The following is a 114,571-nucleotide window of genomic DNA, read 5'->3' on the forward strand; positions in this document are numbered from 1 at the left end:
GCCGCGATGGTGGCGGTGCCGACCACCGTCAGCGCCGCTGCCAGCAGGAGCAACTGCATCACGATGAGGCGTCTGCGGTCGACCAGGTCGCCCAGCGGCACGATGAAGAAGAGTCCCAGCCCGTAACCAAGTTGTGTGAGGGTGACGACGGCACCGAGTGTCGCCGGGCTGATCGCGAAGTCACGGCCCAGTGTCACCAGGAGGGGCTGCGCGAAGTAGACGTTGGCCACCGCGGTCCCGCCGGCGATGGCGAAGAGCAGGGTGACGCCTCGGGGTAGCGCGAAGCTGGGAGTCCCCTCCTTCGTGCCCGTGGTCCTCGGTGTCGTGCTCTCGTCGTTGCCGGCCACTCGGCGCCCTCCGGAGATTAGTTTCATCTTGCTACCAGATGGACGATAATCGTTCTGGTAGCATGTTGCAACCGATGTAAATGTGGAGGGTGTCATGGTGAGGCGGACGCGTTTCAATGACAGTGACTGTCCCGTCGCGCGATCAGTCGACGCGATCGGTGACTGGTGGTCCTTGTTGATCGTGCGGGACGCGTTTGACGGCAGCCGCCGCTTCGGAGAGTTCCAACGCAGCCTCGGCGTCGCCAAGAACATCCTCAGCACGCGTCTGCGCGTCTTGGTCGCCGGCGGCATCCTCGACGTCGTCCCGGCCTCCGACGGCAGTTCCTACCACGAGTACGTTCTGACGCCGAAGGGAAAAGACCTCTTCCCTGTCATCGTGGCGCTGCGGCAGTGGGGCGAAGGACACTTCTTCGAGCCCGATGAACCGCATTCGGAGATGATCGACCGCCAGCGCAGGCGGCCCTTGCGCGTGCTAGAGGTCCGCTCCGCAGACGGACGACGGCTCGACCCCGATGACACCATTGTCAACAAGGTCAATCAGCCCAGAACGCCGACCGGGACAAGGCCCGAGTAGCCTTCTGACGCAGCTGTGGCGCGACGGTCCCAACCAGCTGGCCCCACTTTTTACCGCGGCGAGAAGACCTCACTCCGCCGACAGGACCAGGCCGCTGGTCGGCACGCCGGTGCCGGCGGTGACCAGGACGTTGCGGACGGCGGGGACCTGGTTCACCGAGGTGCCCCGGATCTGCCTGACGGCCTCGGCGATGCCGTTCATGCCGTGGATGTAGGCCTCGCCGAGCTGGCCGCCGTGCGGGTTGACCGGCAGCCGGCCGTCGATCTCGATGCCGCCGCCGGCCACCAGGTCGCGCGCCTCGCCCCGGCCGCAGAAGCCGAGCTCCTCCAGCTGGGTGAGCACGAACGGGGTGAAGTGGTCGTACAGGATGGCGGTCTGGATGTCGGCGGGCCCCAGGCCGGACTGCTCCCAGAGCCGGCGGCCGACCACCCCCATCTCCGGCAGGCCGGTCAGGTCGTCGCGGTAGTAGCTGGTCATCATCATCTGACCGGCGCCCGCACCCTGGGCCGCGGCGGTGATCAGGGCCGGTGACCTGCGCAGGTCCCTGGCCCGCTCCGCCGAGGTGACCACCAGCGCCACCGCGCCGTCGCTCTCCTGGCAGCAGTCGAGCAGATGCAGCGGCTCCACGATCCATTTGGACGCCTGGTGCTCCTCCAGCGTGATCGGACGGCCGTGGAACCACGCGGCGGGGTTGGAGGCCGCGTGCCGGCGCATGGCCACGGCCACCCTGCCGAAGTCCTCGGACGTCGCGCCGTAGGTGTGCATGTAGCGCCGGGCGAACATGGCGACCCAGCCCGCCGGGGTCATCAGCCCGTACGGCACATGCCAGCTCATCTCCAGGCCCAGGGAGGACGGCTCCCCGCCGACCCGGGCGTCGGGCTGGCCGAACCTGCGCCCCGAACGCTCGTTGAACGCGCGGTAGCAGACCACGGTCTCGGCCGCCCCGGTGGCGACCGCCATCGCGGCGTGCAGCACGGTGCCGCACGCCGCGCCACCGCCGTAGTGCACCCGGGAGAAGAACGTCAGGTCGCCGATGCCCACCTCGCGGGCCACGGCGATCTCCTCGTTGGTGTCCTGGGTGTAGGTCACCAGCCCGTCCACGTCCGAGGGGCTCAGGCCCGCGTCGTCCAGTGCCGCGGACACCGCCTCGGCCGCGAGCCGGAGCTCGGACCGTCCTGACTGCTTGGAGAACTCGGTCGCGCCGATGCCGGCGACGGCCGTGCTCCCCGAAAAGGGGACCACGCTGGTGAGAACCTTTCTACCGGGGGATCACGGGAGACCGTGCTCAGTGGTCGGGCAGGGCGAACCGGACGGTGCCGGAGGCGTGGTCGCCGAGGCTCACCTTGCCGCAGACCTCGACCGTGAACTCACCGTCCTCGCACGCGACGACGGTGCCGGTGAAGGTGAGCGTGTCCCCCGCGTAGGCGGGGACGCCGAGCTTGACGTTGATGCCGCGGATCAGCGCCTCGGGGCCCGCCCAGTCGGTGACATAGCGTTCGACGAGGCCCATCGTGGTCAGGATGTTGAGGAAGATGTCCTTCGATCCCTGCGCGCGGGCGCCCTCGACGTCGTGGTGGACCGGGGTGAAGTCCATCGTGGCCAGCGCCGTCGAGACGATCACGGTGGGGCTGAGCTCGATCACGAGATCGGGGAGAAGAGACCCGACCTCCACCTGATCTTCGGTAAGTGTCCGCATCATGTCTCCCGGGGGGCCCACATCGGCAGGATCAGCTCGTCGTCCATCTGGCGGTAGGTCACACGCAACGGCATACCGATACCCACTTCTTCAGGCGGGCAGTCCACGACATTGCCCACGATCCGCACACCTTCCGGCAGCTCCACCACAGCGACCACAAAAGGCGCTTTCAACCCCGGAACCGGGGGGTTGTGGTGCACGACGTAGCTGTAGAGCTCGCCTTCGCCGCCGGCGACGAGGTGCGTCCGGTTGGCCGAACGGCACGACGGGCAGACCGGGCCCGGGGGGTGCCGGAGTTCGCCGCAGTCCGCGCAGCTCTGGATCCGTAGCTCCCCCTTGGCGACACCTTCCCAGAAGAACGCGGTGTCTCCGTTGACCGCGGGCCGCAGCGGGTACGGCTCGCGGATGCCGGGGCTGGTTTTCTGCTCCCGCGGACGAAATTTCAGTATCCGGAACAGCATGTGGGCCACCGGTTCGTCCCGGGAGTACCAGGTGATGTTCCAGGTGACGAAGTAGCCCTCGCCGAGCGCCGTCCTCTTGGGCCCGGAGAGCCCGGTGAACCGGGTGGCCGGGACCAGCCGCTCGCCGAGCCGCAGGTAGCGCCGGTAGGTCTGCTCGCAGTTGGTCGCGACCACGCCGGTGTAGCCGCCCGCGTCCAACGTCCCGAGCACGTCGCCGATCGGGCTGCTCTCCTGCTCGTCCCTCCCGCCCACGCCGGGCATGTTCCAGACCTGGACCATCGCCGGAGGCGCCACGATCTCGCCGTGCACGCTGTCCGCCGCCGCCTCTGCGTCGGTGTAGAGCGGGTTGGCGTCGCCCATGGCGGCGACCCAGTGCCGGATCATCGGGAGGTTCACCGGGTCCGCCGCCGCGACGCCCCGAACCTCGCCGACCGCCGCCTGACGCTCGGCCAGGGCCAGGAGCAGGTCGTGGAAGCCGGGACCGTCCGCCGCGCTCATCGGGGCGGCCTCGGCAGGCTCAGGCCGAGCATCGCGATGAGCTCGCGCTGGACCTCGTTGACGCCGCCGCCGAAGGTGAGCACGATCGCGCCCTTGACGCCGCGGTCGAGCCGGGCGACGAAGTCGGCCGTCTCCGGGTCGTCCGGGTCGCCGAAGCGGGCCAGGACGTCGCCGACGACCCTGCCGACCTCCTGCATCCGCTCCGAACCGTAGATCTTGGTGGCCGAGGCGTCGGGGGCGCCCAGCCAGCCCAGGTCCATGTTGGCCGCGACCTGCCAGTTCAGCAGCTCGTTGGTCCGGAAGCAGGCGTAGACCCGGCCGAGCGCGCGCCGCACGGCGGGCTCCTCGACGAGACCGGTGTTGCGGGCCCAGCGCAGGAACCTGTCGTAGGTGTGGGCGAGGTTGCCCGCCGGACCCAGCGTGACCCGTTCGTGGTTGAGCTGGTTGACGATCAGGTCCCAGCCCTTGTTCTCCTCGCCCACCACCATGTCCACCGGCACGCGCACGTCGGCGTAGTAGGTGGAGTTGGTGTGGTGACGCCCGTCCATGGTGGTGATCGGGGTCCACGAGAAGCCCGGGTCGGCACAGTCGACGATCATCATCGTGATGCCGCGGTGCTTCTTGGCGTCCGGGTCGGTGCGGGCGGCCAGCCAGATGTACTGGGAGTAGTGCGCCCCCGACGTGAAGATCTTCTGGCCGTTGACGACGTAGTGGTCGCCGTCGCGGACCGCGGTGGTGCGCAGGGACGCCAGGTCGGTGCCCGCCCCGGGCTCGCTGTAGCCGATCGCGAAGTGGCACTCCCCCGCCAGGATGCGCGGCAGGAAGAACTCCTTCTGCGCCGCCGTGCCGTACTGCATGAGGGTCGGGCCGACGGTCTGCACCGTGATGATCGGGTAGGGCACCTCGGCGCGGGCGATCTCGTTGGCGAAGATCTGCTGCTCCAGCGGGCCGTACCCGCCGCCGCCGTACTCCTCCGGCCAGCCCAGCCCGAGCTTGCCGTCGCGGCCGAGGGCGCGGCAGTGTTCCATGTAGGCGTGGCCGAACGGGTCGGCGGAGATCCGCTCGCGGTCCTCGGCGGTCAGGCAGGCCTGGAAGTAGTCGCGCAGTCCGTCGCGGAGCCGCTTCTGCTCGGGGGTCAGGTCGATCAGCATCAGATGAGCGCTCCGATCGTGTCGAGCCGGGCTTCCACGCCGCCCAGCAGATGGGCGTGGTGCCTGCCCCAGGCGAAGTAGCGGTGCAGCGGGTAGGTCACGTCCAGGCCGATCCCACCGTGCAGGTGCTGGCAGGTGTAGAGCGCCGCGAGCGCCGAGTCCGTCACGGTGAGGGCGCCGACGGCCAGGTCGGTCTCGGCCTCCTCCTCCGGCCCCTCGGCCAGCCGCCACGCCCCGGCCCACATGGCCACGTCCAGCGTCCGGCCGGCGATGTAGACGTCGGCGATCTGCACGGTCACGGCCTGGAACTCGGCCAGCGCCCGGTCGAACTGCCTGCGCGTCCTGATGTACTCCGTGGTCAGCGCGAGCGCCCCGGCCAGCACGCCGGAGGCGACGGCGAGGGTCCCCGCCAGCGCCAGCCTGCGCAGCCCGCCGAACGCCTCGCCGTCCTGCCCGCCCACCGGCTCGCCCGGGGAGCCGTCCAGCGTGAGCGTGGCGGTGGGCTCACCGGTCGAGACGCGCAGGGGCCGCAGGGTCGTCGCCCCCGGGGCGACCAGGAACACGCCGACGCCGTCCTCGGTGACGGCGGGGACGAGGACCTTCGCCGCCTCGGCCGCGTACGGCACCGCGCCCGTGCGTCCGTGCAGCGACCACCCGCCCCCGTCCCTGCGGGCGGTCACGGTGGGCGTGCCACCGAGGTCGCGGCCGGGCTCGCGCAGCGCGGAGGTCAGTACGGCCTCGCCCTCGGCCAGGGGTGCCAGCGCCTCGCGCTGCTCGCGGGAGCCGTGGCGGGCGACGGTCAGCGCGGCGACCAGGCTCTGCTGGACGGGGACCGGGGCCACGTGCGCGCCGATCTCCCGCAGCACGACCGCCAGCTCGACCGGCCCGAGACCGGCGCCGCCCGCCTCCTCCGGGATGCAGACTCCCAGCAGCCCGGCCTGGGCGAGGGAGCCCCACAGCTCCGCGTCGTACGGCGCGCCACTCGCCTCGTGGGCTTCGAGCCTGCTGCCCGTCGCCTCCCGGCCGAGGAGCTCTTTCGTGAGTTTGCGCAGGTCACTCTGTGTCTCATCAAGATTGAAGTCCACTAGCGCTCCAGAGGGTGCCGCCGGCCGTGCCGGATGAACTCGTCGATCTCGGTGATGCCGCCGGATGCCGAGGTCCGCCCGCCCGGGCGTCACGCCTCCCGGCGATGGTGCTCAAGTCAGCCGTCCCGAAAAGTAGAACACATTCTATTATTTGTCCATAGGCGGCCGATCGCAATAAGCGACGACACATCGCCGTAGCGCATATGCCATGAAAGGGCGGGCCATCTTTGTGACTAGCGGGTAACCCATCAGAGTATCCGGAAATCAGATAACGTGTTCTCATGCGTACCCCGCATGTGACCATCGAGGCGCCGGTCGCCTCGCGCCTCCCCGGCCCGCCGCCCCCGAGCGCCGCCGGACGGGCCAAGACCAAGGGGGCACCCGGCGTGCAGAGCGAACCGGCGTCCTCGGGCGTCCGCACGAGGAGCCAGCACCAGCGGCGCAAGCGCATCGTCCAGGCGGCCGCCGCCCTGGCCTCGCGCGGCGGCGTCGAGGCCATGCAGATGCGCACCGTCGCCGAGCGCGCGGGAGTCGCCCTCGGCACCCTCTACCGCTACTTCCCCTCCAAGATGGACCTCGTCGTCGCCGTCGTCAGCGAGGAGCTCGACCTCCTGGAGAGCAGCATCGAGCGCCGCCCACCCGGTGCCGCCACCCCTTCGGGCCGGGCCGTCGACGTCCTGATGCGCGCCACGCGCGGCCTGATGCGCGAGCCCGAGCTCGCCGACGCGCTCATCCGCTCACTGATCATGGCCGAGGTGGACACCCCGTTCGGGGACCGCATGACGGGCCTGCTGCTGCGCGTCGCCGGAGACGAGCTCACCGCGGAGACCGCCACCGAGGAGCAGTTCGCCCTCGCCGGCTCGCTGTCCAGCGTCTGGGTGCACGAGCTGCTGGAGATGCTCCGCGGCCGCCGCACGTACGAACAGATCCAGCGCCGCATCGAGATCGCCGCCACCCGCCTGCTCGCCGATCTGCAGCCTCCCGCTCCGGCCTGAGACCTTCCGTCTGAAACTAGAACGCGTTACGGTCACAGTCGGAAGATGACCAGAGCGACGTTCTAGAGGGACCGGCTCGCGGACGCCGGCTCCGAGCCGCCGGGCGAGGGGATCGTATGGGTGCAGTGATCGTCGAGGCCGTGAGAACCCCGATCGGCAGGCGTAACGGCTGGCTGGCGGGGCTGAAGCCGCAGGCCCTGCTCGCCGCCGCGCTGAACGGCCTAATCGGCAGGTCGGGGATCGACCCGTCCGCCGTAGGCCAGGTCTTCGCCGGATGCGTCACCCAGGCGGGCGAGCAGGGCGGGCACGTGGGCCGGCACACCTGGCTCTACGCCGGCCTGCCGTACCAGACGGGCGTGACCACGATCGACGCGCAGTGCGGCTCCTCCCAGCAGGCCGTCCACCTGGTCGCGGCCCTCATCCAGGCGGGCGTCATCGACGTCGGCGTCGCCTGCGGCGTCGAGGTGATGAGCCGCGCGCCGCTGGGCAGCAACGTGCTCCCGGCCAGCCCCCGGCCCGACGACTGGGCCATCGACCTGCCCGACCAGTTCACCGCCGCCGAGCGGATCGCCCAGCGGCGCGGGCTGACCCGCGAGCGGCTCGACCGGTTCGGCGCCCGGTCCCAGCGACTGGCCGCCGAGGCGTGGGCACAGGGCCGGTTCGACCGGGAGATCGTCAAGGTCACCGCCCCCGTCCTCGGCGAGGACGGGCAGCCGACCGGTGAGAGCCGGACCGTGGACACCGACCAGGGACTGCGCGAGACGACCGTCGAGGGGCTGGCCAGGCTCAAGCCGGTGATGGGCGACGGCGGCCTGCACACCGCGGGCACCGCCTCCCAGATCTCCGACGGCGCGGCGGCCGTGCTGCTGATGAGCGAGGAGGCCGCCGCCCGGCACGGCCTGCGCCCCCGGGCCCGCATCCTCGCCCAGGCGCTCGTCGGCGCCGAGCCGTACTACCACCTGGACGGACCGGTGGACGCGACGGCCAGGGTCCTGTCCGCCGCGGGCATGACCGTCTCGGACATCGACCGGTTCGAGGTGAACGAGGCGTTCGCCTCGGTCGTCCTCTCCTGGGCGTCGGTGCACGGACCGGACATGGACCGGGTCAACACGGGCGGCGGTGCCATCGCCCTCGGCCATCCGGTCGGCGCGACCGGCTCCCGGCTGATCACCACCGCCCTGCACGAACTGGAGAGATCCGACTCGTCCACCGCCCTGGTGACGATGTGCGCGGGCGGGGCGCTGGCCACGGCGACCGTCCTCGAACGACTGTAAGAGCTGAGGAGCACCACCTGTGAAGTCCCGCCGCAGGCCGTACAGCGAGCAGCGCCCGACAGACGCCGGCGGCGGGGTGTGGAGCGTGCCCGTCCCGATCCCCGGCAGCCCGCTCGGCTACACCCTGGTCTACGCGATCGAGTCCCCCGCCGGGCCGGTGCTCGTCGACGCGGGCTGGAACCATCCGGAGGCCTGGCTGGCGCTGCGGGACGGGCTGTCCTCCATAGGCATGGACGTCCGTGAGGTCCGGGGGGTGGTGGTCACCCACTACCACCCCGACCACGCCGGTCTGGCCGGGCGGGTCCGGGAGGAGTCCGGGGCGTGGATCGCCATGCACGAGGCCGACATCGCAATGGTCAAGCTGTTGCGCGGCTTCGACGCCGGCGGGCACCGCGAGTTCCGTGCCGACATGCTGCGCCGGGCGGGGGCGGCCAGGGTCGAGGTGGAGGAGGTGTCGGCGCACCAGCCGCGGCCGCCCGCGCTGCCCGACCGGACGCTCCACGACGGCGACCTGATCGACCTGCCCGGCCGCAGGCTCCGCACGGTCTGGACCCCCGGCCACACTCCGGGCCACATCTGCCTGCACCTGGAGGACGCCGGCCGGATCTTCACCGGGGACCACGTGCTGCCGGCGATCACCCCGCACATCGCCGTCTACCCCTACGACCGCGCCGATGTGGACCCGCTCAGCGACTTCCTGGAGTCGCTGGAGAAGGTGGCGGCCCTGGGTGACCTCGAAGCCCTGCCCGCCCATGAATGGGTGTTTCAGGACACGGCTGCCCGGGCGACGGAGATCCACACGCACCACGAGGAGAAGCTCGTACGGCTCGCCGCCCTGCTGGCCGAGGCCGGCGAGCCCCTCACCATCTGGGAGACCGCCGCCCGGATGACCTGGAACCGTTCCTGGGAGGAGCTGTCGGCGATGCTGCGAGGCATGGCCGCCGGAGAGGCCGCGGCCCATCTGCGCACCCTGGAGGTCCGGGGCGTGATCCGCCGCACACCGGAGGTGGACCCGGTCCGCTTCGCCCTACACTCATAGACATCCGATGTATGAGGGACCCAGGGGATGGTGAAGCGTGGCGGTCACCGACGCCGCTATCGACAAGATCAAGCAGATGATCCTCTCGGGTGAGCTCTCCCCCGGCAGCAGGCTGCCGAAGGAGGCCGACCTGGCCGAACGGCTCGGCCTCTCCCGCAACTCCCTGCGGGAGGCCGTCCGCGCGCTGGCTCTGATCAACGTGCTGGACGTACGCCAGGGCGACGGCACGTACGTGACCAGCCTGGAGCCGAGGCTCCTGCTGGACGCGATGTCGTTCGTGGTGGACTTCCACCAGGACGACACCGTGCTGCAGTTCTTCCAGGTCCGGCGGATCCTCGAACCGGCGGCGACCGCGATGGCCGCCTCGCGGATGACCGAGACCGAGGTGGACGGGCTGCGCAAGATCCTCGCCGCGCTGCCCCCCGACCCGAGCGTGGAACAGCTCGTCGCCAACGACCTGGAGTTCCACCAGAGCATCGCGGCGGGCTCGGGCAACGCGGTGCTGTGCTCCCTCATAGAGAGCCTGTCGGGCCCCACCACCAGGGCCCGGATCTGGCGGGGCCTGACCCAGGAGAACGCCCTGGAGAAGACCCGCGAGCAGCATGCCGCGATCTGCGACGCCATCGCCGCCGGGCAGCCCGAGGTCGCCCGCGCCTGGGCGACGGTCCACATCGCCGGCGTGGAGGAGTGGCTGCGCAGCGCACTCGCCTGAGCAAGCGCACATCAGGAAAGATCATAAAGTCGTACGCTTGGGGCGGACCGATTCTGCGATCACGAGGATGAGCCCCCCATGCAGCCACTCGATGGAGTCGATCTGAGGGTGGTCGCCGCCCTGCAGGTGAACGGCCGGGCCACCTGGGACCGGATCGCCCGCGTGCTGAAGGAGCCGACCCGCAACGTGGCGCGGCGGGCCACCCGGCTCCGGGAGTCGGGGGTGCTCTCGGTGATCGGGATGGTCGACGATCTACGGCTGGACTCGGTGGTGCTCCGGCTGCGCTGCCGCCCCGGCTCGGCGGCCGGCGTGGGCGCGGCCCTCAGCGAGCTGCCGCAGGCCCGGTTCGTCACGCTGGTCTCGGGGTCGGCGGACTGCGTGGCGGAGCTGTCCGTGGCCGACGACACCCTGCAGGACCTGCTCTTGCAGGACATCCCGGCGATCGACGGGGTGCTGGAGATCACCGTCTACCCGGCGTTGAAGTATTTCAGCACCCCCCTGGACTGGCATCTCGGCGTGCTCACCCAGCAGGAGACCGAGGAGCTGCACGAGCAGTGGCCCCCGGCGCCGGGGCGCTTCCAGCGCGCGCGGGAGGCCCCCTCCGCCGAGGACGAGCAGATCATCGCGGTGATGGCCGCCGACGGCCGCGCCACCCACGCCGAGGTCGCGGCGGCCACCGGGACCAGCGAGTCGACGGCCCGCCGCCGCCTGGACTCGCTGTTGCGCCGGGGCATCCTGCGTGTCCGTGCCAAGATCGAACCCGCCTATCTCGGACTGCCGACCGAGGCCGTGCTCTGGCTCCGGGTGGTCGAGAGCGAGGTGGAGGCCGTGGGACAGGCGCTGGCCGCCCGGCCGGAGGTCAGGTGCGTCGCGGCTGTGGCGGGGGACCACCAGCTGGTGGCGCAGACCGCCCTGCCCGGCAGGGCGGAGCTGTACGCGTTCCTGCGGATGATCGGCGGGCTGCGGGGCATGCGGGCCATCGAGACGACCGTGATGCTCCGTCCGCTCAAGCGCGGCTTCATGATCAAGAGAGACGGCCGGGTGGAGCGCCGAGCCGGGCCGACCGGCTCTTCGTGACGCCCAGCGCGGCGGCGAGGCAGGCCACAGGGATCGCGGGCAGCACGTAGCGGTGGTCGAGTCCAGTGCGGCGACGGGCGCGACGAGCAGGAACGCGGCCGTCGCCCACGGCAGCAGCGCCGCCCGCCGCCGGCCGATCGAGCGGCGCCCCTCAGGCGACCCAGGCCGGCAGGAGCTTGTCGCCGTCGGGGATGGCGCAGTCCGCCGAGACGCGGGTGTCGCCGACCACGTAGGCGCGCATGCCCGCGGGGGCGACGACGATGGCGACGAACCCGGCCGCCTGGTCCGAGCTCAGGCGGCGCGGCACGTCGGCCGGGATGACGAGGGTGTCGCCCGGCCCGACGGTGAGCTTCTCGCCGTCGAGCTCGACGGTCGCGCCGCCGTCCAGCACGGTCCACACCTGCTCGGCGTCGATGGCGTGCGGCGGGCCCGCCTGGCCGGGGCGCATGTCGACGCGCCAGACGGCCTGCCCCGAGCCGCCCTGGGTCGGGGAGGCGAGCGTGGTCATGACGGCGTTGGGGGTCTCGGTCCGGCGGCTTTCCGCATGGCGGATGACAGGCATCGGGTAATCCTCTACATTAGACAATATGATTGTCTAAATAGTGAACCAGGTTGTCTATCGTGTCAAGTGACCCTCCGGGCTTCGAGCTGCCGCTCCGGCTGTTCCTCGGCTTCCGCGTCCTCATCGACGAGCTCCACGACGAGCTGGCCCGGCAGGGCCATCCCAACATGCGTCCGATGCACGGCTTCGTCTTCCAGGCGATCGGCCCCGACGGCACGACGGCCGCCGAACTCGGCCGCCGCCTGGGAGTGTCCAAACAGGCGGCGGGCAAGACCGTCGACGCACTGGAGCAGCTCGGCTACGTGGAGCGCGGCTCCGACCCGCGTGACGCGCGGCGCAAGGTCGTACGGCTCACCGAGCGCGGCATCGACTCCCTGGTGCGCTCGGCCCGCATCTTCGACGATCTGCGGGCCCGCTGGGCCGAGACGCTCGGCGAGGAACGGCTGCGCGCGCTGGAGGCCGACCTGCGCAAGGTCACCCCGACGGACGTCTTCCGGCTCGACGTCCCCGGCTGGTTCGGCGGGAGTTGAGCGGCAGCACACCCGGCGGGCACTCCCACCCGGTCTTCACCCAGGACTGAGGACCAGGGCACCGGCCCGTATTCCGGTAGCCCGCGGATCGGGAGGCTCCGCCCGGTGAGGGCTGGATCCTCCGGTGCGGGCAGGTCCGGCGTGCTAGCCCGGGATCAGGCCCTCGGCGACGAGGTCGGCCCAGAGATCCTCGGGGACGGGCCGGGCGACCAGGGCGGCGTTGCGGGCGACCTCGTCGGCGGACCGGACACCGACCACCACCGAGGCGACCGCCGGATGGCGCAGCGGGAAGGCCAGCGCCGCCTGGGGCAGGGTGACGCCGTGGCGTTCGCACACGGCCGCGACGCGGCGGGCGCGGGCGAGCAGCGGCTCGGAGGCGGGGGCGTAGTCGTAGGTGCCCGACGGCTCGTGGGTGGCGAGCAGGCCGCTGTTGAACACCCCGGCGGCGAGCACCGAGACGCCCCGCTCCAGGCAGAGCGGCAGCAGCTCCTCGGCTCCCGACCGATCGAGGAGGGTGTGGCGGCCGGCCGGCATGACCATGTCCACGCCGGTCTCCCGGACGAACCGGGTGAGCATCTCCGACTGGTTCATGCCGACCCCGACGGCCTTGACGACTCCCTGGTCACGCAGCTCGGCCAGGGCCGGATAGGCCTCGGACACGGCCTGCTCCCAGTGGTCGTCCGGATCGTGGATGAGCACGATGTCGACCGCGTCGAGGCCGAGCCGGAGCAGGCTCTCCTCCAGCGACCGCCGCACGCCGTCACGCGAGAAGTCCCACACCCGGCGGAGGTCGGCGGGGACGTCGAAACCCTGGTCGTCCCTGCCGGCGGGACCACCGGCGGGCGCCGGCACGAGCAGGCGGCCGACCTTGGTGGACAGGGTGTAGGAGTCGCGCGGCCGCCCGGCCAGGGCGGCGCCGAGCCGCCGCTCCGACAGGCCGAGCCCGTAGTGGGGCGCGGTGTCGAAGTGACGGAACCCGGCGTCGTAGGCGGCGTCCACCGTCGCCCTGGCCTCGTCGTCGCCCACGGCGGTGAACAGGTTGCCGATCGGGGCGGAGCCGAAGCCGTAGGTGCTGAGGGGGAAGGTCATGGCAGTCAATCCTGTACCTTGCCGTAGCCGCTCGGGAAGAGGGTCAGTCCTGCGCCTTGCCGCCGGCGAGGCGGCTGATCATCAGGGCGATCAGGATGATCGAACCGTAGACGAGCTGCTTCCACTCGCCGGGCACGCCCTTCAGCGTCAGGATGTTCTCGACGAGACCGATCACCAGGACACCGGTGAGAGCGCCGAGGATCGTGCCCTTGCCGCCGTCCATGCTGACCCCGCCGATGACCGCGGCGGCGAAGGCCATGAAGATCCAGCCGACGCCCTGGTTGGCGCTGATGCCGCCCAGGCGGCCGGTCTCCAGCACTCCGGCGAGCGCGGCGATCACGCCACCGACGACGAAGACGGTCCACAGGACCCGCTCGACCCGGATGCCCGCCGCGCGGGCGGCGTCGGCGTTGCCGCCGATGGCGTACAGCGCGCGACCGGCCCGGAAGTAGCCGAGCGCGGCGATGGCCCCGGCGAAGAGCACGCCGGTGATCCAGATGGCCGCGGGGACGCCCAGCCAGGTGGCGCTGCCGAGGTAGAGAAACGACTCCGGCAGCGCGAACAGGCTCTTGCCCTGGGTCAGGCCGAGCTGGAGGCCGTGAACGACGATCATCATGGCCAGCGTGACGATGAAGGCCGAGAGCTGGAACCGCATGATCAGGAAGCCGTTGAAGGCGCCGATCAACCCGCCGATCAGCAGGCAGAGCGGGATCGCCAGGACGGCGGGCAGCTCCAGGCCGAACCCGCCGGAGGCCACCGGGATGACCAGCATCACGCCGACGGCGGGGGCCATGCCGACCGTGGACTCCAGAGACAGGTCGAACTTGCCGGCGATGAGGATCAGCGCCTCGGCGAGCACCACCAGCGCCAGGGCCGACTGCTGCTGGAGCACGTTGATCAGGTTGCCCGGGGTGAGGAAGACCGGATCAACGAAGGATCCGGCGATCAGCAGCACGACGATCACCGGGACCAGGGTGAGGTCCCGGAAGCGCCCGAGCTGGATGCGGCGGCCCGCCGGGACGGCCACCGCGGGAGAGGTCTTTGTCGTGGTCATCACTGGTCGATACCTTCCATCGCCGCCACCAGTTCGGTGTCGGTCCAGCCGCGCGGCACGTCCTTCACGACGTGGCCGTGGAACATGACCAGGACCCGGTCGCAGATCCGCAGGTCGTCGAGCTCGTCGGAGACCAGCACCGCTCCGGCCCCCCGGGCGGCCGCGTCCTCCACGGCGCCGAGGAGCGCGTGCTTGGCCTTCACGTCCACCCCGGCGGTCGGGTTGATGACCACGAGAGCGCGGGGGTCGTCCGCCAATGCCCTGGCCAGCACGACCTTCTGGGCGTTGCCACCGGACAGGTCGCCCACCGGCTGGTCGGGGCCGGTCGTCTTGATGTCCAGCTCGGCGATCATCCGGGCGCCGCGCTCACGCCGTCTCGCCGGGGAGATCAGGCCGTACCGGCCGAGCTTGTGCGCGATCGGGACGGTGGCGTTCTCCGCGATCGACAGCAGCGGGACGAAGCCCTCCCGGTGCCGGTCCTGGGGGACGAAGCCGAGCCCGGCGGCCAGAGCCGAGGGCACGTCTCCCGGTCTGACCTCGGTGCCGTTGACGGTCACCGTGCCGGTGTCGGCCCTGCGGAGGCCGACCAGGGTCTCGGCCAGACCGACCTTGCCGCTGCTGCCCGAGCCGGCCAGACCGACGATCTCCCCGGACCGGACGGCCAGGTCCACCCTCTGGTAACGGCCGTCGAGGCTGAGCCCTCGGGCGGCGAGGACGACGGGGGCCGAGGTGTCGGCCGTACGGGACCGGTGTTCGTAGGCGGCGGAGGCCTCGCCGGTCATCGCGTCGACCAGCCGGTCGTGCGGGAGGTCGCCGACCCTCGCGGTGACGATGTGCCGGGCGTCGCGGAAGACCGAGACGCTCTGGCAGATCTCGTACACCTCCTCCAGGTGGTGCGAGATGAACATCATCGTCACACCCTGCTCCCGCAGCGCGCGCATCCGGTCGAAGAGCCGCTGGATGGCAGGGCCGTCGAGCTGGGCGGTGGGTTCGTCAAGGATGATGAACCGGGCGCCGAACGACAGTGCCCTGGCGATCTCCAGGAGCTGACGCTGCTCGACGCCGAGGTCTCCGGCGAGGCTGTCGGCGTCGACGTCCACGCCGTACTGCTCCAGGAGCTGCCTGGCCCGTGAGCGCAGAGCACGCCAGTTGATCGCGCCCCGATCCGTCTGGCGGTTCAGGAAGAGGTTCTCCGCGACGGTGAGCGCGGGAATGATCGTCGACTTCTGGTAGACGCAGGCGACGCGCTGCCGCCAGGCGTCCCGGTCGGCCGGCGGCGGGGCGGGCTCGCCGCCGAAGCGGATCTCGCCCTCGTCGGGGCGCTGGAGACCGGTCAGGATCGACACCAGGGTGGACTTGCCCGCGCCGTTCCTGCCGACCAGCGCGTGCGTCTCCCCCTCCGTGATGGCGATCCCGGCGCGGTCGAGCGCGGTGGTCGGGCCGAAGCGCTTGGTGATGCCGAGCGCTTCGACCGCCTTAACGGAAGATGTCATCACTTGACCTGATTGCCCCAGAGATTCTTGTCGTCGACATTCTTCTTCGTCACCAGCGGGGCGGGAAGCTGGTCCTCAAGACCGTTCGGAAGCTGGATGATCGTGCTGTCGTGGTCGGTCGGGCCGGGCTGGAAAGTCTTGCCGTCGACCGCGGCCTTGGCGTAGAAGAGCGCGTACTTGGCGTAGAGATCGGCCGGCTGGGAGACCGTGGCGTCGATCTCCCCCTTGCGGATGGCCTCGAACTCCTGCGGGATGCCGTCGTTGGAGATCACGAAGACGTGCTTGGGGTCCTCCGGCGGCACGATCAGGCCCTTGGCCTTGAGCACCTGCAGGGTCGGGGCCAGGTGGACGCCGCCGGCGTGCATGTAGACGCCCTTGATGTCCGGGTGCTGCTGGAGGCGGGTCTGCAGCATCGAGGCGGCCTTGGTGCCGTCCCACTCGGTCGGCTCCTCGAAGACCGTGATGCCGGGGAACTTCTCCTTCATGCACGCGCCGAACGCCTCGGCCCGGTCCCGGCCGTTGACGGACGACAGCGCGCCCATGAGCTCGACGACCTTGCCCTTGCCGCCCAGCTTCTCACCGAGGAACTCGCACGCCTTGGTGCCGTAGGCCTTGTTGTCGGCCCGCACGACCATGAAGACCTTGCCCTTGTCGGGACGGGTGTCCACCGAGACGACCGGGATGTTCTTACCCTCCAGGGTCTGCAGTGTGGAGGCGATCGCGCCGGTGTCCTGCGGGGCCATGACGATCGCCTTCGCGCCCTGGCCGAGGAGCGCCTGGGTGTTGGCGACCAGCTTGGCCACGTCGTTCTGGGAGTTGGTCGGCGGCATCAGGTCGACGCCCAACTCCCCGGCGAGCTGGGGGACGTACTTGTTGTAGGAGTTCCAGAAGTCGGAGTCGGCACGAGGGAAGTCGACCCCGATCTTTCCGCCCTTGGCTCCGGTGTCGGCGGGCGCGGCGGAGGTGCCGGTGGTCCCCGACGAGCCACATGCCGAGATGGTGCAGACGAGCGCGAGCAGTGCCACGCCCGTTGCCGCAGTTTCACGTCTCATACCGTTCATACCGTTGCCTCGATTCGAAACCAAGTGGGGGGTGAACTTGCTGGTGAACCGGTATCTCGTATCTCGTCCGCCGCCGGGCCGCGTCACGTGGCGGGTCGGAGCCTGAGCCCCTGCATCCCTCCGTCCACGGCCAGGACCGTGCCGGTGGTGGAGCCCGCGAGCGGGCTCGCGAGGTAGGCGATCGCGGCCGCGACCTCGTCCGCGCTCACCAGGCGGCCCATCGGCTGGCGTCCCGAGAGGGCCGCCCGCTCGGCCACCGGGTCGGGGGCCGCGTCGAGCAGGCGCTGCACCCAGGGCGTGTCCGCGGTGCCGGGGTTGACGCAGTTGACGCGGATGCCCTCGCGGACGTGGTCGGCGGCCATCGCCAGGGTGAGCGACTGGACGGCCCCCTTGGACGCGCTGTAGAGCGCCCGCTGGGGCAGTCCCGCCGTGGCGGCGATCGAGCAGGTGTTGACGATCGCGGCGCTCACCGAGCGCCGGAGGTAGGGCAGGGCCGCCCGGGTCACCCGGACGAGACCGAGGACGTTGACGTCCAGGACTCTGGACCACTCTTCGTAGGGGTTGTCCTCGACCGTCCCGGCCGCGCCGATCCCCGCGTTGTTCACCAGGACGTCGAGGCCGCCCATCTGCTCGGCGGCCTGGGCGACCGCCGTACGGACCGCGTCCTCGTCGGTGACGTCCGCCTTGACCGGGATGAACGGCTCGCCGGGCGGGGCGACGTCCAGGCAGGCCACAGTCGCCCCGCGCGCGGCGAGCAGGGTGGCCGCGGCCAGGCCGATGCCGGACCCGCCGCCGGTGACCAGTGCTCGCAGGCCGTCGAACTCACGCATCGAGGGACCTCCAGACCAGGCCATCGGGATAGGTGTGGTCGCTGATCGACCGGGCGTGCATGGCGGCGCCGAAACCGGGCCGGCTCGGCGCGACGTAGGCGCCGTTCCTGATCACCACCGGGTCGGCGAAGTGCTCGTGCAGGTGGTCGACATATTCGATCACCCGGTTCTCCATCGAGGCGCTGACCGCGACGTAGTCGAACATCGCCAGGTGCTGGACCAGCTCGCACAGGCCCACCCCGCCCGCGTGCGGGCAGACCGGGACGCCGAACTTGGCCGCGAGCAGCAGGATCGCGATGTTCTCGTTCACGCCCGCGACGCGGGCCGCGTCGATCTGCAGGTAGGAGATGGCCTCGGCCTGCAGGAGCTGCTTGAAGACCATGCGGTTCTGCACGTGTTCGCCGGTGGCGACCGGGATCGGCGCGATGCCCCGCGCGATGGCGGCGTGACCGAGCACGTCGTCGGGGCTGGTCGGCTCCTCCACCCAGTGCGGCCGGAACTCCGCCAGGGCGTTCACCCAGGCGATGGCGGAGTCGACGTCCCAGCGCTGGTTGGCGTCGACGGCGATGGGGAAGTCGTCGCCGCAGGCGTCACGCGCGATGCGCATCCGCCGCCGGTCGTCCTGGAGGTCGGCGCCGACCTTCAGCTTGATCTGGGTGAAGCCCTCGGCCATCGCCTCCTTGCACAGGCGGCGCAGCTTGTCGTCGCTGTAGCCGAGCCAGCCGGGCGAGGTGGTGTAGGCGGGGTAGCCGTGCTCCCTCAGGTAGGCGATCCGCTCCCGGCGGCCCGGCTCGGCGGCCCGCAGGATCTCCAGCGCCTCCTGCGGGGTGAGGGCGTCGCTGAGGTAGCGGAAGTCCACCAGCGCGACGAGCTCCTCGGGCGACATCTCGGCGAGCAGCAGCCAGAGCGGCTTCCCCTCCCGTCTGGCCTTGAGGTCCCAGAGCGCGTTGACCACGGCGGAGATCGCCATGTGCATGACGCCCTTCTCCGGGCCGAGCCAGCGGAGCTGGGAGTCGTGGACCATCTCCTTCCAGAGCGTGCCCAGGTCCTCGGCGTCCCTGCCGAGCACGTACGGCTCCAGCGCCCTGATGGCGGCGGTCTGCACCTCGTTGCCACGGCCGATGGTGAAGGCGAAGCCGTGGCCCTCGGACCCGTCGTCGGTGCGGAGCACCAGGTAGGCGGCCGAGTAGTCCGGGTCCGGGTTCATCGCGTCGGAGCCGTCGAGCTCCAGCGAGGTGGGGAAGCGGATGTCGTGGGTCTCCAGCGCGGTGATGCGGTAGCCGCTCATGCCTGCCCCACCACCTGGCGCTGGCGGCCCAGGCCGTCGATCTCCAGCTCCATGACCTGACCCGCGCGCAGGTACGGCGTGTCCGGCAGGCCGAGCGCGACGCCGGCCGGGGTGCCGGTGTTGATGACGTCGCCGGGCTCCAGGACCATGAACCGGCTGAGGTAGCGGACGACCTCGGCGACGTGGAAGATCATGTTCTTGGTGTCACCGTTCTGGTACGGCTCGCCGTCCACCCAGAGCCGCAGCCCGAGGGCCTGCGGGTCGGCGATCTCGTCGGCGGTGACCAGCCAGGGGCCGAGCGGGTTGAACGTCTCGCAGGACTTGCCCTTGTCCCACTGGCCGCCGCGCTCCAGCTGGAACTCACGCTCGGAGACGTCGTTGGAGATCGCGTAACCCGCGATCGTGGAGAGCGCCTCCTCGTGCGTCTCCACGTAGCGGGCCGTCTCGCCGATGACGACGGCCAGCTCGACCTCCCAGTCGGTCTTCACGCTGCCCCGGGGGATCAGGACCTCGTCATGGGGTCCGACGACCGTGTTGGGGGCCTTCATGAAGATGATCGGCTCGACCGGGATCGCCGCGCCCGTCTCCTCGGCGTGGTCGCGGTAGTTGAGCCCGATGCACACGATCTTTCCGGGCCGGGCGATCGGCGCACCGATCCTCAGCCCCTCCGCTTCCAGCAACGGCAGCTCGTCTCGTTCCAGCGCCTCGCGGACGCGCGCCACTCCCCCGGAGGCGAAGAAAGCCCCGTCGATCTCGGGCTCCGAGATTGCGCGGAGATTACCGGCCCCGTCCATGACGGCCGGTCGCTCCTGGCCGACGGGCCCAACTCGCAGCAGCTTCACACCGCACCCTTCGTTCATACATCGGATGTATCGTGTCGCGATGCTGAGCGACGACACACCTCCATGTCAACCCCTTCCTGCGGGATACATCCGATCCGTTATCGAGGCGAAATCGCAGATAGCAGCCCTGAGACGCATTATTCCTCGCTCCTCCCTCTCCAGTCATCGGATTTTGTCTGCCAATTGACCAGAGGATCAGCCTGTCCAAACTCCTGGATCGTGGGACCGCTCAGCCGGTTTTTCGATCACATACATCGGAGGTTGAGCCTTGTTACGGCGGGGTTTCAGTGCTATCTCCTTGAGGAAGGTCAGCCTTGTGATCGGAGGAATCCGTTGTCTCACCCCCAAGGCGACGACTCGGCATCACCATCCCGCTCCTCGCGGCGCTCGCCGTCAGCATGGGATTCCATGGTCAGAACGCCGCACACGCAGAGCCGGGAAAGAACGTGACCGTCACTCAGACACCCGATGACCTGAGCCTCTGGTACGACAGACCCGCCACCGACTGGGAGACCCAGGCACTGCCGATCGGCAACGGCGCGCTGGGCGCCAAGGTGTTCGGCGGGGTCGCGAGCGAGCAGATCCAGTTCAACGAGAAGTCGCTGTGGACCGGGGGCCCCGGCTCCCGTGGATACGACTCCGGCAACTGGACCAGCCCCCGGCCGGACGCCATCGCCGAGGTCCAGGCGCAGATCGACCGGGACGGCAAGATGTCCCCCTCGGCGGTGGCGGCCAAGCTCGGCCAGCCCAAGAGCGGGTTCGGGGCCTACCAGACCTTCGGCGACCTCTGGCTGGACGTACCGGACGCTCCGGCGAACCCCACCGGCTACCGGCGGGAGCTGAGCCTGCGCGAGGCGGTCGCCCGGGTCGGCTACAGCGCCGGCGGCGTGACCTACTCCCGCGAGTACTTCGCCAGCCACCCCGGCGGCGTCATCGTCGGACGGATCTCCGCCGGCCAGGCGGGCAAGGTCTCCTTCACGCTCCGGACCTCCTCCCCCCGATCCGACAAGCAGGTCTCGGTCGCGGACGGGCGCCTGACCGTCCGGGGCACGCTCGCGGACAACGGCATGAGATTCGAGTCGCAGATCCAGGTGGTCACACAGGGCGGCAGCCGTACCGACGGCACCGACCGGGTCACCGTCACCGGCGCCGACAGCGCGATGTTCCTCCTTTCGGCGGGCACCGACTACGCCGGCGCCTACCCCGCCTATCGGGGCCCCGACCCGCACGCCGCGGTGACCGCCGCCGTCGACGCCGCCTCGGCCCAGAGCTTCGAGGCGCTCAGGGCCGCGCACCAGGCGGACTACCGCAAGCTGTTCGACCGGGTGAAGCTGGACATCGGGCAGCGGACCCCGCAGATCCCGGCCGACCGGCTCCGCGCGGCCTACACCGGCGGCGCCTCGGCCGACGACCGGGCGCTGGAGGCGATGTACTTCGCCTACGGCCGCTACCTGCTGATCGCCTCCTCGCGCGAGGAGTCGCTCCCGGCCAACCTGCAGGGGGTGTGGAACAACTCGACCGGCCCGCCCTGGTCAGCCGACTACCACGTCAACATCAACCTGCAGATGAACTACTGGCTCGCCGAGCAGACCAACCTCGCCGAGACGACCGTCGCCTACGACCGCTACATCAAGGCCATGGTCCCGGCGGGCGAGAAGACCGCGCGGGAGATGTTCGGCTCGCGCGGCTGGGTGGTGCACAACGAGACCAACCCGTTCGGGTTCACCGGCGTGCACAACTGGGCCACCGCGTTCTGGTTCCCCGAGGCCGCGGCGTGGACGACCCAGCAGATGTACGACCACTACCGCTTCAGCGGCGACACCGCCTACCTGCGCGACACCGCCTACCCGGTGATGAAGGGCGCGGCCGAGTTCTGGCTGGACAACCTGCACGTCGACCCGCGTGACGGCAAGCTGGTGGTCTCCCCGAGTTACTCGCCCGAGCAGGGCGACTTCTCCGCCGGCGCCTCGATGTCCCAGCAGATCGTCTTCGACGTGCTGACCAACAGTCTGGAGGCGGCGAGGAAGCTGGACGTCGACGCCGCCTTCCAGTCCGAGGTGACGGCGGCGCTGGCCAAGCTCGACCGGGGCATCCGGGTGGGCTCCTGGGGGCAGCTCCAGGAGTGGAAGAGCGACTGGGACGACCCCGGCAACACCCACCGGCACGCCTCGCAGCTGTTCGCCCTGCACCCCGGACGGCAGATCACATCGGGCACGCCGGAGGCCGAGGCCGCCAAGGTCTCCCTCACCGCGCGCGGCGACGGCGGCACCGGCTGGAGCAAGGCCTGGAAGATCAATTTCTGGGCCCGGCTGCTGGACGGCGACCACGCCCACAAGATGCTCAGCGAGCAGCTCAAGTCCTCCACGCTGGACAACCTCTGGGACACCCACCCGCCGTTCCAGATCGACGGCAACTTCGGCGCCACCTCCGGCATGGCCGAGATGCTGCTGCAGAGCCGGCACGACACGATCGACGTGCTGCCCGCCCTGCCGGCGGCCTGGCCGACCGGCTCGGTCAGCGGTCTGCGCGCCCGAGGCGACGTGACCGTGGACGTGTCGTGGAAGGACGGCTCCGGCGAGAAGATCACCCTGCGTCCGGGCAAGACCGGACCGATCAAGGTCCGCTCGGCCATGATCGGCGGACGCTACCGCGTCCACGACGAGCAGGGGAACGAGGTGAGCGCCTCGCGTTCGGGCGAGACACTGAGCTGGAACGCCCGTGCCGGGAAGACCTACACGATCGCGAACGAGGTGTCGGTCAAGGTCACCGCCCCCGCCGACGCGGAGCCCGGAGCCGGCCTGCCTCCCGGGCCTCCCCCCTTGACTCTCCGGCCCCCACGTAATAGAACACGTTTCAGAAAGTCCTCTGACCAAGCGCTTGATCAAAACCTGGTGCCTCCGGACGGCCCCGGCGGCCCGCCGTCCGCCACCGATGTGCCCGCGAGGAGCATGCCGTACCGGCGGACGGGGTAAGTCCGTCGACCGCGCCCCGTAGGCTGCACCGGAATGAGCCGCGTCATGAGGACGCCGGCACGGTTCGCGCAGGAGGACCAATGAACATCGATCTGGTCGACCAGGACCTCTACCGGAGGGACGGTGCTCCTCACGATCAGCTGGCCTGGCTGCGGGCCAATTCCCCCGTCCACTGGCACCAGGGCGACGCCGAGCGGGAATGGCCCGGCTTCTGGGCGGTCACCAAGCACGCCGACGTGGTGCAGGTCTCCCGCCGCTCCGACCTGTTCTCCTCCAGCAGGAAGCTGGCGCTGTTCAACGAGGTCCCCGAGGACCAGCGCGCCCTCCAGCGGCTGATGATGCTCAACCAGGACCCGCCGGAGCACACCCGGCGGCGCTCCCTGGTCAACCGGGGCTTCACCCCTCGCATGATGGGCGCCCTGGAGGGGCACATCCGCGACATCTGCCACGAGCTGGTGGACGAGGCCAAGGGACGCGGGTCGGTCGACTTCGTCAGGGACATCGCCGCCCCGCTCCCGCTGTACGTGATCTGCGAGCTGCTCGGCGCCCCCGTCGAGGACCGGGACAAGATCTTCAACTGGTCCAACCAGATGATCGGGGCCGAGGACCCCGACTACGCGGCCGACCCCTCCGAGGGCCCGAACGCGGCCATGGAGGTCTACGCCTACGCCAACGCCCTGGCCGCCGAGCGGCGCCAGCACCCCCGCGAGGACATCGTCACCAAGCTGATCATGCCCGACGCCGCGGGTGAGACCCTCACCGAGGAGGAGTTCGACCTGTTCGTGCTCCTGCTGGTGGTCGCGGGCAACGAGACCACCCGCAACGCGGCCTCCGGCGGCATGCTCGCCTTCTTCGAGCATCCCGAGCAGTGGCGGCGCCTGGTCGGCGACCCCGCCCTCGCCCGCACCGCGGCCGACGAGATCGTCCGCTGGGTCTCCCCGGTGAACCTGTTCCGCCGTACGGCCACCGCCGACACGACGATCGGCGGGCAGGAGGTCAAGGAGGACGACAAGATCGTGGTCTTCTACAGCTCCGCCAACCGCGACGAGGACGTCTTCGCCGACCCCGGCACCTTCGACATCGGCCGCGACCCCAACCCGCACATCGGCTTCGGTGGCGGCGGAGCCCACTTCTGCCTCGGCAACCACCTCGCCAAGCTGGAACTCCGGGTGCTCTTCGAGGTCCTGGCCGAGAGGCTGCCGAACCTGGCCCAGGCCGGCCCCGCCCGCCGGCTCCGCTCCAACTTCATCAACGGCATCAAGGACCTGCCCGTCACCCTGGCCTGACGACCGGGCGGGACACGGGGTAAGACCGGCGATCACGATCTCGCCCGTGTCCCGGAGGCCGATCCGGCGCGTCCTCGGACGCGTGCGAAAACACCGGCCGCCGCATGGAGTGCCCTTTCGCGGGACGTGGACTATGGTCGAGATGATGAGGGAACCGCGGTGGGGCACACCCAGGCCCACTGCGGCGGCAGCCGCGGTGAGCCTTGTTCTCGTGGTCATTTTGGCCGCGATCGCCCCCTCCCCGTGGTCCGGCGGATGGCAGCCCACCGACACCGGCACCAGCCTCTGGGTCCCCCAGACCGACGGCTCGCACCATACGACGGCACCGAGACTCCTGGCCGGCGGGGCCGAGCATCTGCCGACACCGGGACAGCTCCGCTCCCTCCTGGCCGTGGGCGCCACAGTGACGCACCCCCTCCTGCTGTCGCCCGCCTGGCTCTCCACGGGTCCGGCCGCCATTCCGCGGCGTGACGTCCAGCGGGTCGTCACCTCCCGCAGTCCGCCGCGCTCCTAGACTCCTTCCCTTTTTCCCGGCCTCCGTCGAGCGATGAGTTCGAGCGAGGTCTCCCAGCCACGCGGTGCCACGCATCGCCATGCGCCTGGGTTCCGGCTTTCACGGCGGCGGCCCACGCTGGGCCCGAGCCGCCGCGAGTCATTCAAGGAGTCGATGTCGTCATGGGTGACATCAGATCGACAAGCAGGTTGCTTGAGGATTACCAACGCCATATCGCGCAGCTTGAGGAGCTGCACGCGCTCCTGCACAAGCGGCTCGTCGCCGCGCGGGCGGAGTGGGCCTCCCTCACCGAGGGTGAGCGCGTACCGGGTCCTCCGACCGCGGACACGACGGTCCCGCCGGCCCGGGGGCGCGCCGAACGCGCCAGGACGGCCGTCATGGAGATCGAGACGGCGATCGGACGGCTGGAGTCCGGGGTGTACGGCACCTGCCAACGGTGCGGGGCGTTCATCGCGCTGCACCGCCTGCGGCAGGTCCCGCACACCCGGTACTGCACCGCCTGCCACGACCTGCCACGACGCGAAGAGGCGACGACGTGATCGATCGCGGCGGAGACGCCGCCCTCGACCCGGGTACGGCACGGACCCGGCTGCCGGCCCTGATGGCCGTTCCCCCGTCTTTCCCGAACTTCCGAAAGGACTCGGACATCATGATCTCCGACACCCACCTCAGCAGCGTCCAGCTCGACATCATCCGCGAGGAGCTGGAGGAACAGCTGTTCTGGCGGACCAGACAGCTGGCGGATCTGGAGGCCGCGGTGAACGACGACGCCGTGGAGACCTCGGCGAAGTCGGGTCTGCTCGCCGACATCGTCTCCGTCGAGCGGAGCACCGCCGTCGTGCGCAAGGCGCTGAAGAGCGTCGCCGAGCTGACGTACGGCCGCTGCGACGGCTGCGGCTCGGCCATCCCCTACGAGCGGCTGAAGGCCCGCCCGCTGGCGTGCTTCTGCATGGACTGCCAGCGTCGCCACGAGAACGGCTGACCTCTCCCCGCCCGTGCCGTGCCGGTGCCCCACCGGCCCCGGCACGGGCGGGGAGACACGTGGCCGACGGCGCCAGTGATCGTTTGTCGCGCTCCTTCATGTAGTCGCCGAAGCCCCGGCCGCTGGCGACCTCGACCAGCCGAGCGGCCCCTCGCGGGAGGGGCCGGCCGCGGGTCAGAGCGTCGGGGGCAGCCCGAAGGCGGGGAAGAGGGTGGCGCCGAAGGTGGTGACCTCCGCGACCAGGCCGTCCTCGACGCGCATCACGTCGAGCTTGAAGGCCCGGAACTCGGAGTCGCCCGGCGCCCGGAGATAGCTGGCGGCGGCCGGCTGGCGGTTGGCCCGGGTGGGCACGAGCCGCCAGTCGCCGGGATCGGTCAGACCCGCCTGCAGAAGAGCCGCGATCGCCTCCACCCCGTCGAAGCACATCGGCTGAGGCGGCATGGTGATCCGCGCGTCGTGACGCAGCATCGCGATCGCGGCATCGGCGTCGGCGCGCTCGTGGGCGTCGATGAAACGCTGCACCAACGCCCGCTCCTCCTCGCTCGGTTTCGAGGCCGACCACTCGTCCCGGCGGGGCGGCAGCCGCTCCTGCATCGTGGCGCGGGCGCGCTGCAGCGCGCTGTTGGCCGCCGCCACCGTGGTTTCGAGGAGTGACGCGGTCTCACCGGCCGACCAGCCCAGCACATCGCGCAGGATCAGGACCGCCCGCTGCCGGGGCGGGAGGAGCTGGACGGCCGCCAGGAACGCCAGCTCGATCGTCTCCCTGGCGACGACCACCGCGTCCGGTTCGGCGTCGCTCGGCGCGACCTCGTCGAGCAGCCGGTCCGGGTACGGCTGCAGCCACGGGACCTCCGCGAAAGAGCTCAGCGACTGCACCCGCCGGGAACTGTGCCGGATCGCGTCGAGGCAGGCGTTGGTCGCGATGCGATACAGCCACGCCCGGAAGAGGGTGCCGACCTCGAAGCTCTCCCGCTTGCGCCATGCGCGCAGGAACGTCTCCTGCACGAGGTCCTCGGCCTCCTCGAACGAGCCGAGCATCCGGTAGCAGTGCACGTGCAGCTCGCGGCGGTACCGCTCCACGAGCACGGCGAACGCCGACTCATCGCCTGCCTGCGCGGCGGCGATCACCGTGTCCTGCTCGGCGGCGCCGGGTATGGTCTCGACATCGGTCATGGAGCGGCTCTCTCGTACGGAACCAGGGTGATGATCCATAGACCGTACAACGCATGGCGGACGAGAACTCATCGGTCGCGGCGGAAATACCTGCCGCAACCCGGATAACCGCCCGAACGGCCGGGCCGGCTCCTCGGCCGTCGCCCCACCGCCCGTTCCCCCACCCCGTCCGGGCGGGCCCGCACCCGGCACCTAGCCGACGACCATCCCGCAGGTCACGTTGACGGCCTTCTCCCGGGACATCGTCTCGACGACCCCCGCCGTGTGCAGGCTGACGACACGGACACCGGCCGGCCCGACCTCGGCCGCCAGGTAGCGCATGAACATCTCTGCCGCCCCGTCTGCGGGCCCGGTGCTGCCCATCATCGGGGCGGCGCCCGGGTGGACCCGCTGATCACCGTCATGATGACGCCGGAGCCCCGGGGGACCATGTGCCGGGCGGCCGCCCGCGCCGTAGATGATCACGTTCTTGCCCTGAAGCAGCTGTGTCATGTGAGGTGTAACGGCACCTGTCACCGGGACTCATCGGTGGTGCCGGAAGTTTTTTCGGCACCACCGATGACCGCGGCGGTACGGCCCCGCCTACGGCGCCCGGAACCTGCCGGTCACCTCATCTGACGACCATCGACTCCGCCCAGTCGATGTAGGCGGTGGGCAGGCCGTACAGGACACGGGCGATCTCCGGGTCGGCGATGACCGGGAGCGCGGACAGGGCGTCCGATGCCAGGCCCCGGCAGTATTCCAGGGTGTCGTCGACCAGGTGGCTCCGTCGCAGGCGGGCGAGCAGGGCCGTGATCTCGTCCTCGCTCAGCCTCCGGCCGAGGAAGGATCGCACGTCGGCGCAGTCGTGACGCAGCGCCCGGAGCAGCGGGAGGGTGTAGACGCCCTGCCTGAGGTCGTTGCCGACCGGCTTGCCGAGCCGTTCGGCGGTGGAGGCCAGGTCGAGCAGGTCGTCCAGGATCTGGAAGAGGACGCCGAACCGCTCGCCGTACTCGGCCATGCTCCGCCCGGCGGGATGCGCCACCAGGCAGCTCGCCCGGAACAGGGCCGCGGTCTTGCCGGTGATCGACCGCAGCGCGTCCTCGGGGGTGCGGCCGGGGTCGAACAGCTCGGCGGCCTCCTGGAACTGCCCCTCGGCAAGCTCGACGATCACGGAGGCGAGCGCCTCGGCGACCGGTTTGGAGGTCGCGGAGAGCGCGGCGAGCCCGGCCCTGGCGAACATGAAGTCCCCGACCACCAGCGCCCCGGCGTCACCCAGCTCCGCGTTGAGGGTCCGCACTCCCCTGCGCTCGGCGGCCTTGTCCATCAGGTCGTCGTGGACCAGCGACCCGGCGTGGATGAGCTCCACGCACGCCGCGGCGGTGACGACCCTGTTGCTCACTGACCCGCCCAGCGCGAGCGCGGTCGCCAGCGTCAGGGCCGGCCGCAGCCGCTTCCCCCCGGCACCGGTGATGCGCCCGGCCGCCCGGTTGATGAGCGGCAGCCGCGAGGAGGTGCTCAACCTGCGGATGCGCCTCTCCACACGCACCAGCCCCGCCGATACCGCCGGGCTGTCGAGGATCTCCTCCGGACGCGCGACATGGGTGATCACGACACTTCCTCCTCAGGACCAGCACGCCTGACTGATCACCTCCCACGCTGCCCGATCACCGCTGAGGCGACGCTGAGCATCCCTGAGACCTCTCTCAGATCGAGGCGCTGAAGTTTCCACCGAGGAACGGAACAGAGGCGCCGACTCCGACCACAACCTGGCGGCGATGACCACGTACCGTATGTGATCATCCTAGCGTTCGTGCCCAGACCGACCGGCGTCGGCCGCCGAGAGGCCAAGCGGGCGCGACCTCAGACTGACAGGTGGATTTTTTGAGCACTGTGAACTCCCCCCGTGTCCGAAGGAAGGCGATCGGGCCCATCATTGTGGCCGTGGTCATCATTTTGGTCACGGTCACGATCTCCTCCGGCAAGAACGACGGCATTCCCGCAAACGCCGCCACACCATCGAATCTGATCACCCTGCGGCCCGACGGCAGCGTCGTCATGGCTCAACGCGGCGTGAACAGCCCCGTCCTGGAAGTGTACGAGGACTACCAGTGCCCGTACTGTCAAGAATTCGAACAAACCAACGGCGAGACCATCAAGCAGTGGGCGACACAGGGCATGATCAAGGTGATCTATTATCCGATGACCATTTTCCAAAAGGAAAAATGGCCCGTCACCCACGACAACTCACACCGCGCGCTGAAGGCATCGTTGTGCGTAACCGACCCCCGCAAATGGCTGGCCTACCACGACGAACTGTACGACCACCAGCCCGAGGAAACGGCGGAGGGCGGGTTCGCCCTCAAGGATCTGGTGACCTACGCGAAAAAGGTCGGCATCGACGAGGCCGATTTCGCCACATGCCTGAACTCCCGGGAGAGCTCCGATCGAGCCGACGCGGTGTCCGCGCTGGCCCGCACCCGGGGGGTCGAGGGGACACCGACCGTGCGCCTGAACGGGGAGGACATCGACTGGAGCACGCCCTGGGCCGGCGCCCAGCAGCGAATCTGATCACATAGGTGAATTCGCAGAACGCCGCGACCCGGCGGGGGATCTCCGCCTCGCGCATGAACCGCTCGCGGGGATGGCGCACCGCACGGTCCGGCCGTGGCCGTGCTCGCGCGCTCTCCAGCGTCTTTCGGAGAGCTCGTCGACGATGAACAGCCCGCGACCGTTGACCGTGTCCGTGCCCGGTTGGACGCCCGTCTCCTCCGATAGATGGGGAGCGGTGAAAGCCGAACCGGGATCGGAGACCTGCACGTGGAGGAGATTCTCCGTGGCGGTCAGGGCGAGCCCGATCAGGCTGCCCATGCTGCCGTGATTACTTGAGGCTAGCCTTGATCAGTCACGTGTGAGGCGTGAGCGCGTCTTGTCGGTGTGAAGCCGATCTTCGGCCGTCTTGTCGATCATGTTTTCAAGCTGCTGGGCAGCGGTCCGACCCGGCTGTCGCGTCGGGTCGGCGTCGGTTCCACGGGCCGACGTGGGGGGTTTCCTCCGAAGTCTGCGGTCAAGGGACATGAGTGGTGGCGTCAGCCGGGCGGGGCCAGGGCGAGCGCGAAGGTGAAGCAGGCGACCGAGCCCGGTGGATTTTCCACTCCGGATGCGGTCCTCGACCCGGGCGTGGACGCGGTGGCGGGCTTCCAGGAAGTACAGCTGCCCTGTGCGCGTGTTGGTGACGAACAGGCCGTAGCGCCATCCGTCGGCCTCCTCCAGCAGCGACATCTGCATGTAAATGGGCTAGTCGATCAAGTCTGCCGTGATTACTTGAGGTTAGGGCCGCCGGTGTGGACCTGGCTGTGGTGAAGGTGGTGGAGCACTCCACTAAGCGGCCCCGGGTCCCCTGACGTGACGGGGTGCGACCTTCGGGAGACGTCTCCCGGCCCGGTGAGTAAAGGCGACGCGGTGGAGGGTGGACAGTAGGGGCTTTTTTCGTGGAACTGTTGTTCCGGATTTCATCCCTCGTCACAAGTGCTCTCTCGCGTCACACTCACGGTCTGATGTCCGGCCGGACACAATCGTGGTCGAGTTCCCTATATGCACCGTGTGTCACTACGATTTCCGCCTGTGAGTGATAGGCAGAACCCCACCGGCACCGCTGTGTTTGTCGATCAGACCGGCAAACGCAGGCAACTCCTGAAGATCACCGGAGTTGTCGTCGGCACGCTGGTGCTCGCGTCGGTGGTGACCGTGGTCGGTGGACTGTTCACCGGAACACCGTTGTCGGTGGTCGGCTGGCCTGGAGACACCCCCGCGCGGCCGGTGCCCGTCGCCACTACGCCCAGACCTACCATGTCGGCCAGTCCCACGCCGAGCACGACGGCCACGGTGGCTCCCGTCCAGCAGGGTTCGACGCCGACGTCCCGCCCCGCGCCTCAGCCCACGGTGTCCTCCCAGTCTCGGGTGACTCCCCTACCGGCGCGTTCGGAGAAGCCGGGCCTGCTGCCCGGCGACACTTCCTCGACCACCTCCGCACCACCGGGGAAGGAGCCGACGGCGCCCGATCCGGCACCTGAGCAGCCGCCTGAGCCGGCTTCCGAACGGACCATGCCACCGGGTCAGACTAAGATCCCGCCCGGCCATGACCCGGACAAGAGCACAGGTCCGAAGAAGTGAGGCCGCAGGACGTCCTCGGGACGCAGGTATGGCCGCCGCCGAACCCGGCGGAGACGGTGAGACCCGCCGCCTCCGCCACCACGACTCTCACCGATCTGACGGTGCCCCTCCCCGAGCCCCCCTCGGGCGGGGAGAAGCAACCTGCCCCCCGGCGGCGCCGCCGCCGGGGCCAGGCCGACCCGCGAGGGCACTGGTTCCTGGTCGCGGTCGGCGTCGTGCTGATGGCCGGAGCGCTACTGCTCAACGGATATGCCGTCAACGCGGTGGGAGAGACGCACGCCGTACCGTCCCCGGCCGACCGGCCCTCCGCGGAGCTCGACCAGATACGGCGCAGCGGGCCGGTGCTCAACCTCACCGGTGACAAGCCGGACAGCGCTCGGCTCCCGGCCCGTACGGTGGCACTCACCTTTGACGACGGCCCCGACCCGCGCTGGACCCCGCAGTTGCTCGACGTGCTCGCCAAGCACGGCGCCAAGGCGACGTTCTTCGCCGTCGGCGCCCGGATCGCCAAGAACCCCGAGCTGACCCGGCGGATCATCGCCGAGGGGCACGAGATCGGCAACCACACCTACGCCCACGCCGATCTCGCCGCCGTGCCGGAGTGGCGGTTGCGGCTGGAGCTGTCGCTGACCCAGAAGGCACTGGCCGGCGTGGCGGGCATGCACACCCGTCTGGCGCGCCCGCCGTACTCCTCCTCACCGGCGGCCGTCACCGGTACCCAGTTGCGGGCGCTGCACGCCATGGGAAGGGAGGGGTATCTCGTCGCGCTCACCGACCTGGATACCAAGGACTGGGCCAGGCCCGGCACCGAGCAGATTGTCCGCGCCGCTCTTCCCCGCGGAGGCAGAGGTGCGGTGATCATGATGCATGACTCCGGCGGCGACCGCGGCCAGACGGTCGCCGCGGTGGACCGGCTGCTCACCCAGCTCGCCAGGCAGAAGTATCGGGCGACGACGCTCACCTCCGCGCTCGGCATGCCCTCGGCCCATACCCCGGCCGGAGATCTGGACCGCTTCGTCGGCACCGGGTTGAGTCTCGCCCAGCGCGGAGCGACCGGTTTCACCACGGCGATGTCGTGGATCCTGGCCGTCGCCGGGGCGCTCACCCTGCTGCGGCTGCTGTTCTTCCTGATCCTGGCCTGGGTGCACGCCCGGCGTGCACGGGGCGGCAAGAGGCGTGTCGGCCGTGCTCCGGCATGGCCCGCGCCGCCCGCCGTCACCGTGATCGTCCCGGCCTACAACGAGGAGGCCGGGATCGAGGCCACCGTACGCTCGCTGGTGAACACCGACTACCCCGGCGCGCTGGAGGTGATCGTCGTGGACGACGGCTCCTCCGACGGCACCGCCGCCATCGCCGACTCCCTCGGCCTGCCCGGGGTACGGGTGATCTGTCAGGAGAACGGCGGCAAGCCCGCCGCACTCAACACCGGCCTCGCGCACGCCTCGCACGACATCCTCATCATGGTGGACGGCGACACCGTCTTCGAGCCCGCCACCATCGGGCACCTGGTCCGGCCGCTCGCCGACCCGGCCGTGGGCGCGGTCAGCGGCAACACCAAGGTCGGCAACCGGCGCGGCATGATCGGCCGCTGGCAGCACATCGAGTACGTGATCGGCTTCAACCTCGACCGCCGCGCTTTTGACCTGCTGGGCTGCATGCCCACCGTGCCGGGAGCGATCGGTGCCTTCCGGCGCTCGGCGCTGCAGGAGCTCGGCGGGGTCAGCGTCGATACCCTGGCCGAGGACACCGACCTGACCATGGCGATGTGCCGGGGTGGCTGGCGGGTGGTCTACGAGGAGAACGCGCTGGCCTGGACCGAGGCGCCAACCTCGCTCGGGCAGCTGTGGCGTCAGCGTTATCGGTGGTGCTACGGCACGCTGCAGGCGATGTGGAAGCATCGCCGCGCGGTCGTGGAGCCGGGCCCGTTCGGCCGCCGCTGCCTGGGCTATCTGATGCTGTTCCAGGTGGTGCTGCCGCTGCTCGCCCCGGTCGTGGACATCATGGCCATCTACAGCGTGGCGGTGGGAGACCCGCTGCCTGTGGTGGCTGTCTGGGCGGGATTCGTGCTGGTTCAGGCGTTGAGCGGCTGGTATGCGCTGCGGCTGGATCGTGAGCGGGCCTCGGCGCTGTGGGTGCTGCCGTTGCAGCAGTTCGTCTACCGGCAGCTGATGTACCTGGTGGTGATCCAGTCGGTGGCGACCGCGGTGCTCGGGGTGCGTCTGCGCTGGCAGACGATCCGCCGGGAGGGCACTTTCGCGGCTTGAGGCGATCTTCGAGAGTCACCCGGTCCCCGGCTCACCGGCGGCCCTCTCGGATCCGGGTTACTTGAGATCAGTCGCACATGGCTATGCGGCGGCTGATGCTCTGTCCGGGTTCTTCTCCGCCGGTGTAGAGGACTGGTGAGGACCATCCACGGGCTGTGCGCATCCATGCATTCTCAGCCCCTTCGGCAGGTCATGTCTTGACGGTGTCCGGGCGCCATGTGATATTCAAATCATGTTAGGTGAACCGATTCGAGATAGAAGAGCCGAACGTCATGAGAGGACGAAGGCCGAGATTCTCGACGCGGCGTGGGAGGTCGCCCGTGCCGAGGGTCTGGCCGGGCTGACGCTGCGGGACGTGGCTCGCAAGGTGGGGATGCGCCCCCCGTCGGTGTACTCCTACTTCGACGCCAAGCACGCCATCTATGACGCCATGTACGCACAGGGTTGCCGGGAGTTCCTCGATCGCGGGACCCGCCTCGCGCTGACCGGCGACCCACTGCGCGACCTGACGACCGGCAGCCGGATGTTCGTCGAGTTCTGCGTCGAGGATCCGGCTCGCTACCAGTTGATGTTCCAGCGGACGATTCCCGGGTTCGAGCCGTCCGCCGAGTCCTACGCCCTGGCGGTCCAGGCGCTGGAGGCTATGGGCGCGCGACTGGCACAGATCGGCATCGCCGACCCCGGGGCAATGGACATGCTCACCGCGCTCACCACCGGCCTGGCCGACCAGCAGATCTCCAACGACCCGGGCGGTGATCGCTGGCTCAAGCTGGTCGACGAGGCCATGGAGATGTTCTTCGCCCACATCAAGAACCGCACGCATGGGAGGACGCACTGATGCCCGGCACCTCGACGGCGGTCGAATCGCTGCCCCTGCTCGATCGCCGGCAGGCCGCGGTGCTGGCCGCGGCCGAGAACGGACGCTTCGTCGACGTGGTCCGCTCGCTGAGCACGGAAGACTGGACCAAGCAGACCGACTGCCCGGCCTGGGACGTGCGGGCACTGGTCGCGCACGTCCTGGGCATGATGGAGTTCACGATCTCCATCCGCCAGCTGGTCCACCAGCAACGAGCCGGAAACAGGGCCGCGGGTGACCGCCCCCTGGTCGACGGCATGACCGAGGTCCAGGTCGCCGAGCGCGCCCATCTGAGCACGTCCGAACTTGTCGAGCGACTCGCCGCCGCGGCGCCTCGCGCCACCCGTGCCCGGCGCAGGCTGCCGGTGCCGCTGCGCCGAATACCGATCAAGGTAGAGGTCGAGGGCGTCATGGAGACTTGGCGGCTCGGCTACCTGTACGACGTCATCCACACCCGGGACACCTGGATGCACCGCATCGACATCACCCGGGCGACGGGCCGCCCCCTGGTGCTCACCCCCGACCATGACGGCCGGATCGTGTCGGATGCGGTCGCCGAGTGGGCGCGGCGCCATGGCCGGCCGTTCCGGCTCCACCTGCAGGGACCCGCGGGAGGCACCTTCAGCGGCGGCGGTGATGACGGCCAGGAGACCACTCTCGACGCCGTCGAGTTCTGTCGCATCCTCTCGGGCCGCGGGAGCGGGACCGGACTGCTCGCCCAACAGGTGCCCTTCTGACGGACGGGCGATGACCACCCCCATCCAGCTGTCTCTGTCGCCCACCGATCATCAAGCCGACGCCACCGGCACCGGATCTCCACGGTTGTGGTGACAACACTGTCGTTCACCTGGTGTCGGCGAGCATCACGCAGGCCGAGTGGCGTGCGTGGGATCAGACGTACAACATCAAACCGAAGTCCTTCGCCCAGCTCGGGATAGAGGGGCACTGGCTGCTCGACGGCATCGACCGCGAGGGCTACCAGGTCGTGATCCGGCAGGTCCCGGCGGTGCCACGGTTCATCCTGCTGCATGGCTTCGCGCGCAGCTATCGACGCCAGGCCGCGGCGCGGTGGCAGCCAAAGGTCCCGGCGCGGCGAGCCGGGGCCAGCTGATGACGACGAGGGATCACCACGAGGCGAGCAGCAGTCCGCGGAGGTCAGGGGCCGACGCGGTACGGGCGCATCATCTCGTTGTCCTCGTGTTCCAGGATGTGGCAGTGCCAGACGAACAGGCCCGGCCGGTCGAATGCGGGCGGACGGCCGCGCTCGGTTCCCGTGCCGGGTCTAGCCGGTGCGGTCGAGCGAGAGGGATTCTTCGCGTGCGTCGAGCAGCTCGTCCCAGTGCTGCTCGGCCCAGGCGCACATCGCGGCTATCGGTCCGAGCATGCTGCGGCCGAGCGGGGTCAGGTCGTACTCGACCCGCCGCACGGGCTCGGCGTGGGCCGTACGGACGACCAGGCCGTCGCGTTCGAGCGCGCGGAGCGACTTGGTGAGCACCTTCGCGGTGATGCCGCGCAGCGGAATCCGCAGCTCGGAAAACCGGCGCGGCCCGTGTTCGAGGCAGCGGATGATCATCCCTGCCCACTTGTCGCCGATGCGGAACGGGGAGAGGGTCGACGGGCAGATGGGATCGAACATGTCCGGATCAAGCGGCTGCGTCACGCCTCCACCGTAGCCGGTATCCCGGCGGTAACCAGGTGCTCGGATAGCGTCCGGGCAACGGCCGGCGACCAGGTCCGGCCTTCGGACGTGAGGTGGAGCGGATGAGCGAGATCATCGTTTTCGGTGCGGGCGGCAGGGCCGGCCGGGCGACCGTCGAGGAGGCCCGCCGGCGCGGGCATCAGGTCACCGCGGTCGTGCGTGATCCGGCCAAGCACGGTGACCTGGCGGCGGACGGCGTGCGGATCGCCGCCGGCGACGTCACCGACGCGGCCGACGTCGCCCGGCTCGCCGGGGGCCACGACGCCGCGGTCAGCGCCGTCTACGACGCCGCCGCGCAGGCCGACGTCTTCTTCGCCGGCTCCGCCCGCGCGCTGCTCGACGGGCTGGCGCGGGCCGGCGTGGGCCGGCTGGTGTCGGTCGGCCTGGCGTCGGTGCTGGAGGCGGCGTCCGGGGCGCTTCTCATGGACACGCCCGGCTACCCGCAGGAGTACCGCACCTTCTATCTGGGCCACGCCGCCGGAAACGACGTGCTGAGGGCAGCCGGCGGGTCGCTGGACTGGCTGGTCCTCAGCCCGTCCGGCGACTTCCGTCACGACGGGGTCCGCACCGGCCGGTACCGGACGGCTCCGGGCGAGGTGGCCAGCCGCATCTCCTACCCCGACTTCGCGATCGCGGTGCTCGACGAGATCGACACTCCCAAGCACCACCGCACGCACCTGGGCGTCGAGGAATACTGACACTCGAGGAGCACCTTGACAGCCCCGGCGGGGGATGCCGGCCGCGCCCCCTCACCTCCGGCCTCTCCGAGGTTCAGGGCCAGGAGGAGTCCTGCTCCGGGTCGCCGCCCTCGGACAGGAGCTTGACGTCGGACTCGACCATCATCGCGACGAGTTCCTCGAAGGAGACCGTGGGCTCCCAGCCAAGCTGGGTGCGGGCCTTCTTCGGGTCGGCGCAGAGCAGGTCCACCTCGGCGGGGCGGTGCAGGGACCGGTCGCCGACCACGTACCGCTCCCAGTCGAGGCCGGCGGCGGTGAAGGCGGCCTCCACCAGCTCGCGGACGCTCTGGGTGCGGCCGGTGCCGATCACGTAGTCCTCCGGCGTCTCCGCCTGGAGCATCAGGTGCATCGCGCGGACGTAGTCGCCCGCGTAGCCCCAGTCGCGGCGGGCCTCCAGGTTGCCCAGGCGCAGCTCGGAGGCCAGGCCGAGCTTGATCCTGGCCACGCCGAGGGTCACCTTGCGGGTGACGAACTCGGCGCCCCTGCGCGGGGACTCGTGGTTGAACAGGATCCCCGACACCGCGTACATCCCGTACGACTCGCGGTAGTTCTGGGTCAGGAAGTGGCCGTAGGCCTTGGCCACGCCGTACGGCGAGCGGGGGTGGAAGGGGGTGGTCTCGGTCTGCGGGGTCTCGCGGACCTGGCCGAACATTTCCGACGACGAAGCCTGATAAAAGCGGATCTGGCCTGACCCGGCGGCCGTCCGCGAGGACGAGATGCCCGAGCAGACCCGGATGGCCTCCAGCATGCGCAGCACGCCCATGCCCGTCACCTCGGCGGTGAGTTCGGCCTGCTCCCACGACATCGGGACGAACGAGATCGCACCCAGGTTGTAGACCTCGTCCGGCTGGACCTTCTCCACGGCGGAGATCAACGAGCCCTGATCGAGAAGGTCGCCGCGGACGAGCCGGACGTCCCGCAGGAGCCTGCGCACCCGGGAGACTCGGGGATTGGCCTGACCTCGGACCAGTCCCCACACCTCGTACCCCCGCTCCAGCAGGCACTCGGCCAGATAGGAACCGTCCTGCCCGGTGATACCGGTGATCAGTGCGCGCCTGGCCAACGCGTCCTCCTTGTTCGTCGAGCGGACCTCGTGCCACTGATTGGCGAATGTACCGTCACGTCCCAGGATGGGCACCATGCCGGATCGACTACGGCTAGAACGAGTTTCACCGAATCGCGCTCGGTTCGCCTAACTCCGCAGTTCGGGGCTAGTGAGAACCATTCTGGGGGCAATTACACCTCGGGTCCAAGAGAGCTCCCAAATGGTAGGGTCCGATGGACTAAGGTCATCTTTCACGGTACCTGTCCCCTACCGGACAGGTTGAGGAAGGGGTTGCCGTGCCGGCTGCGGACTCACTGCGGGTTGCTCTGCTGTCCTACCGCAGCAAACCAACCTGCGGCGGCCAGGGCGTCTACCTGCGCCATCTCAGCCGCGAGCTGGTCGCCCTCGGACACCACGTCGAGGTCTTCTCCGGCCAGCCGTACCCCGAGCTCGACGAGGGCGTCATCCTCAACAAGGTCCCCAGTCTGGATCTCTACCGCGACGAGGACCCCTTCCGCACTCCCAAGCCGCACGAGTACCGCGACTGGATCGACTGCCTCGAGGTCGCGACCATGTGGACCGCGGGATTCCCCGAGCCGCTGACCTTCACCCTGCGTGCCCACCGCGAGCTGAAGAAGCGCGTCGGCGACTTCGACGTGGTGCAGGACAACCAGACCCTCGGTTACGGCCTGCTCGGCATCCAGAAGCTGTTCCCCGTGGTCGGCACCATCCACCACCCGATCAGCGTGGACCGGCGGATCGAGCTGAAGGCCGCGCCGCCACGCAAGCAGCTCTCGCTCAGAAGGTGGTACGGCTTCGTCCGGATGCAGGCCAAGGTCGCGCCCCGGCTGAACCCCATCCTGACCGTCAGCGAGTCCTCCCTCGCCGACATCCACCGCGACTTCAACGTGCCCCAGGCCAGCATGCGGCTCATCCCGCTCGGCGTGGACACCCGATACTTCCATCCACGTCCGGAGATGCCCAAGCGGCCGGGCTCGATCGTCGCGGTGGCCAGCGCCGACTCCCCGATGAAGGGCGTCGCGACGCTGCTGCGGGCGGTGGCGAAGCTCGCCACCGAGCGCGACGTGAACCTGACCGTGGTCAGCAAGCCCACCCCCGGCGGGCCGACCGAGAAGCTGGTCGCCGAGCTCTCCCTGCACGACCGGGTCACGTTCGTGCACGGCATCTCCGACACCGAACTGGGCGAGCTGATCGCCACCTCGGAGATCTCGGTAGTCCCCTCGCTCTACGAGGGCTTCTCGCTCCCGGCCGTCGAGCACATGGCCTGCGGCACCCCGCTGGTCGCCAGCCGTACCGGCGCGCTGCCCGAGGTGGTCGGCGACGCGGCCGTCCAGGTGGCCCCCGGCGACCCCGAGGAGCTGGCCGCCGTCCTGCGCCGTCTGCACGACTCGCCCGAGGAACGGGCCGCGGTGGGCAGAAAGGGCTACGAGCGGGTCATGGCGCGCTACACATGGAACGTCGTCGCCCAGCGGACCGTGGAGGCCTACCACGAGGCCATCCGGGCCCGGCGCGCGAAGTAACCCCGACCGTACGAGGCAATCGGCCTCGAACCGATCATCTCAAGAGGAGCGGCGAGTGCTGACTGTCGACTTCGGCCGGTTGCCCGTGGGGCCCGGAACCCGAGTTCTGGACCTGGGCTGCGGCGGCGGACGGCATGCGTTCGAGGTGCTGCGCCGGGGCGCCGACGTCGTGGCCTTCGACATGAACGCCAAGGAGCTGGAGGACGTGGCGAGCATGTTCGTCGCCATGGACAAGGCCGGCGAGGTGCCCGCGGGCGCGACGGCCGAGACCGTGACCGGCGACGCGCTCGCGATGCCGTTCGAGGACGCGACGTTCGACCGGGTGATCGCCGCCGAGGTGCTGGAGCACATCCCCGACGACATGGCCGCGATGCGGGAGATCTTCCGGGTGCTCAAGCCAGGCGGCCAGGCGGCCGTCACGGTGCCGAGCTTCCTGCCCGAGCGGATCTGCTGGGCGCTGGACGAGGCCTACCACACCGCCCCCGGCGGGCACGTCCGCATCTACACGCTGGCCGAGCTGAGCGCCAAGCTGAAGTCGGTCGGCATGGAGATCGGCCCGCACCACCACGCCCACGGCCTGCACGCGCCGTACTGGTGGATCAAGTGCGCGGTGGGCGTCAACAACGACGACCACCCGCTCGCCAAGGCGTACCACGAGGTCCTGGTCTGGGACATCATGAAGCGCCCGGCCGCCACCCGGATCGCCGAGGCGGTGCTGAACCCGCTCATCGGCAAGAGCGTGGTGCTCTACGTCCGGAAGCCCGCTTGACCTCCGAGGAGCCCGTGGACCGGGCGCGAACCCGACGCAGTGAGCGGAGTGGTCTGCTGAGGGACGAAGCAGCCCGCGGAGCGAATGAGGAGCGGTGAGCGACCTGATGGGCAGAGACCAGGTCGTCCAGACCGCGCGGAGCATCGCGGCGGTGCAGCAGTCCGACGGCGGCATCCCGTGGCCCGAGGGGCATGTGGACGCCTGGAACCACGTCGAATGCCTGATGGCGATGAGCGTGGCCGGACTGACCGGACCGGTACGCAGGGGGTACGACTGGCTGGTCCGCACGCAACGCGCCGACGGCTCCTGGCCGATGAAGCTGGTCGGGGGCGAGGCCGTCGAACACGGCGGCGAGTCCAACCACGCCGCCTACGTGGCGGTCGGCGTCTGGCACGAGCTGCTGGTCACCGGGGACGAGGACTTCGCCCGCGGGATGTGGCCGGTCGTCCGCTCGGCACTGGACTTCGTGGTCGGGCTGCAGACCGTCCGGGGTGAGATCGCCTGGGAGCGGGCGGCCGACGGCAAGCCCGCCGCGTACGCCCTGCTGACCGGCTGCGCCTCGATCTACCAGGGGCTGCGCAGCGGCGTGCTGCTGGGCGAGCGTCTGGGCGATCCGCAGCCCGACTGGGAGCTCGCGGCCGACGATCTCGGCCACGTGCTCGCCGCCCACCCCGAGGCGTTCGCCGACAAGAGCCGCTTCTCGATGGACTGGTACTACCCGATCCTCGGCGGCGCGGTGCGCGGCCCCGCCGCCCAGGCGCGGCTGGCCGAGGAGTGGGAGACGTTCGTGGAGCCGGGACTCGGCATCCGCTGCGTCTCCGACCAGCCGTGGGTGACCGGCGCCGAATCGTGCGAACTCGTGCTCGCGCTGGACGCCATGGGCGAGCGGGACCGAGCGCTGAAGCTCTTCGCCGACATGCAGCACCTGCGGCACGAGGACGGCTCCTACTGGACCGGCTGGCAGTTCGTCAACGAGAAGTGGTTCCCGCACGAGCGCTCCGCCTACACCGCGGCCGCCGTCGTGCTGGCCGCCGACGCGCTGACCGGGCACACCGCCGCCGCGGGCGTCTTCCGCGACGCGGGCGCCTATGTCACGGACCGCCCCACGGCGGCCTGCGGCTGCAGTCACGCCCGTTCGCGCACCTGACCGGCCGGCGCGGCGACGGCCCGTGCCGACCGGGTGCCCGAGGCCCCGCCGCGCCCGCTCAGGGGTCCGACCTGCGATCCTGCCCTTCCGTCCGCAGGACCACGGGGCCGAACAGGCCCGTCACCCGCTGGCCGGGGAAGACGAAGTGGGTGGGGCTGACCGCGTCGAGGTAGGGGGCGAGGGTGCCCAGCACGAGGATCTCGACCGTGTTCTCCCCCTCGTCCAGGCACAGGTCGAAGGTGTACGGCCAGCAGACGCGGACCCCGGCCGACCGCCCGTTCACGGTCACCTCCGCGGTGCCGCGCACCCGTCCCAGATCGAGCTCCGCCCGCCGGGGTTCTCCCGCGAGCCCGGAGGTGCCCGGTTCCGTGCGCGCCGATGAGCCGGGGAGCCGGACGACGGTGCGGTAGCGGACACCGCCGCTGTATCCGGCCAGGCCCCGCGACTCCCAGTCGCCCAGCGTGATCCGTCCGGGTCCGCAGGCGAACCTGACCGGTCCGGCCAGGGCGGCGCCGCCCTGGAAGCCGGGGCGGGTGGTGACCACGAGTTCGGCCCGGCGGGCCGAGCCGTCGAGCACGGCGGGCAGGCCGGACTCCACGCCGTCGACGAGCACCCGGACCGGCCCGTGGGCCTCGACCTCCATCCGGGTGGCGCCGGGCGGGACGTCCACCGTGAACCGCTCGACCCGCTCCGCCGCTCCGGGCACCGCGAAGGCCGCGGGCAGCGCGGTGGCGCGGGAGTCGATCCAGCCCGCCTCGGGGAGGGGATGCGGGCGGGGGCGGAGGTGGAGCGCGGCCGGGTCGCCGTGCTGGCGCCGCCGTACGGCGGGGCCGCTCGTCCAGCCGGGGCCGGAGACCGCCAAACCGTCGGCCAGCACCGCCCCGTCCGACTCCACGCGGACGGTGTTGGGACCGGGACGGAGCAGGTGCGACACGTCGTAGCGGCGCACGCGCGGGATGTCGGCCTCCGCGTACGGGTCGAACCCGCCCTGCCGCCCGGCCTCGGCGCCGTTCACCAGCACCAGGCAGGGGGCGGCGGAGGCGATCTGGAGGATCCCCTCACCGGCCTCCCCGCCCTCCACGACCGTCTCCAGCACGGGACCGGCGATCCACTCGGGCCTGCGCGCGGTCCCGGGGTCCGCCGTGAGGGATACGTGCGCCCGCAGGGTGAGGTCCTCGTCGGGGACGAGCCGGAGCTCCAGCAGGTGCTCGCCGGGCGCGAGCGGGACGAGGCCGACGGCGAGGTAACCGGAGTCGTCGAGCGGCAGCTCCGTGCCGTCCACCCGGACCTCCTTCGCCGCGGCGGCCCCCACGACCAGCCAGGCCTCCGGCGTGCCGGGCACGGTGACGCTCGTGCGGAACCAGGCGGGCCGCCCCGCGGGAACGGGGCCGAAGTCGAGGAACTCCTCGGGGACATGCCCCTTGGGACCGAGCGTGTCGCGGTGGATCGGATCCTTGTGCAGGCCGCGCGAGGTCGACCAGATCGCGGGGTGCCAGCCGCCGTCGCCGGTCCGCGCCAGACCGTGCGGGCCGAACGTCACGTGGACGGGGTCGCCCTCCGGAGTCTCCAGCGTCCACCGCTCGACCGTCGCGGACGTGCCGAAGTCGCCCCAGGTGTCGTCCAGCGTCGGCACGAGCTCCATGTCCCATCCGTCGCCGAGGTCGATCTCGTGCGGGTACGGCGCGCGTGACCCGGCCTCCGTCTCCGGCGCCTCGGGGACCGTCCCCGGGGCGGGGAACAGGAGCAGGACGGCGGGGCCGTCGTCGAAGGGGACGGTCACCTCGACGACGCCGTCGCCGGCCGTGTACGGGAGGGGGCGGGGCTCGCCACCGAAGGGGCTCGCCAGCAGGGGGGCTCCCGTGACGCCGCGGACCCGGACCCGCATCTCCCGCCGGTAGCGGCCGGGGTCGAAGTCGCAGGTCGCGTCCAGCCAGCCCAGCTCGACACCGCGCTCCTCCGGCCTGCCGACGCCGATCTCGCTCGCCCTCGGGAAGGCCGCGGTCAGGAAGACCACGGTCGTGCCGTCCACCTCGCGCACCAGCGGCGGGACGGGGGCCTCGACCCGGGGGACGTACCCCGCCAGAGCCTCGCCGAGGTCCGCGGCCGAAGCGGCGGACCGGGCCGCGCCCCTTCCGGAGTCGCCGACCGGCCCCCTCTCCGGCTCCGCCGCGGAATCCTCCCCGACGGGACTCCCCTCTTCGGGAGTCGTCTCGAAGTGGCGGCGGAGCCGCGGGGAGTCAGGGAGCGCCTCGACGGCGACCAGCAGACCGCCGGCCGCCACGAACCCGTCCAGACGCTCGGCGGTCGCCTCGTCGAGGACGGTGGCCGCCGGGAGGATGACGACCCCGTACGACTCGGTGGACACCTCCAGCCGGCCGCCGGTGACCACCCCGCGCTGGACGGACTCCTCGTCGATCACGTCGGCGTCGAGGCAGAGCCGGTCGAGTGCTCCCGGCACGGTCTGGAACCAGGCCATGTCGCCCACGAGCTCCCGGTAGACCCGCTGCGCCCGCGCCGCCGCGCCCTCCTCACCCTGGCCGGCCGCCCCCGGCGGGGACGGGGTGCCCGTCTGGGCGGTGGCCGTGGGGAACAGGACCGCGATGTCGCAGAGGTGGCGGCCCTGGGAGAGGACCGCGCACAGGCGGGTGACCGCGTCGGCGAAGACGCGGTGGTGCCGCCAGTACGGCTGGCGCCAGTCGGTCGACGGCGGCGCCCACTCCCACCAGCCGGCCCTCGTCGTGTAGTAGACCGCGTGCGGGTTGTAGAGGTTGGCCCCGGCCCGCAGCCAGGGCAGCAGCCAGTCGAACGTCTCCTCCAGCGTGCCGCCCCAGCCGCTGGAGTGGAACGCCTCGATCCACGTGCGGGGCCGGCCGTACAGGTGGGCGAGGGAGGAGTGCACCCGGGCGTCCCCGTGGTGGTCGGAGCCGGGCGCGCTGAACCAGCGGTGGGTGCGCGTGTAGTCGGCGTACAGCTCGACGCCCTCCACCGGGTGTCCCGCGCGGGCCGGGTCCTGCTGGTCGCAGCCGTTGAGCAGGCCGTGCTCGGCGTGCCAGGCGGCCAGCGGCCGGAAGAACGCCTCCTCGGCGAGCTCGGCCCTGGTCCGCTGGTGGTCACGCCGGACGGAGGGGCCGCCGTCCGCGGAGAACGGGTAGCCGCGTCTGGCGAGGAACTCCTCGGCGAACGTCGCCGACCAGGTGGGCATCGTCGGCAGCTCGTCCTGGAACGAGCCGGCGATCACGCTGCCGAACCGGTGGCCGAGCCGCCGCGCGAACTCGCCGTGCACCCGGTCGAGCAGCACCTCGCACGCCGTACGGGACAGGTAGTCGAACCCGCGCAGCGACACGGAGCCGTCGGCGGCCAGCCACTGCCCGGCGAAGTCCGGGTTCTCCTGCACGAGACGGGCCTGCAGGTCCGCTCCGGAGAAACCGAGCTGGTCGTAGAACCACAGGTGGGCCCCTGTCTGCAGGGCGTCCTCGCAGACCCCGTCCAGCAGCTCCCACCACGCCTCCGACAGGAACGGGGGATCGTCGGCGTCTGCGCCGAACAGCGGGCCCGACGGAGCCAGGTTCAGGATGACCAGATTGTGCACGCCGCCGGCGACGAGACGTTCCATCTGCCAGCGCAGCCGGTCCCTGCGCAGCGGTTCGCCGCTCCACCACCAGATCGCGGCGGGAGAGTGGCTGCGGGGCGGGTTCCGCAGCGCGTCGAACACATTCATCGAATACCTCCGGTGGGACACCCCGGCCTCCCACCGGAGGCGGGCGTCAGCCCTTGAGACCGCTGGAGAAGCCCTTGATCACATACTTCTGCAGCACCAGGAAGACCGCCACGATCGGCAGCGCGCCCAGCACCAGCCCGGCGAAGACCAGACCGTAGTCGGAGACGTACTGGCCGACGAAGGCGAAGACGCTCACCGGGACCGTCTCGAAGCCGGAGCCTCCGAGGTAGAGGAGTGGCGTGAAGAAGTCGTTCCAGATGAAGACCGCGTTGAGGATCAGCACGGTGCCGGTGATCGGCCGCAGCAGCGGGAAGACGACCCGGGTGAAGGCGACCAGGTGCGAGGCGCCGTCGATCTGGGCGGCGCTCGCGTACTCGCGGGGCAGCGCCCGGATGAAGCCGGTGTAGAGGAAGACCGTGAACGGCAGCTGGATGCCCGTGTAGAACACGATCATCCCGGCGTGCGTGCCGATCAGGCCCAGCTTGTTGACCAGCTCGTACAGCGGGATCATGCCGAGCTGGAACGGCAGCACGATGCCGAGCAGGAACAGGATGTAGAGCCCGTAGCCGAGCCGGGTCGCGGCCCGGGCCAGGAAGTAGGCGGCGAACGAGCCGAACCCGATCAGCGCGACCAGGCTGACCACCGTGATCACCGTGCTGTTCACCAGGGACGGGCCGAGCGCCGCCGCCGACCACGCCTCGGTGAAGTTGGCCGTGGTGGGCGGGGCCGGCAGCGCGAGCGGGCTCTGCGAGATCTGCCCGGGATCCTTCAGCGACAGGGTGACCAGCGCGTAGACCGGGAAGAGGAACGCGACCGCCACCGCGATCATGACGATCTCCAGCAGGAAGGTCCTGGACTTCATTGGGCCACCTCCCGGGAGCGCAGGTAGTACATCTGGACGAGCGACACCGCCGCCACGAACAGGGCGAGCACGAGCGCGATCGCCGTGCTGTAGCCGAACTTGCCGAAGACGAACGCCTGCTTGTACAGGACGGTCGACAGCGTCTCGGTGGCGTAGCCGGGACCGCCGTTGGTGGCCGCGAACACCTGGTCGAACAGCTTCAGCCCGCCGATCGTGGAGAGCATCAGGTTGATCGTCAGGGCCGGGGCGAGCAGCGGCCAGGTGACGTAGCGGAACCGCTGGAGCGTGCTCGCGCCGTCGATCATCGCGGCCTCGTGCAGCTCCACCGGGATGCCCTCCAGCCCGGCGAGGAAGATGACCATCGAGTAGCCGGCGTACTGCCACACGACCATGCCCGCGATCGACCACAGGGCGACCGACGGGTCACCCAGCCAGTCGACGTCCAGGCCGAGCAGGCCGTTCAGCCCCGCCGAGGGGTCGGGGGTGTAGACGTACTTCCACAGGAAGGCGACCATGACCGGGCTGACCACGACGGGCGCGAAGAAGACCACCCGGAGCAGCGCGCGGCTCTTCAGCTTGGCGTGCACGCCGAGTGCCAGCAGCAGCCCCACGCCGTTCTGCACGACCAGGATCGCCACGGTCAGCAGGAGCGTGTTCCCGAGGGAGCCCATGGCCTGCTCGTCGCCGAGGATCGCCCGGAAGTTCGCCAGGCCGACGAAGGACATGTCCTCGCCGACGCCGCTCCAGTCGGTGAAGGCGTAGAGCACGCCCACGACGCTCGGGTAGAGCACGACCGCGGCGTAGATCAGCAGGGCGGGGGCGGCGAACAGCCAGGAGGGGGAGAGCGCGTCCGCGCGCCTGGTCCGCCGCGCGGGCGCGGCGGCCGGCGTCTCGACCGGCCGGGTCGTCAGGGTCACGGGGCCTCCCTCCGGTCCGGGGCGGCGTGCCGTCTCACCCGGCCCGGGCCTGTCATGGAGCGCGGGCCGTTCACTTGGCGTACGCCTCGTCCATCTTCTTCAGGGCCGCGTCGATCGTGCTCTTCCCGGCCAGCAGGTCCTGGACGACCGCGAAGTGGGTCGGCTGCACCTCGGCGTTGGGCCAGCGCTGGTCCATGAACGGCACCGCCCTGTCCTTGGTGAAGGACAGGAACGACTCCACGGCAGGGTCGATCGTGGAGCTCGCGTCCTGGGTCAGCGGGATCGCGGCGATCGCCTTGGCCCAGCGGTTGATGTTCTCCTGCTTGCCCAGGAAGTCGATGAACGCCTTGGCCTCCTCGGCGTTCTTGCCTTTGGCGTTCGCGCCGAGCCCCACGACGACGCCCGCGGGGATCCACACCGAGGCGGCGTCGTCGGCACCGGGCACCGGGAACATCGACAGGTCGTCGGGGGTCGTGGCCGCGTCGCGGAAGGCCGGCAGCACCGCCGACACCTGGATGGCCATCGCGGCCTTGCCGGTCGCGACCATCGAGGTCTGCTGCTCGAAGGTGGTGCCGTTGGGCTTGTCGTTGAAGTAGCCGCGCTTCTGCAGCTCCAGATACATCTCCATGGCGTCGCGCCAGCCGGACTGGGCGAAGCTCGTCTGCCCGGCGGCCTGCTTGTCGTCGAAGGCGGGGTCCTTGGCGTAGACCGTCGAGGGCACGAGCGCGTAGGTGATGAGCTGGGTGACCCACGGGGTCTGCGCGCCCAGCGCGATCGGGACCTTGCCCGCCTTCTTCAGCTTCTCGCACACCCCGAGGAACTCGGTCCACGTGGTGGGCGGGGCCTCGATGCCCGCCTCCTTGAAGACCTTCTTGTTGTAGATCGCGCCGATGACCGACGAGCCCGCCGAGTACATGAGGGTCTTGCCGTCGACCTGGAAGGCCGGCTTGAAGCCGGTGGGGATGGCCGCCGTCCACGCCTGGGCCGACAGGTCCGCGAGCAGCCCGGCCTCGGCGATCTGGGTCATCGACATCGCGCTGCCGCTGCCCGGGTAGACGACGTGCAGGTCGGGGGCGTTGCCCGCGCCGAGCTGGGTGCGCAGCGAGGTCTGCACCTGGTCGGTCGGAGCGTACGAGGGCGTGATCGTCACGCCTGCCTTGGCCTGCTTGTAGGCGGCGAGCAGCTCGTCCATCGGCGCCTTCTGGTCGGCGACGCCCACGAACTTCAGGTCGACCGCCGCGGCGCCGCTCGCGCCGGTGGCGGTGCCGCCCGTCTTCGGCTGGGTGGAGCACCCCACCGCCGTGGCCGCCGCGGCCAGGCCGCCCATCATGCGGAAGAACTGCGCGCGGCTCATCTTCGCGTCGCGAAGGTCGGTCATGCTTTCTCTCCTCGGACTAGCTCAAAAGTGTGTTCCCCCGAGGACACCCGGCGGGTGTCGCCGCCGGGCAGGTGCACCGCCGCCGTGGCCCCGGGTGGGACGCGCACCTGGAGGTGGAAGCCTCCGTCGTCGCTCCGCCAGCTCACCGAGATGAGGCCGCGCGCCGACTCGTAGGAGGCGCGGGCCCAGCTCAGGTCGCCGGGGAGGGGGCGGATCACCAGCTCCTCGAAGGCGACGGAGCCGGGCGTCTGGTCGATCCCGGCGACGCCGCTGTAGAGCCACTCGCCGATCGATCCGAACGCGTAGTGGTTGAAGGAGTTCATCGAGGGGGCCCCGACCCCGTCCCAGCGTTCCCAGACGGTGGTCGCGCCGTGCCGCACCTGGTAGAGCCACGACGGCGGGTCGGTACGGCGGAGCAGGGCGTGCGCGAGGTCGTCGCGGCCGTGCGCCGACAGCACCGGGCAGAGCAGGTTGACGCCGAGGAACCCGGTCAGCGGACCGGACTCCTCGACCAGCGCGGCCAGCCGGGCGGCGGCGCCGCGGCCCTGCTCGGGGGTGAGCAGGCCGAACGCGAGCGCCAGCAGGTAGCCGGTCTGGGTGTCGCCCTCGACCAGGCCGCCGTCGCCGACGAACGCCGCGGCGAACGCGGCCCTGATGCGGGCGGCCAGCGCCCCGAGGCGCTCCGCCTCGCCGTGCCGGCCGCGCACCCGGGCGGCTTCGGCGGCGAGTGCCGCGCTGCGGTGGAAGAACGCGGTGGCCAGCACCTCTCGCGGGGTGGCGGGTCCGGGGGCCAGCCAGTCGGCGAAGTGCGGGCCGGTCCGGTGCCGCCAGATCAGGTCGGGGTTGTGTCCGGCGACGAAGTCCACCCACCGGGCCATGGCGTCCACGTCGAGGAACCTGTCGTCGCCGTACACCCGGTAGAGGTGCCAGGGCACCAGAACTCCCGCGTCGGCCCAGCCCGGTGCGCCCTCGTCGGCCACTCCGCTGAGCAGCGGGGCGACGTTGGGGAAACCACCCTCCGGTGACTGGGCGTCCAGCACATCCCGCATCCATTTACTGAAAAATCCGGAGACGTCGGCGTTGAAGCAGGCGGTGGGCAGGAACACCTGCGCGTCCGCGAGCCAGCCCAGCCGTTCGTCGCGCTGCGGGCAGTCGGTGGGGACGCTGACGAAGTTGCCGCGCTGGCCCCAGCCGATGTTCTCGTACAGCCGGTTGATCTCGGGGTCAGAGCACTCGAACGTGCCGGCCGGCGGGGTGTCGCTGTGCAGGACGACCGCCCGGATGTCGTCGAGCCGGTCGAGTCCGCTCACCTCCGCGTAGCGGAACCCGTGGTAGGTGAAACACGGCTCGAACACCTCCTCCGCCCCGCCCGCGGTGATCAGCACGTCGGTCGCGTCGGCGGTGCGCAGGTTGGCGGTGTGCAGGCGGTCCTCGCCCTCCAGCGTCTCGCCGTGCCGCACGGTCACCCGCCGTCCCGGCTCCTGGTCCCGTACGGCGAGCCGTACCCGGCCCGCGATGTTCTGTCCGAAGTCCACCAGGTGCACACCCGGCCGGACGAGGGTGGAGGAGACCGGGAGCAGCTCGCCGAGGGCGCGCACCGGCTCGTCGCGGGAGGCGACGAGGAGGGAGTGGTCGTCCCCGGTGACCACGGCGGGACGCCAGGAGGAGTCGTCGAAACCGGGCAGGTCCCAGCCGGGGGTCTCGGCACGGGCGTCGTGGCACTCTCCCTTGAGCAGGTCGCCGTAGCGGATCCTGCCGTGGCCCGTGCGCCAGCCCTCGCCGGTGGCGACGGTCCGGGTGGAGCCGTCCTCGAAGGTCAGGTGGAGCTCGGCGATGAGCTCGGGGAAGCGGCCGTAGTGGTAGGCGGGGCGGCGGGGATCGAAGCCGGTGAAGCCGCTCCACCAACCGTCGGCGAGCGTCACGGCCAGCACGTTCTCGCCGTCGAGCAGGAACGGGGTCACATCGTGGACCTGGTACTGGATCCGCCTGCGGTAGTCGGTCCAGCCCGGGGCCAGCTCGGCGTCGCCGGCGCGGTGGCCGTTGACCCTGGCCTCGTACAGGCCCTTGGCGCTGATGAAGAGCCTGGCCCGGGTCACCCGGGCGGCGTTCGCGAAACTCGTGCGGAGCTGGGGGCAGGGCAGCAGGCCGTGGTGGCTGAGCGCCTGGTCTCCCTCCGTCGGCGGGTCGACGTGCTCGACGGCGGGGTCGTGCGCGATCCAGGACGCCAGCCAGCCGTCCTGGCCGGTCTCGAACCACGACTCCGCGCTGCTCTCGGCGCCGTCCTGCGCCCAGACCGTGACGCGCCAGCCGTACCTCGTGCGGGGAAGGAGCGGTGGCCCGCCGTAGACCGCGCCGATCGCGGCGGGGCCGGCGACCTTGCCGCTCGACCAGCCGCCCACCTCCAGCTCGTAGGCCACCGGATCGTCGCCCGCCCGCGCCGACGCGAGCCGCCACGACAGCAGCGGCCGGGGTTCGCCGACACCGAGCGGTGTCTCCCGGTGCTCGCAGCGCAGACCGTACGGCGTCAGCCTGGCCGGGACCGCCGTCCGGGCCGGGGCGGAGCCGGAGGCCGGAGGACCTGCGGAGATAGGGTGAGCCGGGTTACCGGTCATGCGCATCCCCCTGTCACCCCTTTGTTAAATCTAACGATTTATGATGTGATTTTGTGATTGATGGGTGGAGACTATGAGTCACCAGATCCGAGTGTCAAGGGTGGCCGGTGCGGGACTCGGCGGAGCCGGGACGTGAGCGAGAGCCCGCCGCGGAACGTCGCGTACGGGAGCGGCCCTCCGGCGCTTCAACTCCCCGATCCGGTAGCGCTACGATGCGCGATCAACAACGTCTTGGAGCTCGCAAGGTGAATTCGCGTCAGCACACGGTCGGCGGCGCCTCTCGCCGCCAGGCGATGGCCGAGCACGTCATACGTCAGGGATCGGCCTCGGTCACCGATCTCGCCGAGGCCTTCGGCGTCAGTGTCATGACGGTCCATCGCGACCTGGACGAGCTCGAACGTCAGGGCATGGTCCGCAAGTTCAGGGGCGGGGCGACCGCGCAGGCGTCCAACGTCTTCGAGAGCAACATCGTCTACCGGCGCACGGCCCACCAGGAGGAGAAGGAGGCGATCGCGCGGCACATCGCCCGGCTCATCGAGCCCGGCAGCTCGATCATGCTCGACGACTCCACGACCGCGCTCGCGGTGGCCAGATGCCTTGGCGAGATCACCCCGCTGACCGTGGTCACCAACTTCCTGGAGGCCGTCAAGCTTCTCGCGGCGACTCCCGGCATCCGGCTGATGGCGCTCGGCGGGGAGTATCACCCCACGCACGACTCCTTCCTCGGCGTCGCCTGCGTGGACGCCATCGAGGCGATGAGCACCGACATGGTGATCGTCTCCACCTCCGCGGTCTCCGACCGTTACGCCTTCCACCAGGAGCAGGAGATCGTGCTGGTGAAGCGGGCGATGCTCCGCTCCGCCTCCCGCCGCGTCCTGGCGGTCGACCACTCCAAGCTCGCCCGGGTGGCGCTGCACAGGGTGGCGCCGCTCGAAGACTTCGACCTCATCGTGGTCGACTCGCGCACCTCCGCCGGCATCGTCCAGCGGCTGCGCGAGAAGCACCGTAACGTCGAGATCGCCGAGCTGTAGGGGCCCGGCATCCGGGCGGCGGGATCCGATAAGCTTAACATTCTGCATGTTAAATCCAACGGGTCCGGGGCCGCGTCCACCGGTCCGAGATCGCCGTGGACGCCGCCGTCCGGACGGCGGACACCCGCCGGCGCGGGTCTCACTGCGGCCCGGAGGGGCAGTGCCGCCGTCTCCCGGTACCATCCCGTTCCTGAGAAGTTCACTGTGAATATAAATTTTGACCTTGTTAATAACACATTTCGCTTGCTAAAAGTGTGAGCTGCAGCAGATCTCCTCCCGCCGACCCCCTGGGAGAACCATGGACGACGATCGGCAGCTCGCCCGCGTGCTCGGCGACCCCTCTCGCCGCGCCTTCTTCGGCCTCACCGGCGCCGCGATGGCGCTGGCCTTCACCACCAACCTCGCCGACCCCTGGACCTCGCGGTCCCCTGGCGGGACCGGCTATCCCTTCCAGCTCGGTGTCGCCTCCGGTGACCCGCTGCCCGACAGTGTGATCCTCTGGACCCGGCTCGCCGCGCGGCCGCTCGAACCCCTGGGCGGCATGCCGTACGGGCGGATCAAGGTCGACTGGGAGATCTCCGAGGACCGGGCGTTCACCCGGCGGGCCAAGCACGGCAGCGTCTGGGCCACCCCGGAGTACGGCCACTCGGTCCACGTGGACGTGCGCGGTCTCAGACCGGGCCGGGAGTACTTCTACCGCTTCCGCACCGGCGGCGAGATCAGCCCCGTCGGCAGAACCAAGACCGCTCCGGCGGCCGGAAGCAGCCCCGAACGTCTCCTGATGGCGTTCGCCTCGTGCGCGTCCTGGCAGGACGGGTTCTACACCGCCTACCGCCACCTCGCGGACGAGAACGCCGACGTGGTCTTCCACCTGGGCGACTACATCTACGAGTACGGGATCGTCCCGACCGGTGGGACGCGGAACACCCCGGTGCCCGACCAGTTCCGGGTGCAGTGCGACACCCTCGACCGTTACCGGATCCAGTACGGCCTCTACAAGAGCGACCCCGACCTGCAGGCCGCCCACCACTCCGCCCCGTGGATCGTCACCTGGGACGACCACGAGGTGCTCGACAACTGGGCCGGGCCCAACGGCCCCGGCGGGGAGGTCACCCCGGAGGACTTCCTCGTCATCCGGGCGAACGCCTTCCGTGCCTACTGGGAGAACCTGCCGATGCGGCTGCCACAGCCCGCGTCCGGCCCGGACATGCGGATCCACCGTCGCTTCACGTTCGGCGACCTCGCCGAGTTCAACGTCCTGGACGCCCGGCAGTACCGCGACGACCAGGTGTGCGGCGACGGCCAGCAGTACGACTGCGAGGAAAGGCTCGACCCCGCCCGCACGATGCTGGGCGCCGAGCAGGAGAAGTGGCTGCTCGACGGCCTGGGCGCCTCCCGGGCCCGGTGGAACGTCCTCGCCCAGCAGATGGCCATGTGCCAGCTCGACTACGACCCCGCGCCCGCGCAGCGGCTCAGCATGGACCTGTGGGACGGCTACAAGGCCGCCAGGGACCGGGTGATCAACGGCATGGTCGAGCGGAAGGTGAGCAATCCGGTCGTGCTCACCGGCGACATCCACTACAACCTCGCCGGAGAGCTCAAGACGGACTTCAACGATCCCGCCTCGCCGACCGTCGGCGTCGAGTTCGTCGGCACCTCGATCAGCAGCGGCGGCAACGGCAGCGCCACGACCGGCCTGCCGGCGGGCGGCTCCGACCCGGTGAACCCGCACATCAGGTTCTCCAGCTACCAGCGCGGCTACGTCGCCTGTGACATCACCAAGGCTCGCTGGCAGTCCGACTTCAAGGTCGTCCCCTACATCGACAAGGCCGGCGCCCCGGTGTCGACCCGCGGCAGCCTCGTGGCGCTGGACGGCGTCCCCGGCCTGCAGGCCCTCTGAAGGAGGCAACGGACATGCGTCATCCACGTCTCACCGCCGCGCTCGCCATCGCCGCCGTGGCCGCCCTCGCCGGACCCGCCGTCGCCGGGACTCCGGGACCCGGGACGCCCGGACCTGAGCCGGCCGTGCGGTCACCGGAGCCCGAGATCGGCGCTCCCGCACGGGACCCCGGCCTCCGGGTCAGACCCGGCACCTCGAAGGGGACGGGCAAGCTGACCCCGATCTCCAGCGCCGACCGGCTGGTCGCGCCGCTCGGCGTCGACCCCGCCTGCCCTGCCAAGCTGGAGATCGGCATGCGCAGCGACGCGAAGAAACCCCTCTACGCGGACATGTCCATCGAGATCGACCAGCCGCTCACCGCCTCACGCCTCATGCTGTCGAGCTACCTGCCGCCCGGCTACGAGCTCGGCGCCAAACTGCTGGTCGCCGTCCCGCCCGCCACCCCCAAGGGCGAGTACGGCGTGCGTCTGAAGGCGGGGAAGGAGGAACTGGCCGTGCCGATCTCCGTCGTCGACGTCGGCGAGCTGGACAACGGCGGCAACCTGGCGCTCCGCCGGCCGGTCACGGCGTCGTCGCAGCACACCAACGCCAACTACCCCCCATGCAGCGTCGTCGACGGCGACCGCAGCTCCAACGGCTGGGCGGGCGGCAACGGCTGGAACGACGCGACCAGCCGCAAATGGCCCGACACCCTCGACGTCGCGCTCGGCGAGCCCCGGCAGATCTCCCGGGTCGACCTGTACACCCTCGACACCGAGCGCTACCCGGCGTCCTCGGTGGGACTGCGCGACTGGGACGTCCAGGCAAGGGTGGACGGTGAGTGGCGTACGGTCGCCCAGGTCCGCGGCAACACCGCCGGGACGGCCAGGTCGGACTTCGCCCCGGTCACCACCGACGCCGTCCGCGTCTCCGCGCTGGCCTCGAACGGCGCCAACGACTACAGCCGGATCATCGAGATCGAGGTCCGTCCCTGAACCCGCCTCCCGGGCCGGACCGCGATCCGGCCCGGGCCTCCGCGGGCCGGGGTCCGCGGAGCGGGCGGCTCCGCGGCGCCCGTTGACGGGCCGGCGGCACCCGGACCGGCCCCGGCGGGGAACGAACCAACACAGTGCGGCACTAGCGGTTTCTTTGCCAGGAACCCCTAACGCGGTGCTTGAAGCCCCGAATGCGGCTTACTACGTTCGGGCTTGTGAGCAATGCGGAGGGCACCCGGACAGTAGCTCAGAGCGACGGAGTCGGCCAGGCCGCCGCGGAGAAGGCCCTTGCCATGGACCGGGTCCGCGACAACGGCGGGACCGGCGTGGGGGAGACCCCCGAGGCCGAACGGGTCTCCGACATGGAGATCACCGCCGAGATGGAGCGGGTCCCCTACCCGGAGGAGACCGGGACCACGGACGTCCTCGTGGCGGGGAAGGTCTCCGGCACCCGAGAGTCCCCTGGCGGGGAGAACGTCCCCGCCAAGGCGGAGCCGCCCCGTTGCGCGGAGAAGGCCGGGGCCCCGGAGACCCCCTCCCCGGAGCGGTTCTCCGACGCCACCGCGGATCCGGCCGCTCCGGCCCCGCCGCCCGCCATCGCCCCGGCCGTCCCGGTCCCGGCAGTCCCGACGGTCCCGGTGGATCCGGCCGAACTGGAGCTGACCAGGCCCCGCGGCCTTCCCGGCCTGTTCTGGCAGGACCTCGCCCAGATCGACTCCGGACCGCGCAGGTTCCGGCTGGGCCCGGCCCGCGAGCGGCTGGAGACCGCGAACCAGTCGTTCCTCACGGGCTTCAACGCGATGGTCGCCGACGAGGTCGAGCGGATCGAGGACATCCACGAGGAGCTGCGCGGATCCGCCTACGAGGGCGCGGGCATGGCCTGCGCCATGCTCGACGTGCTCACGGTCACCGGCGGCCGGCGGCTCAGGGGCCTGCTCAGCGGACCGGGCATGCGCCACCCGCACATGGTCCACCTGGGCACCGGCTGGGCGTACGCCAGGCTGCGCATGCGGCCGATGTGGGGCATCCGCTCGGTCCACCCGCTGCTGCGCTGGCTGGCGTACGACGGTTTCGGCTTCCACCAGGGCTTCTTCTCCACCGACCGGACGGTCGGGCGGCAGCGTACGGCCGGGTTGATGGACCGGACCCGCCGGGCGATCTTCGACCAGGGGCTGGGCCGGATGCTCTGGTTCCACGAGTGCGCGGGGGCGGACGACGTCATCCTGCGCATCGCCGAGTTCCCGCCGGGCCGCCGGGCCGACCTGTGGAGCGGTGTGGGCATGGCCGCCACCTACACGGGCGGGGCGAGCACCGCCGAGCTGGAACGGCTGAGCGCGGCCGCGGCCGAGGACGGGTTCCGTGCCCACCTCGCCCAGGGCGGCGCCTTCGCCTGCGCCTGCCGGCTGATCTCCGGGATCGTGCCCGAGCACACGGTCGCCGCCACGCCCACGCTGTGCGGGGTGGAGGTCGACGAGGCCGCCTCCTGGACCGACACCGCGCTCGTCGCCCTGGGGCACAACGCGCACAGCGGTGACCACTACCAGGCCTGGCGGGCGGGGATCAGGAAGGCATGGGCGCGGCGTAACCGCGACTGATGACCGTGAAAGTGAGCACGATGCCGGGGGTCCGCAGGTGCGCGGCAGGGGCTCTGGCCCTGACGGCCTGCGCCGCCGGCTGGAGACTGACCGGGCTGCCCGACACCTCGGCGGCGGAGGGCGTCGCGGACTTCTCCTTCGCCGCCCGGCCTCTCGGCCCAGCCGACCGGCCGGATGACCGGAGCCTCCGGCCGGTCGCGCCGGGCTACCGGAACGTCCGCGCGTGGGTGTCGTCGACGGGCGCGGGAGTGGCGCTGTTCGACGTCGACAACGAGGTCGTCTCCGACGACGTGTGCCTGGTCGACCCGCGCCACGACACGGTGACCGTGCGCACCGCGCCGGGCACGCCTCACGGCTACCGGCCGTTCACGCTGACCGCGCCGGCGCGCGGGCCGTACGAGGCTCCGACGGGATGCCTGCCGGCCGACCTCGACCAGGACGGCTGGCAGGACCTGGTCGTCTCCTACTGGGGCCGCTCCCCCTCGCTGTTCCTGCGCGTTCCCGGAGCTCCGCCGTCCAGCGCGGCCTTCCGGCAGCGCGATCTGACGGCCCGGCCGGAGATCTGGAACACCGGTGCCGCCACGGCCGGCGACTTCGACGGTGACGGCCGCCTCGACCTGGTCTTCGGCAACTACTTCCCGGACGGTGCCCGGGTGCTGGACGACTCCGGGGACCACGGCGACATCGTGATGCCCGACTCACCGTCCGACGCCCGCAACGGCGGCGCCAACCGGCTCTACCTGGCGACGGGACCGGCCCAATTCGCCGAGGCCAGGGGGGTGTTCGACGGGCTCGGCGGCGGGGGCTGGACGCTCGGGCTGGGCACCCAGGACCTGGACGGCGACGGGCGGCCCGACCTGTACGTGGCCGACGACTTCGGCCCGGACGAGCTGCTGGTCAACGAGTCGACGGCCGGGAGGATCAGGTTCAGGCAGGTGCTGGGCACCCGGCACCTGACCACGCCGAGGTCCAGCGTCGTGGGCCGGGACGCGTTCAGGGGCATGGGAGTCGGCTTCACCGATCTCAACTCCGACGGCACACCGGACATCCTCGTCAGCAACGTCACCGAGGACTACGGGGTCCATGAGAACAACTTCGCCTTCGTCTCCCGGCCGGGCGGCTTCCACGACGGCCACGCGCCCTACGACGACCGCGGCGAGGAGCTGGGGCTGGACCGGAGCGGCTGGTCCTGGGACATCAAGGCCGCCGACTTCGACAACGACGGCACCGACGAGATCATGCACGCGTCCGGGTCCGTCAGGGGCGGTGCCGGCCGCTGGGCGCGGTCACGGCAGACGGCGGTCTCCAACGACCTGGTCCTCTCCCAGCCGGTGCTCTGGCCGGACGCCGGGGCCGGGCTGCCGGGCCGCGACAGCAACAGCTTCTTCACCCGGGGCGCCGACGGCCGCTACGTGGACGTGGCCAGGCGCGCCGGGGTCGGCGGCGACGCGGTCGGCCGGTCGTTCGCCGTCGGCGACGTGGACGACGACGGGAGGCTGGACTTCGCGGTCGCCAACCAGTGGTCCGCTTCGGTGCTCTACCGCAACGACGGCGCCACCGCACCGTTCGTGGGCCTGCGGCTCCGCCTTCCGGCCGGATCCTGCGGTACGGCGGGCACCGCCTCGGCGCTCCCCCCGGCCGACGCGTCCCCGTACCGTCCTTCCGCGGCGCGCCGCCCGCCGCTCGGTCCCCTCGTGTCCCGTCCCGCCTCGGCGCTCTCCGCGCTGATCGGCCCCCTGCCGTCCCGCCCCCCACCGGCGCGGTCCGGGATGACGTTCCCCGGGCTGATCGGCCCCCACCCGGTTCTCTCCTCCTCGCGTCGCTCCACCGTGCCCGTCCCCGCCCTGACGCGTCCCGCCATCGGTGCCGTCGCCACGATGCGCCTGCCCGGCGGGGGCGCGCTCAGCCGCCAGCTCTACCCGGCCAACGGACACAACGGCGTCTCCGCGCCGGAGCTGCTGTTCGGCCTCGGGACGGGCGCGCCGAACGGGCCGTTCCCGGTCGAGCTGGCCTGGCGTGACGCCTGCGGTGTCCCGCGCGCCGCGTCGGTGTCGGTGAAGCCCGGCTGGCACCGGATCCTGCTGGCCGGCGGCCGCGCCTCGGAGATGGGCTGATCATGGACGCCACCCGGAGACGCGACAGGGATCTCCGCCGCCTCGCCGGGTCGATCACCCTCGTCACGGTGCTCGGGCACATCGTGCTCGACTTCGAACAGCCCTACCTCGCACCCGTGGTGGGCGCGGTCACCGGTGTGGGTGCCGCGTTCGTGCTGGAGACGGTGGAGGCGTGGGCGTGGCGGCGCCCGGCCCGGTACCGGGGGACGCGGTGCCGCCAGGTGGCCGGTTTCTTCCTGCCGTCCTATATCACCGGGCTGACCTGCGCGATGCTGCTGTACGCCGGTGCGCGCCCGATGCCGGTCGTGCTGGCCGTCCTGATCGGAGTCGGCAGCACGTACGTCCTGCGGGTCAGGGTCCCCGGCGTGGGGTGGCGTCCGGAGGGGGAGGCGCCTCGCGACACGGGGCCACGGCGCGGAACCGCGCCCCGCGCGGCGGGGCACCAGGCCGGGGCCGCGCCCGGCGGGCATTACCTGAACCCGGCGTGCCTCGGTGTCGCCGCCGTGCTGCTGCTGTTCCCGTGGGTCGGCGTCGCACCGCCCTATCCGTCCGGCGAGTCCGTCCCGTCGGCCCTCCTGGTGCTGGGCTCGGTGGCGAACGCCCGGCTCACCGGGAGGCTGCCGCTGGTCCTGGGCTGGGCGGTTGGGTTCGCCCTGCAGGGGCTCGTCCGGGGCGGACCGGCCGGCGTCCCCGCGCCCGGCGTCCTGCTGCCGATGACCGGTGTGGCCTTCGTCCTCTACACCACCTACCTGATCACCGATCTGGACAGCACGCCTGCCCGGCCCCGCGCCCAGATGGCGTTCGGCCTCGCCACCGCCGTGGTCTACGGCCTGCTGGCCCACCTCGCCGTCGATTTCGGACTGTTCTTCGCCCTGTTGACCGTCTGCGCCGGCAGGGGTGCGGGCCTGGCGCTGCTCGCCCGCGTCCGGCCGTCCGCCGTTCCCGTCCCCGCCGCCGCCGCGCGTGACCTCTCCGAGGTTCCGGCGGGCGTCAAGCCATGATCCGTGTGAACACCTGAAGGGACGTGCCGAATGTCCGTCGCCATCGTGGGACTGGCCTGTACCTACCCGGACGCCCCCGACCCGGGGACGCTGTGGGAGACGGTGATGTGGCGGCGGCGGGCGTTCCGGCGCCTACCGTCCGAACGGCTGGACCTGGCCGACCACCACTCCCCCGACCGGTCGGCTCCCGACCGCACCTACAGCGACCGCGCGGCCCTGATCGAGGGCTGGGAGTTCGACCGGGCCGCCTACGGCGTCCCCGAGCCGGTTTACCGCGTCACCGATCCGGCCCACTGGCTGGCCCTGGACACCGCGTCCCGTGCCCTGGCCGACGCCGGCCTGCCCGGCGGGGAGGGCCTCGACCGGGACAGGGTCACCGTGGTCGTCGGCGCCACCGCGGCCGGTGAGAACGCCCGGGGCGCCACGCTCCGGCTGCGCTGGCCGTACGTGCGGCACGTGCTGGCCTCGGCCCTGGCGGGGACTCCCGCGGAGACGGCCGCCCGGGTGCTGGCCTCGGCGGAGGCCGAGTATCTACGGCCGTTCCCGGAGACGTCGGGCGAGAGCCTGGCCGGAGGCCTGCCCGCCACGATCGCCTCGCGCGTCTGCGCCCACTTCGACCTGCGCGGCGGCGGATACACGGTGGACGGCGGGTGCGCCTCGTCCCTGCTGGCGGTGATCACCGCCTGCCGCTCGCTGCTGGACGGCAGCGCGGACTTCGCCCTGGCCGGCGGCGTGGATCTCGGCCTCGGCCCGTTCGAGCTGGTCGGCCTCGCCAAGGCGGGCGCGCTGGCGGGCGAGCGCATGCGGATCTACGACACCCGGTCGGACGGCCTCTGGCCGGGCGAGGGGTGCGGGATCGTCGCCCTGACACGCACGGCCGACGCCCGCGCCGCCGGGCTGAGGATCTACGCGGAGATCGCCGGCTGGGGCGTGTCCTGCGACGGCGGGGGCGGCGACGTCGACCGCTCCGACGCCGACGGCTGGCTCATGGCCCTGCGCCGCGCCTACGCGCAGGCCGGCGTCTCCCCCGCCGAGGTCGCCCTGTTCGAGGGCGCCGGCACCGCCGTATGCGACACGGCCGAACTCACCGCCCTCACCCGTCTCCTCTTCGAAGCCGTACGGCAGGCCGAGCCCGGCGCCCCGCAGCCGGCGGCGACCGGTCCCGGCGCCGTACGACGGGCGGCGATCGGGTCCGTCACCGCCAACGTCGGGCACACCAGGGCGGCGGCCGGGGTCGCGGGCCTGATCAAAACAGCCCTGAGCATCGCCTCCGGTGTGCTCCCCCCGACCACCGGCTGCGGGGATCCCCACCGCCTGCTGACCGTCCCCGGAACGCCCCTGCGCGTGCTGGCCGCCGCCGAGCCGTGGCCCGCCGGCCACCGCCACGCGGGGGTGAGCGCCATGGAGCCCGGCGGCGTCAACGCCCACCTCGTCCTCACCGCCTCCGGCCCGGTGGGCTCGGGCGCCCGCCTCGCCGCGCCGGAGACCGCGCCGGCACGCCGGGCGGCCGACCGGCCCTCGCGGGAGGAGCCGCTGGTGTTCGCGTTCTCCGGGCAGGACGCGCGGGCCGTACGGGCGGCGCTGGAGCGGGTCGCGGACCAGGCGGCGCGGTGGTCGGAGGCGGAGCTGTGCGATCTGGCGTACGCGCTGGGGAACGCTCCCGCCGGGCCGGCGCGGGTCGCGATCGTGGCCGGGTCTGCGGAACAGCTGGCCGAGCGGGCGGGCATCGCCCTGGAACGGCAGACCATCACGGAACCCGGTGGAGGGACCGCCTCGCCGGGGATCCACGTCGGGCCGGCCGACCCGGACCAGGGGGCGCCGCCCCTCACCGGCCGGGGTGCGGGCACCGATCACCTCCATGACGGCGGCACGGTCCCCGCCGGCCTGTCCCCTGCCGAGACCGCCGCCCTCTGGGCGGCCATGGCGATCGAAGACCTCACTCCCCTCTACGGCGGTCAGCCGGCCCGCCCCATGGACATCTGGCGCGACCGCCTCTTCATCGCCGGCCCCTGCCCGCCCGTCCCGCACGGCGCCGCCGCCGGCGGGCACGCGGGCGGGCCGGACCGGGAGGAGGCGGACGCCGGCCCGGTGGCCGGGGTGGCGCGCTGGGTGCGCTGTTTCGCCGCGGACCCGGTGACCGGCGCGGGCGGCCCGCTCACCCTTGACGCGACGGGCCCGCTCCCGGTGGGCCCCGGGGACGTGGTGCTGGTCAGCGGGGGCGGCGAGGGGATCGGGTTCGCCTGCGCCATGGCGCTGGCCGAGGCCAGCGGATGCGCGCTGGCCCTGCTCGGGCGGCAGGAGCCGGACCACGACGTGGTCCTGGCGGGCAACCTGAAGGAGCTGTCCGGCAAGGAGATCCGGTACGGCTACGCGGCGGCGAGGGTGAGTGAGGCCGAGCAGGCGGCGCACGCCGTACGGGAGCTGGAGAGCACGCTGGGGCCGGTCACCATAGTGATCCACGCGGCGGGCGCCGGAGGGCCGGACCGGTCCGCCGGCCCTGGCGCCGAAGGCCTGGAGAGGTACGGCTCCTCCAGCCTGACCGGCCTGGACAACCTGCTCGCCGCCACCACGCCCCGGCGCGTCGTGACGTTCGGCCGGTACGGCCCGGCAGGCGATCCGGTGCGGGAGCGGGTCGCCGGGATCGGCGGGCTGAACGTCGACTGGCCGGTGTGGGCCGGAACGGATCCGCAGGAGCCGTCGGACGCGGCCGGGCTCCCGGCAGGCGCCGGTGGGACGGCCATCACCCCGCAGGAGGGGGTGGAGCTGTTCCTCGCGCTGCTGCGGACCGGCGACCTGCCGTCCGGTGTGGCCGTCCACGGCAGGCTCGACGGTCCCGTGGCGCCCTGCCCGGAGGGCGGCCGGTTCCTCGGCGAGGTACGTGTGCACGTCCCGGGGGTGGAGCTGGTCGCCGACAGCCGCCTGTCACTCAGGAGCGACACCTATCTGAACGACCACCGGATCGACGGACGGGCGGTGCTGCCCGCGGTGGTGGCGCTGGAGGCGATGGCCCAGGCCGCGGGGGCGCTGGCGGGACGGCCGCTGGACGAGGCGGGGCAGATGACGTTCGACCGGCCGGTGGTCGTGCCCGACCGGGGCGGCACCACGATCCGGGTGTGCGCGCTCCGGCATGGGCAGACGGTCGAGGTGGTGGTCCGCAGCGAGGAGACCGGCTTCCGGGTCGACCACTTCAGGGCGGTGTTCCCGGTGGAACCGGCCGACGAGACGCTGGCCGTGCCACAGCTGAACAGGGACGGCTCCGAGCCGCTGGGCGCCGGGGACCTGTACGGCGCGCTGTGTTTCCACACCGGGCGGTTCCAGCGGGTCAGGGAGCTGACCCTCGTCGAGGCGCGGGGCTGCCGGGGCGAGCTGCACGGCGACGACCCCGACGGCTGGTTCGCGGGCAGGCCGGTGCTGGGCAGTCCGGGGCTGAGCGACGCCACGATCCACGCGCTGCAGGCGTGCGTGCCGCACCGGCGGCTGCTGCCGGTCGGCGGCGAGCGGCTGGTGGTCCGGCCGTCTCAGGGGGATGTGCGGCTGCACGCCGCCGAACGCCACCACGACGGGGGTGAGTACGTCTGGGACGTCACCGCCACCGACGTCCGCGGGCGGCTGGTCGCGGCGTGGACCGGGCTGCGGCTGAGGGACGTCGGCCCGCTCCCCCGGCGCGACCCGTGGCCGCCGAACCTGCTGGCCGTCTATCTCCAGCGGGCCGCGGTCGCGCTCGGTCTCGATCCGGCACTGCACGTGACCATGGACGGCGGGACGTCCCGCAGCCGGCTGGGCGATCTCGTGCTCGGCGTGGACGGCCCGGCGTACTGCTCGTGGACGCGGGTGGGCGAGGTGCGAGAACCGCTGGGAGCGGCGTCCGCCCCGCTGGCCGACGAGCTGCTGACGTGCTGCGGCGAGTCCGCGGAGGCCGTGGGCGCCCGCGTCTGGACGGCCGCCCGGTGCCTGTCCAAGGCGGGCCTGCCGCCGGCGACGCCGCTCGCGGTCGTGGGCGGTCCGGAGGGCGGCTGGCTGCTGCTGCGGGCGGGGGCCGATCTGATCGCCTCGACGGTGGTCCAGGTCAGGGGCGTGGCGGAGCCCGTGGCGGTCTCGATCATGACCGGGGAACGGCGTTGAGCCCGCGTCGCCCGCCCCGGCGGGCCCATGGGGCGCGCGCCGGGTTCCGCCGCCCCGGCGGGCGCGGTGGGCGCGCGCGAGGTCTCGCCACCCGGGCGGGCGCGGGGATCCGCCGTCCCGGCCCGGACGTGGCCGGTCGATCAGCCGATGCCGGGGCCGACCCGCTCCAGCACCCGCAGCGAACCCTCCCGCCTGACCTCCTTGAACGCCCCGGAGGCGAGAACCCGCCGGTAGACCCGGTAGGGGGCCTGTCCTCCGGTGGCGGGGTCGGGGTAGATGTCGTGGAAGACCAGCGCGCCGCCCGGCATGACGTGCGGCGCCCATCCCTCGTAGTCCTCGGTCACCGGCTCGTCCGAGTGGCCGCCGTCGATGAAGAGCATGGCCAGCGGGGTGTTCCACAGCCGGGCGACCTGCTCCGACCTGCCGACGATCGCGATGACCTCGTCCTCGAGGCCCGCGGAGGCGATCGTGGTGCGGAAGGTGGGCAGCGAGTCCATCTTGCCGAAGCGGGGGTCCATCAGCGTGGGGTCGTGGTGCGCCCAGCCCGGCTGGATCTCCTCCGAGCCGCGGTGGTGGTCCACGGTCAGCACCACGGAACCGGCCTGCCGGGCACCTGCCCCGAGGTAGACGGCGGACTTTCCGCAGTAGGTGCCGATCTCGCAGATCGGCCCGCGCGGGCCGTACGCGACAGCCGTCTCGAACAGGGCGAGGCCTTCGTCGTGGGGCATGAAACCCTTGGCGTGCTGGGCCGCGTGCAGCAGGTCGGCGGGCATGGTCGGGGTGCTCATGCGGGCAGCCTATCCAGACCGAACAATATTCCGAACGACCCTTGCCCACCCCTATGCAACGTGTTCTACTTTGCACCGTGAACCAGCGCGCCCGCATCGTGATGACCGAGGACGAGATCACCGCCTTCGTCGGCGGGTCACGCAAACTTCAGCTCGGCACGGTCAACCCCGATGGGACGCCGCACATGGTGACCATGTTCTACGGGCTGACCGAGGGCGCGATCTCGTTCTGGACGTACGGCAAGGCGCAGAAGGCCCGCAACATCCAGCGGGACGCCCGGGTGAGCTGCCTGATCGAGGCCGGGGAGGAATACGCCGAGCTGCGCGGTGTCCTGATGTACGGCACGGCCCGGCGGATCGACGACTCCGAGGGAGTCCTCAAGGTCGGCATGGACGTCGCCCGCCGGATGGCGGGTATGCCTGAGGCCGAGGAGCTCCTCACGGAGTATGTCGCCTACACCGGCCGCAAACGGGTCGCCTTCGTGGTGGAGCCCACTCGAGTGATCTCGTGGGATCACCGTAAGCTCACCACCTCGGCATAAGGAGGCCCATATGAAGATCAAAGTCGACTATCTGGTCTGTGAGGCCAACGCGGTCTGCGCGGGGCTCGCCCCGGAGGTCTTCGAGCTCGACGACGACGACCAGCTGCACGTGCTGCTGCCGGAGCCGTCGCCGGAAATGATGGACCGTGTCCGGCACGCCGTGCGGTCCTGTCCCAAAGCCGCCCTCTCCCTCGAGGAGAACTAGGAGGACCCCCATGCGTGGTGCGCTTCTGCATGCCGTCGGCGACGACAAGCTCGACATCCGCGATGACTTCACCCTCGCGCCGACGGGTCCGACGGACGTCCGCGTCAAGATCAGGGCGACCGGCGTCTGCCACTCCGACCTGTCGGTGATCAGCGGCGTGCTGCCCATGCCGCTCCCCGTCATCCCCGGGCACGAGGGCGCGGGGGAGGTCGTCGAGGTGGGCGACCACGTCACCACGGTCCAGCCCGGTGACCACGTCATCGTCAACTGGACCCCGGCCTGCGGGCACTGCGCGAACTGCCTGGTGAACCAGCCGTTCCTGTGCATGACCTACATGATGGACAGCTTCGTCAACGCCCGGTTCCGCTACGGCGGCGACACCCCTGCGTTCGGCATGGCCGGGTGCGGCACCTGGGCCGAGGAGATCGTCGTGCCCTGGCAGGGAGCGATCAAGGTCGACCCCGAGGTGCCCTACGAGGCGGCGGCGCTGATCGGCTGCGGCATCACCACCGGTGTCGGCGCGGCGCTCAACACCGCCCGGGTGAAGGCCGGCTCGACCGTCGCGGTGGTCGGCGCCGGCGGCATCGGACTCTCCATCATCCAGGGTGCCCGCATCTCCGGCGCGACCACGATCCTGGCGATCGACCCGCTCGCCTCCAAGCACGAGCTGGCCAAGAAGGTCGGCGCCACCCACGCCGTCACCCCCGACCAGCTCATGGACGCGGTCGGGTCGCTGACCGGCGGCAAGGGGTTCGACTACGGTTTCGAGGCCGTCGGCAAGTCCGCCGCCATCATGACCGCCTGGCAGGCCACCCGCCGTGGCGGCGACATGATCGTGGTGGGCGCGGGCGCGATGGACGACACCGTCCCGCTGAGCGCCTTCAACCTGCTGTTCGAGGGCAAGAACATCCTCAGCTCGCTGTACGGCGGGTCGGACGTCCGCCGCGACTTCCCGTTCTTCGCCGAGCTCTACAAGGCGGGCAAGCTCGACCTGGAGAGCATGATCAGCGCCCGCATCAGGCTCTCCGACCTCAACGACGCCGTGGCCGCGCTGAAGGGCGGCGAGGTCCTGCGCCAGATCGTCGTCATGGACTAGTGCTCCGTTCCTCAAAGGCTGTAGACGAACTGGCGGCGTAGGTGTCTGGGGGCCGGTGGTGGCCGTCCCCAGACCCAGGGTTTGGCCCGCTGGTTGAGCTGGGCGGTGGCGATGCGGGTGGCGTGGTCGATGTCCTTGCTATCAGCGAAGGACACTCCGGCCAGGGCATGGTGGCGGAAGATCCGCCACCACGCCTCCTGCAGATTGAGCCGGCAGGCGCCGACGGGGATGAACGCGTGCTGGATGCGGGGATGGTCGGCCGGCCATGTGCGGGTGGCGAGGCTGTTGTGACCGGACAGGTTGTCGGCGATCACCCAGATGTCACCGTGGCCGGGGTTGGCGTCCTCGAGTCGTTGCAGGAACCGCTGGTAGCAGTCGCTGTTGCGGGAGGCGGCGGTCATGGTGACCGCGGCGCCGTCGGCGACGCGCAGCGCACCGTACACCCAGGTCTTGTCGGGGCCGCGGAAGTATTCCAGCGGCGCTTTGATCCGGTGTCCGTCGGCGGACCAGGCGGGCGCGGGGCCGAAGGTACGCGGGGTCACCGGCCCCAGCTCGTCGGCGCAGACGACGACCGCGCCGTCCGGCGGGTCGGTGTACAGGCCGACGACCTGCGTTCTTTTGCGGCGAAGTCCGGGTCCTTGCTGGTGGTCCAGGACCGGGTGCGGCGCCATCTCACCCCCTCTTTCAGAAGGATCCGGCGCACCTGGGAACGGTGAATGTCGATGCCCTGCTCACGGGCGGCGGCGGTGAGGGCATCCAGGGTCCACACCGCCGGCCCATCCTCGTCGTCGGCCTCCAGCTCACCCCAGGGCTCCCAGCGCAGCCGCCCGGGCGGTATCGTCTTGACCAGCGCGATGAGCCGCGATCGTTCGGCTTGGGTGATCCGCGGTCTGCGACCGGGCCCGGGCCGGTCACCAAGCCCGTCGATGCCTTCGGCGTTGAAGCGGCGCAACCGGCGGCGCACGGTCTCCGGATGACAGCCCAGCATCGCGGCGATGGCCGGGCCGCGCATCTCCTCCCAGCTCAACACGACGATCTGGGCGCGCTGGATCCAGTCGGCCGGGGCGTGCCGGGCACCGGCGAGTTTACGGATCTGGCGTTCCTCCTCGCCGTCTCGCGGCGCTCGAGCGTGCAGCAGTTTCGGCATGATGACACCACCTCCCTGTCATCCACGATGCCCCTGATCAGGATGGCTGGCCACCGCTCAGCTCAACACCCTTTGAGGAACGTAGCACTAGTAGGACTTGGTTACCTCGGGTAGGAGACGGTATGTCACCCGCTTTGGGGTGAGGGAAGATGACCCCTCGAGAACTCGAGGCCGTGCGGGCGCGACTGGAGACGTTTGCCACTGAGGTGTTCTCCTGTTTCGCCCGTACTGACCAGCGGCGACCGGAGAGACTACGGGATGAACGCCGCGCAGATCAGGGAGAGTCCGACGAGCCCCAGCAGAACGGCCCGGTGGCGCAGGAGCACCGTCAGGTCGGCGGAGTCGGGACCGTCGACCGACACTCCGTACGCCGTCGTGATCCGGGACGGCGCGAACGCGACGAAGCCGGGGAGGAGGTTCACCGCCCCGACGAGGAGAAGCAGAGCGGTCGCGACGCGGTCAAGCCACATGTCAGTCCTTCTATGGGGTGGGAAGGGGCGATCGGAGTGCTGGCTAGCATGTCTGCATGCAACCGGCGCCGCTTTCAGAAACATGCCGTGATCAGGCCGCGCTGTGGTTGCGGGGTGACATCGTCCGCGCCGTTCCCATGTCCGTCTGGTCCCTCCCGTGGTCCCGGCCGTCGGCCCCTCGCAACAGCCCGCTCAACGTTGCCCGTGTAGTGGCTCATAGCGACCGGCAGTGCTCAGCCCGTGTCGATCTTGTTTCCCTTCGGGTTGAGCACGTACCACTTGGCGCCGAAGGAGTCGAGGCCCTGCCCGCTGGTGTCGCCGGGTTTGGTGTCGCCGACGTAGTAGTACAGCGGGTGGCCGTTGTAGGTGACCTCTGTGGTGTGGTCGGTCCTGGCGGTGGTGCCGAGCAGGGCGGAGGATGCGCCGCTGCCGGCCTGCGGCCTGCCCGTGGTGACCAGCGGCGGCCAGGCGCTCGCACACGCGCCGTAGCATGTCGACTTGGTGCCCTTGTCCGTCTCGAACAGGTACAGCGTGCGCCCTTGGCCGTCGGTGAGGATCTTGCCGAGCTTGGAGTCCCGGACCGCGACGGTGACGGTGACGCCTGCGGCAGGGCCGCCGCCGGCCGGGGTCTTCGCGGTCGGGGAATCCGGTGTGGCTGGGGTGAGCTTCAGTTGGCTGAGCGCGTAGTGGCCGATGGTGGTGCCGAGTTTGTTGCCGGCCTGGTGGTCCATCCGGGTGTGCACGCCCGCCCAGATGCGGCTGAGCCCGGCTTCGGTCGCGGCGGCGCTGAAGTTGGTGTAGGTCTCGGTCACGCCGGACGCGGTGGGTGAGGTGAGCGTGAAGACATTGCGGTCGCCGTAGAAGCCGGCGAGTACTGTGGCGGCGGCCGTGCTGATCGCGCTGTGCATGCCCGGGTAGGACGGGTCGGGAGGGGTGGTGACAAGCGGGGTCCATGCGGGGTCGGGTTTGATCTGCGGGTTGCCGGCGGCGAGGCGGATGGCGGTGATCGGCCGCCAGAGCCGGTAGTGGTACTTGGCGTTGTAGACGCCGATGGTGGCATCGGCGACGGTGAGGTTGAGCAGGGCGAACAGGTCCGCCGACTGGTCGAGGTCACTGTGGCGCGCGAGGGCGACCTGTTGGCCGATGGTGTACCAGTAGTTCTGGATGGGGGCACCCCAGAGCTTGGCGATCGTGGTCTGTTCCGCCGTGCGTGTCGTGCTGTGGGCGGCGCCGATGGTCTTGACCTCATTGATGGCGGCCGCGTAGACGGGGCTGGCCAGCGCCGGGGGCGCGGCGGGGCGGAACTGATGGCCGGCATGGAGCACGAATGGGGTGACCTTGCCCCAGTGGGTGAACACCGGTGGGTCGAAGGCGGGCGGGGTCGGCCGGTAGTCGCCGGGTTTGCCGGTGCCGGTGTAGGGCGGCGGGGTGGCGTCGGCGCCGTCATGCGCGCGCATGGCGAGGATGGCGTGGGCCGCTTGGGCCCCGACCCGGATGCCCTCCTGCTTGGCGCGGCCGTCGGGAATGCCGGTGAGATCGGTGGCCAGTTGCTGGTCCAGGCCGGGCTTCCGCGCTGGGTACAGGGCGGTGAGGGTGTCGTGCGCGGCCGTCGCGGCCGCGGCGGGACGGGAGGCATCCTGCGGGGCGGTGAAGCCGGTTCCGTAGAGGGGGTGAGCGCGGCTGATCGCGTTGACCGCGTCATAGACGGCCGCACTCATGATGGCGAAGCTGCGGGTGGGGTGGATGGTGGCCGGCTGTGCGTGCGGAGTCCGCACGACGTTGAGCAGGGTCCGGTTCCACTCGATCACCACGTTGCCCTGCGGCGGCCCCTCGACGGCGTTCGCGGTCGCGAGCGGGGCGGCATGGGCGGCGGGTGCTGTGGCGCCCTGGGCGCCGAGCGTCAAGACGGCCACCGCGAGCGCGAGCACAGGCCGCCGCTGGGTTCTCCGCGGTTCCGGAAGCGCGAACATCCTCACGATCCTCCTCCTGTCAGGCAGCGGAGTGAGAAAAGATGACAGGCCGCTTCAGCGTCTCTACGCCAACCAGCGCCGGCCGTGCCGGGGGCCGACGTCCTTAACCCGGTCGCGATTTGGCCGTGCCGGCCGTCACCCTGCCGGCCCGTGGGGCTTGCGTCGTAGGACTTGCTCGGCGCATCGCTGGTCTGGCTTGCGGGAGCCACTCCAACTCATGGCGGAAAGCACCGCAAAAACAGACGTGACTAAAAGCCATAATCTCGCTGTTCTTTTCATGGAGAACGGTGCCCCATCGGTGCCGGATGTAATCAAGCATTCCATACCGTCACCTTCTCTACCGTAGCCGACAACAAGTGGGCATAAACACTGCCGAGGCAAAGCCTGATGCAAATTTAGAGTGCCGGAGCACCTACTCCGCAACTGCAGCGCAATCACGCCGAGATAGTGATCGATTTTTGGCTGCGATGGAGTGGAAACGTACGTCAAGGCGGCGCGCCCAACCGTACTCACCCCGTCATTAAGCAGCGTCGCCGCCTTTTAATGTACGTTTCCGGTCCGTCTTTTTACATCTGGCGCCATATCGTCTTGACCGGAGGCCACGCCGCCCGGCCCGTCCCGCCGCGGCGGGACGGGCCGGCTCCCGTCCGTCTCAGTCCGAGGAGAAGGCGGCGTCGAAGGAGGCGGTCGGCGGGGTGATGGCGTTGAGCCTGCGGATCACGCCCAGCGCCTCGGGGGCGCCGTCCAGCCGGTCCATGCCGGCGTCCTCCCACTCGATCGAGATCGGCCCGGCGTACCCGATCGCGTTCAACGCCCGGAAGCAGTCCTCCCACGGCACGTCGCCGCGGCCGGTGGACACGAAGTCCCAACCGCGCCGCAGGTCGGCCCAGGGCAGGTGCGAGGCCAGCCGGCCGCGCCGGCCGTCGCCGGTACGGACCTTGGCGTCCTTGCAGTCGACGTGGTAGATCCGGTCGGCGAAGTCCAGGATGAACCCGACCGGGTCCACCTCCTGCCAGACCATGTGCGAGGGATCCCAGTTCAGCCCGAACGCCGGCCGGTGCCCGATCGCCTCCAGGGTGCGCACGGTGGTGTGGTAGTCGTAGGCGATCTCGCTGGGATGCACCTCGTGGGCGAAGCGGACCCCGACCTCGTCGAAGACGTCCAGGATCGGGTTCCACCGGTCGGCGAAGTCGGCGTAGCCGTCCTCGATCATCGACGGCGGCACCGGCGGGAACATCGCCACGGTGTGCCAGATGGAGGATCCGGTGAAGCCGATCACGGTGTCCACGCCGAGCAGGGCGGCGGCGCGGGCGGTGTTCTTGATCTCTTCGGCGGCTGCCTGCCGTACCCGTTCGGGCTCGCCGTCGCCCCAGATGCGGGCGGGCAGGATGGCCTGGTGACGGGCGTCGATGGGGTGGTCGCAGACCGCCTGGCCGACCAGGTGGTTGGAGACGGCCCACACCTTGAGGTTGTGCTTGGCCAGCACCTCGCGTTTGCGGTCGACGTAGGAGTCGTCGGCCAGGGCCTTGTCGACCTCGAAGTGGTCGCCCCAGCAGGCGATCTCCAGGCCGTCGTAGCCCCACTCGGCGGCCAGCCGGCAGACCTCCTCGAACGGCAGGTCGGCCCACTGGCCGGTGAACAGCGTGATGGGTCGGGTCACGATTCCTCCACGGTGGTGAAACGGCTGCTGTCGGCGGCGCTGGCCTCGACCGCGGCCAGCACGCGCTGCACCCGCAGGCCGTCGGCGAACGACGGCGAGGGAGCGGCGCCGGCGGCGATCGCCTCGACGAAGTCCTTCACCTCGTGGGTGAAGGTGTGCTCGTAGCCGAGGCCGTGACCGGGCGGCCACCAGGCGGCGGCGTAGGGATGGTCGGGCTCGGTCACGATGACCCGGCGGAACCCGGCCTCGGCGGCGGGCAGCGTGTGGTCGTGAAACCACAGCTCGTTCATCGCCTCGAAGTCGAAGGCCAGGCTGCCCGCCGAGCCGTTGACCTCGATGCGCAGCGCGTTCTTGCGGCCGGTGGCGAACCGGGTCGCCTCGAACACCCCCACCGCGCCGCCGCTGAAGCGGGCGGTGAACAGCGCGGCGTCGTCGACGTCGACCGTGCCCGTCTCCGCGGTACGGCTGCCGCCGGACAGGCCCGCGGAGGCCTCGGCCAGCGGCCGCCGGGTGACGAAGGTCTCGGTCAGCGCCGAGACGCCGGTCAGGTGCTGGCCGGTGATGAACTGGGCGGTGTCGATGATGTGCGCGCCGATGTCGCCCAGCGCGCCGGAGCCGGCCTTGTCCCTCTGCAGCCGCCACACCAGCGGGAAATCCGGGTCGGCGATCCAGTCCTGGAGATACTGGGCGCGGACGTGGTGCAGCCTGCCCAGGCGTCCCTCGGCGATCCACTGGCGGGCCAGCGCGATGGCGGGCACCCGCCGGTAGTTGAAGGCGACCATGGCGTACACGCCCCGGGACGCGGCGCGTTCGGCGGCCTCGGTCATCGCCTCGGCCTCGGCCACGGTGTTGGCCAGCGGCTTCTCGCAGATGACGTGCTTGCCCGCCTCCAGCGCGGCGATCGCGATCTCGGCGTGCGAGTCGCCCGGCGTGCAGATGTCGACCACCTGCACGTCGTCCCGGGCGATCAACTCCCGCCAGTCGGTCTCGGCCGCCGCCCAGCCCAGGTCACGCGCCGCGGCGGCGGTGGCCTCCTCCGAGCGCCCGCCTACGGCCGCCATCACCGGCCTGTACGGCAGGTCGAAGAAGGCCGAGACGCTGCGCCACGCCTGCGAGTGCACCCGTCCCATGAACGCGTATCCGACCATGCCGATCCCCAGTGTCGGCCTGTCGTCTGCCGCCATCAGGACTCGAACCCGAGCGGGAGGTATTCCGCGACGTTGTCCTTGGTGATGGTCTCCGACGCCAGCGTGATCGACTGCGGCACCCGCTTCTCCAGCAGATCACTCATCCCCTTGCCCTGCGCGATCAACCGCGCCAGCTTGACCGCCGAGGAGGCCATCGTGGGACTGTAGGTCACCGTGGCCTCCAGCACCCCGCTCCCGGACTGGATGTCACGCATCGCGTTCGCCGACCCCGCCCCGCCGACCATGAAGAACTCGCTGCGGCCGGCCTCCTTGACCGCGGCCAGCACCCCGATCCCCTGGTCGTCGTCGTGGTTCCAGATCGCGTCGATCTTCTTGTGCGCCTGCAGCAGGTTGCTGGTCACCTTGGTGCCCGACTCCACGGTGAACTGCGCGTCCTGCTGCGCCGTCACCGTGAACCCGAACGTCTTGAGCGCGTCGGCGAACCCCTTGCTGCGGTCCTGGGTCAACGGCAGCGTCGCGATGCCCTGGATCTCCAGGATCACCGGATTGGCCACCCCCTTGTCCTTCAGCTTCTTGCCGATGTAGGTGCCCGCCGCCACGCCCATGCCGTAGTTGTCCCCGCCGATCCAGGTGCGATACGACAGCTTGTCGGGGAAGACCCGGTCCAGGTTGATCACCGGGATGCCCGCGTCACTGGCCTGGCGGGCGATCTGGTTGAGCTGCTGACCGTCGTTCGGCAGGATCACCAGGGCCGACACCTTCGCCGCGATCAGCGACTCCACCGCCGAGATCTGCGCGTTGATGTCGTTGGTCGGCTCGACCGGCTTGAACTCCACGTCGGTGTACTGCTTGGCCGCGGCCTCGGCGTTCTTGGCGATCGCGGCGATCCAGCCGTGGTCGGCCGCCGGGGCCGAGAACCCGATGACGACCTTCTCGCCGGGGCTGTCGTTACCGCCGGTCGGCGCCGCGGCCGGGGCCGCCGCCGCCGTGCTCGGCGAGGCGGCCGGCTCGTTGCTGGTGCAGGCGCTGGCCAGCGCACCGGCACCGAGGACGGCTCCGCCGACAAGGAAACCCCGGCGGGCAAGCGGATTGGCTGACATGTGTTTCTCCTCGCGGGAATGGGGGTGAAAGTCAGGTTCGGAAGGTGAGGGAACGGCGCTGCAGCAGCACGGCCACCACGATGATCAGCCCCTTGGCGATCAACTGGTCACTGGTGTTGAGCCCGTTGAGAATGAACAGATTCGTGATCACCGTGAAGATCAGCAGGCCCAGGATGGAGCCGATGATCGAGCCCCGTCCCCCGGTCAGCAGCGTGCCGCCGATGATCACTGCGGCGATCGCGTCCAGCTCGTACAGATCCCCGTGCGTGGACGACCCCGTCGTGGTCCGCGCCATGATCAGGACCGCCGCGATCCCGCAGCAGAGCCCCGACAGCGCGTACAGCCACATCGTGTGCCGGCGCACGTCGATCCCGGCCAGCCGCGCCGCCTCGGGATTGCCGCCGACGGCGTAGGTCCGGCGGCCGAACGTGGTGCGGTTCAGCAGCACCCATCCGGCCACCACCACCAGCGCGAACACGTACACCAGCAGCGGCAGCCCCAGCACCCGGGTGGTCGACAGCGCCACGATCGCCTCGTTGCCCTGCTGCACCAGCTGCGTGCGGCGGTCCGACATCCGCTGCGCCAGCCCCCGGGCGGCCACCAGCATCGCCAGCGTCGCGATGAACGGCACCATCCGCCCGTAGGCGACCAGCAGGCCGTTGACCAGCCCCGCGCCGGCGCCGACCAGCACCGCACACACGATCATGACCAGCGGCCCGTAGGCCTGGGTGGCCAGCGTGGTCGCCCACACCGACGCCAGCGCCATCACCGCGCCCACCGACAGGTCGATCCCGCCACCGATGATCACGAAGGTGGCGCCCACCGTGATCACGCCGATCGTGGCCGCCAGCGCCAGGATGCTGACCATGTTGGAGGCGCTGGCGAAGGTGTCGGGCACGGTGACCAGCCCGACCACCGCCAGCAGCACCAGCGCCGCCACCAGCCCCAGATGCGGGACCTCGGCCAGCCGGGCCAGCGGGCCGGGTGATGAGACCGGCCTGTGGCCGGCCGCCTCGACCCGGCCGTGCTCGCCGGCAGGGGGTTTCACGGCGTCCACCGGGGTCGCCGGAGCCCGGTCTTGCGGAGCGGTCACAGCGCACTCCCTTCCATGATCATGTCAATTACTCGATGTTCGTCCAGGTCACGGGCGTCTCCCTGGTGGATGACCGTCCCCTCGCGGATGACCAGGACCCGGTCGGCCAGCCCCAGCACCTCGGGCACCTCGCTGGAGACCAGCACCACCCCGATGCCCTCGTCGGCCAGCCTGCGGATCACGGCGTACAGTTCCGCGCGGGCGCCCACGTCGACGCCCCGGGTGGGCTCGTCCAGCAGCAGGAGGTTGCGGCCGTTGAGCAGCCAGCGCGCCAGCACGGCCTTCTGCTGGTTACCGCCCGACAGCGTCCGGACCGGCCGGTCCGGATCACCCGGCCGGATGTCCAGCCGCTCGACGAGGGAACGCGCGTCCTCGGCCTCGCGCCTCCGGTCGAGCCAGCCGAACCGGGAGTATCTGCCGAGGCTGGCCAGGGAGATGTTGCGGGTCACGCTCTGGTCCAGCAGCAACGCCTGCGCCTTGCGCTCCTCGGGGGCCAGCCCCATGCCCAGCTTCACGGTCTGGGCCGTGCCGCCGCGCCGTACCGGCCGCCCTTCCAGCAGGACGGTCCCGAGGGACCGGCGCGCGCCGTAGATCGCCTCGATGATCTCCGAACGGCCCGAACCGACCAGCCCGGCCAGCCCCACGATCTCTCCCGCCCGCACCTGGAAGGACACGTCGGCGAACACGCCCGGGACGGTGAGCCCCTCGACGCGCAGCACCTCCTCGCCCGTCGCGGGCTCCGCACGGCGGGGCGGGAAGACGTGTTCGACGCTGCGGCCGGTCATCAGGGAGACCACCTCGGAGGTCGGGGTGTCGTGGGCCGGCAGGCCCACCGCCACCGTGCGGCCGTCCTTGAGCACCGTCACCCGGTCACCGATCTGCCGGATCTCCTCCAGCCGGTGCGAGATGTAGATCACCGCCACCCCCTGGGCGGTCAGCTCCCGGATGATCCGGAACAGGTTGTCCACCTCGTCGTGGGCCAGCGCCGCCGACGGCTCGTCCATGATGATCAACCGGGTGTCGTGCGACAGCGCCCGCGCCATGCTGACCACCTGCTTGGCCGCCGGCGACAGCCGCCCCACCTCCGTGTTCGGCCGGATCTCGGCATGCCCCAGCCGCTCCAGCAGCGCGCGCGCCGCCCGCGCCGCCTGCCCCTGGTGGACGAACCCCAGCCGGGACGGCTCATGGCCCAGGAAGATGTTCTCGGCCACGCTCAGCCCGTCGACCAGGTCCAGCTCCTGGTAGATCGTGGAGATGCCGGACCGGATCGCGGTGATCGGGCTGCTCAGCCGCACCTGCTCACCGCCCAGGGTGATGGTGCCCTCGTCCGGCTGGTGCGCCCCCGCGAGGACCTTGATCAGGGTCGACTTGCCCGCGCCGTTCTGGCCGAGCAGGCAGTGCACCTCCCCGGAACGGACATCGAGATCGACGCCGTCCAGGGCACGCACGCCGGGAAACTGCTTGACGATTCCCTTCATCAGCAACAGGGGACTGCCTTCGGACATGAGGCCTCGCTGGTTGGTCAGGGTGCCGAAAAAACATGGTCGCTGCCGAGCCGTGCCGCACCGACCACGCCGGCGTCGTCGCCGAGTTCCGACAGCACGATGGGCAGGTTGCCCGTCGCCAGGGGCAGCGACCGGCGGTAGACGACGCTTCTGATCTCCGCGAGCAGGAGATGGCCCAGCCGGGCCACACCCCCCGCGACGATCACAAGGCCGGGGTTGAAGAAGCTGACGAGGCCGGCCAGGACCAGGCCGACCCGGTGCCCGCCGTCGCGGATGAGCCGTACCGCCTCGGCGTCGCCGAGCGCGGCCGCCGCGGCGACGTCCTCGCCGGTGAGCGCGCCGGTCGCCCGGAGCCGTTCACCGAGGTACGGCGAGCGCCCGGCGACGGCCATGGCCTGCCTGGACAGAGCGGTCCCGCCGAAGTAGGCCTCAAGGCAGCCGACGTTGCCGCAGGCGCAGGTGGGGCCCGCGTCGTCGACGCGGATGTGGCCGATGTCGCCCGCGCTGCCGGAGACCCCCCGGTAGATCTTGCCGTCCACCACGATCCCGCAGCCGATCCCAGTACCGATCTTGACGAGCAGGAAGTCGTCCACCCGCCTGGCCAGCCCCGCGTGGAGCTCACCAAGAGCCATGACGTTGACGTCGTTGTCGACCACCGAAGGACAGCCGAGCTCCTGCCCGAGCGTCTCCTTCACGGGGTAGCGGTCCCAGCCGGGCATGATCGGCGGTGCGACCGGCACCCCCTCGCGGAAGCTGACAGGGCCGGGAAGACCGATCCCCACCCCGTGGAGCTGCGTGAACAGTCCCTGGCCGCGCAGCTTGGCGAGCATCTCCGTGACCTGGTCCAGCACGGCCACGGGTCCGTCGCGGACGTCGCACGGCTCGCTGGCGCGGCCGAGGATCTCCAGCTCGCCGTCGGTGACGGCCACGTCGACCGAGGTGGCGCCGACGTCGACGCCGGCGAAGCGCATGGTCTCGGCCAGCCGCACCAGACCCGACCTGCGCCCGCCGCGCGAGGCCGCCAGACCCGCCTGCTCGGCCAGGCGCAGCTCGATCAGCCGGTCGAGTTCGAGGGTGAGCTTGGAGCGTGACAGCTTGACGACGTCGCCGAGCTCGGCACGCGACCGCGCTCCCTCCCGCAGCAGCCGCAGGAGCGCGGCCTGATGGGGAGTCTCCGGCCGAGCGGAAATGCGCTTCACAACGCCTCCGTATTCGGAGTTGGTTGTGCAGAAGCTAACCCCCTTCTGCTCGTCTTGTGAAGACCTTTTAGCCAACAGTTCGCCGACTTTTGCAGATTTGCGCAAAAGTCGGCGAACTCGACCGGTTGGTCCAGGCAGTGGATCAGCTCACCCGGGTGAGCTGATCCACTGCTGATTGGTGCCGCCGTTGCCGCCCCACTGCAGCACCTTGGCGCCGTCGAGGGTGGACTGCCCCTCGACGTCGGCGACCTTGGAGCTGTGCGCGGCGGTCAGGGTGCAGACGGCGCCTCCCACCGGGCCACCCGTACCGCCGCCGCCGACGCCCGGCCCGTTCAGGGTGAGGGAGTCGAGGTCGAACTGGTTGGCGGTCGGGTGCTTGAACACCAGGAACAGCGGGTGGCTGCCGGACAGCGCCGTCACAGGTGTGGCGGCCAGCTGCTGGTAGGTGTCCCAGCCACCGGTGTTCGGCACGGCCGTGGTGGAGAGCAGCTGGCCGGTCGGCGAGTCGGCGCGCAGCTCGATGGTGCCGCCCCCGGCGGGCGAGGAGACGCGGTAGGCCACCGAGGTGATCCCCTGGACGCTCATCGGCGAGAAGGAGATCCAGTCGTTGTTGGAGATGTCACCCACGCGCTTGCCGTTCTCCGCGCCGGCCTGATCGACCACCCGGACGCCGGAGGAGCCGGTGAAGTACTCCGCCTGCTTCTTCCGGGGCTGCAGGATGATGTCCGTACTCGCGGACAGGCCTCCCTCGGTGATCGGCACCGTCGCCGAACCGGTCTTGCCCGACGGGTCGGTGATCGTCAGCTTGGCGGGTAGAGCGATGAGGGTGCGGCGCATGAAATCTCCTGGGGGTGAGAAGGGCATGCGGAGCGAGCCGGCCGGTCCCGCATGGCTCCCGGCAACCAGAAAGGGCGCCCTCACCTGTGAGGACGCCCTTTCCCGCGGTCAGACGGTCAGAGCATGGCCTTCATGGAGGCGGTGGCCTGCTGGCCGAGCGTGGTGGGGGTCAGGTAGGGCTGCTCGGCCATGATGGCCTGCCAGTTGTCCCGGATGTCCTCCACGGTGTGATCGTCCTGCCGCCAGCCCGGCCCCTCGGCCACGAACACCCGGGCGATCCGGCCGGCCCCGACGCTGAAGACCTCCCCGCTGGCCTCGCAGGCCTCGTGCGCCAGGAACGTCACCAGCGTGCTGACCCGCTCCGCGGTGAACTTGGCCTCGAACTCCGCCGGCAGCAGCGCCTCGGTCATCCGGGTCCAGGCGATCGGCGCGATCGCGTTGGCCTTGATCCCGGCCCTGGCGCCCTCGATGCCGAGCGTCTTGGTCAGGCCGACCAGTCCCATCTTCGCCGTCGAGTAGTTGGCCTGGCCGAAGTTGCCGAACAGCCCGGCGGGCGAGGAGGTGTTGACGATGCGGCCGTAGCCCTGCTCCTTGAGGTAGGGGAAGGCGGCGTGGCTCACCAGGAAGGAGCCCCGCACGTGGACGGCGAGAACCTGGTCGAACTCCTCGACGCTCATCTTGCCGAAGGACTTGTCGCGCAGGATGCCGGCGTTGTTGACGACGACGTCCAGCCGCCCGAAGGCGTCGATCGCGGTCCGCACGATCGCCTTGGCGCCCTCCGGCGTCGCGACGTTGTCGGTGTTGGCGACCGCCTCGCCGCCGTTCTTGTTGATCAGCTCGACCACGTCGGCGGCCGGGCCGGTGGAGGCGCCCGTGCCGTCCAGCGCCCCGCCCAGGTCGTTGACGACCACCTTGGCGCCGCGCTCGGCCAGCGACAACGCGTGTGAGCGGCCGAGACCATGCCCGGCACCGGTGATGACCGCGACCCTGCCGTCAAACCGCAGCTCTGACATCCGCACTCTCCCACGAGAACATAGTTCTATTTTTCTTGAACAATAGCCCGCCGCCTCCCGAAGGACCATCGACGGAGACGACAGGCTGTCGAATCGTCGCGGATAGTGATCGAGCGTATGGATTTCTGCTAAAGTTTCGGCCCCGAACAGGGCGAGGGTCAACGACGACACTCCTCCCAGCACGGCCCCGCCCCAAGCCCCGGGCTGGAGGCAAAGCATGCCCTCATCTCCGCCCCTCCGAGTGATCCAATGGGCGACCGGCGCCGTTGGCCGATACTCCCTGCGCGCGCTGATCACCCGGTCCGATTTCGATCTCGTCGGAGTGCTCGTCTACGACCCGGACAAGGTCGGCAAGGACGCCGGCTCGCTCGTCGGGCTCCCCGAGACGGGCGTCGTCTGCACCGACGACGTCGAGGCGATCCTCGCCATGGAGGCCGACTGCGTGCTGCACATGCCGCTGCCGGCGTCCTACTTCGGCGGCGACCATCCGAGCGACGTCGAGACGATCTGCGCCCTGCTCGGCTCGGGCAAGAACGTCGTCACCACCACCGGGTTCGTGTATCCCCAGTGCTACGGCCCCGGCGTGGTGGAACGCCTGGAGTCCGCCTGCCGGGCGGGGGGCGCCTCACTGCACGGCACCGGCATCAACCCCGGCTTCATGAGCGACATACTCCCCCTCGCCCTGACCGGGCTGTCCAGCCGGATCGACCACGTCTACGTCCGCGAGTCCTCCGACTTCCGGGGGCACCCGTCCCGCCAGATCGTGGTCGACCTGTTCGGCTTCACCCTCTCGGCCAAGGACTACGCCGGCGCGGTGCGCCCGTTCCGTGCCTTCCAGCGCTCGCTGTTCGCCGAGAGCGTCCAGTTCGTGGCCGGAGCACTCGACGTGACCCTCGACCAGGTCGAGGAGAGCGACGAGTTCGAGCTCGCCTCCGAGGAGTTCGAGATCGCCGCGGGGGTGGTCGGCGTCGACACCGTGTGCGCGTCCCGCTGGACGTTCACCGGCCTCGTCCGCGGCCGGCCGTTCATGACCGTGGAGTGCGTCTACAAAGCCGACGCCACCAAGGTCCGTCGCTGGCCGGACCCCGGCTTCACCATCCACATCGAGGGCGTCCCCCAGATGACGCTCACCGTCGATGAGATGTCCCACGGTCTCGCCGGTGCCGCGAACCACGCCGTCAACTCGGTGGCCGCTCTCTGCGCCGCCCCGCCGGGCGTCCGCACCCTCCTCGACCTCCCCCTCGCCACCGGCCGCGGCACCGTCCGCCTCGCCTGACCGGCGGCCAGCCTCCCGGGTCAGGCGGGCCGGCAGGTGGCACGCATCGCGGAGAGCGCCACCGGCTTGGCCGGGCGGGGGCCGGAGCTCTCCCGCCCCTTGGCGGACGAGGAGTTGATGAAGTTGACGAAGAAGTCGCCGGACTCGGTGTCGAACGTGCCCAGCATCACCCACCGGCCCCGGTGGGCCGCCTGGTCGATCGCGCTGTAGCCGAGCTTCGACTCGTACTCCTGGGTCGCGCTGGTCACGTAGAAGACAGCGGTGCCGGCCGCCCTGGGGTCGTCGGGGACGTAGAGCTCCAGGGCACAGCTACTGCCCGGGCCTGGCAGGACGTACCAGGATGCGGTCTCATTCCATTTCTCGCTGCCGGACAGCGTGGTGGAGAGGGCGCTCTGGTCGCAACCGTCCCGGTTCCAGCCTCCTCGGATGGGTTTCCACCCCTCGCCCCCGCCCGGGTTCGCCCAGAATTTGTGCACCGCGTCACCGGAGCAGCCCGGTCCTGTCACCCAGACCTCCCCCCGGCCCACCGGACTGCGCACCGGAGCGGGCGTCGGGGTCCCGGCCACCGGTTCCGGTGTGATCATGTCCTCGGTTCCCGGCGTCGGGGACATGTCAGATGCGCCGGTGGTCCCCCGGCCTGCCAACCCGTACACGGACCAGGCGGCGATACCGGACACGGCCAGTACGCCGAAGACGGAGACCAGTACGCGGCGCCCCGTAAAACGCCGGGCCCGCCGCGAGGGAGCGGTGGGGCTCTCCGCTCCGGTGAGCATGCGCAGCAGCGCCTCGGCCGATGGCCGGGCGGCCGGGTCCTTGTCCAGCGCGGCCGCGACCACCTCACGCAGCGCGGGCTCCAGGCCGTCGAGCCGCGGTTCGTCGTACAACGCCCGGTGGAGCAGGGCGGCGACGGTTTCCCCCTCGAAGGGCGGCCGCCCCGTCGCGGCGAAGACCAGCAGACATCCCCATGAGTACACGTCACAGAGAGGTGTCACCGGCTCACCGCGCAACAGCTCGGGGGCCAGGTAGTGAGGGGTGCCCACGACACCGCCCGTCTCGGTCAGCTCGTCGAGGTCGCCAAGGATGCGGGCGATGCCGAAATCGATGACCAGGGGGCCGGCGGAGGAGAGCAGCACGTTGGCCGGCTTGAGATCACGGTGCACGATGCCGGCCGCGTGAATGGCCGCGAGTGCCGTCGCCACGTTGACCGCGAGTGTCTCCAGACTGGAACCGTCGAGCGGCCCTTCCGCACTCACCGCCGCTCCCAGGGTGGGTCCGGGGACATACTCGGTGACGACGTACGGCTCGTCCCCGTCGAGACAGGCGTCCAGGACCGCCGCGGTACAGAAACGCCTCACGCTGCGAGCCGCCTCGACCTCCCGGCGGAAGCGGCGGCGAAACTCCTCCCGATGGGCGAGCCCCCGATTGATCACCTTGATCGCGACGTGACGGCCTTCGGCGTCCTCTCCGAGATAGACGGTGCCCATGCCCCCACCGCCGAGACGGCTGAGCACCTTGTAAGGACCGACCCGTTCGGGATCACCGGAAGCGAGGACCACGGTTGTTGGACGCTCGAACGATCTCGCGGGTTTCGCCGCGGGACATCATTCCGGGTGAGGAGAGAGCGACAGCCCGCCACCCGGTCCCCTCGGGAGGCGCTCCCCGCCGGATCAGGGGTGGGGGGCGAAGCGGCCGAAGCGGCCCTGGTGGTAGAGGAGAGGGCGGCTGCCGGGTTCGAGGTTGGTCTCGGTGACGAGGCCGACGACGAGAATGTGGTCGCCTATGCCGACGGTGGAGTGGGGGGCGCAGATCAGCTGGGCGGACACGCCGCCCAGGAGGGGCACGCCCAGGGGACCGGGGCGCCAGGAGGTGGGGGCGGCGAAGCGGTCGACGCCCTTGCGGGCGAAGCGGGCGGCCAGCTCGGACTGGTCACTCGACAGGACGTTCACCGCGAAGTGGTCGGCCTGGCGGAGCCAGGGCCAGGTGGTCGAGGACTGGTCGACATAGAAGGAGACCAGCGGGGGCGCGAGACTGACCGAGGAGAACGAGGTGGCCGTCAGGCCGACCGGGACCCCGTCGGTCTGGGCTGTGATCACGACCACGCCGGCGGCGTGGACGGCCAGCGCCTGCCGGAACCGCTCGGCGTCGACCGCCCGGCCGTGCAGGGTCTCGGTCATGACTCTCCGCCCGGTGACTCGCTCCGCCCGATCACTTTTCCTCCTCAGCGGCATGAAACACGCTTATGGTCGGCAACCCATTCATAACCCCATCTCTTCCCGACATCACGCCGGAGCCCCTTCCCTGAGTGCCGCGGCGACCTGAGGACCGACCCGGTCGGCCCAGCGGCCGAGGACGGTTTCGAGGTCGTGGAGCTCCGATTCCAGGACGGCCAGGCCCGGCGTGGGGACCGTCGCGCCCAGCTCGACCAGGAGCGGCCGGAAGTGGACCTCCACCGCCAGGGCGTGTCGCGCGTCCCCCATCACCAGCAGCGGCAGCGCGACGGTCGAGGCCAGCGCACCGCCCCGCACCCGGTCGAGGAAGGCCTTGAGCAGGCCGGTGTAGGTGCCCTTGTAGGTCGGGCTCGCCACCACCAGCACGCTCGCCTGGGTGACCAGCTCCAGGGCGGCCTCCACGGCGGACGACGTCTCCGGTGCCAGCAGCACGGGCGCGAGGGCGGCCAGGTCGACGACCTCGGACGGCTCCTCGCGGCCGATCCGCGTGGCGATGGCCTGTGTGGCCTGGACGGCCACCTCGTATGTGCGCGACCCGGCTCGCGGGTTGCCCACCACTGTCACGATGCTCATGAGGTCACGGCGCCTTCTGCTCGGAACGGGATTCATCGTTCTGACGCGATGTGCGGTCTCCGTCCTCGGCACGGAGCAGCGACCACACCTCACGGCGATACTCGGCGAAGCGCGCACCGGCCCGCAGGTCGCCCTCACGGGAGTCGAACGCGACGTCGACGATCCCCTTGATCCGGCCGGGCCGGGGCGTCACGACTGCGATCCGCCGGCCGAGATAGACGGCCTCGTCGATGTCACGGGTGACGAACACGATGGTCTTGCCGGTCTCCTGCCAGATCCGCAGCAGCTCCTCCTGGAGCGGCTCACGGGTCCGCCGGTCCAGCGCGGCGAACGGATCGTCCATCAGCAGCACATCCGGACCGGCGGCGAGGCTCCGGGCCAAGGCCGCGCGCCGGCGCGTGCCGCCGGAGAGTTCGCGCAGCCCCACCAGCTCCAGATAGGACCTGGCCCGCTCCTTCCTCTTCCTCCTCGGTACGGCTTCCGCCCCCGGCCCGGAACCGGCGCCGGGCAGCGCCGTACGCCGGGGGGACGGCGTGTCCTGCTGGAAGACGATCCCCAGGCTCGGGCCGGGTCCGTCGACCGGGGCCCCGTCCAGGAGGATCCGGCCACTGGTCGGCTCGGCCAGCCCGGCGAGCAGGCCGAGCAGGGTGGACGTGCCGCAACCGCTCGGCCCGACCAGGGTGAGGAACTCCCCGGTCCGCACGTCGAGGTTGACGTCGTCGAGGGCGGTGAACGGCCGGTCCGCGTCGCGGACGCGGAACCGCTTACCCACCCCCTGGATCTGGATCTTCATCGTGGTGTTCGGACTCTGGGGCGGCGACGTGGGGAGAGGGACAGGTCTGATCTTGATCACGAGAGACGTCCTGAAGAATGGGGAGGGACGGGGTGGGGTCGGTTCGTGATCACGGACACTGGGTGCTGGACACTCGACAGAAGTCGACATGTGCACACCGGGTCAGATAGAGGCCCATATGGGAGAAGTTACGCACCGCTCGGCCCTAAGTCAATATTCCCTACTTGTTTTACATGAAATGATCGGGCAGACACGGACGGACGGCTCTCCGCCATGGAGGTCCCGCTACCCCGCGCTCTGTTCATCGACACCACACCCCCGATTGTGCATCCTGAACCGAATCACATTCCACTGCGGGTGGCGTACGGTCGAACGATGAAGCTGGGACGTGAGATCTCCGACGCCGGACGCTTCGTCCGGCAGCCGAACCGGTTCACCGCGCGCATCGAGGCGGGTGGCGAGCACCCGCCCGAGCCGGGCCGCTATCAGCTCTACGCCTCCTACGCCTGTCCCTGGGCCCACCGCTCGCTCATCGTGCGCGAACTTCTCGGCCTCCAGGACATCGTCGGCGCGACGATCGTGGACCCGATCAGGGACGAGAAGGGCTGGCGCGTCCCGGGGAGCGACCCGGTCACCGGCGTGGAGTACCTCTCGGAGCTCTACCTGGCCACCGACCCCGACTACCAGGGCCGCTACACGGTCCCCTGCGTCTGGGACCGTACGGCCAAGCGCCTGGTCACCAACGACTACCCGCAGATCACGCTCACCCTGGAGACCGCCTTCGCCCCCTGGCACGCCCAGGACGCCCCCGACCTCTACCCCGTCGAGCTGCGCGGAGAGATCGACGCCCTGAACGAGGTGATCTTCGACGGGCTCAACAACGGCGTCTACAAGGCGGGGTTCGCCACCTCCCAGGAGGCCTACGACGAGGCGGTCACCGCGGTCTTCGACACGCTCGATCTGCTGGAGGAACGGCTCGCCACCCACAGCTACCTGCACGGAGACATGCTCACCGAGAGCGACGTCCGGCTCTACCCGACGCTCGCCAGGTTCGACGCGGTCTACCACTCCCACTTCAAGTGCGCGATCAGGCGCCTGACCGACTACCCCGCCCTGTGGGCCTACGCCCGCAGTCTGTACGCCATCCCCGCCTTCCACGACACGACCGACTTCGACCACATCAAGCGGCACTACTTCATGACGCAGACCAACATCAATCCCAGCCGGATCGTGCCGCGGGGCCCGGAGCTCGACTGGACCGCGGGCTGACGGTCCGGACGGCTCCAAGTCCAGAACGTGTTCTCCCACCGCGCCGCCCCTGCGGCGAAGACTCCGCGCCCCCCGGCCCCCGCCACCGCGCCGCCGGTGGCGAAGGTATGGCCGCACGCGGTGCACACCGTGCCGAAGAAGCTGCCCAACGGCCAGAGCTTCCAGCCGGAGTTGTTCCTCGACGACGGGACGCTGCCGGCCAGGACCGGGAAGGGGAACAGCGCCGACCGGCCCGTGCTGTGGTCCTACGACCTCGCGTCCGGCACGGCCAGGAAACTGGTCGACTTCGTCCCGCCGCCCAAGACGGACTACACCTCCCCTACATCGACTACACCACCCTGCACCTGCTCAGCTACGACCTCGGCGGCAAGCAGGTGGTCGTCAACCTCGCCGCCATCGATTGACCCGCCCGTACCGGTAGCCGGATTCTTTCGCTCATGCTCCGCCCCGGTGGAGGGAGTCCAGGACGGCCAGGTCGTCCTCGGAGAGGCGCAGTGCGCCGGCGGCCACGTTCGCCACCAGGTGATCCGGGTTGCCGGCACCGGCGATCGAATAGAACGGCACGAACGCGATGCCCTGCTCACCGCAGGTGCGCAGAAATGCGTCCTGCTCGGGCCGCGCGCCGATGCCGTACTGGTTCTGCACGCAGACCACTGGCGCGATGGCCCGAGCCTCAGCGAGCTGTTCGGGGTGGACGTTGGAGATGCCCAGGTGGCGGATGAGCCCGGCGTCGCGCAGGTGGGCCGGTGCGCCGAAACGCTCGGCGATCGAATCGGTTCCGAGGACGCGCAGGTTCACCACGTCGAGGTGGTCACGGCCGAGCTGACGCAGGTTCTCCTCGGCCTGGCCGCGCAGCTGCTCCGCGGTGGCATGGGGGAGCCACCTACCCGACAGGTCAGAGATCTCGCACAGATGCGGTTCGCCGTCTCACCGATGTGGGAGGCCGGGACCAGCTTCCGGCTGCTGAGATCCGGCTCCGCGCATCCCGTGCACCGGCCCTGGCTCGAGCAGGTACGGCCACGGGTGGCAGCCGCCGGGCTGGACCGGGGCTGGCTCGCCGAGCTGATCCCACCCTCGGGTTACGTTCCCGACTTCCTCAACCCGGCACCCATCGGGCCGGCCCCCACACTGGCGGAGGAGCTGGCCGGGATCCTGGCCGCTCCCGTCGCACGGGTACGCCAGGACCTTGACCGCATGGAGCACGAGCAGGGACGTCTCGGCCCCCGATCGCGGACCCTGTCCCGGAAGACGGCGGGTGCAGGGCTGCTGCTGATTCCCTCGGCTTTCACCGGACCCGGCCCGCTCACCCGGGTGACGCCACCGGAGCCGCCGCAACTGGCCTACCCGGCGCGCGGTGTCGGCTCGCTGCGGGAACCCCGGACCATCACCGGGACCGACGCCATCGCCGCCGTACTCGGCCGCTCGCGGACCCTGCTGCTGACCGAACTGGAGACTCCGGCCTCCACCACCGAGCTGGCCCACCGTACGGGGCTCTCCCCGGCCGGGGTGTCCCAGTACCTCACCGCGCTGCGCGACGCGGGCCTGGTCAGCGCGCACCGAGCCGGCCGCTCGGTGCTCTACGCCCGCACCTCCGTCGCCGAATACCGCCGCCTCAAAGGTGACGCTCCCGACTTCAAGCAGTTCCTTCTCGCCGACCCTGACTGGGACGATGACATCGAGTTCCCACGGAACCGGGACCTTCCCCGAGAGATCGACTTCGACTGGTAGCAGGCGATGAGCCCGGCGATCCTGCGGCTCTCCTCCAGCGGGTCCGGTAGGACCAGGCCAGGTCCGCGTGGCCGTTCACCAACGAGACGATTGAGTCCAAGGGATCGCCTGCGAAAATAGGGCGAGGGCGTTCAAGATCCGTTTGTGACGACAGAACTGAACACCCTCGCAACCGCACTCTATGTCAAGATCGACGACGCGGTGAAGGCATCGCCGGACCTGCTGCCATGGCGGCCGAAAACGGGGATCGCACCCGCCCTCAGCGACGCCGAACTCGTGACACTGGCGGTGATGTCGGCTCTGCTGGGCTTCACCTCCGAGCGGCGCTGGGTGCGCTATGCCCACACCGAACTGAGGGACATGTTTCCTTACCTGCCCGGGCAGTCCGGGTACGGAAAGCGGCTACGCAAAGCGTCCGGCCTGGTCCTGCACATGATCAGGATGCTGGCCGCCGACACCTCGCTGTGGAGCGACGACGTGTGGCTGGTCGACTCCACGCCGGTGGAGTGCGGCCGATCCCGGGAGACGGCCAAGCGCAGCGATCTGGCCGGGTGGGCGCAGTACGGCTACTGCGCGTCCCACTCGCGGTACTTCTGGGGATTGCGGCTGCACCTGTTGTGCACCCTGGGCGGGCTGCCGATGGCGTTCGCGCTCACCGGCGCCAAGGCCGACGAGCGCGAGACCCTGCTCGGGATGCTGGATTCGGCACCCGAGATGGTGGCCGCCCGTCCCGGTCAGACGATCATCGCGGACAAGAACTACTACGGCCGCGCCTTCGAGCAGGCCCTCACCGAGCGTGACCTGAGGCTGCTGCGCCCAGCCCGCAAGGGTGAGCCCGAGCGGGCCGGAGCACGCTTGTTCAAGCCGTTGCGGCAGACCATCGAGTCGATCAACCAGACCTTCAAGGGCCAGCTCGACCTGGAACGACACGGTGCCCGTACTCCTGCTGGCGTCATCATCCGCGTACTGACACGGATCCTGGCACTGACCGCCGCAATCTGGCACAACGACAAGACTGGACAACCGATCAAGCGATCCCTGATCGCCTACGACCACTAACTGTGACCGAAGCCCTTGGACTCAATCATCGAGTATTCGGCCGTCCCCTTGTAACCGCCCTGGCCCCGGTCTGCCGCGCGCTCCTGGGAAGAAGCGCGAAGGCCGGCTCCGAACGGAGGCAGTAGGCCGCATTCACCGCATTCGCGAACCGTTACGACGGCGGAAAAGGCGCGGCCCCTCCCGAACGACCGGAGCAAGCTCAAGGTCTGTCCGGGAGGGGCCCACCTCCCCCTCGCGCGGGCCGTATGGGACGGCGGCACAGGGAAAGCTGCGGGTGTCAGCCCTTGTCGGTGTAGACCTGGCCCCACGACCCCACGTTCAGCTGGAGCAGCTGGCCGCGCTCGCCGTACTCCTCCACCGTTCCCTGACCGGTTCCGGTGGGCAGGCCCTTCTTGGTGTGGACCTGGGCGACGAGCAGGAAGGAGTGCGGAGCCCGCGGGTCGGGGATGATTCCGCTGGACTCCTCGTCCTGGGTCAGGAAGGAGGCGGGGTCGGCGGTGGGGGCGAACTGCGCGGGGTCGAACTGCGCGACCACGCCACGCGCGCCGTCGGCGATCCGGTAGGCCAGGACCCGCGCGACGTGCGCGTTGTTGCCCGGGTCCTCCTGGATGAGCAGGTTGCCCTGCTGGTCGATCGTGATGTTGTCGGGCATGTTCAGGTACGGCGACTCGCTGCCGTCGAGCAGCAGGGTGAGGGTGCCGCCCCGCTCCGGGTGCTCGATGTCGGCGAACCGCAGCCGCCACAGGCCACCGCCGTCACGGGAGACGCCGGGCTCGGCGGGGTTCGGGGTGGTGCCGCCGCCCGAGGTGGTCGTGAAGTAGAAGTCGTTCGGGTGGCGCGGGTCGAAGGCGCCGTCCTCGACCCTGGTGAGGGTGAGGCCCGACTTCGCCGCCTCGGCGTTCTGCTGCTTGCCGTTCACGGCCGAGTCGATCTCGTTGAACCCGACCTTGACGGGCTTGCCCTTGCCGTACGCGGCGCGGAACTGCGCGTCGGTGGCGGCGGCGTGGCCGGCGACGTCGAGCACGTTCAGCGTGCCGTTGGTCAGGCCGGCCTTCTCGACCGCCGAACCCTTGGACTGCTTGCGCCCGGTGTAGATCCACAGCTGGCCGGAGCCGTCGTCCTCCGTCCCCACGACGAGGGTCGTGTCGCTCTTGTTGGCTGCGGCGAGGGTGTTCTCCCAGGAGTGCAGGCCCAGGCGCGGAAGCTGGGTGGCGACGCCGTCGTCGGTGACGCCGAAGACACGGCCCTCGTCGCCGTTCTCCTCGTTGGCGAAGTAGATACGACCGTCGTAGCCGTTACCGGTCGGAGTGCCGCCGAACAGGCCGGCCGGGGCGAGGTAGCCGGAGCAGAACCTGGCGAAGGCCGCGAGGTGCGTGCCGGAAGCCGCTCCCTGCGGCGCCACGGGAGCGTTCGCCCAGGTCCGCTGCGCGTAGTCCCAGTAGCGCACGGAGGTGATGAGATCCGACGCGCTCTTGACCTTCCCCGTCCGAGCGTCGATCTCGAGCTTCGCGACGAAGGAACCCTTCTGGCCATGCGCGCGTACGATCCCCGACGTCGCGCCCAGCTCGTGGTTCATGTACAGCCCGAGGTCCTGGCCGTCGGAGTAGGCGCCCAGGCCGTCAGGGATGCCCACCATCCGTCCGCCGTCCTCGGCGGGCTTGTCACCGACGGTGAACAGAGAGGTGACGCCGACGTTCTTGGCGACGGGCAGGACGTACGGAGCCACCGCGGTCGAGGGGCCGGTCGAAACGGACGGCTGAGGGGCTGCGACGGCGGCCCCCGATGCCGCCAGCGAGGCGATGACAGCCGTCGCGCCCACAACGGTGATGCGCAGTGTAGGAGACTGCACGAGCTTCCTCCGGTTTTCGTGTCTCATGGCCTATTTTGAGGCCGATGTGACTTTAGGGATGCCAGAAACGGCATTCCTGAACTTCCGAGGGTGGGCGGGTGAACACCCTTCGAACACGTGCGTGCGCCGCGCCCGGAGGGCGGGGTGAGCCTCCACGCCGGGACGGCGTCGCGAACCGGCTCCGAAGCACCCCGTGACCATCCCACCGATGGACAGATCTCGTCGCCGTTCCCCCGGACGCCGTCGGCATTTCGCCCACACTACGTCTGCTCGCCATCCGGCCCGCGACGGCAGTTAACGATCGGCCGATTTGATCCAGCGGACACACGCCTCATTGATGACGATTCAACCCTTTGGGGGAAATATGCGGTATCGCCCACTCGCTCTCCTGGCCGCCGCAGTGATCGCGCTGGTCGGCTCGCCCGCGCTCGCCGCGGTTCAGGCCCAGTCCCCCGCCGGCGACCCCGCCGACGCGACCCTGCTGGCCCGTGCCACGCTCCCCGCCTACACGCTGGCCCCCGGCCCGGCCACCGGCGCCTTCAGCGACCCCAACAACGGCATGACCCCGCCCTACCCCAGCCAGGTCGTCATGGGCATCTCCTCCGTGCTCCCCGCCGACAACGGCTCCTACTGGGCCATGCCGGACAACGGGTTCGGCACGAAGGGCAACTCGGTCGACTTCCTGCTGCGGCTGTACCACTTCACGCCGCGCTGGGAGACGGCACGCGGTGGCGCCGGAACCGTCGACGTGGGCCGCTTCATCTCGCTCCGCGACCCGGACCACAAGATTCCCTTCCCGATCGTCAACGACGGCACCGCGGACCGGCTGCTCACCGGCGGCGACTTCGACGTCGAGTCGGCGACCCGGGTGCCCGACGGGTCGATGTGGATCGGCGACGAGTTCGGCCCGTTCCTCCTGCACTTCGACCGCACCGGAAAGCTGCTCCAGGCGCCGGTCGCCCACCCCACGCTCAGGGCCCCGCAGAACCCGAACCCGGCGAACGGCGAGACGCCGACGGTGGCGAGCAGCCGCGGTTACGAGGCCCTCGCCTCCTCCCCCGACGGGCGCTACCTCTACCCCGCGGTGGAAGGGGCGCTGACCGGTGACGACAACCGGTTCCGGCGCTACATCCACGAGTTCGACACCCGCGCGAACCGCTACACCGGCCGCACCTGGCAGTACCGGACTGACGGCGAGGACTACCGCATCGCCGACATGCAGTCCCTCGACGCCAACCGGGCCATCCTGATCGAGCGGGAGGACGACGAGGGCCCGTCCGCCACCTTCAAGCGCGTCTACCTCATCGACCGGCGCCACGTCGACGCAGACGGCTTCCTCGTCAAGACCGAGGTCGCCGACCTGCTGAACCTGCGCAACCCCGCCCTCGTCGGTTCGCACGACCCGGCCGGAGGCTACGGTCTCGGCAACCCCTTCAAATTCCCCCTCCAGTCCGTGGAGGCGCTCCTCCCCCTGCCGGGAAACCGGATCCTCGTCATGCAGGACAACAACTTCCCGGACAGCACCGGTCGCGTTCCCGGCAAGACGGACGCCACCGAGATGATCGTCATCGGCCTCCGCAAGGTCGGGAACGGGAGCGCACAGGACTGACTCCCCGGCCGGGAGTGACCGGCCTCAGCCGTCGCCCACGGCAGCGGGCGGCCGGGACGCCTCCTTCCAGATGACCTGCGGGAGGGCGTGCCCCGGCCGCCCCATCAAGGCGCCCACCGCCTCATCGGCCGCCCCGTCAGGGCGTCCACCGGTTCAGATGGCGAGAACGGTCAGCGCGGCTTCCACGGCGGCGGCCTTGACCTCCTCGAACGGAAGGATGGCGTGCTCCACCACGCAGTCCGACATGCCGCCGAGCGCCACGGTCGCGTGGATCTGCGCGACCGTGGTGGGAGTGGGGCCGAGCAGGAGCGTGGTCAGCCGCTTGCGCCACTCCCACATCCGGTCCATCAGATTGAGCTCGACCAGCACGGCGGGCGTGTGCAGCACCGCCACGATCACCTCCCGGTGCCGCCAGATGAGGTCGAAGTAGTCTTCGAGCAGCCGCCGCACGTCTCCGGGCTCACGCCCGGCCACGAACGCCTCCAGGTCGTCCATGAGCGGCTGGATGATGCTCCTGACCAGGTCGTCCCTCGAATCGAAGTGGTAGTAGAGGGCCGGTTTGGTGATGCCGAGCCGGTCGGAGATCTGCTTCAGGCTGGTGTTCTGCACGCCCTGCTCCAGGAAGAGCTCGCGTGCGACCGCCTGGATGCGTGTCCTGGTGTCCGAGGGCTTCACCATGGGGCCAAGCGTAGCGCTTACCTATCGTTAAGTAACTCCTTGCGTCCCGCCATGAACCATGCTTACCTATCGTTGAGTAAGTAATTTACCTTCCGTTAGGTAAGGAGACGGCACATGCGGATCCTCATCTCCGGCGCCAGCGTCGCCGGCCCCGTCCTGGCCTACTGGCTCAACAGGTACGGCTTCGCCGTCACCGTGGTCGAGCGGGCCCCGGCGCTGCGCAAGGCGGGCGGACACGCGGTCGACCTGTTCCACCCGGCCATGGACATCGTCGACAAGATGGGCCTGATCACACCGGTCCAGGCCAAGAGGACCGGCACCGAGTGGCTCGCGTTCCGCTCGGAGAACAGCGATCACCTGCACGAACTGGAGATCGGCAGGCTGATGAGCGTCGTGTCCGACCGGCACGTCGAGATCATGCGGGACGACCTGGGCGAGATCCTCTACGAAGCCACCCGGCACGACGTGGAATACCTCTTCGGCGACTCCATCGCCGCCATGGCCGAGAGCGCCGACGGCGTCGACGTCACCTTCGAGCAGGGGCCCGCCCGCAGGTTCGACCTGGTGATCGGGGCCGACGGACTGCACTCCAACGTCCGGCGCCTGGTCTTCGGCGAGGAGTCGCGCTTCTCCACCTGGATCGGCGCCTACCTGGCGGTCATGTCGATACCCAACTACCTGGGCCTGCGGGACCGCATGGACGGGATCACGGGCGTGAACAGGATGGTGGGGGTGTACGGCGGGGCGCACATGGACGACGCCCGCGCGGTCTTCATGTTCCGCCCCGCCGCCGAGCTCGGCTACCACCACCGGGACGTCGACCGCCAGAAGGAGCTGCTGCGCCGGCAGTTCGCCGGGATGGGCTGGGAGGTGCCCCGCCTGCTGGGCGAGGAGCTGGACCGCGCCTCGACGTTCTACTTCGACTCCATCACCCAGCTGCGCATGGACACCTGGTCTCGGGGACGGGTGAGCCTGGTCGGCGACGCCGGCTACTGCCCGGGCCCCGCGGTCGGCGGCAGCACCAGCCTGGCCGTCGTGGGCGCCTACGTCCTGGCCGGTGAGCTGGCCGAGGTCCGCGGCGACCACACGCGGGCGTTCCCGGCCTACGAGCGGGAGATCGGCGACTACGTACGGCGCAGCCGTACCTTCGCCGTCGGCGCCGCCAAACGGCTCATCCCCGACACCCGCCTGGGCGTCTGGGGCCTGATCCAGGCGGTGCGGCTGATCAACCATGTCCCCACGCCGATCGCCCGAACCCTGGCCGATTTCGGCGGCAGGGGCCTGCGGCTGCACGACGAGATCACGCTGAAGGACTATCCGCAGGGACCTGTCATGAGGAGCGTCACGACGCCTGACCTCTGACCTTCCGGACCGTTGACGACCGGATGGATCATCGCCCCAAAATGAGTGGACAGCCGGCGCTCCGGCCGGTGGGATGAGACGCCGGCGCCCAATCGGATCAGTCCCCGCCGAGGAGATGTTCGTTGTCCACCGATGACCCGCGCCCCGACGAGGTGCGCACCGACGTGACTCTCCATGCGCCGGCGGCGGAAGCGATCCTGCGCGCCGCGAGCGAGGTGGCGGGCGTCGAACTCTCCAACCCCGCCGACCTGGGCGGCAGCCTGCGCAGCACCGTCCTGCGCTGCCGGACCGCCGAGTCGGTGCACCGGCGCGCCAACCTCGCGCGGTTGTGGGCCGGCTACGGCAGGGGCACGCCGTCCTGGGAGGAGGATCCGTGGCTCGCACGGACCACCGCCGGCCTGCTCACCCTACTCCCCGAAGCCGGAATCGCGGCGCCACCGGAACTGGCCGGGGAGCTGGCACGGATCGAGGCGGTGAGTGAGGACGATTATCCGGCCTTCACCCCGGGCGACACCTGCCCCGACAACAACCTGCTCACCCCGGACGGCCTGCGGCTGCTCGACTTCGAGTCCGCGTGCTTCCAGTCGGTCTTCCTGACGGCCGCGTACTGCCGGATGCCCTTCTCCACCTGCTGGTGCGTCTACAACCTGCCGTCGGAGCCGGCGGAGGAGATCGAGCAGGCCTACCGCGAGGAGGTCGTCGTGGCGTATCCGGCGCTGGCCGACGACACGGTGTGGCGAGCCGGGATTCGCCAGGCGATCGCCGCCTGGACGGTGAGCACGACGGTGTGGGTGCTACCTCGCGTGGCGGAGGAGGACAGGCCCATTCACCGGACGCGGCGACCGGTGCCGACGATGCGCCAGGTGCTCCGGCACCGCTGGGAGATGGCGAGCACGCTGGAGGAGTTCCCGGCGTTCGCGGAGACCATGCGACTGATGCTGAGCAAGGTGGCCGGAGCATGGGACGTGCCCCCCTTGCCGGGGTATCCCGCCTTCGGCGGCTGAAGGGCCGGATGACCTGGTCGCTGGTCGGCGGAATCCGCGGCCTGGTTCGAGCAACACCCGGTTCGCCTGGCCAACGTCCTCACATACCGGTGAGAGAGCGTCCCTCCGACCGCCTCGGCCGAGCCTGACAGGATCCGAACTCACCGGCGGTGGCCGGCCGACCCGTCCGTCCTGTGCCGCGCTGGTTCCTCGATCGGAAACAGGATCGTGCCGAGCAGATGAGCGGTGCGGTCCGGGGTGGCTTCGTTGCCCATCCTGGACAGGATGGCGCCGCTTATCTCGCTGATCAGTCCGGCGAGTTCGTCCTGGTTGAGCCAGAGCGGGAACTGCCGGTAGGACACCGAGTCGGCGGTCGGGTCGGCGTGCTCCCGGTCGAGGTAGGCGTTGAACTCGGCGAGCAGGGCGGCCATGGCCGCGGCGAACCCATGACGGTGGTCGTTCAGGGACATCGACGCGGCCGCGTCGGCGTCGATTTTCGCCTGCTCCCGGCGTAGCCGGTAGTGGCGTTCGACGGCGCCGTGCACGCGCTGTTCGTCGACGACCTCCAGCACTCCCGCCTCGGCCAGCAGGCCGACATGCCGATACACGGTGGTCTTGGGGACATCGGGCAGGCCGGCGCACAGGTCGGACGTGGTGCGTGTGCGCTCGCCGGACATGGCGTGCACGATGCGCAGCCGGACGGGGTGCAGGAGCAGATCAAGGGTGTCCATCCATCTACGATCCCATATCTGGTACCGTTCCTAAAATTGGGAAAACACACGCCTGGCGGCGTGTTGACAAGTGGCGGCCCGAACGGGGGCGCGCTCGTCTACGTCAAGCCGGCGCCGACAGTGAGGGAGTCAGCGATGCAGCGCCAACCGCCCGGGGTCCGGCCCACGACGCCGACCGAGAGCGCGCCGCCGCTGGGGCGGTACTACGACGTGGGGGGCCGGCGGTTGCTGCTGCACCGATCGGGCAGCGGGAGCCCGGCGGTGGTGTTCCTGGCCGGGGGTGGCACCATCGGCCTGGACTACCTGAACGTCCAGGAGCGAGCCGCCGAGTTCACCACGAGCGTGCTCTACGACCGGGCCGGAACGGGATGGAGCGACCGGGCCGGGCTGCCGCGCAGCTCCGCAGAGGTGACCGACGAACTGCGAGAGCTGTTGCGCACCGCCGGTGTGCCCGCCCCCTACCTGCTGGTTGGTCATTCTCTCGGCGGCTTCTACGCACGCCACTACGCGCGGCGTTTCCCCGACGAGGTGGCGGGCCTGCTCCTGCTGGACCCCGCGCACGAGGACTACAACGCCTATATGCCCCAGCAACTGGTCGAGATCTGGAACGCGTGGGACCCCGACCAGACGCTCCCCGACGAGTTGCCCGACGAACTCATCCAGTTCTACCGCGGCCTGTTCGCGCAGGAGATGACGGACTGGCCGGAGGAGATCCGCGAGCCGCTCATCGAATACCACGTCAGCCTTGAAGGGCTGAAGATCGGCTCCCAAGAGGCGAGCAACCTCGGTCAGCTCAACGACGAGCTCCGCCAGGCGGGAATGCCCGACGTGCCGCTGATCGTCCTCACCGCCACGGGGATCGACTCGTTCAAGAGGGCGGTGTCCCAGGGCACGCCCGAGTCACTGCTACACGAGGAGATCGAAGGCAAGCGGCGGCTCTATACGGCGCTGGCCGAATCGGTTTCGCGCGGCGAGAACCGTCTTGTCGACGACGCCGGACACGTCACCATCACCTTCCGCCGTCCCGACGCCGTACTCCAGGCGATCCGCGACCTCCTCGGCAGGTGATCACGGAAGGAGGGGTCCCGGTAGTTTCGGCGAAATTTCCAACGGATACGCAGGTCAGGAGCCCTTCCAAGGTTGGCCCTGGAAGACCGTCCGCCGAGGCTCTGACCAGCATTTCCGTTGCTTTTGCGGCGATTACTACCGGGACCCCCTGCTCGTCGAGCTGCCGGCACAGGCCACTGGGGTCGGGAGCGTGAAGCGTCCGAGAGCAGGTGCAGCCTGGTTCCAGGCACGAGCCGGTGGCGTACCAGATGCCGTGGGCCCACCAGATCGTCCACGCCGGGAACGCGCGGCCGACATAGGCCACGAGCTCCCCATTGGGCGGCGGGTCCGGCCGTGGGCGACGGGGACAGGCACCGCCCGCGCGTGACGCCCCGGCCGGAGCGGGGAAACGGCGGGCGGGCGGACCCTCAGCGGACGCACCGGCACCGCCGCAGGCATCGGCCCGCACAGCCCGAGCCGCCGCCGGGCGGCCATCCGGGCGCAGACCTGCCTGGGCGTGGGCTGCTCCCACAGGTGATCACGGCGGTGCGGAAGGCTGTGCGCCTCATGGGCGTAGGAAGATCCCCCTCAGATCGCGGAGGTGCGCTCGTGACGGCCGACGACCTACCTGGTTGGGCCCTACGGCTACGCGCCGAACGGCACGATCGGCTGTGGAGTCAACGGGAGATGGCCCGCGCGCTCGCCTGGTACGACCGCTCCCACCGCTGGGCCGTGGAGGCCGGAAACGCCGCCCTGGCCGCCACGACGCTGAACATGCGGGCACATCTGGCATGGAGCGTCGGGGACCCGCAGCGCTGTGTACGGCTGGCCGAGGCGTCTCGCTGGCACGACGGAACCGCAGCGGCCTGCCGACTGCGAAAAGTCGTGCGCAGCGATGCTCCGCCGATCCTGACCGGCAGAGCGGTTACCTTCACCGCTTGGGATCAAGCTCTGCACTGGCGAAGCGACGTAACAACTGGCTTCTGGTTTCGGGGTGCGGAAAACGACAGATGCACAGCCGAGCCGGCTTCCCGCTGTTTCGTCGGCGCATCCTGTACTTTCGGTCCTTCGCGTCAACTCGCCGGTCGGCGCGGCGCGGTAGTAGGTGAGATACGGCGGGCGCAGCCGGGAGCCGAAGAACAGCAGCTCGCCGGTCCCAGGGCAGATCTTGGGATGGGCGGTCATGGGAGTGTGCAGCGCGCCGTCGAAGGCCAGGGCGAAGCGCGACTCGCCCGGGTGCTCGTACAGCGGGGTCCGCACGTACCGGTTGCGATACCAGCGGGCCCGGCCGCCATCCAGGGCCACCGCGTGGACCATGCCGTCGCCCGCGAAGTAGTGCGGCGACCAGCCGGTCCGCGGGTTGGGACCGTTGCGGAGGTACACGCCGTTCAGCTCCTCGGGAACGGCGCCGATCACCTCGGCCGGTTCCAGCGTCATCTCCTCGGTGACCGGTGCATTGTTCCCCGCCAGGTGGAGGAGGGGCATATCGGCGTTCTGCGCGGTCGTCATCTGCTGGGTTCTCCCGTCGTTCGATCCGGCCGCGCCAGGATGTCGGGAAGATTCTTGGAGAAACAGTCTTGTTCTTGCCGAGGCCGTCAGCCGCTCGGAGAACGTGCAGCGTACGGCGGTGCGAAGAAGTCCGGCAGCGCCGGACGGTCGGCCTCCTTCTCCCGGAGGAATACCAAAGCCTCCCGGAGGAATACCACAGCCCGTTCCTGTCCGATCGGTCAGAACTGTCCGATCGGTCAGTTATTGTGAGGGTATGGCCCGTCCTGCTTCCGCTTTGCGCGGTCACATCCTGGAATCGGCGTTGGATCTGTTCGCCACGCGTGGCTACAAGGGCACCTCGCTGCACGACATCGCTCAAGTCGTGGGCTGTTCGAAGGCGTCCCTGCTCTACCACTTCGTCAGCAAAGACGCGATCCTCACCGAGCTGCTGACCCCTGCCGGCGAAGGACTGGCCGCGCTGGACGCCCAGCTCTCCAATCCGGAAGGGGAACAGGGCGTGGAAGCGGCCGTGACCGGTTTTGTCGATCTGGCCATGCGGTTCCGGCGCGAGGTCAAGGTCCTGTTCCAGGACATTCCCGAGCTCACCGGCCACCCGGCTCTGGGTGCTGTGCCCGCTGTCATAGCGCGGCTGATGGCTGCGATGGTGGACGGCTCAACCGAGTCCAGAGGCCTGGTCACTGCCTACATGGTCATCGGCGCGGTCTCCATCACGTGCGCCAGCGACGTGCCGGTGCCGGACGAGGACATGCGTGCCGAGCTGATCAGTGGCGCTTTGCGCACGCTCGGCCGCGAACCCCGCTGAACTTCGAGAAAGACATCCACTTTCATGGCTTCTGTGCTGTACCGGCTCGGCCGGTTCTCCTTCCGCCGTCGGGGACGTGTGCTCGCCGTCTGGCTGCTTATGCTCCTCCTGCTTGCTGGGGCGGCCGCCGTCTTCAGGGGACCCACCAGCGACAACTTTTCGATGCCCGGCACGGAGTCTCAGCGGGCACTCGACTCCCTGCGCGAACAGTTCCCTCAGGCCAGTGGAGCGACCGGCACCATCGTCCTTGCCGCGCCTGAAGGGCGGGAGCTGAACAAGGCCGCGGTCGCGGCCATCGTGCGGGAGGCCGAGCGGGTTCCCGGGGCGATCGCCGCCATCGATCCCTTCAAGGCCGGTTCGATCACCCCCGATGGCCGCTACGCGCTGGTGCAGATCCAGTTCGACACCGTCGCCGACGAGATCACCGCTGCCCAGCGCGCGGCCTACGAGCAGGTGGGCGCCTCCGCGCAGGGGCTTCGGGTGGAGCACGGCGGTGAGGTCATGAAGGCCGGAGTGGAGATCGGCTCCACTGAGGCGCTCGGTGTCCTGGTCGCCGCCGTGGTCCTCCTCATCACCTTCGGCTCTCTGGTCGCCGCCGGTATGACGTTGCTGAATGCGCTGATCGGCGTTGCCGCCGGGATGGCCGGGCTGTTCGCCCTCAGCGGTGTGCTGGAGTTGACCAGCACCGCGCCGATCCTGGCGTTGATGCTGGGGCTGGCCGTGGGGATCGACTACTCGCTGTTCATCACCTTCCGCTACCGGCAGTACCTCACCGAAGGCGTGGCGGCAGAGGAGGCCGCCGGGCGTGCGATCGGGACCGCGGGTTCGGCCGTGGTCTTCGCCGGTGCCACCGTCGTGATCGCCCTGGCCGGCCTTTCCGTGGTCGGCATTCCCTTCCTGAGCGTCATGGGCCTGGCCGCGGCCGGCACCATCACCCTGGCAGTGTTGGTCGCCCTCACCCTGCTCCCGGCCATGCTCGGCTTCGCCGGCTCCCGCGTCCTGCCTCGCAGGCAGCGCGACGGGCGGGCATCCAGCCCCGGGCGCGAGGGTTTCGGGTACGGCTGGGGCCGGATCGTCACCCGGCTGCGCGTCCCGATTCTGCTGGTTGGCGTTGTGGGGCTGGGCGCGCTGGCCCTGCCCGTCCAGGACATGCGCCTGGCACTGCCCGACGCCGGCACCGCCGCCTCCGGATCGGCGGCCCGCGAGGCCTACGACCTGATCGGCGAGGGATTCGGGCCAGGCTTCAACGGCCGGCTGATCGCCGTCGTCTCCGGGGACGACGCCCAGGCCACCGGCATGGCCGCCAAGCAGGCCGCGCAGCTGATCGACAGCACCGAAGGCGTGCTCGACGTCTCCCCGCCGCAGCCCAATCAGCAGGGCACCACCGCATTGATGACCATCGTTCCCAAGACCGGTCCCACCGACGCGGCCACCGAGCAGACCGTGCACTCCATACGGGAGCGCCTGGCCGGTATCGACGGTGCCACCGTCGCCCTGACCGGCGCCACCGCCATCGGCATCGACGTGTCAGCCAAACTCGCCGAGGCGATGCCCGTCTACCTGCTGCTCGTTGTCGGACTGTCGATCCTGCTGCTGATGCTGGTCTTCCGCTCCCTGCTGGTGCCGCTCAAGGCGGCGCTGGGCTTCCTGCTCACCGTCGGCGCCACGTTCGGCATCACCGTGGCCATCTTCCAGCAGGGACACCTGGCCGACCTGCTCGGCATCGATGTTCCGGGACCGCTGGTGAGCTTCCTGCCCATCCTGCTCATTGGAATCTTGTTCGGGCTGGCCATGGACTACGAGGTCTTCCTCGTCTCCCGGATGCGCGAGGACTTCGTGCACGGCGACAGCCCGCAACAGGCCACCGTCAACGGCCTGGGCCACAACGCCCGCGTCGTCACCGCAGCCGCGCTGATCATGGCGGCCGTGTTCGGCGGATTCGTGTTCATGCACGATCCGATCATCAAGTCCATCGGCTTCGCGCTGGCTGTCGGCGTGCTCGTCGACGCCTTCATCGTCCGCCTGACCTTGGTGCCTGCCACGATGTTCCTGCTCGGCCGCGCGGCCTGGTGGCTGCCCCGCCCCGTCGACCGGCTCCTGCCGAACCTCGACATCGAAGGCGAGAACCTGCACACGAACCTGGCCGCCGAGCAGCGCGACGACGCCAGAGAGGCGATCAAGGTCTGACATCCGATCGAGTGGGCGAAGCGCACGGCGGCTCCGGCGGTCTCGGCACTGCTCTCGGGATCGGTCCCCTACGGGCTCACGCTCTCGGTGGTGCTCTCGACGGTCCCGCCTGCGGCCTCGCGCGGGTAGAGCAGCACGGTCAGCAGCAGGGCCACGGCGCCCGCCGTCCAGGCGACGGCCGTACCGGCCAGCATGCCGACGCAGAGCGAGACCGAGCCGGCCGCCCCGCCCCTGGAGAGGCCGGGCTTGAGATCGGCGTCCGGCCCCTCCAGCGCGTGCAGCGCGTCCACGTGCCAGGCCTGGGCGGGACCGCTGGACAGCGCCCGCGCCGTGCCGTACAGCACCATGACGGCGACGAACTGCCAGGTCTCCCGGGCGAAGGCGAACCAGGTCAGCGCGGCCGCGCTGAAGGCCGCCGCCGCAGCCAGCACCGCCCCCTGGAGATTCTGCGTGGACAACGTCTCACTCAAGGGCGGCGCCGAGCCCGACGTCTACAAGCCCGACACCGGCCCGCGCGTCCGGGTGAACATGTCCGGCTACCTGCCCAAGGGCCCGAAGAACGCCACCCTCGTCACCGACGAGACCGAGGCCGTGGGCTGGAAGCTCAGGAAGGGCGCGGAGGTCGTCGCGACCGGGACCAGCATCCCCCGGGGCGTGGACGGCGGCTCCGGCCAGAACGTGCACGTCATCGACTTCGGCTCGTTCACCACCCCCGGCACCGGCTACACGCTGGAGGCCGACGGCGAGACCAGCCGCCCCTTCGACCTCGACGGCGGCTTCTACGAGCGGCTCCGGACCGACGCGCTGAACGGAGCCGTCTGCCGGTAGCCCCGAACGGACGGCCGCCCCGATCGCGGCCGTCCCCGATCGCGGCCGTCCCCGGTCGAGGGCGTCCCCGGTCGCGGGCGTCCCCGGTCGCGGGCCGGACCACCCTGCCGTGGGAGGATCTCAAGGGTGCGGTGACCCCACGACCGGAGGACGGGCGCTCATGCGCGACGAGAAGATCAGTGACTTCCTGGCCCGGCTCGCCGACCGTGTGCCGGCCCCCGGCGGCGGCGCGTCGGCGGCCCTGCACGCCGCGCAGGCCGCGGCGCTGCTGGGGATGGTCGCCCGCTACAGCACCGGCGAGAAGTATTCCGAGCACGGGCCGGCCATCGAGCGGATCATCGCCCAGACCGACGAACTGCGCGTCCTGGCGCTGCGGCTGGCCGAGGACGACGCGACGGCGTTCACCGCCGTCACCGACGCCTACAAGCTTCCCAAGGACACCGACGCGGCCAAGGCCGCCCGGTCGGCCGCCATCGCCGCGGCTCTGATCGGCGCGGGCAGGCCCCCCGCCGAGGTCATCGCGGTCGCCCGGGCGGCCGTCGAACTGGCCGAGGAGCTCCTGCCGATCGGCAACCGCAACGTCGTCACCGACATCGCCGCGGCCACCGAGGCCGCCCGCGCGGCGGCGACCACCGCCCGGGTGAACGTCGAGATCAACCTCGGCGGCATCAAGGACGACCGGGCCCGCGCCGAGCTGGCCGCCGAGGCCGCCAAGGTCGACGAGATCGCCGCCCGTGCCGAGCAGGTCACCGCGGCCGTCCGCAAGGAGATCGGCGCGTGAGCGTCACAGGCCCGCGGCGAGGAGACCGGCGCATGAGCATGGCGAACCCGCATGACAAGGAGATCGGCACGTGAGCGCCACGGTCCTGTCCGGCAAGGAGCCGGCCGCCGCCATCCGCGCCGAGACCGCCGCCAGGGCCGCCGAGCTCGCCGCGTCCGGGACGCACCCCAGGCTCGCGGTCGTCGTCGCGACGGCGGACGAGTCCAGCGCCTGGTACGTCCGCTCGATCGCCAGGGCCGCGGAGAAGGCCGGCATCGCCTGCGACATCGTCGACCTCGGCTCCGACGCCTCCGCGCGTGATATTCGTCACAGATTGGCCGTGCTGTCGGCCGACGAGAGCGTGCACGGCGTCATCCTGCAGACGCCTCTGCCGGAGGGGGCCAAGCTGGAGGACCTGGCTTCGGCCATCGCGCCCGGCAAGGACGTCGACGGCGCCAACCCGCTCTCCCTCGGGCGGCTGGCCGCGGGGCTCCCGGCGTTCGCCCCGGCGACCGCCGAGGCCGTGGTGACGGTCCTGGACTATCACGGGGTCGAGCTGACCGGGCTCCACGTGGCGGTGATCGGCCGGTCCACCGTGGTCGGCAAGCCCGCCGCCCACCTGCTGCTGGACAGGAACGCCACCGTCACCGTCTGCCATTCGCGCACCAGGGACCTGGCCGCCGTCACCTCCGCCGCCGACGTGGTGGTGGCCGCGGTCGGCCGGGCCGGGCTGATCACCGCCGAGCACGTGCGGGCCGGCGCCGTGGTGGTCGACGTGGGCACCAATCCGACCGACGACGGCGGCCTGGTCGGCGACGTGGACGCCGCCTCCGTCGCGGAGAAGGCCGGGGCGCTGACCCCCGTGCCCGGTGGTGTCGGCCCGGTGACCACCGCGCTGCTGCTGCGGCACACCGTGCAGGCCGCCGCCCGCTGACCGCGCCCCGCGGCGGTCCCCCAGCTCTTGGGCGGGAGGCGTGCACCCGGCCTAAACTGAGGCGTGTGATTGACGACATCTGGGTGGACCCCGCCGTCAGCGCGCTCAGGCCCGACTTCGCGGTCCTGGTCATGGGCGTGTACGGCATGCGCAACGGACCGACGGACGACAGGTCCCGGGCCTGGCTGGCCGAGGCGGCCGACGCCGCGGTGAGTGCCGAGGACCCGAAGGTCGAGGCGTGGCGGGAGGCCTACCGGGCGTTCGGGGCGAAGCCGCAGCGGACCAGGCCGTCGGTGGACGCGCTGGTCCGGCGGATGCCGCCGCCGGAGATCAACCTGGTCGTCGACGCCTACAACGCGATCAGTGTCAGGCACGGGCTGCCGATCGGCGGGGAGGACCTGGCCCACTACGAGGGCACGGCACGGCTGGTCCGCGCCGCCGGGGACGAGCCGTTCGAGGTCACCGAGAAGGGCGAGCCCGCCGTCGACCATCCCGAGATCGGCGAGGTGGTCTGGCGGGACGACAGGGGCGTCACCTGCCGGCGCTGGAACTGGCGGCAGTGCGTGCGCACCCGGATCACCGAGGAGACCGCGGACGCGCTGTTCCTGCTGGAGCGGCTCGCGCCCATGTCGCTCGCGGAGCTGGAGGCGGCGGGGACCGAACTGGCCGAGCTGCTCAGGGCGATCACCCCCGGCGTACGGATCGAGTCCCGGCTCGTGAACCATGGGTGAGCGGGTTCACACTCTCCGGATAGGCACCCCGGGGGTGACCGTTCCGGGCTCTCCTGGGAGGATCGAGCCGCGGGCCGCGGTGAGACTGGCGCAGGTCCGGGTCCAGGCGAGTAGCCTTGGACAGGTTCTCTATCATCAACGCCGATCTGCGGAAGAGGGCGATTTCCGCCGTGTCGTCTGAGTCGTCGCGGACAAACCCGCTGGCAGCCTTTGGACAGAACGAATGGCTTGTCGACGAGCTGTACCAGAAATACCTCCAGGATCCCGAGTCTGTGGACCGCGCCTGGTGGAATTTCTTCGCTGATTACACCTCTGATTCCGGGTCCGGCCGAGCCGCACCCCCGGGGGCGGCGACCGTCGCACCCGCCACCTCACCCCCCGCTGCGGCACCGGTGACCCCGGCCGCCGCACCGGTAACCCCCGCGCCGAAGGCAGCGGCCACCACGGCCGCCCCGGCGGACAAGCCCAAGCAGGAGACGCAGTTGCCCGCCGGTGCCGAGGAAGTCCGACTCCGTGGCGCGGCCGCCAGGACGGCGGCCAACATGGAGGCCAGTCTCGACGTTCCGACGGCGACCAGTGTCCGCGCGGTCCCGGCGAAGCTGCTCATCGACAACCGCATTGTGATCAACAACCATCTGTCGCGCGGGCGCGGCGGCAAGGTGTCGTTCACGCACCTGATCGGTTACGCGGTCATCAAGGCGCTCAAGGCCCTGCCGGAGATGAACCACTCCTACGCCGAGGTCGACGGCAAGCCGGTGCTGGTCAAGCCCGAGCACGTCAACCTCGGCCTGGCCATCGACGTCGCGAAGAGCGACGGCACCCGGCAGCTCCTGGTGCCGTCGATCAAGGCGACCGAGGACATGGACTTCCGCCAGTTCTGGGTGGCGTACGAAGAGGTCGTGCGCAAGGCCAGGTCGGGCAAGCTCGGCGTCGACGACTTCTCCGGCACCACGATCTCGCTCACCAACCCCGGCACGATCGGCACCGTCCACTCGGTGCCGCGCCTGATGCCGGGACAGGGCACGATCATCGGTGTCGGCGCGATGGAATACCCCGCCGAATACCAGGGCGCCTCTCCCGACACGCTCTCCCGCCTCGCGGTGAGCAAGGTCATGACGCTCACCAGCACCTACGACCACCGGATCATCCAGGGCGCCCAGTCGGGTGACTTCCTGCGCCAGGTCCACCGGCTGCTCCTGGGAGAGGACGGCTTCTACGACGAGATCTTCGAGGCCCTCCGGATCCCCTACGAGCCGGTCCGCTGGGTCCAGGACATCTCGACCACGCACGACGACGACGTGGCCAAGTCGGCCAGGGTCATCGAGCTGATCCACGCCTTCCGGGTCCGCGGCCACCTGATGGCCGACACCGACCCGCTGGAGTACAAGCAGCGCAAGCACCCCGACCTCGACATCAAGTCGCACGGGCTGACCCTGTGGGACCTGGAGCGCGAGTTCGCCACCGGCGGCTTCGGCGGCCGTCCCCTGATGAGGCTGCGCGAGATCCTCGGCGTGCTGCGTGACTCCTACTGCCGCACCATCGGCGTGGAGTACATGCACATGCAGAACCCCGAGGAGCGGGCCTGGATCCAGGCGCGGGTGGAGCGCCCGCACGCCAAGCCCGACCGCGAGGAGCAGCTGCGCGTCCTGGAGCGGCTCAACACCGCCGAGGCGTTCGAGACGTTCCTGCAGACGAAGTTCGTCGGCCAGAAGCGCTTCTCGCTGGAGGGCGGCGAGTCCCTGATCCCGCTGCTCGACTCGGTGCTCTCCGCCGCCGCGGAGGAGGACCTCGACGAGGCCGTCATCGGCATGGCCCACCGCGGCCGCCTGAATGTGCTGGCCAACATCGTGGGCAAGTCCTACGGCCAGATCTTCGGCGAGTTCGAGGGCAACATCGACCCGCGTAGCGCCCACGGCTCCGGCGACGTCAAATACCACCTGGGCGCCAGCGGTGACTTCGTGTCGCCCGACGGCAGCAAGCTCAAGGCCTCGGTCGTGGCCAACCCCTCCCACCTGGAGACGGTCGACCCGGTCCTGGAGGGCGTGGTCCGCGCCAAGCAGGACCTGCTGGAGCGCGGCGAGGAGGGCTTCAGCGTCCTGCCCGTGCTCGTCCACGGCGACGCGGCCTTCGCCGGCCAGGGCGTGGTGGCCGAGACGCTGAACCTGTCGCAGCTGCGGGGCTACCGCACCGGCGGCAGCGTGCACATCGTGGTCAACAACCAGGTCGGCTTCACCACCTCGCCGGCCTCTTCACGCTCCAGCGTGTACGCCACCGACGTGGCCCGGATGATCCAGGCTCCGATCTTCCACGTCAACGGGGACGACCCCGAGGCCGTGGTCCGGGTCGGCAAGCTGGCGTTCGAGTACCGCCAGGAGTTCCTCAAGGACGTCGTGATCGACCTGATCTGCTACCGGCGCCGCGGCCACAACGAGGCCGACAACCCGAGCTTCACCCAGCCGCTGATGTACGACCTGATCGACGCCAAGCGCTCCACCCGCAAGCTCTACACCGAGGCGCTGATCGGCCGGGGCGACATCACGGTGGAGGAGGCCGAGAGCGCGCTCCGCGACTACCAGGCCAAGCTGGAGAACGCCTTCGCCGCGACCCGCGAGGTGTCCAAGGAGACGACCGGCGAGTTCGCCCGCCCGATCGACGTGGACAGCGTGCCCTGGTCGCACGAGGACACCCCGACGGGGATCTCCGAGGAGACCGTCAAGCAGATCGTGGAGACGCAGCTCAACCTGCCGGAGGGCTTCACCGTCCACCCGCGCCTGCTGCCGGTCATCCAGCGCCGCGGCCAGATGGTCGCCGAGGACCGCGTCGACTGGGGCATGGGTGAGACCCTCGCCTTCGGGTCGCTGCTGATCGACGGCCACCCGGTCCGGCTGGTCGGCCAGGACTCCCGGCGCGGCACCTTCGTCCAGCGGCACGCGGTGCTGGTGGACCGGATCACCGGTGAGGAGCACACCCCGCTCAAGGCGTTCAACGAGGGCACCACGAAGTTCTACGTCTACGACTCGCTGCTCAGCGAGTACGCCGCACTCGGCTTCGAGTACGGCTACAGCGTGGAGCGTCCCGACGCCCTGGTCGCCTGGGAGGCCCAGTTCGGTGACTTCGTCAACGGCGCCCAGTCCGTGATCGACGAATACATCACCGCGGGCGAGCAGAAGTGGGGGCAACGCTCCGGCGTCACCCTGCTGCTGCCGCACGGCTACGAGGGTCAGGGCCCCGACCACTCGTCGGCCCGCATCGAGCGCTTCCTGCAGATGTGCGCCTACGACAACATGACCGTGGCCCAGCCGACCCTGCCGGCCAACTACTTCCATCTGCTGCGCTGGCAGACGAAGTCGAACCGGCACCGTCCGCTGGTGGTGTTCACGCCCAAGTCGCTGCTCCGGCACAAGGCGGCGGTCTCGGCGGTCTCGGAGTTCACCTCCGGCTCGTTCCGGCCGATCCTCGGCGACACCACGGTGAACCCGGCCGAGGTCCGCAAGATCGTGCTCTGCTCCGGCAAGATCTACTACGACCTGGCAGCGGCCCGCGACAAGCAGGGCCGCACGGATGTGGCGATCGTCCGCATGGAGCGTCTCTACCCGTTCCCGGGGGACCAGCTCTCCACCGAGCTGGGACGCTACGCCGCCGGCGCCGAGCTGGTGTGGGCGCAGGACGAGCCGCTCAACATGGGCCCGTGGCCGTTCCTGGCGCTGAAGCAGGTGGAGAACCCGGACGCGTTCGGCGGACGCTCGATCAAGCGGGTCTCCCGTAAGGCCAACTCCTCCCCCGCGACGGGTTCACACTCGGCTCACGAGGCGGAGCTGCAGCAGATGCTGGGAGAGATCTTCAACTAGGCACCACCTTCGGAAGTCCCCCACAGGAACCTCTGTGGGGGACTTCCCCGTTACTACGAGGAGAACGATGTACTTCACCGATCGGGGCATCGAGGAGCTGGTCGAGCGGCGCGGCGAGGAGGAGGTCGGCATCGCCTGGCTGGCCGAGCGACTCCGCGAGTTCGTCGATCTGAACCCCGACTTCGAGATCCCGGTGGAACGGCTGGCCACCTGGCTCGCCCGGCTGGACGACGAAGACGACTGACACGGGCGACCGGACCAGACGCGATATATCTTGACCTTTCCGCACAACGCGACATATCGTGTGTGGAGAAGGAGGTCACGAACATGCGGCAGTGGACCATCGAGACACCCGAGCAGCTCACCTTCGAGACCGTGAGCAAGCTCAACGTCCGGATCGTGGCGGGGAAACTGGCGGTGCTGGCCAGCGACGCCCCGCCCACCCTTGAGGTCACCGACATCGGCACCCCGCCGCTGATCGTCACCCACGAGGACGACGGCACGCTCACCGTCACCTACAAGGACCTGACCTGGGATGGCCTGCTCGGCTGGCTCCGCCCGGGCCACCGGAAGGCGACGCTGACGCTGACCGTGCCGAAGGAGTGCCCGGTCAACGTGGGGGTGGTCAGCGCCTCGGCCGTCGTCGCCGGACTCGAGGGCCGCACCTCGGTCAAGAGCGTCTCCGGTGAGATCGTGCTCGACGGGGTGAGCGGCGAGGTCCACGCCGACACCGTCTCCGGTGACGTCGAGAGCCGCGGACTGGTCGGCGACCTGTCCTTCAAGAGCGTCTCGGGCGAGCTGACCGTGGCCCAGGGCACGCCGCGCCGGCTACGGGCCACCACGGTCTCCGGCCGGATCACCGCTGATCTGGAGCTCCCGCCTACCGGCCACGTGACGCTGAACAGCGTCTCCGGCGACATCATGCTCCGGCTGCCGCACCGGGTCGAGACCGATGTCACGATCCGCTCCACCTCCGGCAGGCTCGACACCGCCTTCACCGAGCTCAACCGCACCGGCCAGGCCGGGGCGAAGTCGCTCACCGGCAGGATCGGCGGCGGCATGGCCTCCCTGTCGGCGATCACCGTCTCGGCGGACGTCACGCTACTGAAGGGAGAGCAGTCATGAGCCCGGTCTTCGGCCATGGGCGGCTCCGGCTCTATCTCCTCAAGCTGCTCGAAGAGAGCCCGCGCCACGGCTACGAGGTGATCCGGCTCCTCCAGGACAGATTCCTGGGCGTCTACTCGCCCTCGCCCGGCACCATCTACCCGCGCCTCGCCCGCCTGGAGGAGGAGGGCCTGGTCACCCACGAGGTCGTGGAGGGCAAGAAGGTCTTCACCATCACCGACCGGGGCCGCGACGAGCTGAACGCCCGGCTCGACGAGCTCGCCGACCTGGAGCAGGAGATCTCCGACTCCGTCCGCGACATCGCCCGCGAGGTCAAGGAGGACGTGCGCGACACGGTCAAGTCGCTGCGCGAGGAGCTCACCCAGATGGCGCGCGACGTGCGCCAGGGCACCAGGCAGGAGCGGAGACAGGCCAGGGAGGACCACCGCGAGACCTGGCGGGAGCAGAAGGCCGAGTGGCAGCGCCAGACCCACGAGTGGAAGCACGAGTGGAAGCGCATCTGGGCGGACGGCTTCACCGGACACGGGTCACCCGACCGCGACGCCCAGCTCGGGCAGATGCTGGCCGAGTTCGTTGAGGAGGTCCGCCGGGACGCGCGCGGGGCACAGGTGACCGAGGAGACCCTGGCCACCGCACAGGACGCGCTCTACGACGCCGCCCGCCGCATCCGGGAAGCGCTCCGGTGATCCTGCTGTACGGCCCGCGCCCGCCCCTTCTGCTGTCGGGATGCCCGGCCCGGCGGGTGCCCGGCTCAGCCGGTGAAGACGATCTTCCCGAAGACGTCACCCTCGTGCAGGGCGGCGAACCCCTCACGGGCCTCGGTCAGCGGGAGCGTCCGGTCGATCACCGGGCGGACGCCGGTCTGCTCCATGAACCGGACCAGTCTGGCCAGTTGGTCGCGGGTGCCCATGGTTGAGCCGACCACGGAGAGCTGGAGGAAGAAGACCCGGTTCAGGTCGGCGGACGGCACGGCGCCGCTCGTCGCACCCGAGACCACGATCCGGCCCCCGGGGCGCAGCGCCTTCAGCGAGTGGTCCCAGGTGGCCTGGCCGACGGTCTCCATCACCGCGTCGACCCGCTCGGGCAGCCGGACGCCGCTCTCGAAGACCTGGTCGGCGCCGAGGTCGAGCGCCCGCGCCCGCTTCTTCTCCGACCGGCTGGTGGCCCAGACCCGGTAGCCGCCCGCCCGTCCCAGGGCGATCAGCGCGGTGGCCACGCCGCCCCCGGCGCCCTGGACCAGCACGGTCGAGCCCGGCTCCAGCTCCGCCTTGTCGAACAGCATCCGGTAGGCGGTCAGCCACGCGGTGGGCAGGCAGGCCGCCTCCTCGAAACTCAGCGCGGCGGGCTTGGGCACCAGGTTGCGCCGGGGCACGGCCACCCGCTCGGCGAAGGTGCCGTCGTAGGTCTCCGACAGCAGGGACCGCCTGGGGTCGAGCGTCTCGTCGGCGCCGCTGCCGATCACCGAGTGCACGATGACCTCGTTGCCGTCCTGGTCGACTCCGGCGGCGTCACAGCCGAGCACGATCGGCAGCCGGTCCTGGCGGATGCCCACGCCCTTGAGCGTCCACAGGTCGTGGTGGTTGAGCCCGGCGGCCCGCACCGTGACGGTGGTCCAGCCGTCGGGAACCTCGGGTTCGGGGCGCTCACCGAGCGTGAGCCCGGCGAGTGGGTTGTCGGGATCGGTCTGGGTGACGGTTACGGCGAACATGGCCGCACCCTACGCCTCCCCCGCCTGATATCGCAGCACGGTTCGTCACCCCTCAGCGGCCCGGAGTTGTCGCAGTTACTCGAGAAACCGGCGGTAAGCGCTGTTACCACTGTTGTCCGCGGTGCCGGAAGAACGACATCACAGCACGTCCCACCTGCGAAAATGCTTAATTGTTAAATCATAACCAATGGCTATTCAAATAACGAGGCGGCATCGGAGGGAACCATTCCCGGCCTTTTCTCGTCAATTCATCTCCAACCCTTGATCCATTCAGTAACGTTCCGATCGTTTTCCCGGCAAGGGATGTCCCGTCCCCGCCGAGAACGAAAGGAGCTCCATTGAATTCCCGAGCACGGCGCCTCACGATCCCCCTCACCGGCCTTCTCATGATCGCCGGAGTGATCGGCGCCACCACCGGAGCCGACGCCACCACGGCCCCCGCCGACGTGGTCAGTTCGGCCGCCTCGGAGACCCCCACCGAGGCCACCTCCTTCTGGTCACCCGAGCGGATGCGCAAGGCCACCGACGCGACCGGTGACCTCGACCTCAGCGTCAAGGGCGGCACGGCCTCCAGCGCGGCCGGCCCCGACGGCAAGGCCGGGTCGGTCGCGCCGATCGGAGCCGAGGGCGCCAAGTCGATCAAGAGCAAGCAGGTCAACCTGCCCAACACCGTCGGCCGGATCTTCTTCACCCTGCCCGGCGCCAACCCGCTGGACCCGGCGAGCTGGAAGTACTGCTCCGGCAGCTCCATCCAGGGCAAGTACCGCAACCTGGTCGCCACCACGGCGCACTGCGTCTACGACGTGAAGACCAACCAGTTCTACGACAACTGGATCTTCATCCCGTCCTACTGGGACGGCGACCAGGCGTGGAACGGCAAGAACCCCTACGGCATCTACGCCGCCAAGTGGTTCAACGCGCACGACGACTTCGTGGTGAAGGAGGACTACGACTTCGACTACGCCTTCGTCAACGTCAGCTCCGGCTACAAGGTGAACTGGGAGAAGGACGCCGCGGGCAAGTGGAAGCCGGTCATCAAGGACGTCGGCCGGCTCGGCGACAACGTCGGCGGCCAGGGCTTCGCCTGGAACCAGAAGGTCAAGAGCGCGGTCTTCTCCTTCGGCTACCCGGCCGGCCTGCACCCCGACGGGGACAAGCCCTTCACCGGCCGGACCATGAAGTGGTGCTACGGCACGACCGGCGCCATGCCGGCCGCCCCGAAGTACAACCTCCAGGAGCACGTCGGCTTCAAGTGCGCCTTCACCGCGGGCGCGAGCGGCGGCCCCTGGCTGCTGAAGTACAAGAACTCCAGCAGGACCGGCTACCTCAACGGCGTCAACAGCGTCTCGTGGGACACCGACAAGAACGACCGCTACGACAAGGTCTCCTCGCCCTACTTCAACGGCGACACCTACCAGGTCTACCGGGTCGCGGCCAACCGCTGGACCAAGTGACCGCACCCCACCGGCCGACCGCCGGGCCACTCGGCCGGCCGGCGTGACGAGGGGCCCGGTCCTCGCGACCGGGCCCCTCCGTTTCCGCAGCTCATGGCTTTGTACGGCAGGCACCAGGCGCCCCGGTCGAGCACGGGAAGATCAGACGCGGATCTTGAAAGTTTGGTTCCATGATTTTGGTAACGAACTCATATCGGTCAAGCGGTCTGCCCGATTTATAGCTTTTTAACCGTTCTTTGCCTAGTACGGTCTCCTCTTGTCTCTTTACGTATGCGTGGGCCGTCCCGAGCGGCCCGCGGCAAAGAAGGAGCTAGATTGAACTCCCGAGCCAAGCGTCTGGTCCTCCCCCTCGGTGGAGCCCTCGTGGCGACCACCATGATCGGCGCCCCCCTCGCCGGCGTGGCTCAGGCCGCGCCCGCGCCCGACGTCAAGTCGTCGGCGCTCACCACCTCCGGTAACGCGAAGGCCATCGCGGGCTACTGGAACTCCTCCAGGCTCAAGTCGGCGAAGAGCTACGTCACCGACTCCACCGTCTCCGCCAAGCTGTCGAAGACCGGCGCCGCCAGGGCCGCCGCCGACGGCAAGCCGGGTGTCGTCGCCCCGACCGGCGAGGGTGGCAAGTCCGCGGGCCGATCCAAGAACCTGAACCTGCCGATCACCACGGGCAAGGTCTTCTTCGTCGACGGCAAGGGCCAGGAGCGCTGGTGCTCCGGCACCTCGGTGCAGTCGAAGTACCGCAACCTGGTCGCCACGGCGGGCCACTGCGTCTACGACACCGACACGAACAAGCCGTTCAGCAACTTCGTGTTCATCCCCGGCTATTACCAGGGCAAGGCTCCCTGGGGCATCTACGTCGGCGCCAAGGTCAACACCCACGACGACTTCACCGTCTACGAGGACTACGACTACGACTACGCCTTCGTCAACGTCTACAACGGCTTCAAGCAGACGGGTGTCAAGGAGACCAGCAAGTCGGAGTACACGGCCGCCAAGGGCTTCAAGTACACCGAGGACAAGGCGATCACCCAGTCCGAGTTCGAGGCGGGCTACGAGAAGTACGGCGAGCTCGGCCCCTACTGGAAGAAGGCGGCCGACCCGACCGTCGAGACCGTCGCCAAGCCCAGCGACGTCACTTCCAAGAACGTCGACGAGTACATCGCCACCGGCAAGGACGGCGTCAAGCTGACCGCCGCCGAGGTCGTGGAGAGCGTCTACACCAAGGCGCCCAAGGGCTTCGAGAACGGCAACCAGTTCGAGCGGAAGACCGTCAAGACCCCGATCAGCCAGGAGGAGTACGCCAGGCTCCTCAAGGAGAAGGGCGACGGCAAGTTCCTCGGCAAGCTCGAGGCCACCAAGGACGCCAACGGCACCGAGATCGCCTGGTTCAAAACTCAGTACTTCGTCAAGAAGTGGGTCAAGACCACCGTCAAGGAGCTGTACTTCCACACCCGGTACTTCGTGGTCCTCACCTCCGACGCCGGCCGCCTCGGCGACAACGTCGGCGGCCAGGGCTTCACCTGGAACCAGAAGCTCGGCAAGAAGGTCTTCGTCTTCGGCTACCCGACCGGGGCCCACCCCGACGGCAACCGGCCCTACTCCGGCCAGACCATGAAGTGGTGCTACGGCACGACCGGTGCCGCTCCCGTCGTCTCGGCGTTCAAGGCCGAGGAGCAGCAGGCGATCAAGTGCGCCTTCACCCCCGGTGCCAGCGGCGGCCCCTTCCTGCTGCAGTACAAGAGCAGCAAGCGGACCGGCTACCTCAACGGCGTCGTGAGCCTGACGGTCGACAGCGACAAGAACAACCGCTACGACCGGGTCACCACCCCGTACTTCAACGGTGAGACCTACGGCATCTACAAGCACGCCGCCAACCTCTGGACCGGGAAGCTTCCCTCCTAAGGCACGGACGTCGTGAGTGTGGAGGGGCCCTCGCCATGGGGGTCCCTCCACGCTTTGACGGGGTACTTATGCCTTGTAGGACAGGCTTCATCGGATAACGGTGTAGAGCACACCGAACAACTGAGCTGCCCAAATCTCAGTTGATCTGGAAAAATAGTCCCCCTCACCCCCTGTTCCCCTCCCGATCCCCCGAAGGAAACGGCCCTCATGTCCCCCCGCGTACGGCGGTTCGCGACCACCCTCGGCGCCCTCGTCGCCAGTGGTGTGTTCGCGCTGTCCACGTTCGCCGGGGGTGCACACGCCGACACCGCTTACTTCTCCGCGGTGCCCGGCAGCATCAGCTCCTTCGAGCTCACCAAGACGAGCACGGACATGAAGCGGATCGCGGAATACTGGAGCCCGAGCAGGATCAAAGAGGCGCAGAACAACACGCCGGCCACGCCCGAGGCCAAGCCCAGCAACGGCGGCACCACCTCGGCACCCGCCTCCCCCACCCCCACCGGCACGACCGCCGGCGCCACGGCCGCGGCCGCGGGCGGCGAGAGCACGACCGCCGCTGTCACGACCGCCCTGACCTACAGCAGCGCCGCCTCGACCTCGCCGACCGTCCAGCCCACCCTCCCCAGGAGGGTCCCCCCGGTCGCCGGCACCTCCCCGATGACCGTCGGCAAGGTGTTCTTCCGGATCGGCGACAAGGACTACTGGTGCTCCGCCTCGTCGGTGGCGTCGAAGAGCCGGAGCCTGGTCGCCACGGCCGGCCACTGCGCCTACGACGCCAAGCAGGGCAGGCACGCCGAATACTGGATCTT

General features: G+C 70.3%; 102 protein-coding genes and 2 pseudogenes (2 of these 104 running past the window's edge). 53 read left to right on the top strand and 51 right to left on the bottom strand.

All coding sequences use genetic code 11. The features are described 5' to 3' along the window. Positions 1–374, bottom strand: partial view of an MFS transporter gene (locus tag FHR32_RS07450; RefSeq protein ID WP_184753623.1) — the beginning only. The gene continues 898 nt to the left of window position 1, outside the view; 374 of the gene's 1,272 nt are visible here — the first part of the coding sequence; it begins with the start codon at positions 372–374; its stop codon lies beyond the left edge, outside the window. A gap of 67 nt (positions 375–441) precedes the next feature. On the opposite strand from FHR32_RS07450, the gene FHR32_RS07455 reads away from it, so the two are divergent. Continuing rightward, on the top strand, positions 442–921 hold the full coding sequence (locus FHR32_RS07455; RefSeq protein ID WP_184753624.1) for a winged helix-turn-helix transcriptional regulator: 480 nt from the start codon (positions 442–444) through the stop codon (positions 919–921). A gap of 69 nt (positions 922–990) precedes the next feature. On the opposite strand, the gene FHR32_RS07460 is transcribed toward FHR32_RS07455, so the two are convergent. Genes FHR32_RS07460 through FHR32_RS07480 form a run of 5 tightly spaced genes read right to left on the bottom strand, consistent with a single transcriptional unit; the run spans position 991 to position 5,812 of the window. Next, positions 991–2,163: a lipid-transfer protein gene (locus FHR32_RS07460; protein ID WP_184753625.1), complete on the bottom strand. Its 1,173-nt coding sequence runs from the start codon at positions 2,161–2,163 to the stop codon at positions 991–993. Between the two features lie 43 nt (positions 2,164–2,206). Beyond that, positions 2,207–2,620 (bottom strand): MaoC/PaaZ C-terminal domain-containing protein, encoded by a 414-nt coding sequence (locus FHR32_RS07465; RefSeq protein ID WP_281390843.1) that lies wholly within the window; start codon positions 2,618–2,620, stop codon positions 2,207–2,209. Next, positions 2,617–3,576, bottom strand: coding sequence for a bifunctional MaoC family dehydratase N-terminal/OB-fold nucleic acid binding domain-containing protein (locus FHR32_RS07470; RefSeq protein ID WP_184753626.1), 960 nt, complete (start codon positions 3,574–3,576; stop codon positions 2,617–2,619). The genes FHR32_RS07465 and FHR32_RS07470 overlap by 4 nt, the downstream gene beginning before the upstream one ends. After that, positions 3,573–4,727, bottom strand: a complete 1,155-nt coding sequence (locus FHR32_RS07475; protein WP_184753627.1) for an acyl-CoA dehydrogenase family protein — start codon at positions 4,725–4,727, stop codon at positions 3,573–3,575. Before FHR32_RS07475 ends, FHR32_RS07470 begins: the two co-directional genes overlap by 4 nt. Beyond that, positions 4,727–5,812: an acyl-CoA dehydrogenase family protein gene (locus FHR32_RS07480; protein WP_184753628.1), complete on the bottom strand. Its 1,086-nt coding sequence runs from the start codon at positions 5,810–5,812 to the stop codon at positions 4,727–4,729. The genes FHR32_RS07475 and FHR32_RS07480 overlap by 1 nt, the downstream gene beginning before the upstream one ends. Positions 5,813–6,093: 281 nt before the next feature. Between FHR32_RS07480 and FHR32_RS07485 the strand changes: the two genes are divergently transcribed. The 5 genes from FHR32_RS07485 to FHR32_RS07505 all read left to right on the top strand — a co-directional run bounded on the left by FHR32_RS07485 (position 6,094) and on the right by FHR32_RS07505 (position 10,909). Beyond that, positions 6,094–6,807, top strand: coding sequence for a TetR family transcriptional regulator (locus FHR32_RS07485; RefSeq protein WP_221465301.1), 714 nt, complete (start codon positions 6,094–6,096; stop codon positions 6,805–6,807). A gap of 116 nt (positions 6,808–6,923) precedes the next feature. Further along, entirely contained in the window at positions 6,924–8,081 is a 1,158-nt protein-coding gene (locus tag FHR32_RS07490; protein ID WP_184753629.1) for a steroid 3-ketoacyl-CoA thiolase, read from the top strand. Positions 8,082–8,100: 19 nt separating this feature from the next. Beyond that, positions 8,101–9,120 carry an MBL fold metallo-hydrolase gene (locus FHR32_RS07495; RefSeq protein WP_184753630.1) on the top strand — a complete coding sequence of 340 codons (1,020 nt, stop codon included), beginning with the start codon at positions 8,101–8,103 and terminating at the stop codon, positions 9,118–9,120. 37 nt (positions 9,121–9,157) lie between these two features. Further along, positions 9,158–9,832: a FadR/GntR family transcriptional regulator gene (locus FHR32_RS07500; protein ID WP_184753631.1), complete on the top strand. Its 675-nt coding sequence runs from the start codon at positions 9,158–9,160 to the stop codon at positions 9,830–9,832. Positions 9,833–9,910: 78 nt separating this feature from the next. Beyond that, on the top strand, positions 9,911–10,909 hold the full coding sequence (locus FHR32_RS07505) for an Lrp/AsnC family transcriptional regulator (RefSeq protein ID WP_184753632.1): 999 nt from the start codon (positions 9,911–9,913) through the stop codon (positions 10,907–10,909). A gap of 151 nt (positions 10,910–11,060) precedes the next feature. Here FHR32_RS07505 and FHR32_RS07510 read toward each other — a convergent pair whose 3' ends face one another. Then, the gene (locus FHR32_RS07510) at positions 11,061–11,471 is read right to left on the bottom strand and encodes a cupin domain-containing protein (protein ID WP_184753633.1); all 411 of its coding nucleotides are present in this window, start codon (positions 11,469–11,471) and stop codon (positions 11,061–11,063) included. A 59-nt stretch (positions 11,472–11,530) separates the two neighbouring features. Between FHR32_RS07510 and FHR32_RS07515 the strand changes: the two genes are divergently transcribed. Then, positions 11,531–12,001 (top strand): MarR family winged helix-turn-helix transcriptional regulator, encoded by a 471-nt coding sequence (locus tag FHR32_RS07515; RefSeq protein WP_184753634.1) that lies wholly within the window; start codon positions 11,531–11,533, stop codon positions 11,999–12,001. A gap of 144 nt (positions 12,002–12,145) precedes the next feature. Here FHR32_RS07515 and FHR32_RS07520 read toward each other — a convergent pair whose 3' ends face one another. The 7 genes from FHR32_RS07520 to FHR32_RS07550 all read right to left on the bottom strand — a co-directional run bounded on the left by FHR32_RS07520 (position 12,146) and on the right by FHR32_RS07550 (position 19,658). After that, a complete protein-coding gene (locus FHR32_RS07520) occupies positions 12,146–13,090 on the bottom strand; it encodes an aldo/keto reductase (protein ID WP_184753635.1) in 945 nt (314 codons plus the stop codon). Between the two features lie 43 nt (positions 13,091–13,133). After that, complete coding sequence (locus FHR32_RS07525) at positions 13,134–14,144, bottom strand: ABC transporter permease (protein ID WP_184753636.1); 1,011 nt, start codon at positions 14,142–14,144, stop codon at positions 13,134–13,136. Next, positions 14,144–15,637, bottom strand: a complete 1,494-nt coding sequence (locus FHR32_RS07530) for a sugar ABC transporter ATP-binding protein (RefSeq protein WP_184753637.1) — start codon at positions 15,635–15,637, stop codon at positions 14,144–14,146. Before FHR32_RS07530 ends, FHR32_RS07525 begins: the two co-directional genes overlap by 1 nt. Next, complete coding sequence (locus tag FHR32_RS07535) at positions 15,637–16,689, bottom strand: sugar ABC transporter substrate-binding protein (protein WP_184753638.1); 1,053 nt, start codon at positions 16,687–16,689, stop codon at positions 15,637–15,639. Before FHR32_RS07535 ends, FHR32_RS07530 begins: the two co-directional genes overlap by 1 nt. A gap of 92 nt (positions 16,690–16,781) precedes the next feature. Further along, positions 16,782–17,528 carry an SDR family NAD(P)-dependent oxidoreductase gene (locus FHR32_RS07540; RefSeq protein ID WP_184753639.1) on the bottom strand — a complete coding sequence of 249 codons (747 nt, stop codon included), beginning with the start codon at positions 17,526–17,528 and terminating at the stop codon, positions 16,782–16,784. Then, entirely contained in the window at positions 17,521–18,816 is a 1,296-nt protein-coding gene (locus FHR32_RS07545) for an L-fuconate dehydratase (RefSeq protein WP_184753640.1), read from the bottom strand. Before FHR32_RS07545 ends, FHR32_RS07540 begins: the two co-directional genes overlap by 8 nt. Then, positions 18,813–19,658, bottom strand: coding sequence for a fumarylacetoacetate hydrolase family protein (locus FHR32_RS07550; protein ID WP_184753641.1), 846 nt, complete (start codon positions 19,656–19,658; stop codon positions 18,813–18,815). Before FHR32_RS07550 ends, FHR32_RS07545 begins: the two co-directional genes overlap by 4 nt. A gap of 446 nt (positions 19,659–20,104) precedes the next feature. Here FHR32_RS07550 and FHR32_RS07555 point away from each other — a divergent pair, with 446 nt between their 5' ends. From FHR32_RS07555 to FHR32_RS07575, 5 genes are all read left to right on the top strand, one after another. After that, positions 20,105–22,630 (top strand): glycoside hydrolase family 95 protein, encoded by a 2,526-nt coding sequence (locus tag FHR32_RS07555; protein WP_312882133.1) that lies wholly within the window; start codon positions 20,105–20,107, stop codon positions 22,628–22,630. Positions 22,631–22,710: 80 nt separating this feature from the next. Continuing rightward, on the top strand, positions 22,711–23,916 hold the full coding sequence (locus tag FHR32_RS07560; RefSeq protein ID WP_184753642.1) for a cytochrome P450: 1,206 nt from the start codon (positions 22,711–22,713) through the stop codon (positions 23,914–23,916). A 196-nt stretch (positions 23,917–24,112) separates the two neighbouring features. Beyond that, entirely contained in the window at positions 24,113–24,430 is a 318-nt protein-coding gene (locus tag FHR32_RS07565) for a hypothetical protein (RefSeq protein ID WP_184753643.1), read from the top strand. A gap of 161 nt (positions 24,431–24,591) precedes the next feature. Then, positions 24,592–24,969 carry a TraR/DksA family transcriptional regulator gene (locus tag FHR32_RS07570; protein WP_184753644.1) on the top strand — a complete coding sequence of 126 codons (378 nt, stop codon included), beginning with the start codon at positions 24,592–24,594 and terminating at the stop codon, positions 24,967–24,969. Then, a complete protein-coding gene (locus FHR32_RS07575) occupies positions 24,966–25,412 on the top strand; it encodes a TraR/DksA family transcriptional regulator (RefSeq protein WP_312882134.1) in 447 nt (148 codons plus the stop codon). Before FHR32_RS07570 ends, FHR32_RS07575 begins: the two co-directional genes overlap by 4 nt. A 174-nt stretch (positions 25,413–25,586) precedes the next feature. On the opposite strand, the gene FHR32_RS07580 is transcribed toward FHR32_RS07575, so the two are convergent. From FHR32_RS07580 to FHR32_RS07590, 3 genes are all read right to left on the bottom strand, one after another. Then, positions 25,587–26,585, bottom strand: a complete 999-nt coding sequence (locus FHR32_RS07580; protein WP_184753645.1) for a sigma-70 family RNA polymerase sigma factor — start codon at positions 26,583–26,585, stop codon at positions 25,587–25,589. 192 nt (positions 26,586–26,777) lie between these two features. Continuing rightward, positions 26,778–27,077 carry a hypothetical protein gene (locus tag FHR32_RS07585; protein ID WP_184753646.1) on the bottom strand — a complete coding sequence of 100 codons (300 nt, stop codon included), beginning with the start codon at positions 27,075–27,077 and terminating at the stop codon, positions 26,778–26,780. 118 nt (positions 27,078–27,195) lie between these two features. Next, on the bottom strand, positions 27,196–28,176 hold the full coding sequence (locus FHR32_RS07590; protein ID WP_184753647.1) for a polyprenyl synthetase family protein: 981 nt from the start codon (positions 28,174–28,176) through the stop codon (positions 27,196–27,198). Positions 28,177–28,508: 332 nt separating this feature from the next. On the opposite strand from FHR32_RS07590, the gene FHR32_RS07595 reads away from it, so the two are divergent. Then, positions 28,509–29,135, top strand: coding sequence for a DsbA family protein (locus FHR32_RS07595; RefSeq protein ID WP_184753648.1), 627 nt, complete (start codon positions 28,509–28,511; stop codon positions 29,133–29,135). A 555-nt stretch (positions 29,136–29,690) separates the two neighbouring features. On the opposite strand, the pseudogene FHR32_RS47180 reads toward FHR32_RS07595, so the two are convergent. Both FHR32_RS47180 and FHR32_RS07605 read right to left on the bottom strand, forming a co-directional pair. Beyond that, positions 29,691–29,831 (bottom strand): annotated as a pseudogene (locus FHR32_RS47180) (IS1380 family transposase); the annotation flags it as partial. Between the two features lie 401 nt (positions 29,832–30,232). Next, positions 30,233–30,448 (bottom strand): hypothetical protein, encoded by a 216-nt coding sequence (locus FHR32_RS07605; RefSeq protein WP_184753649.1) that lies wholly within the window; start codon positions 30,446–30,448, stop codon positions 30,233–30,235. 285 nt (positions 30,449–30,733) lie between these two features. On the opposite strand from FHR32_RS07605, the gene FHR32_RS07610 reads away from it, so the two are divergent. The 4 genes from FHR32_RS07610 to FHR32_RS07625 all read left to right on the top strand — a co-directional run bounded on the left by FHR32_RS07610 (position 30,734) and on the right by FHR32_RS07625 (position 34,968). After that, positions 30,734–33,001: a bifunctional polysaccharide deacetylase/glycosyltransferase family 2 protein gene (locus FHR32_RS07610; protein ID WP_312882136.1), complete on the top strand. Its 2,268-nt coding sequence runs from the start codon at positions 30,734–30,736 to the stop codon at positions 32,999–33,001. A gap of 232 nt (positions 33,002–33,233) precedes the next feature. Continuing rightward, positions 33,234–33,839, top strand: a complete 606-nt coding sequence (locus FHR32_RS07615; RefSeq protein WP_184753650.1) for a TetR/AcrR family transcriptional regulator — start codon at positions 33,234–33,236, stop codon at positions 33,837–33,839. Continuing rightward, a complete protein-coding gene (locus tag FHR32_RS07620) occupies positions 33,839–34,594 on the top strand; it encodes a maleylpyruvate isomerase family mycothiol-dependent enzyme (RefSeq protein WP_184753651.1) in 756 nt (251 codons plus the stop codon). The genes FHR32_RS07615 and FHR32_RS07620 overlap by 1 nt, the downstream gene beginning before the upstream one ends. A gap of 113 nt (positions 34,595–34,707) precedes the next feature. Beyond that, positions 34,708–34,968 carry a hypothetical protein gene (locus FHR32_RS07625; RefSeq protein ID WP_184753652.1) on the top strand — a complete coding sequence of 87 codons (261 nt, stop codon included), beginning with the start codon at positions 34,708–34,710 and terminating at the stop codon, positions 34,966–34,968. Positions 34,969–35,012: 44 nt separating this feature from the next. Here FHR32_RS07625 and FHR32_RS47185 read toward each other — a convergent pair. Beyond that, positions 35,013–35,111 (bottom strand): annotated as a pseudogene (locus FHR32_RS47185) (multicopper oxidase domain-containing protein); the annotation flags it as partial. A gap of 28 nt (positions 35,112–35,139) precedes the next feature. Continuing rightward, positions 35,140–35,517, bottom strand: a complete 378-nt coding sequence (locus FHR32_RS07635; RefSeq protein ID WP_184753653.1) for a winged helix-turn-helix transcriptional regulator — start codon at positions 35,515–35,517, stop codon at positions 35,140–35,142. Positions 35,518–35,618: 101 nt separating this feature from the next. Between FHR32_RS07635 and FHR32_RS07640 the strand changes: the two genes are divergently transcribed. Continuing rightward, a complete protein-coding gene (locus FHR32_RS07640; RefSeq protein WP_184753654.1) occupies positions 35,619–36,254 on the top strand; it encodes an NAD(P)-dependent oxidoreductase in 636 nt (211 codons plus the stop codon). Between the two features lie 73 nt (positions 36,255–36,327). Here FHR32_RS07640 and FHR32_RS07645 read toward each other — a convergent pair whose 3' ends face one another. Then, positions 36,328–37,356, bottom strand: coding sequence for a GDP-mannose 4,6-dehydratase (locus FHR32_RS07645; RefSeq protein WP_184756407.1), 1,029 nt, complete (start codon positions 37,354–37,356; stop codon positions 36,328–36,330). A 278-nt stretch (positions 37,357–37,634) separates the two neighbouring features. Between FHR32_RS07645 and FHR32_RS07650 the strand changes: the two genes are divergently transcribed. The 3 genes from FHR32_RS07650 (at position 37,635) to FHR32_RS07660 (ending at position 40,795) form a co-directional block, all read left to right on the top strand. Continuing rightward, entirely contained in the window at positions 37,635–38,879 is a 1,245-nt protein-coding gene (locus FHR32_RS07650; protein ID WP_184753655.1) for a glycosyltransferase family 4 protein, read from the top strand. A 55-nt stretch (positions 38,880–38,934) separates the two neighbouring features. Then, positions 38,935–39,648 (top strand): class I SAM-dependent methyltransferase, encoded by a 714-nt coding sequence (locus tag FHR32_RS07655; protein WP_184753656.1) that lies wholly within the window; start codon positions 38,935–38,937, stop codon positions 39,646–39,648. Between the two features lie 106 nt (positions 39,649–39,754). Then, positions 39,755–40,795, top strand: coding sequence for a prenyltransferase (locus tag FHR32_RS07660; protein WP_184756408.1), 1,041 nt, complete (start codon positions 39,755–39,757; stop codon positions 40,793–40,795). A gap of 58 nt (positions 40,796–40,853) precedes the next feature. On the opposite strand, the gene FHR32_RS07665 is transcribed toward FHR32_RS07660, so the two are convergent. The 5 genes from FHR32_RS07665 to FHR32_RS07685 form a co-directional block, all read right to left on the bottom strand. Beyond that, complete coding sequence (locus FHR32_RS07665; protein WP_184753657.1) at positions 40,854–44,513, bottom strand: hypothetical protein; 3,660 nt, start codon at positions 44,511–44,513, stop codon at positions 40,854–40,856. A 46-nt stretch (positions 44,514–44,559) separates the two neighbouring features. Further along, positions 44,560–45,375, bottom strand: a complete 816-nt coding sequence (locus FHR32_RS07670) for a carbohydrate ABC transporter permease (protein ID WP_184753658.1) — start codon at positions 45,373–45,375, stop codon at positions 44,560–44,562. After that, positions 45,372–46,292 carry a carbohydrate ABC transporter permease gene (locus FHR32_RS07675; protein ID WP_184753659.1) on the bottom strand — a complete coding sequence of 307 codons (921 nt, stop codon included), beginning with the start codon at positions 46,290–46,292 and terminating at the stop codon, positions 45,372–45,374. Before FHR32_RS07675 ends, FHR32_RS07670 begins: the two co-directional genes overlap by 4 nt. 70 nt (positions 46,293–46,362) lie before the next feature. Beyond that, a complete protein-coding gene (locus tag FHR32_RS07680) occupies positions 46,363–47,670 on the bottom strand; it encodes an extracellular solute-binding protein (RefSeq protein WP_184753660.1) in 1,308 nt (435 codons plus the stop codon). After that, on the bottom strand, positions 47,667–50,282 hold the full coding sequence (locus FHR32_RS07685; protein ID WP_184753661.1) for an alpha-L-rhamnosidase: 2,616 nt from the start codon (positions 50,280–50,282) through the stop codon (positions 47,667–47,669). Before FHR32_RS07685 ends, FHR32_RS07680 begins: the two co-directional genes overlap by 4 nt. Before the next feature lie 245 nt (positions 50,283–50,527). Here FHR32_RS07685 and FHR32_RS07690 point away from each other — a divergent pair, with 245 nt between their 5' ends. The 7 genes from FHR32_RS07690 to FHR32_RS07720 all read left to right on the top strand — a co-directional run bounded on the left by FHR32_RS07690 (position 50,528) and on the right by FHR32_RS07720 (position 63,019). After that, positions 50,528–51,313, top strand: a complete 786-nt coding sequence (locus FHR32_RS07690) for a DeoR/GlpR family DNA-binding transcription regulator (RefSeq protein ID WP_184753662.1) — start codon at positions 50,528–50,530, stop codon at positions 51,311–51,313. Positions 51,314–51,611: 298 nt separating this feature from the next. Continuing rightward, entirely contained in the window at positions 51,612–53,213 is a 1,602-nt protein-coding gene (locus tag FHR32_RS07695; RefSeq protein ID WP_184753663.1) for an alkaline phosphatase D family protein, read from the top strand. 14 nt (positions 53,214–53,227) lie between these two features. Then, complete coding sequence (locus FHR32_RS07700; protein WP_184753664.1) at positions 53,228–54,187, top strand: discoidin domain-containing protein; 960 nt, start codon at positions 53,228–53,230, stop codon at positions 54,185–54,187. A 215-nt stretch (positions 54,188–54,402) separates the two neighbouring features. Continuing rightward, positions 54,403–55,782 carry a DUF1702 family protein gene (locus FHR32_RS44140; protein WP_184753665.1) on the top strand — a complete coding sequence of 460 codons (1,380 nt, stop codon included), beginning with the start codon at positions 54,403–54,405 and terminating at the stop codon, positions 55,780–55,782. Then, complete coding sequence (locus tag FHR32_RS07710) at positions 55,782–57,896, top strand: FG-GAP repeat domain-containing protein (RefSeq protein WP_184753666.1); 2,115 nt, start codon at positions 55,782–55,784, stop codon at positions 57,894–57,896. Before FHR32_RS44140 ends, FHR32_RS07710 begins: the two co-directional genes overlap by 1 nt. Positions 57,897–57,898: 2 nt before the next feature. Further along, the gene (locus FHR32_RS07715; protein ID WP_184753667.1) at positions 57,899–58,897 is read left to right on the top strand and encodes an enediyne biosynthesis protein UnbU; all 999 of its coding nucleotides are present in this window, start codon (positions 57,899–57,901) and stop codon (positions 58,895–58,897) included. Between the two features lie 30 nt (positions 58,898–58,927). Beyond that, a complete protein-coding gene (locus FHR32_RS07720) occupies positions 58,928–63,019 on the top strand; it encodes an SDR family NAD(P)-dependent oxidoreductase (RefSeq protein ID WP_184753668.1) in 4,092 nt (1,363 codons plus the stop codon). A gap of 140 nt (positions 63,020–63,159) precedes the next feature. On the opposite strand, the gene FHR32_RS07725 is transcribed toward FHR32_RS07720, so the two are convergent. Next, a complete protein-coding gene (locus FHR32_RS07725; RefSeq protein ID WP_246466033.1) occupies positions 63,160–63,807 on the bottom strand; it encodes a class I SAM-dependent methyltransferase in 648 nt (215 codons plus the stop codon). Between the two features lie 77 nt (positions 63,808–63,884). On the opposite strand from FHR32_RS07725, the gene FHR32_RS07730 reads away from it, so the two are divergent. The 3 genes from FHR32_RS07730 to FHR32_RS07740 are packed head-to-tail and all read left to right on the top strand — an operon-like array spanning position 63,885 to position 65,650. Beyond that, positions 63,885–64,349, top strand: a complete 465-nt coding sequence (locus FHR32_RS07730) for a pyridoxamine 5'-phosphate oxidase family protein (protein ID WP_184753669.1) — start codon at positions 63,885–63,887, stop codon at positions 64,347–64,349. Between the two features lie 10 nt (positions 64,350–64,359). Further along, complete coding sequence (locus FHR32_RS07735; protein ID WP_184753670.1) at positions 64,360–64,554, top strand: ferredoxin; 195 nt, start codon at positions 64,360–64,362, stop codon at positions 64,552–64,554. A gap of 10 nt (positions 64,555–64,564) precedes the next feature. Then, a complete protein-coding gene (locus FHR32_RS07740) occupies positions 64,565–65,650 on the top strand; it encodes an alcohol dehydrogenase catalytic domain-containing protein (RefSeq protein ID WP_184753671.1) in 1,086 nt (361 codons plus the stop codon). A gap of 11 nt (positions 65,651–65,661) precedes the next feature. Here FHR32_RS07740 and FHR32_RS07745 read toward each other — a convergent pair whose 3' ends face one another. From FHR32_RS07745 to FHR32_RS07800, 12 genes are all read right to left on the bottom strand, one after another. Beyond that, complete coding sequence (locus FHR32_RS07745) at positions 65,662–66,192, bottom strand: transposase (RefSeq protein ID WP_184759021.1); 531 nt, start codon at positions 66,190–66,192, stop codon at positions 65,662–65,664. Further along, positions 66,189–66,797, bottom strand: coding sequence for a helix-turn-helix domain-containing protein (locus tag FHR32_RS07750; protein WP_184752715.1), 609 nt, complete (start codon positions 66,795–66,797; stop codon positions 66,189–66,191). Before FHR32_RS07750 ends, FHR32_RS07745 begins: the two co-directional genes overlap by 4 nt. Before the next feature lie 251 nt (positions 66,798–67,048). Then, positions 67,049–67,267 carry a hypothetical protein gene (locus FHR32_RS07755; protein WP_184753672.1) on the bottom strand — a complete coding sequence of 73 codons (219 nt, stop codon included), beginning with the start codon at positions 67,265–67,267 and terminating at the stop codon, positions 67,049–67,051. A gap of 233 nt (positions 67,268–67,500) precedes the next feature. Beyond that, positions 67,501–69,237: a phosphatase PAP2 family protein gene (locus FHR32_RS07760; protein WP_184753673.1), complete on the bottom strand. Its 1,737-nt coding sequence runs from the start codon at positions 69,235–69,237 to the stop codon at positions 67,501–67,503. Positions 69,238–69,889: 652 nt separating this feature from the next. Continuing rightward, on the bottom strand, positions 69,890–70,897 hold the full coding sequence (locus FHR32_RS07765) for a sugar phosphate isomerase/epimerase family protein (protein WP_184753674.1): 1,008 nt from the start codon (positions 70,895–70,897) through the stop codon (positions 69,890–69,892). Continuing rightward, positions 70,894–72,081: a Gfo/Idh/MocA family protein gene (locus tag FHR32_RS07770; protein WP_184753675.1), complete on the bottom strand. Its 1,188-nt coding sequence runs from the start codon at positions 72,079–72,081 to the stop codon at positions 70,894–70,896. Before FHR32_RS07770 ends, FHR32_RS07765 begins: the two co-directional genes overlap by 4 nt. Further along, positions 72,081–73,145 carry a substrate-binding domain-containing protein gene (locus FHR32_RS07775; RefSeq protein ID WP_184753676.1) on the bottom strand — a complete coding sequence of 355 codons (1,065 nt, stop codon included), beginning with the start codon at positions 73,143–73,145 and terminating at the stop codon, positions 72,081–72,083. Before FHR32_RS07775 ends, FHR32_RS07770 begins: the two co-directional genes overlap by 1 nt. Before the next feature lie 31 nt (positions 73,146–73,176). Beyond that, entirely contained in the window at positions 73,177–74,238 is a 1,062-nt protein-coding gene (locus FHR32_RS07780) for an ABC transporter permease (RefSeq protein WP_312882142.1), read from the bottom strand. Continuing rightward, on the bottom strand, positions 74,235–75,716 hold the full coding sequence (locus FHR32_RS07785) for a sugar ABC transporter ATP-binding protein (RefSeq protein WP_246466035.1): 1,482 nt from the start codon (positions 75,714–75,716) through the stop codon (positions 74,235–74,237). Before FHR32_RS07785 ends, FHR32_RS07780 begins: the two co-directional genes overlap by 4 nt. 44 nt (positions 75,717–75,760) lie before the next feature. After that, the gene (locus FHR32_RS07790; protein ID WP_312882144.1) at positions 75,761–76,942 is read right to left on the bottom strand and encodes an ROK family transcriptional regulator; all 1,182 of its coding nucleotides are present in this window, start codon (positions 76,940–76,942) and stop codon (positions 75,761–75,763) included. A gap of 147 nt (positions 76,943–77,089) precedes the next feature. Further along, positions 77,090–77,779 carry a carbohydrate-binding protein gene (locus FHR32_RS07795; RefSeq protein ID WP_221465306.1) on the bottom strand — a complete coding sequence of 230 codons (690 nt, stop codon included), beginning with the start codon at positions 77,777–77,779 and terminating at the stop codon, positions 77,090–77,092. Positions 77,780–77,895: 116 nt separating this feature from the next. Then, positions 77,896–78,792 carry an SDR family oxidoreductase gene (locus tag FHR32_RS07800; RefSeq protein WP_184753679.1) on the bottom strand — a complete coding sequence of 299 codons (897 nt, stop codon included), beginning with the start codon at positions 78,790–78,792 and terminating at the stop codon, positions 77,896–77,898. Positions 78,793–79,009: 217 nt separating this feature from the next. Between FHR32_RS07800 and FHR32_RS07805 the strand changes: the two genes are divergently transcribed. After that, a complete protein-coding gene (locus FHR32_RS07805; protein WP_184753680.1) occupies positions 79,010–80,068 on the top strand; it encodes an NAD(P)H-dependent amine dehydrogenase family protein in 1,059 nt (352 codons plus the stop codon). A 20-nt stretch (positions 80,069–80,088) separates the two neighbouring features. Here the strand turns inward: FHR32_RS07805 and FHR32_RS07810 are convergent, their stop codons facing one another. The 4 genes from FHR32_RS07810 to FHR32_RS07825 all read right to left on the bottom strand — a co-directional run bounded on the left by FHR32_RS07810 (position 80,089) and on the right by FHR32_RS07825 (position 83,662). Beyond that, positions 80,089–81,624, bottom strand: a complete 1,536-nt coding sequence (locus FHR32_RS07810) for a serine/threonine-protein kinase (RefSeq protein WP_312882145.1) — start codon at positions 81,622–81,624, stop codon at positions 80,089–80,091. 111 nt (positions 81,625–81,735) lie between these two features. Next, positions 81,736–82,242 (bottom strand): flavin reductase family protein, encoded by a 507-nt coding sequence (locus tag FHR32_RS07815; protein ID WP_184753681.1) that lies wholly within the window; start codon positions 82,240–82,242, stop codon positions 81,736–81,738. Between the two features lie 105 nt (positions 82,243–82,347). Continuing rightward, positions 82,348–82,869: an NADPH-dependent FMN reductase gene (locus tag FHR32_RS07820; RefSeq protein WP_184753682.1), complete on the bottom strand. Its 522-nt coding sequence runs from the start codon at positions 82,867–82,869 to the stop codon at positions 82,348–82,350. Between the two features lie 4 nt (positions 82,870–82,873). Continuing rightward, entirely contained in the window at positions 82,874–83,662 is a 789-nt protein-coding gene (locus FHR32_RS07825) for an ABC transporter ATP-binding protein (protein WP_184753683.1), read from the bottom strand. A gap of 375 nt (positions 83,663–84,037) precedes the next feature. Here FHR32_RS07825 and FHR32_RS07830 point away from each other — a divergent pair, with 375 nt between their 5' ends. Next, positions 84,038–84,931, top strand: a complete 894-nt coding sequence (locus FHR32_RS07830) for a glutathione S-transferase family protein (protein WP_184753684.1) — start codon at positions 84,038–84,040, stop codon at positions 84,929–84,931. 239 nt (positions 84,932–85,170) lie between these two features. Continuing rightward, complete coding sequence (locus FHR32_RS07835; RefSeq protein ID WP_184753685.1) at positions 85,171–85,335, top strand: hypothetical protein; 165 nt, start codon at positions 85,171–85,173, stop codon at positions 85,333–85,335. A gap of 31 nt (positions 85,336–85,366) precedes the next feature. Here the strand turns inward: FHR32_RS07835 and FHR32_RS07840 are convergent, their stop codons facing one another. After that, positions 85,367–85,843, bottom strand: coding sequence for an aldo/keto reductase (locus FHR32_RS07840; protein ID WP_312882643.1), 477 nt, complete (start codon positions 85,841–85,843; stop codon positions 85,367–85,369). Here FHR32_RS07840 and FHR32_RS07845 point away from each other — a divergent pair. Together FHR32_RS07845 and FHR32_RS07850 are read left to right on the top strand one after the other, a co-directional pair. Continuing rightward, entirely contained in the window at positions 85,739–86,659 is a 921-nt protein-coding gene (locus FHR32_RS07845) for an ArsR/SmtB family transcription factor (RefSeq protein ID WP_312882147.1), read from the top strand. The two genes, FHR32_RS07840 and FHR32_RS07845, sit on opposite strands and share 105 nt — an antisense overlap. Before the next feature lie 144 nt (positions 86,660–86,803). Beyond that, positions 86,804–87,718 carry an IS982 family transposase gene (locus tag FHR32_RS07850; protein WP_184752293.1) on the top strand — a complete coding sequence of 305 codons (915 nt, stop codon included), beginning with the start codon at positions 86,804–86,806 and terminating at the stop codon, positions 87,716–87,718. A gap of 277 nt (positions 87,719–87,995) precedes the next feature. Here FHR32_RS07850 and FHR32_RS07855 read toward each other — a convergent pair whose 3' ends face one another. Further along, entirely contained in the window at positions 87,996–89,567 is a 1,572-nt protein-coding gene (locus FHR32_RS07855; protein ID WP_184753686.1) for an alkaline phosphatase PhoX, read from the bottom strand. 364 nt (positions 89,568–89,931) lie between these two features. On the opposite strand from FHR32_RS07855, the gene FHR32_RS07860 reads away from it, so the two are divergent. After that, positions 89,932–91,176 carry an esterase-like activity of phytase family protein gene (locus tag FHR32_RS07860; protein WP_184753687.1) on the top strand — a complete coding sequence of 415 codons (1,245 nt, stop codon included), beginning with the start codon at positions 89,932–89,934 and terminating at the stop codon, positions 91,174–91,176. A 153-nt stretch (positions 91,177–91,329) separates the two neighbouring features. Here FHR32_RS07860 and FHR32_RS07865 read toward each other — a convergent pair whose 3' ends face one another. Beyond that, complete coding sequence (locus tag FHR32_RS07865; protein WP_184753688.1) at positions 91,330–91,854, bottom strand: TetR/AcrR family transcriptional regulator; 525 nt, start codon at positions 91,852–91,854, stop codon at positions 91,330–91,332. A gap of 114 nt (positions 91,855–91,968) precedes the next feature. Here FHR32_RS07865 and FHR32_RS07870 point away from each other — a divergent pair, with 114 nt between their 5' ends. After that, positions 91,969–93,216 carry an FAD-dependent monooxygenase gene (locus FHR32_RS07870; RefSeq protein WP_184753689.1) on the top strand — a complete coding sequence of 416 codons (1,248 nt, stop codon included), beginning with the start codon at positions 91,969–91,971 and terminating at the stop codon, positions 93,214–93,216. A gap of 122 nt (positions 93,217–93,338) precedes the next feature. Next, the gene (locus FHR32_RS07875) at positions 93,339–94,220 is read left to right on the top strand and encodes a hypothetical protein (RefSeq protein WP_221465307.1); all 882 of its coding nucleotides are present in this window, start codon (positions 93,339–93,341) and stop codon (positions 94,218–94,220) included. A gap of 140 nt (positions 94,221–94,360) precedes the next feature. Here FHR32_RS07875 and FHR32_RS07880 read toward each other — a convergent pair whose 3' ends face one another. After that, positions 94,361–94,930, bottom strand: coding sequence for a helix-turn-helix domain-containing protein (locus FHR32_RS07880; protein WP_184753690.1), 570 nt, complete (start codon positions 94,928–94,930; stop codon positions 94,361–94,363). A 135-nt stretch (positions 94,931–95,065) separates the two neighbouring features. Here FHR32_RS07880 and FHR32_RS07885 point away from each other — a divergent pair, with 135 nt between their 5' ends. Beyond that, positions 95,066–95,998, top strand: a complete 933-nt coding sequence (locus FHR32_RS07885; protein WP_184753691.1) for an alpha/beta fold hydrolase — start codon at positions 95,066–95,068, stop codon at positions 95,996–95,998. A gap of 624 nt (positions 95,999–96,622) precedes the next feature. Here the strand turns inward: FHR32_RS07885 and FHR32_RS42905 are convergent. After that, positions 96,623–97,486, bottom strand: coding sequence for a carotenoid oxygenase family protein (locus FHR32_RS42905; protein WP_221465308.1), 864 nt, complete (start codon positions 97,484–97,486; stop codon positions 96,623–96,625). Positions 97,487–97,739: 253 nt separating this feature from the next. Between FHR32_RS42905 and FHR32_RS07895 the strand changes: the two genes are divergently transcribed. Together FHR32_RS07895 and FHR32_RS07900 are read left to right on the top strand one after the other, a co-directional pair. Continuing rightward, positions 97,740–98,288, top strand: coding sequence for a TetR/AcrR family transcriptional regulator (locus FHR32_RS07895; RefSeq protein WP_184753692.1), 549 nt, complete (start codon positions 97,740–97,742; stop codon positions 98,286–98,288). Between the two features lie 24 nt (positions 98,289–98,312). After that, the gene (locus FHR32_RS07900; protein WP_184753693.1) at positions 98,313–100,475 is read left to right on the top strand and encodes an MMPL family transporter; all 2,163 of its coding nucleotides are present in this window, start codon (positions 98,313–98,315) and stop codon (positions 100,473–100,475) included. Between the two features lie 68 nt (positions 100,476–100,543). Here FHR32_RS07900 and FHR32_RS07905 read toward each other — a convergent pair whose 3' ends face one another. Continuing rightward, positions 100,544–100,933: a hypothetical protein gene (locus FHR32_RS07905; RefSeq protein WP_184756675.1), complete on the bottom strand. Its 390-nt coding sequence runs from the start codon at positions 100,931–100,933 to the stop codon at positions 100,544–100,546. On the opposite strand from FHR32_RS07905, the gene FHR32_RS07910 reads away from it, so the two are divergent. The 8 genes from FHR32_RS07910 (at position 100,926) to FHR32_RS07945 (ending at position 109,387) form a co-directional block, all read left to right on the top strand. Then, positions 100,926–101,303, top strand: a complete 378-nt coding sequence (locus FHR32_RS07910) for a cellulase N-terminal Ig-like domain-containing protein (RefSeq protein WP_312882149.1) — start codon at positions 100,926–100,928, stop codon at positions 101,301–101,303. The two genes, FHR32_RS07905 and FHR32_RS07910, sit on opposite strands and share 8 nt — an antisense overlap. Positions 101,304–101,463: 160 nt before the next feature. Beyond that, the gene (locus tag FHR32_RS07915; RefSeq protein ID WP_184753694.1) at positions 101,464–102,084 is read left to right on the top strand and encodes a cyclodeaminase/cyclohydrolase family protein; all 621 of its coding nucleotides are present in this window, start codon (positions 101,464–101,466) and stop codon (positions 102,082–102,084) included. A gap of 70 nt (positions 102,085–102,154) precedes the next feature. Then, a complete protein-coding gene (locus tag FHR32_RS07920; protein ID WP_184753695.1) occupies positions 102,155–102,997 on the top strand; it encodes a bifunctional 5,10-methylenetetrahydrofolate dehydrogenase/5,10-methenyltetrahydrofolate cyclohydrolase in 843 nt (280 codons plus the stop codon). Positions 102,998–103,062: 65 nt separating this feature from the next. Further along, entirely contained in the window at positions 103,063–103,728 is a 666-nt protein-coding gene (locus tag FHR32_RS07925; RefSeq protein WP_184753696.1) for a B3/B4 domain-containing protein, read from the top strand. A 170-nt stretch (positions 103,729–103,898) separates the two neighbouring features. Continuing rightward, positions 103,899–107,576 (top strand): multifunctional oxoglutarate decarboxylase/oxoglutarate dehydrogenase thiamine pyrophosphate-binding subunit/dihydrolipoyllysine-residue succinyltransferase subunit, encoded by a 3,678-nt coding sequence (locus FHR32_RS07930; protein ID WP_184753697.1) that lies wholly within the window; start codon positions 103,899–103,901, stop codon positions 107,574–107,576. Between the two features lie 67 nt (positions 107,577–107,643). Then, positions 107,644–107,820 (top strand): DUF6104 family protein, encoded by a 177-nt coding sequence (locus FHR32_RS07935; RefSeq protein WP_184753698.1) that lies wholly within the window; start codon positions 107,644–107,646, stop codon positions 107,818–107,820. Positions 107,821–107,903: 83 nt separating this feature from the next. After that, positions 107,904–108,701: a DUF4097 family beta strand repeat-containing protein gene (locus tag FHR32_RS07940; protein ID WP_184753699.1), complete on the top strand. Its 798-nt coding sequence runs from the start codon at positions 107,904–107,906 to the stop codon at positions 108,699–108,701. After that, entirely contained in the window at positions 108,698–109,387 is a 690-nt protein-coding gene (locus FHR32_RS07945) for a PadR family transcriptional regulator (protein ID WP_184753700.1), read from the top strand. The genes FHR32_RS07940 and FHR32_RS07945 overlap by 4 nt, the downstream gene beginning before the upstream one ends. Positions 109,388–109,452: 65 nt before the next feature. Here the strand turns inward: FHR32_RS07945 and FHR32_RS07950 are convergent, their stop codons facing one another. After that, complete coding sequence (locus FHR32_RS07950) at positions 109,453–110,409, bottom strand: zinc-binding dehydrogenase (protein WP_184753701.1); 957 nt, start codon at positions 110,407–110,409, stop codon at positions 109,453–109,455. Between the two features lie 338 nt (positions 110,410–110,747). Here FHR32_RS07950 and FHR32_RS07955 point away from each other — a divergent pair, with 338 nt between their 5' ends. The 3 genes from FHR32_RS07955 to FHR32_RS07965 form a co-directional block, all read left to right on the top strand. Then, positions 110,748–111,863, top strand: a complete 1,116-nt coding sequence (locus FHR32_RS07955) for a trypsin-like serine peptidase (RefSeq protein ID WP_184753702.1) — start codon at positions 110,748–110,750, stop codon at positions 111,861–111,863. A 315-nt stretch (positions 111,864–112,178) separates the two neighbouring features. Beyond that, the gene (locus tag FHR32_RS07960) at positions 112,179–113,762 is read left to right on the top strand and encodes a trypsin-like serine peptidase (protein ID WP_246466039.1); all 1,584 of its coding nucleotides are present in this window, start codon (positions 112,179–112,181) and stop codon (positions 113,760–113,762) included. A 207-nt stretch (positions 113,763–113,969) separates the two neighbouring features. After that, positions 113,970–114,571, top strand: the 5' portion of a protein-coding gene (locus FHR32_RS07965) for a trypsin-like serine peptidase (RefSeq protein WP_184753704.1). 586 nt of this gene lie beyond the right edge of the window; the window shows 602 of its 1,188 coding nt (coding positions 1–602); its start codon is at positions 113,970–113,972; its stop codon lies beyond the right edge, outside the window.

Source organism: Streptosporangium album, from assembly GCF_014203795.1.
Taxonomy (GTDB): domain Bacteria; phylum Actinomycetota; class Actinomycetes; order Streptosporangiales; family Streptosporangiaceae; genus Streptosporangium; species Streptosporangium album.

Excerpts from the sequence above, each read along its gene's own strand:
- FHR32_RS07455 (WP_184753624.1), top strand. The coding sequence starts at position 442 with ATGGTGAGGCGGACGCGTTTCAATGACAGTGACTGTCCCGTCGCGCGA.
- FHR32_RS07465 (WP_281390843.1), bottom strand. The coding sequence starts at position 2,620 with ATGATGCGGACACTTACCGAAGATCAGGTGGAGGTCGGGTCTCTTCTC.
- FHR32_RS07470 (WP_184753626.1), bottom strand. The coding sequence starts at position 3,576 with ATGAGCGCGGCGGACGGTCCCGGCTTCCACGACCTGCTCCTGGCCCTG.
- FHR32_RS07475 (WP_184753627.1), bottom strand. The coding sequence starts at position 4,727 with ATGCTGATCGACCTGACCCCCGAGCAGAAGCGGCTCCGCGACGGACTG.
- FHR32_RS07485 (WP_221465301.1), top strand. The coding sequence starts at position 6,094 with ATGCGTACCCCGCATGTGACCATCGAGGCGCCGGTCGCCTCGCGCCTC.
- FHR32_RS07490 (WP_184753629.1), top strand. The coding sequence starts at position 6,924 with ATGGGTGCAGTGATCGTCGAGGCCGTGAGAACCCCGATCGGCAGGCGT.
- FHR32_RS07505 (WP_184753632.1), top strand. The coding sequence starts at position 9,911 with ATGCAGCCACTCGATGGAGTCGATCTGAGGGTGGTCGCCGCCCTGCAG.
- FHR32_RS07510 (WP_184753633.1), bottom strand. The coding sequence starts at position 11,471 with ATGCCTGTCATCCGCCATGCGGAAAGCCGCCGGACCGAGACCCCCAAC.
- FHR32_RS07520 (WP_184753635.1), bottom strand. The coding sequence starts at position 13,090 with ATGACCTTCCCCCTCAGCACCTACGGCTTCGGCTCCGCCCCGATCGGC.
- FHR32_RS07525 (WP_184753636.1), bottom strand. The coding sequence starts at position 14,144 with ATGACCACGACAAAGACCTCTCCCGCGGTGGCCGTCCCGGCGGGCCGC.
- FHR32_RS07530 (WP_184753637.1), bottom strand. The coding sequence starts at position 15,637 with ATGACATCTTCCGTTAAGGCGGTCGAAGCGCTCGGCATCACCAAGCGC.
- FHR32_RS07535 (WP_184753638.1), bottom strand. The coding sequence starts at position 16,689 with ATGAGACGTGAAACTGCGGCAACGGGCGTGGCACTGCTCGCGCTCGTC.
- FHR32_RS07540 (WP_184753639.1), bottom strand. The coding sequence starts at position 17,528 with ATGCGTGAGTTCGACGGCCTGCGAGCACTGGTCACCGGCGGCGGGTCC.
- FHR32_RS07545 (WP_184753640.1), bottom strand. The coding sequence starts at position 18,816 with ATGAGCGGCTACCGCATCACCGCGCTGGAGACCCACGACATCCGCTTC.
- FHR32_RS07560 (WP_184753642.1), top strand. The coding sequence starts at position 22,711 with ATGAACATCGATCTGGTCGACCAGGACCTCTACCGGAGGGACGGTGCT.
- FHR32_RS07570 (WP_184753644.1), top strand. The coding sequence starts at position 24,592 with ATGGGTGACATCAGATCGACAAGCAGGTTGCTTGAGGATTACCAACGC.
- FHR32_RS07580 (WP_184753645.1), bottom strand. The coding sequence starts at position 26,585 with ATGACCGATGTCGAGACCATACCCGGCGCCGCCGAGCAGGACACGGTG.
- FHR32_RS07585 (WP_184753646.1), bottom strand. The coding sequence starts at position 27,077 with ATGACACAGCTGCTTCAGGGCAAGAACGTGATCATCTACGGCGCGGGC.
- FHR32_RS07615 (WP_184753650.1), top strand. The coding sequence starts at position 33,234 with ATGTTAGGTGAACCGATTCGAGATAGAAGAGCCGAACGTCATGAGAGG.
- FHR32_RS07620 (WP_184753651.1), top strand. The coding sequence starts at position 33,839 with ATGCCCGGCACCTCGACGGCGGTCGAATCGCTGCCCCTGCTCGATCGC.
- FHR32_RS07640 (WP_184753654.1), top strand. The coding sequence starts at position 35,619 with ATGAGCGAGATCATCGTTTTCGGTGCGGGCGGCAGGGCCGGCCGGGCG.
- FHR32_RS07660 (WP_184756408.1), top strand. The coding sequence starts at position 39,755 with ATGGGCAGAGACCAGGTCGTCCAGACCGCGCGGAGCATCGCGGCGGTG.
- FHR32_RS07665 (WP_184753657.1), bottom strand. The coding sequence starts at position 44,513 with ATGAATGTGTTCGACGCGCTGCGGAACCCGCCCCGCAGCCACTCTCCC.
- FHR32_RS07670 (WP_184753658.1), bottom strand. The coding sequence starts at position 45,375 with ATGAAGTCCAGGACCTTCCTGCTGGAGATCGTCATGATCGCGGTGGCG.
- FHR32_RS07680 (WP_184753660.1), bottom strand. The coding sequence starts at position 47,670 with ATGACCGACCTTCGCGACGCGAAGATGAGCCGCGCGCAGTTCTTCCGC.
- FHR32_RS07685 (WP_184753661.1), bottom strand. The coding sequence starts at position 50,282 with ATGACCGGTAACCCGGCTCACCCTATCTCCGCAGGTCCTCCGGCCTCC.
- FHR32_RS07695 (WP_184753663.1), top strand. The coding sequence starts at position 51,612 with ATGGACGACGATCGGCAGCTCGCCCGCGTGCTCGGCGACCCCTCTCGC.
- FHR32_RS07700 (WP_184753664.1), top strand. The coding sequence starts at position 53,228 with ATGCGTCATCCACGTCTCACCGCCGCGCTCGCCATCGCCGCCGTGGCC.
- FHR32_RS07710 (WP_184753666.1), top strand. The coding sequence starts at position 55,782 with ATGACCGTGAAAGTGAGCACGATGCCGGGGGTCCGCAGGTGCGCGGCA.
- FHR32_RS07715 (WP_184753667.1), top strand. The coding sequence starts at position 57,899 with ATGGACGCCACCCGGAGACGCGACAGGGATCTCCGCCGCCTCGCCGGG.
- FHR32_RS07720 (WP_184753668.1), top strand. The coding sequence starts at position 58,928 with ATGTCCGTCGCCATCGTGGGACTGGCCTGTACCTACCCGGACGCCCCC.
- FHR32_RS07725 (WP_246466033.1), bottom strand. The coding sequence starts at position 63,807 with ATGAGCACCCCGACCATGCCCGCCGACCTGCTGCACGCGGCCCAGCAC.
- FHR32_RS07735 (WP_184753670.1), top strand. The coding sequence starts at position 64,360 with ATGAAGATCAAAGTCGACTATCTGGTCTGTGAGGCCAACGCGGTCTGC.
- FHR32_RS07740 (WP_184753671.1), top strand. The coding sequence starts at position 64,565 with ATGCGTGGTGCGCTTCTGCATGCCGTCGGCGACGACAAGCTCGACATC.
- FHR32_RS07750 (WP_184752715.1), bottom strand. The coding sequence starts at position 66,797 with ATGCCGAAACTGCTGCACGCTCGAGCGCCGCGAGACGGCGAGGAGGAA.
- FHR32_RS07755 (WP_184753672.1), bottom strand. The coding sequence starts at position 67,267 with ATGTGGCTTGACCGCGTCGCGACCGCTCTGCTTCTCCTCGTCGGGGCG.
- FHR32_RS07760 (WP_184753673.1), bottom strand. The coding sequence starts at position 69,237 with ATGTTCGCGCTTCCGGAACCGCGGAGAACCCAGCGGCGGCCTGTGCTC.
- FHR32_RS07770 (WP_184753675.1), bottom strand. The coding sequence starts at position 72,081 with ATGGCGGCAGACGACAGGCCGACACTGGGGATCGGCATGGTCGGATAC.
- FHR32_RS07775 (WP_184753676.1), bottom strand. The coding sequence starts at position 73,145 with ATGTCAGCCAATCCGCTTGCCCGCCGGGGTTTCCTTGTCGGCGGAGCC.
- FHR32_RS07785 (WP_246466035.1), bottom strand. The coding sequence starts at position 75,716 with ATGAAGGGAATCGTCAAGCAGTTTCCCGGCGTGCGTGCCCTGGACGGC.
- FHR32_RS07795 (WP_221465306.1), bottom strand. The coding sequence starts at position 77,779 with ATGCGCCGCACCCTCATCGCTCTACCCGCCAAGCTGACGATCACCGAC.
- FHR32_RS07800 (WP_184753679.1), bottom strand. The coding sequence starts at position 78,792 with ATGTCAGAGCTGCGGTTTGACGGCAGGGTCGCGGTCATCACCGGTGCC.
- FHR32_RS07805 (WP_184753680.1), top strand. The coding sequence starts at position 79,010 with ATGCCCTCATCTCCGCCCCTCCGAGTGATCCAATGGGCGACCGGCGCC.
- FHR32_RS07815 (WP_184753681.1), bottom strand. The coding sequence starts at position 82,242 with ATGACCGAGACCCTGCACGGCCGGGCGGTCGACGCCGAGCGGTTCCGG.
- FHR32_RS07820 (WP_184753682.1), bottom strand. The coding sequence starts at position 82,869 with ATGAGCATCGTGACAGTGGTGGGCAACCCGCGAGCCGGGTCGCGCACA.
- FHR32_RS07825 (WP_184753683.1), bottom strand. The coding sequence starts at position 83,662 with ATGAAGATCCAGATCCAGGGGGTGGGTAAGCGGTTCCGCGTCCGCGAC.
- FHR32_RS07830 (WP_184753684.1), top strand. The coding sequence starts at position 84,038 with ATGAAGCTGGGACGTGAGATCTCCGACGCCGGACGCTTCGTCCGGCAG.
- FHR32_RS07860 (WP_184753687.1), top strand. The coding sequence starts at position 89,932 with ATGCGGTATCGCCCACTCGCTCTCCTGGCCGCCGCAGTGATCGCGCTG.
- FHR32_RS07865 (WP_184753688.1), bottom strand. The coding sequence starts at position 91,854 with ATGGTGAAGCCCTCGGACACCAGGACACGCATCCAGGCGGTCGCACGC.
- FHR32_RS07870 (WP_184753689.1), top strand. The coding sequence starts at position 91,969 with ATGCGGATCCTCATCTCCGGCGCCAGCGTCGCCGGCCCCGTCCTGGCC.
- FHR32_RS07880 (WP_184753690.1), bottom strand. The coding sequence starts at position 94,930 with ATGGACACCCTTGATCTGCTCCTGCACCCCGTCCGGCTGCGCATCGTG.
- FHR32_RS07885 (WP_184753691.1), top strand. The coding sequence starts at position 95,066 with ATGCAGCGCCAACCGCCCGGGGTCCGGCCCACGACGCCGACCGAGAGC.
- FHR32_RS42905 (WP_221465308.1), bottom strand. The coding sequence starts at position 97,486 with ATGACGACCGCGCAGAACGCCGATATGCCCCTCCTCCACCTGGCGGGG.
- FHR32_RS07895 (WP_184753692.1), top strand. The coding sequence starts at position 97,740 with ATGGCCCGTCCTGCTTCCGCTTTGCGCGGTCACATCCTGGAATCGGCG.
- FHR32_RS07900 (WP_184753693.1), top strand. The coding sequence starts at position 98,313 with ATGGCTTCTGTGCTGTACCGGCTCGGCCGGTTCTCCTTCCGCCGTCGG.
- FHR32_RS07915 (WP_184753694.1), top strand. The coding sequence starts at position 101,464 with ATGCGCGACGAGAAGATCAGTGACTTCCTGGCCCGGCTCGCCGACCGT.
- FHR32_RS07935 (WP_184753698.1), top strand. The coding sequence starts at position 107,644 with ATGTACTTCACCGATCGGGGCATCGAGGAGCTGGTCGAGCGGCGCGGC.
- FHR32_RS07940 (WP_184753699.1), top strand. The coding sequence starts at position 107,904 with ATGCGGCAGTGGACCATCGAGACACCCGAGCAGCTCACCTTCGAGACC.
- FHR32_RS07945 (WP_184753700.1), top strand. The coding sequence starts at position 108,698 with ATGAGCCCGGTCTTCGGCCATGGGCGGCTCCGGCTCTATCTCCTCAAG.
- FHR32_RS07950 (WP_184753701.1), bottom strand. The coding sequence starts at position 110,409 with ATGTTCGCCGTAACCGTCACCCAGACCGATCCCGACAACCCACTCGCC.